Here is a 115,343-nt window from a genome sequence, read left to right as displayed (position 1 = left end):
AGTGGCAATTTCATTGTTGGCAGCGCGCAGCGTCACGGTGCCAACGGCCACCGCCTGATCGGGAAGCACGATCAAATAGAGGGTGAACTGAGTAGGACCGCACGGCGACTTGACGGTAGACGCCATAGTCCACGCTTTGATGAAGCCGGCGTCAAAGCATATATTCAAGAGATTCAGGCGCGCAGCGAGGTGCGCGGACCGCGCTGCGTATTGCTCCATCTCAATTGCGCTGAGTTTCAGTAAGACCATGTTTAGCGGTGTAAGTGTTGCGCGTAAGTTAGATGGCAAGTTGTCTTTTCGGGGTGAATATTACGTAAAGCACTTCATTCCAGTGAATTACAGAAGTTAGTTCTACACTGATCAACATCGAGCCCTCTCGAATAACCACCGCGATTGATAAATCAGCGTACACTTAAAGTTTGACTCCTTAACTCTGCATAATGGTGAGTTGAGCCAGTCGCCTGTAAGGGCTGATTGAATAAAATTCCGAACACTACGTTAATATAACAATTGGTACACGTCAGGAATTGTAGCCACCGTCGAACAAAACGTTAAGGTCTTACGCTTAAATAAACGATGACAAACCCTACTGACCAACGCGATCAATTAAATACGACGACTAACATTGTCGTACCCGTAATTGAAGAGCGTCTTACTATTGATAAAGTGGAAACGGTAACGGGCCAGGTAAACGTGTCCGTCAGTCCTTCAACCACACTTCATTCAGAAGCCGTTGAGTTATCAAGTACAACGTACCGCCAAGAAACACACCCCGTTGATCGATTGGTTGACGAACGGCCCGAAATACGGTACGAAGGTAACATTACTATTATTCCGGTTATTCAGGAAGAAGTAATTATGGTAAAACGTTTGCGCCTCGTGGAAGAGATTTACCTTATTAAGGAAACATCCACTGAGAACGTCACCAAGGAGATTGAACTCCGCAAAGACGTGGTTACCATCAATCGTGACAAACCAACTAACACAAACAAAAATATTTGATTTATGTAGCCGACAGCTATTGCTTTCGTACTACTTATTTAACCCTTTTTATTTAACCAACCCACATAGATTATGACACAGACAGTAATAGGTGTATTTGACACCAACGCCCAAGCCACCTCAGCCAAAGAAGCACTAATGACCGCCGGTATTACCGCCGGAGACATTGACTTCTCTACTTACGGAGAGAAAGGTTACGCTAACAAAGACTACTCCAACCACGAGTCTGGTGTAAGTGGTTTTTTCGCAGACCTTTTCGGTACCGACGACAAGACCGCACACCAATACGCAGACGTCGCTAGCCGTGGTACCGTAGTTACGGTACATACGAAAACGATGGAGCACGCCAAGAAGGCAGCCGCTATTCTTGATCAGCACGGAGCCATCGATTTTGACGGCCGCGCCACTGCTTACAAAGCAACCGCAGGTAAGGCGAAGTTGAACGATGAGACCATTAAGGTTATCGAAGAGAACATCGCAGTCGGTAAGCGTGAAGTAACTACGGGTGGTGTAACCGTCCGTAGCCGCATCGTAGAAAAGCCCGTCCACGAGACATTACGTCTCCGCCAGGAGGAAGTATACGTGAAGCGCACGCCGGTCGATCGCGAAGCAACCGCCGCCGACCTTAAGGCAACCACGGGGAACATCTCCGTAACGGAAACCGCCGAGCAGGCAGTAGTCGGAAAGAATGCACGCGTCGTTGAGGAGATCGAAGTCGGTAAGAAAGTTAATACTCGTACCGAAGAGATCAACGATACAGTTCGCAAAACGGAGGTAGACATCGACAAAGTTGCTGGTAACGTCGTGAAGAAACACGATGACCTCAACAAGAAGCGGTAAATAACTACCGATAGATAACCGGGAGGATGAATATCAATTATTCATCCTCCTTTTTTTAGACCACCAAACCAAAAACTCAACAAAGAATTATGGCTAACATTAGAATAGAAGAGAAAGAAAGTTCGAGCATTTTACCCTGGATCTTAGGATTATTGTTACTAGCACTCCTCATTTGGGGCGCCCTGGAATTATTTGGCGACGATGACGACATCGACGACGTAGTGACTACCGAGGAAGAGTACGTACCAACCGAAGAAGTAGCCGCCGGAATCGACGATGTCGATTATGCATACCGTAATGCAATCGTTGCCTACATGGACTACACTAACGACATGACGGGAGAAATGGGCCTCGACCACGAATTCAGTCACAACGCATTAACGCTCCTTGCCGACGCTACGGACGCAATTGCCGATGGCCGCAACGTCGACTTGACGGACAATACCGGCCGTGCCCGTGAGCTCGCAAATGAAATCACCAAAGATCCAATGGCTACGAATCATGCCGACATGATCAGAGAAGCCGCGATGAACATCACGGAATCGTTAGGTCGTATCGATACTGATGCTTACGAAGGTGTTGCGGGTGCCGATATCGATATGCTTCGCAATGAAGCGATGGCGATTAACGGAAAGACGCTAACGCTTAACCAGAAAGAAGACGTCCGCACCTTTTTTGGTGCCGCCCGCAATGTGTTGTCTAAACTGAATTAAGAATTGCGGGGATTACACCCCGTCCTTCTTTATTATTCAACCCGATCACAAAAAATAAAATACAATGAGTACAATAGTAACTAACGACACCCCGGATATGAATCCTAAGACCGTAAAGTCAACGGAACCCGTGGTGCAGACACGCAACAAGAACCTCAAATTCGTCGATAACTTGGCGGACTACAAAGTCCACCACGATGACGTCGACATTCGTGAGTTCGACGTCCGCCTCGCCAGTGGCGAGAAGATTGGCGAAGTAGAAGGTCTGTTGGCCGATTTACCCAGCAAACTCGTCCGCTACGCCGAGGTCGAAGTGGAAGAGGACATCATCAACCGCCACACCGCCGGACGGTACACCGAAGATGATAAGCACGTGCTGGTCCCAATCGGTCTCGTTCAAATCAATGACGACAAAACCGTGACGATTCACGGCCTTGGTCTTGACAATATGGTCGACTATCCCCGCTACGAACGTAAGAACGGCTACACGACCAATTACGAGCTCGACACGGCCGAGTACCTTAACGGTTTCCACGAATACCGTGACGATAAGTTTGGTGGTTTCATCAAAGAAGGTCGCACCAAGCAACGTGACACTTTTGACGATACTTTCTATTCTTCCAAGTTCTACACCGGAAAATTCAGCCGGTAATCGACTGACAATAATTATGAAGCCCCACCGACTTACGTTGGTGGGGCTTTTTGTATTCAGTACGGTGATTTATTGTCGATTTACCACTTGCGCTCGGTGTTGAGTGCGGGCCACTGCATATCGAGATTTTTAAGGGCATCAAGAACGACATCCGTCATCAGGTAATCTCGGTACCAGCGGGAATCGACGGGAATGACGTGCCAGGGGATTTCACTGCGGTTGATGACGTCGTTGTACGCCTTTCGGTACGCGTCCCAGTGTTCCCGCTCTTCCCAGTCACCGTCGTTGTGCTTGTAGTGCTTCTCCTGCTCATTGAGCCGCTCCCGCAATTCTTCTTCCTGTTGCTCCTTACTGAGGTGGAGGTAGAATTTTAGTATGAGCGTATTGTTATCGTACGCCAGCAGCTTTTCGAACGCGTTGATTGACTCGATTCTACGGTCAACTCTTTCTTCGCTAACCCAGCCGTGGACGCGCTGGATGAGTACGTCTTCGTAGTGACTTCGATTGAAGATCACCATTTCCCCTTTCGCGGGTGCTTGCTCGTGAATGCGCCAAAGGAAATCATGGTCAAACTCCTGTTCGGTAGGCTTCTTCCAACCGACTGCGCGGAGGCCGAAGGGATTGCAGGCACCAAAGACTTTGCGGAGTGCTCCGTCTTTTCCACTAGCGTCCATGCCCTGGAGAATAATGAGCACACTGTGCTTACCCTCGGCCACTAGCTGTTGGTGAAGATCCGCAATTTGCTCTGCGCGATTAGCACTTTCCTTGCGGGCGGATTTTTTGTCCAGGCCATCAGGTGGGCGAGTAGATATAGTATTTAAGTCGATTTTTGACACAGAGGTTGTTTTTAGTGGGCGCGGTCGCGGGTGCAGCGAGTTAGGACGCAGGAGCAAGGGCAATTTGGCGCCGTGCTAAGCAATTTTGCACTTCCTAGAATGCTTCGCATCCGCCCCGATAGTTACCGGGGCGCATAATTATTACCAGAAATAACCGACCAGGATGAAGGTTATAATTAACAGCATGACGGCTTGGTAGCGGTAATTTTGGTACCACGGTAAGACGCTCAGTTCTTCCGTTTCCTCCGCAATAAGTTTGCTGCTCCAAGTGTAGTTGTCGATCTGCGCTGCGGCGGGTGGGTCGGTAGCTAAACTGACGACCGCGTTGATGATCATGCACAGCACGAAAAGGTAGAAAGTACGGTGCAAAAAGTGCATTTCCTTTAGCCAGGAGTCGCCTTCGCTGTTGATCACGAAAATGAACATAATGGTTAGTGCCGCCCCCACCATCAAACTGACGAAGGCACCGGTGCCGTTGGCTCGCTTCCAGAACAGACCGAGGATGAACGCCGCCGCCACCGGTGGGGCAATGAAACTAAGTACGATTTGCAGGTATTCGAAGAGCGAATCGAATTTCTCGATTTGTGGTGCCCAGAGGCACGCCAATACCACCAACACTAAGGTAGATACCTGGCCCGTACGCACCAGTTGCTTACTGGTGAGGTTGGGATACAGTTTGGCCGCAAAGTCCATCGTAATCAGCGTCGAGGCCGAGTTGAAGGTAGCCGAGACGGAAGACATCATCGCCGCCATCAGCCCCGCCAGCACCAGCCCGAGCACACCCGTGGGCAGCATCTTGAACATCAGCATGGGGTAAGTTGCGTTGGGGCAATCCTTAAGGTTCTCGCAGAGGTCACCGTTGGGAAACTTGTAGCCCATTTCGGAGAAGTTGAACCCATCGGGCAGCAGACTTTGCTGCTGCAAATAAACGATGGCGGCCGTACCGGGAAGCACCATGATGAACAGCACCGGTAGCTTGAGCAAACCAGCAAAGAGCGCACCCCAGCGGCCGTGGTTTATGTCCTTAGCACCGAGCACGCGCTGCACCATAAACTGATTATTGGCCCAGAAATAGAACCCGAGAATCGGCGCACCGAACAGCAAGCCCGTCCAGGGCATGAACCCGTCACCACCGGACCCGAGGAAGAACTCCCGCCAGGTATCGCCCGTTGGGCGCACCAAACTAAGCACTTCATCGGCGGTCGTCGGCTGGTAGATACCGTCGTCGTAGATCCGGTCGGCGAACGGCACGGTACTTAAGTTAGCACCTTCAAGGACGTCAGCGGGGTAAACGCCGTACGTAATCCCGTCGATGGTACGCTGCGGTACCGTGGTCAGGTCATAATCCGCCGGCACGAAGCTTGCCAGCGAGCTTCCCGGCCCTACGAGCACCTCCCGGATATCGTTCGGGTTCGGCAGCGTCCCGTTGGCACCCATTTCGTTGAGGCCCGCGATCATTTCGTCCCAGCCACCGATGCTATCGAAGGTATAGTACGTGATGAAGCAACTACCAATCACCAGCAAAATGGCCTGGATTACCTCCGTCTGGATGACTGAGTTAAGGCCGCCCGGCACGGTGTAGGCCGCCGCCGCAATGGCGAGAATGGCCACGATTGCAAAGGTCGACAGGCTAGGAAACAGCAATTTAAGGATAACCGTACCCACAAAAAGCCCCGCCGCGGTGTCGATCAAAACGTTACCCACTATCGTAATGAAACTAAAATAATACCTGGACCGCACGTCGTAGCGCCGTTCCAGAAACTCCGGCATCGTGTAAACGCGGCTTTTCAGGTAGAACGGCAGAAAAAAGATCGCGAAGAATACGAGCACGACCGAAGCCAGCCACTCGTAATTAAAAACCTGGGTGTTCGTCTTGTAGGCATCCCCGGCAAGTCCGACGAGGGTCGAGCTGGAGATGTTGGCCGCAAACAGCGAAATACCAACGATGGGCCAAGTCATGTTGCGCCCGGCCAAGAAGTATTCTTCCGAAGTCTGCGCTTTGGCGCTGTACAGGCCGTAGCCGATGATGAGAACGGCGTAGACGACCATCACGACGAGGTCAACCGTCGATAGTGCAAATGAATCCATATACTTTTAGCGCTTTATTTTACCAGGGGCCAATTATACAACACATTCTCCTTGGGTAGACTAGTCTCCGCCTTTTTTTGGTCGCGGCCAACCGGCGGGCGACGGGAAATAACTAGCCGGCAAAGTGCGGTCAGCCGCACAATTACCGGGGCGCCTTTGTTGGCGGTTGTAGAAAACTACCCCATCTTTGCCGCCCCGATTACCCGAGGTTAGCTAATTATTCCACTGATCGAAACCCAGGCCTCGGCCCCGACCCTAATTCCCCTAGTTATGATTCAGCTTAATGACGCGGACCTGAACGAAGCCGCGACCGCCATCCGCCGCGGCATGGAGGTTTACGTGCACCGCGAGCACGGCCGTATGCTAATTGCCGACGACCCCGAGCGCAACGTCCGCGCCGACCCGGAAGTCTTCGAAGCCCTGATGCAGGACGTGTCACAAGATCCCGACGCATACGTACACATCGAACGCATGGAGGCCGCCGCGGCCATCGACATCATGCGTCGCTTTACCGACCGCGTCCGTAGCCAGGAGTTGTGGCAAGCACTGACGTACGCCCTGAAACGCCCCCGGCCGTTTACGACCTTCAAGGCCGAACTCACCAAGTTTCCCAAGAATTACGATAAGTGGCGCGCCTTCCGGCAGGTGGAATACAGTAAGTACGTGAATGCGGCACTCACCGCGGAACGGTAATGTCAAAGAAGCCACTCGTACATTTCGTCAAGCACCGAAACATCGACCGGGCCCGCTGGGATGCCACCGTGGCGTCCGACGACGCGCGACTACCCTACGGATTTACCTGGTGGCTCGATGTTGTTACTAACGAGCGGTGGGATGGGTTGGTCCTGGATGACTACCGCGCGGTCATGCCCCTACCCTACACGAGAAAGATCGGTCCGCTATCTCAAGTTAGCAGCCCTGCCTTTACGCAGCAGTGTGGACCGTGGGGTGACTCAACGGATACGGAACTCGCGCTCTTTCTCTCATCTATTCCAAAAACAGCCATTAAGGTTGCTATTCCCTTACGGGAGGCTTCGCGGATAATGGGCCCCGTACCCGGTTTTACGGCGCGGGAGCGGACCAACTTCGTACTGGATATGGCACCGGGCCACGCTTCACTTAGCCGAAAATTCAGTAAATCTTTGCGGCGCAATTTGCGGCGTCACCCGGGTGGGGTCATGGTTCCGGTGACGGTGGAAGAGGTAATTAGCGTGTACGCGGCTTCGGCGGGTGAAAAAGCAGGGCTAAGTAAGAAGCACTACGAAATTATGCGGAATTTAGCCAGGGCATGTAGCGCAAGAGAAATGTCAATCATTACGGGATTCGAGGACGACGACGGCCAATTACTAGCCTGTGGCTTTTTCCCTCATTACCGGGGGCGGTTCATCAACTCTTTCGGTTCTTCGACGGATCTCGGTTACGATCGCGTGGGTATGTCGAGGCTTCTGGACGGACTCATCAAAAACCAGGCTGGCCCCGGCAAATTACTCGATTTTGAAGGGTCCGACCTACCGGGGGTTGCGGAATACTTCAATAGTTTCCGGCCGCGGCGTACAGCTTATCAGCAATTAGTCCGTAGCGCTTGGTAAAGTCTGTTTACCCTCCACGTAGTAAGTCGTTCGCCCCGCCACCTTTACGATCTTGACTTCCCCGCCCGTCACCGGGTCGGGCTGGCCTTCCTTCCGCCAGGTGTGCCAAAACCAGTTCTCCGGGTAGTCGTGGTAGTAAGGCGCGTTTTCCGTAGCGTAGCGCATGACGGCCATGATCTGATCGTAGACCGCCTTTTTTGCGTCGTCACTCATCTCGTTTACCCTTGCCGCCGGGTGAATGTTGCAACGGTAGCAAATCTCGTCGACGTACAAATTTCCGAGGCCCGCCACGACGGACTGGTTGAGCAGGATTCCCTTCAGGGTGGTTTTGCGACCCGCGAGCTTCTCAAAAAAGTAATCTTGCCGCAAATCAAGCGCGTCGGGGCCGAGTTTGACCTCCGCAATGTAAGCATCCCGGTCTTTCAAGTAAAGCACCCGGGCGAACTTACGCGGGTCTTCGAAGCCGAGCACGTTACCGTCCGTAAAGTGAAAAGCGAAGCGCTCAAAGCGTCCCTTATCCTCGGGCTGTTGGTACAGATTCAGGTCGCCGGTCATGCCGAAGTGCAACAGAATGGCCTCCCCGTTATCGAGGTTCGCGAATAGGTATTTCCCCCGGCGGAGGCTATCGATGATGGTGCGGCCGCGGCAGGCGTCGGCGAAAGCCGGGCCCGGCATGTTTCGAATAATTTTATCATCGTGAACCACGAGCTCGGCGATCTTTTGGCCTGTCGCGGCCGCGTCGAAGTATTTCTTGAAATTGTGTACTTCCGGTAATTCGGGCATGCGGGCTGGTTTTAGTGGTTTAGCCCTGCAACGCCGGAAGCTCGATTATGTTAATTAGACTTGCCGTTAACCACCGGACTCGTACTATTCGCCGAGACGGACACATTCAGCTAGGAATTTATGCGCGGTCGCGGGTGCGAGGATCTTTGGTAATGCAGGCTCGATTAGCTTAAGAGCGTTGGATTAGGTGGTACCCGCTGAATTATTTGCAATCAGCACGCAGACAACTGATTGCACGCACAATAATTTCGACGCAGGTACTACGGAAGACCAAGGCCAAGTGCCGCTCACTCCGAGTTTTATTTTGTGCCTCTTGCTTCTTCCGTGTTTCGTGTGATAAAACCCACTCTAAATCCTTCCTGCGGTGCTCAGCGGTTAAGGCGAGTAAGTAGCGCTATTGCTTAGTTAGAGATGGAAGTCAACGCCCGGTCGAAGGGGCGTGTTGTCAAGCTACCGATACTGCACCAAAGCGCTGGTCGTACTTTCGCCAACCAAACAATGCTTACCCCATGTCTACCCCACCCCCCAAGCTAACCAGCACCGGCGAACCCCGCGATCCGTTCGACGGAGACTACATCGGTAATATCTTTGGCTGGAAGGTTTCCCTGATCGGTCTCGGCGTGATTCTCTTTTTCGTCGGCGTGCTCGTCTACCGTACTTACGCGCTCGACGTACCGATCGGCTTCGACGACCCGCTGCAGAGTGAGAGCGAAAAAGCTAAGTTCGCCCCGCCCGGAAAAGCGGACACCCTTACCGTAACCAAGGACTGATGGCCACCCACGAATTTTACAAATACGAGGGTGCCGGCAACGACTTCATCATCATCGACGACCGGGCCAACACCCTCCACGAAGCCTTCGACCAACGGCGAATCGCTCACTTCTGCGACCGTCACTTCGGAATCGGTGGCGACGGGATGATGTTTTTACGGAGCCACCCAGAGTACGATTTCGAAATGATTTATTACAACGCCGACGGCGCGCCCAGTTCCATGTGCGGCAACGGTGGGCGCTGTATCGTGCGCTTTGCCGCGAATTTAGGTATCGAGCGGGAATGTTATAATTTTCTCGCGGTGGACGGCCCCCACCGGGCGAAGTTGCTGAAGAATGGTTGGGTGTCACTGGGTATGACGGACGTGAAGGATTGGTCAATCAACGACGAAGGTGCCTTCGTCATGGATACTGGCTCACCCCACTACGTACAATTCGGCCGCGACCCCGCAACCGTTGATGTCGTGCAACAAGGTCGGGCCATACGTAATTCGCCAGCTTACGCGGTCGAGGGCATCAACGTAAACTTCGTGCTGCGCGAGTCAAATATTCTGCGAATATCCACCTACGAACGGGGCGTCGAGGACGAAACGCTCGCGTGCGGGACGGGCGTCACGGCAGCCGCGATCAGCGCTGCGGAACTCGACGGCGTTGGCCCGGATGAGTCTTTTCGGTACGCGGTCGTTGCGAAAGGTGGCGAGTTGGCGGTGCGTGGAAAGAAAACGGAACGTGGGTACGCCGACTTGTGGCTTGAGGGACCGGCTACCTACGTGTTTAAGGGCGAAATTTAGTCGTCCGCCGGATTCGGTACGTACGTCAGTACCCAGGCGGTGTAGTTAAAAATTAGTTCCCGTCGGAGTACCTCCTCCCAATCAATCCGCCAACCCCGGACCGTGAGTGCCCGGCGGTAGGCGCTGGCGTCGTGCTGCTGGGGATGCAGCGCGTCGCCCGGTAGCGCCTTAAAAATCGGGAGCAACCAGCCGTGGCGATGCACGTCGCTCGTCAGGATCATGCGGGTGCCGGTGGTAGCGTACTCGGTCAACCGATCCAGGGCCGCGTGCCAGTCGGCAACGTGGTTGATCGCATTGAAGCAATAAATTGCCCCAAAGGGCCCACCCGGTACGCAAGCTTCTTCGAGCTTTTGTCGGTGGAAGCGAACGTCGGGGTACGCGCCCCGCGAAAAAATGGCTAGGTGCTTTTCGTAATTGTCGAGCAGGGGGTCGAGCGCGGTGACCCGCTCAGTGTGCCGCACGTAGGTAAAGATGCCCGCCGGGCCGCATCCGGCATCCAGCACGGTTCTATTCGGTACCGTGACCCAATCTAAGTCGTCGAGCACGCGTTCCCAGTAGGTCCGCTTTTCCGCGAGGTAATCGGCGGGGGCTTTTGATTGCAGGTAGCGCCGCCACCATTTTCCCTCCAGGTACTGGGCAACCTTCCAGCGCAGGGCTGCGTACTTCTTCAGGATTTTCATTGGCGGGCGAAGGTAGGGCGGAAATCAAATTCGGGCCTGCGGAAAATTCGCGGGGGAGATTGTCAATCACTTGACCGCCCGGTGGCTACCTTGCCGACTTACTTTTCGGGACGCTACAACCAAATTAACATGAAATTTACCCTCGACCAGCGAGTACGCATGAAACGGACGGAGAACGTCGGGACCGTAACCAGCATCCTGCCGGGCAACATTATCCACGTGAAACTGGACAGTGGGCTCGGTCACATTCCCATCCCGGCCGAAGCCCTGGAGCCGGAAAACATGCCGTCAAACGACGCACCCCTGACGGCAACAGCCACCAGGCCAGCTAAGCCAGCAAGCCCGCCACCGCCGCCGCCAGTAAAAGCCAAAAAATCCAATACCGTCTCGAAAGCTACGCTCCACGAGAACAACGGCGTTCAACTTGCCTTCGACCCCCAACTCAACAACGAAGCGGAGCCCGTTGCTTACGAAGTGTACCTGATCAACAGCACGGACAAAAAGATTATTTACGAAGTAAAGACCATGACCGGAAGCAGCCGGCGCTGGACCAAATCGGGACTCATCGAAGCCAACGGCAAAAAGCGGCTGGAAGCAGTTGAATACCGCTGGCTAAATGAGAAACTAACCGTCGAACTCGACGTCCGGGCCGTACTGACCGGGGGCACGGGCCCGCGGCATTTCCAGAAACTGAGCATCAAACCCAGCCAATTTTTCGGCAAATACGTAGACGTGCCCGAGTTGTTCCGCGAATCACACCTTTATCCGGTGTTCCCGGATGTATCCGCCCGCAACACGGCACCCGCGACCGCGCCCCCGAAAACGCAATCTCTGAAGGCGATGACCCAGGCCGCGATCGCAAAAAAACCCAAGCCGCCCGCCGCCCAGAAGATCGACCGCACGGATATTCAGGAGCAGCTAGACTTTGACGAAGTCCTCGACCTCCACCTGGACAACCTGGTGGACGACCCCACGTCCGTACCCAAACACCAAGTCCTACAACTTCAACTGAAAACGTTCGATGCTTACCTGGAGCGCGCCCTGAAAGTCGGTGTGGACAGCATCATCGTGATTCACGGCGTAGGCAACGGCGTGCTCAAGCGGGCGATCCACAGCCGACTGCACCACACGAAGTTTATCCGTGACTTTAAAAATGAATACCACCACAAATACGGCTTCGGCGCGACGGAGATTATCTTTGACTAAGCAACCGGATGCTCCTTCTTGAATGGAACAGCGTTTTAATTACACTCTTACCGATACCTATATGAAATATTTATCTTTTTGCGTAGCCACGGCCGCGTTGTTATTTACCGGCTGTAACCAAGCCGAAGTCAGCGAGCTCGAGATTAAACTCCAGGGCAGCGAACAGCAACGCGAGATGCTCACCACCCAACTCGAAAGTGTACAACGCACGAACGGCGACCTCCTTGCCCGCATGGAAGACCTTTCCGTGATCAGTAAAGAAGGTGCCACCAGCATCCGGGAAAGCCTGCAAAGCATCAGCGGCCAGACGAGTTACATCACCGAACTGAATCGCTCGATCGCGCGTAAGGACAGCCTTAATATGTCTTTAGTCATGAACCTTAAGCGCTCCCTCGACAACATCAATGACGATGACGTCCAGGTGGAGGTCCGGGGCGGAAAAGTCCACGTTAGCATCAGCGACAACCTGTTGTTTGCCTCGGGCTCGGCGCGGGTAAATTCCGAAGCCACGCGCGTGCTGGAAAAAGTTGGACTGGTCCTTAACGACCACCGCGATCTGGACATCATCGTCGAAGGCCACACGGACAACGTCCCCGTCCGTGCTTCCGGGATTGCCGATAACTGGGACCTCAGCACCCAGCGTGCCACCGCCGTCGTGCGGCAACTCGTCGATCAGTTTCAGGTCGACCCTTCCCGCCTTTCCGCCGCCGGCCGCGCGGAGTTCGAGCCACGCGGCGATAATGCTACCCCCCAGGGGCGGGCCCGTAACCGCCGGACCGAAATCGTGATCACGCCAAACCTCAACGAGTTTTTCGACCTCGCCAAGAAGCAAGGTGTTAATGGATAAGCCACTGTTCATTGGTGCTCAGCCCCTTCAGAAGCCCCCGGATGTCAACATCCGGGGGCTTCTCGGGTTAGCATTGTTAGGTACTATTTCGCGGTGATGATCGCGTAGAGCATGTTAAGAATTTGCCTTCCGGCCTTGTTTTGGCCACTTTTGCGCTGGTTAGTCAGTAGTCTAGGACCCTTTACCCAGACTACTGAAGAGCAAAATCCTCATTCCCCGATAGCTATCGGGGCGGCTAAACTCCGGTTTACCTTCGGTGCTACTTCGTGGTTACTGCCTCACCCACCAAAAAAATGCCTCACCACGCAGTAGCAGCGTAGCTAAAACCGACCAGGAGCCCACCCCGCAGGAGCAGCGTAGCTAAAGTCCCAACATGCTCTTAACTTCAATAAAACAACCTCGGACTTTCACCTTCCCAGCACGTCCCGGTTCGCAGTTTCGCACCATAATGTTTTACGCCACGGCGGGGCGGAGGGCTACTATTATAAGTTCTTAAACACCCACACAAACACACGGTTACCGGCGCTGCCGACGGCGAGATTGCCAGATTGCGCTCACCCAAAACACCATTTTCCGCATGCTCACGCAAACAAGTAATGAAATGAAACTGAAGCGTATTTATATTCAAAATCAGCTTCCGAAAAAATTATCCTTCCTACAAGTCCTCAGCCACAACATCTGGTGGTCGTGGAACGACCACGCTCAGCGGCTCTTTCAGGATATTGACTCAGCGCTATTCGTTAAACTCAACTACAACCCCGTCGCCCTGCTGGAGACCGTCGACCCCGCCCGGTTAGTGGAACTCGAAGGAGACAAGAATTACCTAAAGCGGATCAAGGTCGTTAAGAAAGATTTCGAGACCTACCTGGCCGTCCCCAAGAAAAAAGGACCGAAGCTGGCTTACTTCAGCATGGAGTACGGGCTACACATCAGCCTCAAACTTTACAGCGGAGGCCTTGGCGTACTCGCTGGCGATTACCTCAAGGAAGCATCCGACAGCAACGTCGAGCTGTTTGGTGTCGGTTTGCTGTATCGCTACGGCTACTTCAACCAGGGGCTGAGTATGAACGGCGATCAGATTCACCTGTACCCCGCCCAGAAGTTCACCCAACTGCCCATCGAACCCGTACGCGGTGCCGACGGTAACTGGTTAAAGGTATCCGTACCGATTATGGGCCGCATCGTGCAGGCTAAAATTTGGAAACTGCCCGTCGGTAGAATCAACCTTTACCTTCTCGATACGGACCACGAAGACAACAACCAGGAAGATCGTGCCCTCACGCACATGCTCTACGGTGGGGACAACGAGCACCGCCTCAAGCAGGAAATCCTGCTGGGCATCGGTGGCGTCCGTGCGATTCAGGCTATGGACCTGCAACCGGAAGTTTACCACCTCAACGAAGGCCACGCGGGTTTCCTGAGTTTGGAACGGCTGAAGAATTTCGTGGACGGTGGCCTAACCTTCGGAGAAGCTAAAGAAGCGATCCGTGCCAGCAGTTTATACACCACGCACACACCCGTCCCCGCCGGCCATGACCACTTCCCCGAGTATTTGATGCGTAACTATTTATACAGCTACGCCGATGATTTAGGAATTAGCTGGGAAGCGTTCATCGCCCTGGGCCGTACCAACCCGACGGATTCCAGTGAGGACTTCAACATGTCCAAACTCAGTATTGCACTGAGCCAGCGCGTCAATGGCGTATCGAAACTACACGGTGAGGTAAGCCAGGAGATGTTTACCGAACTCTACCCCGGCTATACCGCCGAGGAAGTTCACATTGGCTACGTCACCAACTCCGTCCACTACCCTACCTGGATCGCCCACGACCTGCACGAGATTTACAGCGAGCAGTTCGGTAAGGACTGGATTGCCGATCAGTCTAACAAGGACATCTGGCGTAAGATCCACAAGGTGGACGACAAAAAGCTCTTCGACGCGCAGCACACGCTCAAGGTGCGCCTGTTGGATTACGTGCGCGAAAAGCTACAGGTGGACATGCAACGTCGGGGAGAAAGCCCGCGGGTTACTTTCGACATCCTGAGCAAAATCGACAATAACGCTTTAGTGTTTGGTTTCGCCCGTCGCTTCGCCACCTACAAGCGCGCTACGCTACTTTTCCAGGATGAAGCCCGCCTGGCGGAACTCGTCAATCGCCACGACCAGCCCGTTATTTTCCTCTTCGCCGGTAAGGCGCACCCGGCCGATCAGGGTGGTCAGGATCTGATCCGCCACATCGTCCACGTGAGTAAGAAGCCCGAATTTGCCGGTAAGGTGATTTTCCTGGAAGACTACAACATGGAGATGGCTAAGCTACTCACCCAGGGCGTCGACGTCTGGCTGAATACCCCGACCCGCCCGCTGGAGGCATCCGGCACGTCCGGTATGAAAGCTGCACTAAACGGTCGGCCGAATTTCTCCGTCCTCGACGGCTGGTGGGCCGAGGGATACCGCCCGGATGCCGGCTGGGCGTTGCCGTTGGAACGCACGTACGAGGACCAGCACTTGCAAAATGAGCTGGATGCGGAGTTGATCTACCACACGCTGGAAGAAGAGATCATCCCAACGTTTTTCAAGCGTGGTGACGACGGAATCAGCAAAGAGTGGATGGGCTACGTGAAGCAGATCATCGCCGAGGTCGCCCCGACTTTCACGATGAAGCGGATGATGGACGATTACTACGAGCGCTTCTACTTCCCGCTCGGTACTAGCGAGCAGGCCACGAGTAAATCCAGTTACGGACCGGCCAAAGAATACGCCGCCTGGAAGGAATCCGTCATCGGTAAGTGGGAAGGAATCGAGGTGAAGGAGAACATCAGTTTCGACACCTTCAACCACGCCCTCCCGGTGGGTGAATCCTTCACGGCCCAAATTACCCTGGGCATGAACGGCTTATCTAAGGACGACGTGACCCTGGAAGCTTGTTTCTACCACCGGATCGACGAGAACAAGGTCGAACTGCACCGCGTCGAGGCGTTCGGTGGGGAATCGAACGACAATGGCGAAGTCACTTATAAGCTCGACGTCGATCCGCATTTGGCCGGCGTTTACGAATATGGCTTCCGTTTGCGGCCGACGCACGAGATGATGCCGCACGCGCAGGATTTGAATTTGGTTTACTGGGTTTGATTCCCGTAGCTAATTTCGCAATACCAATACCAAGACCCGTATGCTTTCGCGTACGGGTCTTTAAGGTTGAGGGCATCCTGCCCGAACGTAACAGCGGCAGCGCTACCGCACGAGCATTCGGGCAGGATGTCCTCAACCTTTATCTTTACCGCCCCAAAGACCCCCTCCCCATGGACACCCCCGCCACCGTACAAATGCTAAACCTAAAACTCCCCACCGACCCCCGCTGGGTCAACCTGGCGGAAATGGACCTAGAAGAAATCCTTACGGACCACGCTTACTGCGAGCAGAAAGCGACAACTAGCTGTATCTCCTTGGTACAGGGCTATTCGGATTATCCCGAGATCGTCGCGCAAGTATCGCCGGTAGTGACGGAAGAATGGGGACATTTCAGAATGGTACTCCGCGAACTCGACCGCAGGGGGCTGAAGCTCGGGCGGCAGCGCAAGGACGAGTACGTCAACGGGTTGATGAAATTCATGAAAAGGAGTGAAGGCCGCGACAAAGCGCTGCTGGAAAAGCTCCTACTCTGCGCGTTGATCGAAGCGCGCAGCTGCGAACGTTTTCGGCTGCTGAGTCTGTACTGCGCTGATGTGGACTTGCGCGAATTCTACCACAAGTTTATGGTCGCCGAGGCTGGCCACTACGTGCTGTTCATTGACCTGGCGCGCAAATTTTTCGACCGCGACCTGGTCGATGCCCGGTGGGCGGAATGGCTTTCCTTCGAAAAAGACATGCTTGCGAACATGGAAGTCCGTGGGGATCGCATGCACTAAACTTTCGGTTACGCATATACAGCCCAAAAAGTAAATTACCGTGTCAACCTTCGCCGCCCGCTTTCGCCAGTACAATGATAAGCACCAGCTGTTCCGGCACTCGGATAGATTGCTGGTCGCCGTCAGCGGGGGCGTCGACAGCGTCGTACTGGCGCACCTGCTTCACGCAGAGGAATACGAGTTTGCCGTGGCCCACGTCAATTATCAGTTGCGGGGGGATGATTCCGCTGGCGACGCACGTTTCGTGGAAAAGATGGCGCGGTCGCTGGATGCCGGGTTTCACGGGATCGCGGTGGACGTTGGCGCTAACCGGAAAAGTGGCGAAAGCACGCAGATGGTCGCACGAAGAATTCGTTACAACTATTTTGATAAATTATTGGATGAGTATAAATACGACGTACTCATCACGGCTCACCACCTCGATGACCAACTGGAAACGATGATGATCAACTTCATCCGCGGTACCGGCCTGCGGGGAGTTGCGGGTATGATGCCAGATCAGCACGGGGTTTGCCGGCCGCTCCTCTCACACGAGCGACGAGAAATTGTGGAGTACGCGCGGGCGAACAGTCTTACGTGGCGAGAAGACAGTTCTAACGCCAGCGATAACTACTTACGTAACCGGGTTCGGCACCAGCTCTCACCCCTCTTGCGGGAATTGGGGCTCACGGCCGGTGCCCTGAGATCGACGAGCGATCATCTACTCACCGCGCGGCAGCTTTACGAAGACCAGCTATCAGCAATCAACCGCACTACCGTTGTGGTGAACAATGGTGGAATCAAGATCGATCTAACTCACCTGCTCAAGGGCAATTACGCCGAAACTTTCCTTTATGAATATTTACGCCCCCGCGACTTTACGGCCGAGCAAGTACGCCAGCTCCTGGCCGGGGCGGAGGGCTCTAGTCTAGAATCGGCAAACCACCGCGCTCGTAAGAAAGGTGGCGTGATTACCGTGATCTCAGTACCGGGGAATACTCCAGTTTTGGAGTCACTTGAAATCACCCGACTCCCGTTTTCCTTCCAAACCAGGCAGGGGCAGTTCACCATCCAACTTACCGAGCGGCCGGCTTCGCTCGTCGCAGAAAATATTCAGTACCTCACCAGTAGAATCTTACCGGACGCAGCGGCCGGTGCTACCCCACCCTCCCTGCACCTGCGGCCGCGCAAAAATGGCGACCGGCTGCAACCACTCGGCATGGGTGGGAAATCTAAGAAAGTACAGGATCTACTGACGGACCTGAAAATACCCAGAGAAGACCGGGAGCAATTATACTTGCTGGTGGATGAAGCGGACATTGTGCTCGCCATCCCGGGTGTAATGATCACGGAACTCGCCAAAGTGACGCCGGATGATCGAACCGTCCTCAAGATCATACTGACGAAGAACGGTCAGGTCTAGTTCGTAAACAGTTGACCACCGTCGTAACGGTTTTGGTTTACTGGCAGGTTTATGAAATCTAGCGTACCCGGCTTGACGGCGATAGAAAATGAATAAGTATTTCGTTGCGGTGCCCAGTTGAACCGCATTTCCCAGCAGTGGAGGTCGCGCACAAAACTTAGGTATGGGTACGTGATGCGCTTATCGGTAAAGCTGTAGCCGATCGACCCGATGTTGATGCTCCAGTTGTTCGTCAGCTGCAGGGCGCCCCGCAATTCAATCGAGTTAGCTACCGTACGGAATTCTTGCCGCCCCCGGTCCGCAGTCGTCGGGTTCTCCGTATCGAATACCCGCTCGAATCGAAAATTATAATTGTGGCGGATGCTGAAGCGCTCGAAAAGGCTGAGGATATCAGTTTCCTCGAAGATCGTATTTTCTTCCTCCCGCCGCTTGCGTCGTTCTTCCGCCAAGTCGGTCACTACTTCTTCTTCCGCACCCTGAAACAACTCCCGAATCTTTGCTACCGTGATGTTAGTAGAAATCGTGGAATTCAGCCGCGTCAGCCCAACAGGAAACCGCCCCTCACTAAAGTTGGTCACGTCGACGCGGCGGAAATTTTTTGACTCGGGATCGTAACGTGTTACGTAAGGGTCAAAAATCGCGTTCACGTTGACCCGGGTAACACCCTTAAAAAACTGGGTGCCGCCGGACACGGTGATCGGGCTCCACTGTAAACTCGTCTTCGTGAAATCGTAGGAGCCCCGCACGCCGATGTTCTGGAACAACTTGACGTTATTCGAGGTGCTGTCCTTCTTGTTCCAGACTTTAGCTTCGAATAGGTTAGCGATTGAGTAACCAAGGCCGAGGCTCTGTTCCTGTCGCGGCGGGGCACCGAAGATCTGGTTGGCGAACGGAGAGAGATAAGCCTCGTCGGATCCATTAAGGGGGTCGATCTCGCTGGTAGGAATGTAGTACGGCACGTCGCTGATGTAGTCCCGCGCATTCTGATAGTTCGGGTTGTAACCGAGGTTAATACTCGGTTTCATGACGTGGCGGAGCCCCTGTAAACCGAATAGGCCCCGTCGCTTGAATTTAACTTTACCAAAAAATTGGGTACTCACCGATACCCCCGCCGAGAAAGTTCTGAAGCTAGCTAGCCCGGGGTTCAGGTCGTTAATGATGGTGCCCAGACTGGTCGTATCGATCGTCAATTCGCCGGTTTCGGGGTCAATTATTTCGTTAGTGACGACCTTATCGTCTAGCCGGTAGTTCCTGGATTTCCCATAGTAAACTTCACTGAAATTGACGTTAGGGCTCAGGTTGAAATACTTCAGCACATTAAAGGAAAGTCCGGATTCTACACTGTGCCGGAAGCCGTACTGTCCGTCGTCGAGCGTTTGGTTGCTAAAAAACGTGGAGTCCGGTGCGGTGAACTCGGTGCGCAGTGCGCTTCGGTAGCGCATGCTCAGTTTCTTGTACCAGGCGGATTGCTTGCCGGGAAGGTCCCGCAGGGGGTAGATCGTTTGGGTCTGGAAAGCCGCGTCGGGGAAGTTGACGGTGATGCTCCGCCGCTGGTTGGACTGGCTGTGGTTGAGGCCCGCCGTCAGGGTTGACTTTAGCTTGGGGAAGGTCTTGGTAATATTCATGCTCGAACGGATCACGTTCTGGCTAGCCACCTCGTAGGAGTTGATGAAGCGCTGATCGACGAGGTTGGTCTGGAAGTTGAGCGAGCCACCGAAGTTGAACGTTGGGTGGGCGCGCTGGTCCTGGCGGTGGCTCCAGGCGATGGAAAAGCCCTTGTCAAAAAGTTCCCGTAATTCCTGGTCCTCCCGGCGCAGACTTTTGAAACTAGCGTTAAAATTTCCACTGTATTTGTAGCGCCGCCGGTAACTCACGCTCGTGTTGACCGTGTAGGTCCCTTTGATGTAGTAGTCCGCCGTCGCCTGCAAATTAACGTGCTCGCCGATGGGGAAGAACCAGCCGATGCCCTGCAGGCCGAAACCCCACTGGGGGCTGTACTGATAGTCGGACGGAAAGAGTAAACCCGTGCTGCGTCCGCTACTAATGGGAAAAAAACCGAAGGGTAGCCACAGCGGTGTCGGCACGCCCATAATCTCCAGGTTACTCGCCCCGAAGATGGCGAGTTTGCCGGGGATGATCTTCGCCCGGTTCGTGTGGATACCGAAGTGAGGGTGCTCGGCGGAGCAGGTAGAAAAGACCGCGCCTTCGGTGTAAATGACGTCGGCGCGCGTCGAGTCGTCGATCTGTACCGCGTCGCTGACGAATTTGGACTTTGCTCCGCGGATGTAAATATCTTCCTGCACGGAAGTCGTGCCGTAAATAATTCCCTTACCACTCTTGAAATTATAACGCATTTCCTTAGCGGTCAGCGTCTGTTCTTCGTCGGTGAATTCGGGGAAGCCGGCGGGTTGGCCGACGCTGTCCGGGAGCGGCTCGGCGAAAACGATGTTGGTGCCGTAGTTGAGCACGATGTGGTTTGCCTTCAGGTTGATCGCTTCGTACTTGACCGTTGCGTCGCCATACAAATGAATTTCTTCGCTGAGGAAGTCGACCATCATACTGTCTTCGGCGGCGTACTCTACGATGGCGGTCAGGCTATCCGGGCTCAAGATGAAATCGCGGGTGGAGCCAGAATAAGCGGGGGGCGGCAGTGAATCTTGCGCGGTCGCGGGTGCCAAGGAATTGGGATAAATAGCCGAGTTATTGGGGATCGTATCCGGGTTATAAACGTCGACCGGGGAAGCCACTTTACTCCGCTCCTCCACCTGACCTTGCACCGGCGTCCGCGCCCCAAATACCACGATTAGCAGTAACGTGGAGTAGACAAATACCCGCCCCGCAAAAATATCGGGTGCGAATGAATATATTTGTCTCACTAAACAACACACGCGGGCCCACCTCCGGCCCGGCATTATTACTGACTTTGATGGGTGATTTACTGGCACTTATAATGTTGATCTGCTCCTTTACGTATTCACCGTTAGTGACGGCGACGAACCCCGCTGCGTCGCCCACCAAAGAGGCCTTTAACACCACCTTAAGGCATACGTGCGGCAAAAGTACGCCGCGCCCCGCTAACGGCGTCCGGACGCTCGTGATCGATGCCGGCCACGGTGGGCGTGACCCCGGCGGACAGGGCCGCAACTGCAACGAGAAGGATATTGCCCTGAACGTAGCCCGCCTTTTGGGTAGTGCCGTGCGGGCCAATTTCCCCAACGTGAGGGTCGTGCTTACGCGGGAGGATGACACGTTCGTGCCACTACTGGCTAGAGCCAAAATTGCCAATGATCTGCAAGCAGATCTATTCATCTCCATTCACGCCAACATCGCCGATAGCCGCGGCGTCAGTGGCACTGAAACGTTCGTGATGGGTAACCACGTCGCCGGCTATAATCTGGAAGTCGCCAAACGGGAGAACGGGGCCATGCGCTTCGAGACCGCCGACGGCTCCCTACCGGATTTCGATCCGCGGAGCGACGCCGGGCACATCCTCCACCGCGCGCAGCAGGGTGCGAATCAGGAGCACAGTATTGCGTTCGCCGGCGCGGTGGAAAATTCTTTTCGCCGTGCCGGGCGACGGAGCCGCGGGGTCAAGCAGGCCGGCTTCATCGTCCTGAAGGCCACCACGATGCCCGCTGTTTTGGTGGAACTGGGCTTTATGTCCAACGGCCCCGAAGAAAACTACCTCACCAGCGGTACCGGGCAACGGGCACTAGCCGGTGCCCTGCTCAACGCATTCACCACTTACCACGCGCAAATGGGTGGTGGCGTAAGGGAACACACTGCGAAGCGAATAATTAATCCGCAAGCTGCACCCGTTACTAACCACCAGTGGAAAGCCGACGGGGTCGATGATAATGTGCTAACGTACGTCGATGCCCCCCAGGCCGATAAAGTGAAGAAAAGAGTAGCCGCCGGTCCGGCTGCGAGTGAACTCACGATTGGTCTGCAGTTAGCGGCTACCACCAAGCCGATCGGCCTCCCGGCGGAGTGGGATAACCTAGCCTACCCGGTTACGGAGCATTTTGACGGAAAAATATACCGCTACCAAATTCGTGGCTTTCGGAATGGCCGGGAGGTACGGGCCCAGGCCACCAAGTGTAAAGCCGGTGGTATTTCCTGCGTGATTGTCGCGTACGACGGGAAGCAGCAACTCTTTGGTCGGGCACTTACCGCCGCACTGAAAGCTAAGTAACCGAATCAACCGCCGAGAATCGTTTTATCGAACGGATTAAGGCCGACGCCCTGGACCTGCGCTTCCGCCTCGATGCGAAACTCCGACGAAGCGTTGCGCGACTGTTTTGCGACCCAGGCTAAGCCTTTAAACAAGAAGTTCTTGTTTCCGAACGCTTCTACGGGAGACGAAACGGTTTCGTAGGCGAGGCTAAAGGCAACGCTAACGGGAACACCTTCCCCGGGCACCATGATGGGCTGGCGTAGAACCACCGAACCGAGCTGGTACTCGTCGACGCGAATATCTTCGTCCCGCCCCCGCGTATACTTCTCGATGATTGTCAGCTTGATGGCACTGACGGACTGTGGGCTCTTGCTGGTCAGGCGTACGGTGCCGGTTACTAAGCCCTGGTCGGCGGAGAATTCCGGGGGGACTTTGAGCTCCAATTTTACGCCTTCGATACCCAACCATTGTTTCATCTTTCCGATCATGCCAGCAAGTTAATACGCCCCGCTAAGTAGCGGGCGTTATAAATCGATAAACGCGACAAAGTAACCGACGGTTGGTTACCTTACCCCAAGGAATTACGTTTTTTGCGTAGTTCCACGCCGCTCTCCCAAAGCTTAGTACCATGCAACTGATTGACAACGAACAGGTCCGTAACCTCGGCAATTTTGAATTACTGGCCCAGCAAGTGGTGGAAGGCTTCATCATCGGCCTGCACAAGAGCCCTTTTCACGGTTTCAGCGTCGAGTTTGCTGAGCACCGGATCTACAACCAGGGGGAGCCGATGAAGAACATCGACTGGAAAGTATTCGCCCGCACGAATAAGATGTACACGAAACGGTACGAGGAAGAGACGAACTTACGCTGCCAAATCGTAATCGATACGAGTTCGTCTATGTACTTTCCGGAGGTTACCCAAACGTCAGACAACCACGTTAACAAGCTTCGTTTCAGTGCGCTAGCCGCGGCGAGTTTGATGAACCTATTAAAGAAGCAGCGCGATGCTTTTGGCCTGAGCCTTTTTGACGAGGCCGTTGGCATCCACACGCGTCCGAAATCCAGTACCACGCACTACCGCCTGCTCCTAACGTACTTACAACAGCTCGTCGAAAACCCCACGCGGAAAGTAAAGACGGCCACGGCGACGGCCCTGCACCAAATTGCCGATAGTATCCACCGCCGGTCCCTGGTCGTCATCTTCAGTGATATGTTTGACGAAACGGAGCGTGAAGAGGATCTCTTTGCCGCGCTACAGCACCTGAAACACGCTAAACACGAAGTTATTCTTTTCCACACGGTGGACAAAGGGAAAGAAATCGACTTTGAGTTCGAGAACCGTCCTTACGAATTTATCGATATGGAGTCGGGCGAGAGCGTGAAATTGCAACCTAACCAGGTCAAAGAATACTACGTGGAGCAGGTGACGGCTTACCAGGAACGGCTGCGGATGAAGTGCTTGCAGTACGGGGTGGATTACGTGGAGGCGGATATTAATGCTGGGTTTCGGACGGTTTTGCAGCAGTATTTGGTTAAACGGAATCGGATGGGGTGATAGGCGGTAGGCTGGTAGGCTGGTAGGCAGTAGGCAGTAGGCTGGTAGGCGGTAGTGTTGCCCGTGGCTGAACAATACCGGTTTGAATCGTTGTAGTGGTATGGAGCACGAATTGACGGATCAGGAGATCGACCGAGTTATCGAGATGGCGTGGGAGGACCGGACGCCTTTCTCGGCGATTGAGTTTCAATTCGGGCTGACGGAGGCGGACGTCATTAGGCTGATGAAGCGGGAGCTTAAGTTAAATAGCTGGAAACGCTGGCGGGCGCGGGTGCAGGGGCGGGCGACTAAGCACCGGTCTCTGCGGCAGACTGGGGTGGAGCGGTTTAAGAGTAAGGCGCAGAAGCAGATTACTTACAATAAGATAAGTAAGAAGAGATATTGAGGTTGAAGTCGGTTCTACCTTTCTGAAGTCACTACTCAGGGTAAGCGGTAGTTTTCCAGGCAGCAGCACGCTGATCTTTTGTATTGGTTGGTGAATGGAGCTAAATACACTGCTTCAATCAAAACTCCTGTGCACCAGCGGCCGCGCCTCCGCGATCTTTAGTGGATTTTGCTTACCCCCAGATCGCGAACACCACGTAAATTCCAAAAAATACAACCCACGTCCCCTGGTAAAATCTGGCGATAGACTTTTGCTCCTTTAAGTTGAGTAGTTGCGTATTGATGGCAAAGCCTACGAGCAGAACCATCAGGCTAATCCCCAGTCCCACCCAACCAATAATTAAAGAATAGATACTGGCGGCGAGTAAAGTGCCCGCGAGTAATATCGCACCAGTTCGGTAAACCCATTCCGGCGAACGCAGCAAGGTCAACGTTTTAATACCAAACGCCTCATCCCCCTCCGTATCCGGCAGATCTTTGAACCAAGCGATGATCACACCGAACACAAATATAATGGCCGTCAGCAGCCAGACCTCGCCCGTTATCGCCGGTAATACCTCCGCGCCGCCACTCAACTCATGAGCAAAGTGGAGGTAAAGCACCAGGTTGATGATCAAACCGCGCACGACTATGATGCAGAAAGCCGCCCAAAAGTGGTAGCGTTTAAGGCGCATCGGTTCGGCGCTGTAGGCCGTTCCCAGGGCGATGCTCGCTAAAACCGTCAGCGGCAGAAATGGACGGTAAACGAAGCAACCTACCACGGCCAGCAAACCACACGCGCCCACGATCAACCGTCCGGTACGGATAGAATAAGCGCCACTCGCCAGCGGTAAATAAGGTTTGTTGATGCGGTCTATCTCAACGTCCGTCAACTGATTAAGGCCGGTGATGTAAACATTTGCGGCAAGGCACACGAAGAGACTGACCGCGAAGACGAACCAGTCGTGCTGGCCCGTGACGCGGCTGGCAATCAGGTACAGCGTCAGTAGCGACAGGGTCGTCCCGATCAGCGTGTGTGCCCGTCCGAAACGAAGGAAAGTGATCATTGCGCTGGCTTTGTGCCGCGGATCATTCCGTACCGAATCGCGCCGGTCCGGAACCCTTCCTTCATGTACTTCATGGCCCAGGCTCCCTTGATGGTGCTTTTCCCGGCCTTGATTAGTCCCGGCCAATTACGGGGGTCCAATCCGCTACTGATAACGGCACCCCAGAAGGGCTCGACTGCTTTTGACCAGTCGTCGGTGGCGACGTTGTTGAAGCCAGCCGCCGTAGCGGCTCCCCCCATGTCCTTAATACTTACCATCGGTGGTAAGTGGTAGAGATCGCAGATGCTTTGCAGCACCTTTTGATCCGCCGTCGAAAGTGCCGGCGGTGTCTCCCGGTGGCACCAGGTGGCCATCAGTAGTTGACCGCCCGGCCGTAGCAATTTATGGAACAAATCCATTAACCCCCGCTTATCCGCCATGTGCTCGGCGGACTCCATGCTCCAGATGATGTCGAACTGCCCCTCCTGGACGGGGTCCAAAGTATAAAGGTCCTGCGCGCGAATTTCCAAGCGCTCGGCCACACCGGCTTCGCGGTTGTACCGCATCCCGTTCTCCGCCTGCACGGGACTTAAGGTTACGCCGAGTCCAGTCGCCTTCGGAAATCGCTTGGCTAGGTAGCGACTACTCCCGCCCACGCCACAGCCCGCATCCAAAAATCTATCTACCGACGCAGGTGCTTGCGCCCACTCCAGCAAAGCTTCGATCATGTCGACCTGGGCCTGTTTGTGCTCGGTCTTCCGCTCTCCGTTCGGGCCGTAGTAGCCGTGGTGCATTTGCTCACCCCAGGTGTTTAGCCAGAGGGGGGTGGAGGCGTCGTAGAAGTCTTTTATTTTTTGGTTGAGGCTCATTGGGTATTGATAGTTTGGTATTTGCAGTGGGTAAATGACCCTCTCCCTCTTATCCCTCCCCAGCGGGGAGGGACGATTCATTGTCGGAGTGGATGATGACTTAAATAGTTAGGACTAGTTGACTGCATTAAGTACTTGGACAGTATTATTTTGACATTTTGACGAGCGAAGCGAGCTGCCTTTGCTCCCCTCTGCCTTCGGAGAGGGGTTGGGGGAGAGGGTTACAGAATGTTCGTTTAATATTGTCCAGATACTTACGAGGTCAATAAAATAATCGATCCTTTTCCACACTACCTCCTACCGAATAAATTTTTTAGGGCAAACGCACTAAAATAATTATTACCCTCAAATAGGTGACAATCACGTAAAACAAACGCAGTGAGTTGCTCAATGCGGTAGCTAAATAAAGAATCAAATGTCAAGCGCACGAAGTACAGCGCAGCAAATCGCCCACCAGAAAACGCAGCTTACACAATTTGGAGCGTTCGCCCTGAATAGCGTTTCTCCCCTCTCCTCTTCTGGAGAGGGGTCGGGGGAGAAGGTTACCGGTTAAAGACCAACAATCTCGAAAACACCTACCGCCGGAACAACCGGTGCAACACCCATGCCCCGGCCGCCACGCCGAGTCCAATCAGAACAACCTTCTGCTCGTCGTTCAACGGTTCCGGCTCGGCGTCGATACCCCGCAACGGTGCGGATACGGAAGCTAGTAATGCCATCGGAATGAAGATGAAGCCGGCCGTAGAACCAAGTAGGACACGACCCGCCAACAACAGATTGCGACCGAGATCAAAACCCTCGGGGTTCGCGTCAACCAAGCTCTGTTCGGGAGCGACCGGGCGGTAGGTCGACGGGGATTTTCCAGCCTTGGGCTTCTGACCGATGATGGCGATGCCGTACCGCTCGTTCTCCTGCCAGTGCGGTGCTACGTAGGTATGCTGGACATTCTCGAAGCCCGCTTCCTCGTAGTAGGCATGGTAATCTTCTTCCGGCGGAAAGAGCATCCACGTATTAGCGGCAAATTTACTGATGGGGTTAACGGGCTCGATGGGGCCGATCAGCAACGCCCAACCGCCGGGCTTGATAACGCGGTAGGATTCGTTGACGCCCAATTGGGGGTCGGGCCAGTACTCGATGGAACCGGCGGAAACGTAGCGGTCGAACGTATCGTCGGCGAAAGGAATGTTTTCCGCATCGCCTTCCCGAAAGGTACATTCGCGTAGCTCCGGCTTGACTTTTGCGTGGCCCATTTGGTGGGGGCTCTGGTCAACGCAGGTAACGTTGCCGGCGGGGACGCGCTGAACGATGCCTTCGGTCGTAAAACCGGTGCCGGAACCCACGTCGATCACCTTTAGATTCTCCCCATCCTCCCAGTGGCCGATGTCGAGTGACTTATCACGCATTCGGGCCGTCCAGAAAAGGGGGTTAACGAGTTTGTCGTAAAAAATGGACAAGTAGCGGTAAAACCAGTAGGCTTCCTGCTTGTGTTGCATCAGGCGCATGGACGATAGAATTTTGGGAGATTGGGGGGTAAAATAGCAAAAGCCCCGAAAGGGTTTCGGAGCTTTTGCCAATTTATCGAGAACTGGTGCGGTAAGCAAGGCTTACGTTACCTCAAAGCTATTCAGGAATCTTGGTCGGGTCGAGCAAGTCGTAGAACTCGTTCAACTTTGGCAGCAAGATAATCCGCGTGCGGCGGTTAGTGGATTTTCCCTCGGCGGTAGCATTGCTAGCGAGGGTGTTGTACTGACCACGACCGGCCGCGATGAGGCGGTTAGGATCGATACCGTAGGTTTCCTGTAGTGCTTTTACGACGGAGGTAGACCGGAGAACGGAAAGGTCCCAGTTGTCCTTAACACAGGCGCTGTTGATGGGGTCGTTGTCGGTGTAGCCTTCTACCATGAGCTCCAGATTCGGACGGCTCTTAGCGATGGTTGCGATCTTCTGCAGTACTTCGCCAGCGCGGTCGGTGATCTGGTAGCTACCGGACTTGTAGAGCATCTTGTCAGACAAGTTGATGTACACGACGGTCTTGTCGACCTTGATGTCGACGTCAGCATCATCGATGCCGTCGCGGAGGACCTGCTTGAGGTTAACGGCCAGTGCTAGGTTGATGGAGTCGGCCTTCGACTTAGCGTTTTGGAGCAGACGGATGTACTTGTCCTTTCCTTCGAGCTGCTTGAGCGTATTGCCAATGTTGTTGTTAGCGCCCTGGCTGAGTACGGTAAGGTCACCGACGGCCTGCACGGATTGGTCGCGCTGCTTCTTCAGATCCTGGATTTGCTCCTCACGGATTTGAACCTGGGTTTGCACGTTATCTACCCGGCCCTGGAGGGAAGCCTCGCGGCGTTCACAGTCGGCTAGGCGCTCGGCGTAGCGGTTGAGCTCCAGGTCGCGTTTGGAAATTTCTTCTTGCTTGGTGTCCAGATCGGTCTGGAGCATGTCGTACTTTTTCTTACTGATACAGGAGGAAAAAGAAAGGACCGTAGCGAGGCCCAGGAGGATTAATTTCTGCATTTGTGTGTTGGTTAAAATGAGTGGTGTGGCTCAATTGCCTGAGCTCACCTGGCATAAACGACGGCCGCGTTGGCATGTTCGGTGTCCGCGGATTTGCTTTGTTAAGGGATGCTTAAAAATTAAGATATGATGGTGGTGCTTTGACGCACGTAAACTCGGCACGCGTAAGCGTTCGTAACCACTCGGCACCCGCGGCCGCGCATACTCATTTTAAACCCCCGTTAACTTATCTTTGCGGTTCTTAAATTCTACACATGGGATGGTTTAAACGCCTTACGAGCGGTATTCAAACGGCGACGCGGAACAAAAAGGACACGCCCCAGGGCTTGTGGTACAAGTGCCCGCGCTGCACGGAGACCTCGACGATGAAGGACGTTCGCGAAAATTTTTCTAAGTGCCCCAGTTGCCAGTACCACGAGCGGATTGGCTCGGAGGAGTACTTCGAAATCATTTTCGACGGTCAGTTCGAAGAATTCATGAAAGACACGGAATCGGTCGACATGCTCGATTTTGCGGACCTCAAGTCTTACAAATCACGACTGGCCGAAGCGAAGGACAAAACGGGGTTGACGGACGCCATCCGGGTCGCCCGGGGTAAAGTCAATCGTCGGCAAATGATTATCGCCTGTATGGATTTTAGTTTCATCGGTGGTTCGATGGGCAGCGTCGTCGGCGACAAGATTGCCTTCGCCATCGACGAAGCCCGCAGGACCCGGACGCCCCTGTTAATTATCTCCAAAACCGGTGGTGCCCGCATGATGGAAGCTGCCTTCAGCCTGATGCAAATGGCCAAAACCAGCGTTAAGCTTAGTCAACTGGCGAAGGATGGCATCCCCTACTTTAGCCTCATGACCGACCCGACCACCGGCGGCGTCACCGCCAGCTACGCAATGCTGGGCGACATAAATTTTGCCGAGCCCGAAGCACTAATTGCTTTTGCCGGCCCCCGGGTCGTGAAGGAGACCATCAAAAAAGAACTCCCGGTCGGTTTTCAAACCTCAGAATTTCTGATGGAACATGGCTTTCTAGATTTTATCGTCGACCGCGCCGATCTTAAAGAGAGACTCAGCGACCTTCTGCACCTTTTCGACGCAACCGGCAAAAATGCCTAGGCACTTACTGGGCATCCTGGTCTGCTTCGCGCTCGCCAACGTAGGTAATTATGCGACTGGGGTTTGGCTCAGTGCTGAGCTCATGGACGCAGACGGTGAATACAAAATTTCCGACGGCTCTACCCTGCTCACCAGCCAGTACCATCAGTTATTCGCCCACGAAGAACCCGCTCACGACGCGGTGCAGCGCCTGTTAAAATTCTACGACTACCTGAGCGAAGGCGGGAAAACGACTTACGTACGCTGGAAAGCGGATCGGACCCAAGCGGACCTTCCGGATAGCTACCTGGCCCTGGCGTTGCGTTCCGCCGAGGCGACGAATTCGGTTCGGTATTTGTCTTTGCTGCTGTTGGCACTCCTGTCGCTGGCGATTTATGGTCGGGCCTTTGCGCCACGTTCTTACCTGACTCCGCTGCTTTGTTTAACGGTTGTGCTGGCGACGGCAAGCCTGTTCGGCGGTCTTCAGGCCACCCTGTTTACGGCCACCGTTGCCGGAGGTTTTATCCTGTATTTCGGCGGATTACGCTTGTTCTTACCCATTTACCTAACGGAATGGTCGCTGATGATCCGACCAGCACTGGTACCCTGCCTTTTCCTGCTGGCGGTAATGGCCTGGCGTGGCCACGAGTTGGTGGATTACTGGTTCTGGACGAGCGGCCCGTTCCGATTGTGCCTATTTTTCGTGATTTTCTTTGCCGGGCATCTTCACCTGAGCGCTGTCGACCGATCGCTGAAGTCCGCTAAAATGGGCCGGACGGAACGGGTGTTTGCCCTGGGTTTTCCAATCGGATTTACCCTTCTTGCTGGCGGACTTTTCCTCGGTTTATACGGCGCGGACGCGGGTGCGGGGTTAGTACAATTGAACCAAGAACTACTCGTTTTCTCCCGGGAAAGCGTAACCGCACTCAACCCCGAAGCTCCCTTTACGTTGTTTTTTGCCGGGGCGATGATTTTAATCCTGAGTGGTGTTGGCTACTACATTCAGCGTATCACCCACTAATCATCAACCACCATGAAAATTTTAATAGCAGGTGTATTCTTATGCCTCGTCACGAGCCAATTAATCGCTCAAAATAACCCACCGAATATGGATTCCGTTTCTTACGCCCTCGGCGTAGTACTCTCCCAAAACCTAAAACAACAAGGCTTCGACAGCATCGACTCCGGCGAATTCGCCAAGGGCTTCGATGAAGGCATCGCCGGCACCAACGCCATCGACCCCAATCAAGCCAACAGCATCATTCAAGACTACATGAAAAACAAGCAAGAAGAAGGCAGCAAAGAACTCCGCAAGGATGGTGAAGATTTTCTCGCCGAAAACGCCAAGCGCTCGGAAGTAAAAGTGACCGACTCAGGCTTGCAGTACGAGATCCTGAAAGAAGGAACCGGCGGCAGCCCCTCCGCCACCGAAACCGTGGAGGTACACTACCACGGCACCCTCATCGACGGTACGGTCTTCGACAGTTCCGTCGAGCGCGGCCAGACGATCGAGTTCCCCCTCAACCGCGTCATTCCGGGATGGACCGAAGGCGTTCAACTGATGAAGGAAGGCGCGAAGTACCGCTTCTTCATTCCTTACGACCTCGCGTACGGGCCCCAGGGTTCCGCACCGAAAATTCCGCCCTACGCGGCGTTGATCTTTGACGTCGAGCTTTTTGACGTCAAGTAAATTGGCCGCTCCCAAGCTTAGGTAAAATTAAAAAGCCCGATTTCCAAGTTACTGGAAATCGGGCTTTTAGTGTGGTCACGTCGGTGGCCGAAGCTATCCAGGCTAAATCGAGGCAACGGGTCCGGCGACGACAACCGTTTCCGCGGGGCCCATGTAGTCGAGGATGACGCCATCCAGGGCACCGGCGAAGTAAGCGAAGGCGAGAAACATGGAAAGCGTGATCAAAGCGGTCAACATGCGCGCATTTCTGCGGTGCCGGCGGTCATTTTTTTCAGTTAAGTAAGTCATTAGTAAAGTTTGATTGTTAAAAAGACGGTATCGAGTGTAGGCGGATTCGGTTGGTCTTAATAATGAGAGAACGGACCAACCGCCGCATTTAATTGTGTAATTCACCCCAAAGTAAGTAAATAAATTATTAATATGCTTAATGAAGAAATGTTTTTAGCTGTGCGTGAAGAAGTTACGCAGGCTAAAGCCATCCTGGTGGCCATCACGAAGCAGCGCCCGATTGCGGATATTCGCCGAATGTATGAGCTCGGCCAGCGGGACTTCGGGGAGAATCGAGTACCCGAACTAATAGAAAAACGGGAAGCTTTGCCAAACGACATTCGCTGGCATTTCGTGGGTCATTTGCAGCGTAACAAAGTCAGTGGCATTACTCCGTTCATTCACCTCATTCACGCCGGGGATTCACCCCGCCTAATCCGGCAAATCAACAAAGATGCGGCCAAAGACGGCCGGATCGTTCCCGTTCTCCTACAGTACCACATCGCCGACGAAGCCAGTAAATACGGGCTCGACCCCGCGCACCCAGCGGCAGTCTTAAGCGAACTTAATTTAAAAGAACTACCGAACGTACTAATTTCCGGAGTAATGGGCATGGCTACTTACACGGACGTCGACGAGCAAATCGCCGGAGAATTTAATGCCCTGCACGAAGCTTTTACCTTTCTTAAGAACAAGCATTTCTCCGAGCAAAAAGACTTCGCTACGCTCAGCATGGGTATGTCGGGAGATTATCCCATCGCCCTCCAACGTGGCAGCACGATGGTGCGCGTTGGTAGTCTGCTTTTCAATTGAGGCATTCGAAATAGCTATTTTGAGCGTACCCCCGTAATACGCCCAAATTCAATAAAGAAATAAAAAGCACCACTTAGGTCGACGGTCTTAATTCTTCCAAAAATCAGTTTGCCCGGGCTATTTGAAATACATTCGCAATGGTCCAGTGCGACCAGGCATTACGCTATTCCGTCAGGCGGCACGCTCACCGGCAACAATTTCCGCACCGGCCTCCAACATTTCGGCCACTGCTTCATCGACGTCCCCCGCCACTAAATCCACCCCACGGCACGCATCTGCGAGGAGGCTTACGTTGAATCCCTCCCCAATTGCATCCAGGACCGTAAATTTTACGCAGTAGTCGGTAGCGACGCCCAGCACGTGGACGGTATCGACGCCGCGCTGCCGCAGCCACTCCGCCAGGCCGGTACTCTTCCGATGCCCATTATCGAAAAAGCCGCTGTAGCTGTCGATTTCGGGATCAGTACCCTTCCGGAAGATTTCGGTGATCAATTCGGTTTCTAAACTCGCGACGAACTCTGCACCCCAGGTGTGCTGCACGCAGTGAATCGGCCAGAGCACCTGCGACAGTCCGTTCAGATCAATCACCTGCCCCGGTCGGCGCCACGGGTGGTTTGCGGCAAAACTACCGTGGGTCGCGGGGTGCCAGTCTTGCGTCGCGACGACCGTTCGGTAGTTTCTGCCGTACGCATTTGCCAGGGGAATAACTCGGTCCGCTTCGACAACCGGCAACATGCCCGTAGGCATAAAGTCAACCTGCAGGTCAACCCAGATCAGCGCAACGTTGTCTGAAAACATAGTTAGCTTATTTTTTAAGCAAAGATACGGTGACTGGGGTGCCGTCACAAAGAGTGCCACCGCATTAACAGGGCAACGCATCAAAATTGATTTGTCAGCAGATTATTTATTTGCTCTTTAAACGAGCGCAGTGAACTGTCATGTGCGGTAGCAAACGGCCGGAGGCAGCAGCGCAGCTAATCGCATATCAAGAATGCAGCTTACGCAGTTTGCTGCGTTTGCCCTAACCGCGTTACCTCTCCCCTATTCTTCCAACAAGGCAATTACTTCCGACCAAACGGCGTCGGCCACTTCGGCTACGGTGCCGGCGGCGTTAACCGGGCGGATGCGTTCCCCCTCCCCGAAGTGCTGAAAAGCGAGGTGAAATCCTTCCCTGACCTGCACCAGCTTTTCCCTGTTCTCGTAGATTTCAGCTTGCTCCCCCCGCCCGCTTATCCGGGCCAAGCTTTCCTCGGGCGTGAGGTCGAGAAATAAAGTCAGGTCGGCCGGCAGCGTGCGTTTGGCCATCATGTTTAGGGAGGCAATCCAGTTGGGGTCGGCCAGCTCTGACTGGTACGCCAAACTAGAAAAGTAATAGCGGCTCGAGATGACGTGGTAGCCCGCCGCCAACTTGGCCAGGATGCCCTCTTCGGGGTGAAACAGGTGTTCCAACCGGTCGGCGGCGTACAGCGCGGCGATGGTTCGGTTGTCGGCGCTAACCTCCCCCCGCATGATGGACCGCAGGAACTTCCCCGTGGGCAGTTCGGTCGGTTCCGCCGTGACGTAGCATGCCTGCCCGAGTCCCTGCAACTGGTCCTTCAGCAAGTCTAATTGCGTTGTTTTTCCGCTACCGTCGAGTCCCTCGACGACGATGAATAAGGGTCTGCTCATGTAAATTATATTTAATCTCGCGGCGCAAATTTCTCCCGCCCGCTCCGGTCCACCACCGTCGAACTAGCCTGCTGGGTACCCTGGAGCACGACGTCCATAATGTTGACGTGGGCGGGCTGGTTGAGCATGAACCGGACGGCTTCGGCCACGTCGCACGAACGAAGTGGCTGGTAACCCTCGTAAATCTGCGCCCGTTCCTCATTACCGTCGAATCTCACGACGGCAAATTCCGTTTCCTCCACGTGTGCCGGGCAAATCTGACCGACCCTGATGCCGTGCTCGACCAAATCCAACCGCATGGCGTAGGTCAGCGCGTCAACGGCGTGCTTGGTGGCGCAGTACACGTTGCCTTTAGGGTACACTTCCTTACCCGCCGTGCTGCAAACGTTGACGATCGTGCCCGTTTTGCGCGCGACCATCAGCGGTGATATTTCTCGCGTCAGCGTCAGTAATCCCTTCAGGTTAACGTCGATCATCTCGTCCCAGTGGTCATAATCACCCCGGTCGATGGGGTCGAATCCTTTCGCTTTCCCGGCGTTGTTGAGGAGGATATCGATCTTTTTCCAGGGGTCCGGGAGATTTGCGATCGCCGACTTGACGGTGGCGCGGTCACGCACGTCCGCGGCGATGGTGAGGCAATCGATACCGAAATTAGCGATGAATTCTTTGCGCAGCGATTGCAGCCGTTCTTCCCTACGCGCCAGCAGTATCATGTCGTAACCATCCGCGGCGAGTGCGTAAGCCGTGGCACGGCCGATGCCGGAAGTGGCGCCGGAGATGAACGCAATTTTGCCTTTCCCCGGCTTTTGCGTAGGTTTTGATGTGTCCAAAGCAGTTTGCGCGGTCGCGGGTGCCGGGTTTTTTGGATTTGAGACGGGTTGATTAGCAGGTTCGGTCGGGCTGACTACGGCGGGATTATTCCTGCTGGCCAACGCAGTCTGTAGCTCTTCGATTCTCGCCTGCATCCGACGTAGCGCCTTCTCTTCGCGGGCGGAAGTATCCGCTTTGGCCTGCATAATTTGCGCGAAGGCGGCCTTGTTGGTATCCGTAGCGTAGGCTGGCTCCAGGTGGATCGCAGTGCGGTAAAAATTACGGGCGGCGGCAAGTTTTCCTTTTCCGTGGGTGAGGACGGCGAGGGCGTAATACGCCGCCGCGTGGTCCGGGCTGACGTCGACCGCCCGTTTGAGCCACTTGATGGCTTTCTTGTCGCGGCCGAGGTGCTTGTGTAGCAGCATTGCGTACCGGTAGCGAGCATCCCCGTTGGCCGGCTCATCCCGCGAGGCCCGGCGGAGGTAAGTCAGTGCTTCGCCCGCGCGGGCCGGAAAGCGTTCGCTGATGAGCGTCCCTAGTCGGTAATTTAAATCCGGGTAGAGCGGATCGACTTCGCTGAGTTGTATCCAGTCGAGGTTAGCACCGTCGTAATCTCCCGCGAGAACGGATAACTCTCCGCTCAGGAAGAGGGCCGCGGCGTGATCGTGAAATTCGTCGAGCAGCTTATGGATTTCCAGCAGCGCGACTTCCGGCACTTCGGTGTCTAAGGCGAGCATGAGGGCGTAATTGTACGCCAGGTCCGGGTGGTCGGGCAAAGCTTCTTTTCCCCCGGCCAGTAGCTCCAGCCCGGTTTCCGCCGCGCCCTCGTCGTAGAGCGACCAGGCGCGGGTGATCCACGCCGCAGCTTCCGCATCCGCGTCGACTACTTCGGTATCTAATTTATCCTGTACGGTGGATTGATTAGCTTTTGTTGGGGGCGCTAGCTCAGTTTCGTCCCAACTTTCGGTTTCTCTGACCAGGTCGTCGATCAACTCCAGCCGGGTGGTATTTTGCTCTTCTTCCCGGTCCTCAATGGGGCCTGTTTCTCTAAACAACTCTGCACCTGCGGCCGCGCCCGTCTTTTCCAAACCACTTTGCGAACCGATCAGGCCCACACCAGGAATGTTTGCCAGCAACGCGTTTCGTCCCTCACCAAAATCACGGTGAACGTCGGGGGCGGCGAGTACCCCGAAAAGCACTGCGTAATCGTTCCGTTCCAGTGCCGCTAAGTCGGTGCGGGGGATCGCCGCAAGCCGGGGCAAAACGGCGGCAATCTGTTCCCGCACGTCCCCCACCCGGTCGATGTACCTACGGAATGCGTCGTTTTGTTCTACGTTAACGTTCTCCGTCAGTTCCAGTAACGATTGATGTTTAGTGTTCCAGTAGGTGATGAATTTATCCTGACTGGCTAGGTCCGTCAGGTCGACGCCAACACTGATGATTTCTTCCCGGGTTTCGTCGTAGCGCTGGGTCTCGACGTACACGAAGAGCACATTTTGGCGGCCCAGCAGCGCCGTACCCACCCGGAACAAACAGTTCTCATCCTGCAAAAAATGCTCGCTAACCAGCACGACCAGGGTTCCGTCGTACTCACCTAAGGTACTGGCAAGCGTCGACTGACCGGTCCCGGCCTCGACGCCGTAAAAATCTACGTTGACGTGGCTAGCAATATCTTCGGCTATTTGTTGGGCAACCGGTTGGTCATCGAAGGCGTAGGCAAGGGCAATTGAGCGCATGACGTAAGGTAAAAAGGTTAGCTGTAATATGGCGTGACGGCGAAGTGCGAACTAGAACGGCAGGTGGTCGACGTCCACATTTCCTCCCGTCAGAATGATACCGACGTTAAGCCCGGCGAAAAGTTCAGGATAGCGCAACACGGCCGCGAAGGGTACCGCGCAGCTCGGCTCGATGATGATTTTCATGCGTTCCCACACGTGGCGCATCGCGGCGATGATTTCTTCCTCCGACACCACCAGGATCTTGGGTACGTACCGGTGAATTACCGAGAATGTTTTGTCACCCAGGTTAGTCCGTAGGCCGTCGGCGACCGTGCGGTTATCCACGTTTTCCTCGATGCGGCCACTCACGAGCGACCGTGCCGCGTCGTCCACGTTACGCGGCTCCGCACCCCACACCGTTGCCTCCATGCTAAAATACCTCGCGGCCAGCGCCGATCCGGCCAGCAAGCCACCGCCCCCAACCGGGGTAAGGATCAGGTTGAGGACCCGTTTGGTGTCGTTGATGAGCTCCAGCGCCGCGGTAGCCTGACCGGCCACCACGCCCCAGTCGTTGAACGGGTGGATGAAGGCCGCGCCGGTCTTCACGACGATCTTGTCGAGGGCCGCCTGCCGCTCCGCTGGCGTATTGTTGCAGAACGAAACCGTAGCACCGTAGTCCTGGACCGCCGCAATTTTGACTTTTGGCGCGTCGTGGGGCATCACGATGTAGGCCGGAACGCCCAATTTTTGTGCCGTCCGCGCCACCGCCTGGGCGTGGTTGCCTGAGCTGTGGGTAGCCAGGCCATTACTTCGTTCCTCCGCCGAAAAGCGCAGCGCCGCCGAGGCGGCTCCGCGCATTTTGAAGGCGCCGATTTTCTGAAAATTCTCGCATTTAAAGAATAATTGGCACCCGGCTAACTCGTCCAGCCCGGTACACGTCAGCACCGGCGTGCGGTGGATGAACGGCTGAATGGCTTCGTGCGTCAGCAAAAGGTCGGCCTGGTTGGGGGCTTGCAGCAAAGGGCTCAGTTCGGTCATGCGACAAAGCTAAGAAATCATCGTAATTCCGGTCTACTGAACCCACGCATACCGGTCATTACGAATATTTTCTGAGGCCAGCCCTACGTGCCCCGTTGGCTACCCGAAACCGCCGTGATATACGTGCTAACAATCTCCCATCACGACAACCGCCCCGAACGTCACGCGTGGACATTCGGGGCGGCCGACGGGGGTTGACGTGGCGGCTACCGAAGCTTGACCAACTGGCCGTTAACCTCCTCGAGGATAAAGGCACCGTCGTAACCCATGGAGCGGGCACTCGCCTTGATGCGCTGCGCGTCAGCAACGGAAGTGATGCCGCCAACCATGAAGAGGGTCAGGTTGCCCCGCATCTTCGTTTCTACGCTACCCAGGCTGGCAGCTTTTGCGCGATTGAAGTTTTGGGGTTGACCGAATGCACCCAACTGGACCTTATACCGACCACTGGTCGAAGATTGAGTTGTGGAAGCGTTAGTCGCCGGGGGTGCGTAGTCAGGCCCGGTCGAGCCCGACGTAGCGGCGCCGGAATCACTGACGACAAACGCACCAGTGTAACCCGCATTGAGGGCATTTTTGGCCGCCGATTCAGCTTCGGCACGCGTGCCGAAGACACCCAGGCGCACCTTGTAGGCGGAACCGGTATTGACTTCGTACACCCGACCAAAATTATTGAGATTTCCGTAGCGACTTAGGTCAGGCCGGGCGCGTACGCTGGCTACTTGGACGCTATAACCCGACGTGGTGTTTGCCGGAGTAGCTTCACCCGCATTCGTTGGTGTGGTCGTGGTCGTTGGCACCGTAGTGGTTGGCTGGCTAACCGTGGCGGTTACGGACTGGCCGGGTAACAGCGTTACGGTACCGAGCAGGTTACGGTCGCTACCGTCCCGATTGATGATGGGGAAACCGACGCTGGTGAAACCGTCCGCGCTAATTTGCAAGTCGTAAGTCGTGCTCGGTTCCAGCGCGAGAATGTAGGCTCCGTCAACGTTGGTGTAGACGTTGGCCGACGCGCCCGAATTACGCTGGGTCAGTTTGATGTTGGCCATGGGGATCGGGTAACCCGATTGCGCGTTCACAACCATGCCGCGGTAAGTGCCCGGAGGCGTTGGTCCGCCTGGGACGGGCGTATCGGTATCGGGGCCGGAAAAGCCGCCAGTGATTATCTCCGAATCAGTGGGCTCGAGCGCAATACGTACTTCATTGTCCGTTCCGACCTGCATGTTCTTGATCGGCAAACGAACGGGCGTGTACCCTTGCTTACTGATGACAACCTCACAATCCAGACCGTCGATTCCTTCGAACACGTACTTTCCGTTCTCATCCGTCGCGTACACTTGTCCGCCGCAGGCGGTAAAGTCGATGGCTACGTTCGCTAGGTAGCTACCGTCCCGCGATGACTGCACGAGCAGGCGTTTGCTGTCTGACTTGCGGGCGATGCGGTAAACATCCTCCATACCACTCCCACCGATGCGGTTAGACGTTACGTAACCGGTTGCGCTGACGGGGTCGTAGACGAAACCGAGATCGTCCCGGTCCGAGTTAATCCCGGCCCCCATGTGAAAGAGCGCGGTGGGGCGACCCGCGGAGACTTCCGCGCGAAATACGTCGTAAGTACCCAGGCCGTGGTGCCAGTTAGACGAGAAGAATAGTGAGGCACCATCGAAAGACGGGGTTATTTCGTGGCCACTCGTATTGACGACGGTGCCGAGGTTTTCCGGCACGGACTCCCAGCTTTCTCCCTGGCGGCGCACGCGGTAAATATCGTAACCCCCGTACCCCTGGGGGCGGTCGGAAGAGAAGTAGATGCTGTTACCGTCGGCGCCAAAAGATCCGAAGCCACTGCTAAAGTCGGTGCCGTTGAAGGGCAAAGGTCGTGCGTTGCTCCATCCACCCTGGTCGTTTACGTCGGCGATCATGAGGGTCATATTGATCCCGGCTTCGGGAATCATCCGGGTGCCGGCGATGAAATTATTGCGGGTAAAGACTACCTCACGGCCGTCGGGGGTATAACTCACCGGGCCGATGTTGCCGCTGGGGTCGTTGTATCCGGTAACGAGCGCGAACGCCCGGGTCAAAGCGCCGTCGGGGCCGATGGAGGCTACGTACGGGGAGTTCTTTGCGCGGCCGTCGAAGGCCGTTCCGGCCGGGGTCCGGGCGGAATTGAAGACCAACTGCTGGGGGGAAGGCATGGTAGCACCAAAATCGCTCGTCGGCGAATTAACGGCTACGGACTGGTTGGTAAAGCCAGCGTCTACCCCCGACTGCGCTTTGGCAAAATCACAACTCTGGGCGTAGTGATTACCGACCACTACGTCGTAATCACGTGCGTAGAGTAAATACCACTGCTTTGCTTCGTCGTAGCGGGAGAGCGCCTTCAGCACGTGGGCGTGTTCGAGGACGGTGTTGGCTTCCACTTTCTTGTCGCGGACGGCTTGTTGGTAATAATCGTGGGCCGTTTGCATTTGGTTGAGCATCCGGTAGGAGTCGGCGATGCGGCTGAGGGACTCTAAGTCACTCGGTCGCCGTGCCAGTGCCTTTTTGTAGTTCTCGATGGCGAGATTAAAGGCCTTTAGTTCGTATTCCTTACTAGCGGTGTTTCGTTCCCGGCGGAATTGGGCGGCCAGTGGCAGTGAAGTGGCGATCAAGCACAGAAAAAATAGTGTGGATAGAATATGCTTCATAGTGTGGTTGTGTGAGTTGTTACTGGCGCACGTAGCGGGAATGGACGGAAGGTCGTGCGCTTGGGGGTAACGTGCAATTTTAAAGGTATGTTGGGTTTGCGGTAGTAAGCCAAGGGGGTCGTCAGGGCGGTAGACGTTCAACCAATAAACTGCCTGGCCGCCGCCCGGTCCGGTCGCGAAATTAACCCTCCGGGATATTTTCGCCCACCGCAATAATTGCAATCGCGCGTGCCGCCGCGCTACTACTGGCGGTTGGTTACAAATCTACGATGGTAACCCCATCCCCACCCGCTTCTTTCGGTGGGTGGCTGACGCTAAATTTATGGTTGTACTCGGCTAGCTTCTGGCGGACCGCGCGGCGGAGGGTTCCAGTGCCTTTACCGTGCACGATGCGCAGTTGGTCGGCGTCGGCCATGAGCGCGTTATCGACGAAGGCTTCGGTGGTCGCCAGTACTTCCTCGAAGCGCATCCCGCGCACGTCGAGCTTATTGGAAAAAGTCGTGGCGGCACTCAGATTGCTGGTGACGCTCTTTTCGCGGCGCACGGTAAGTTGATCGCGGGCGGGCTCGAGATCACGGACCTTCACTTGCAGGCGTAGACCACCCACGATGACGGTAGCGGACTTGCGGTCGAGCCGCTCGACCTGCCCCGTCGCGCCGCCCGTTCTCAGGCGTACGTAATCTCCTTCCTTAATCGGTTCTTCTGGCTTCAGCGATGGGGCGTAGTATATTTCTTCCCGTAGGTCGGTTACCTGCTTGCCGACCACCTCCCGTTTCTCGCGTAGCTGCTTAGCCTTGATCTTCGCCTCTTCGATCTTTTTGTCCTCTCGCAGTTCCCGGATCAGGTTCTCCATCTCCTTGTTGTACTTGGCCGTTTCGGCCAGCGCCTGCTCCTTTGCTTCGAGCTTTAGTCGCTTACGCCGGACTTCCATGTTGCGGTGGAGCTCTTCGTACGTACGCGTCAGGGCATCGAGGGTCTTCTGCTTTTGCCCCAAATCGGCGATCAGTTCTTCGGATTCAGCTTTCTCCTTCTGGAGGTCCACCAAAAGCTGATCGACGGCCCGGTCATTTTTACCGGCACGCTTGCGTGCGTAGTCGAGGACGCGCTTGGGCAGTCCGGATTTGTGCGCAATCTCGAACGCATAACTGGAACCGGGGCGACCGATCTTGAGCTCGTACGTTGGGTCCAGCGACTCGGTGTCGAAGTGCATACCGCCGTTCAGGATTCCTTTCGTCTTGTAGGAATATATTTTCAGGTTCGAATAGTGAGTAGTGATGAGGCCGAATACTTTGCGGTAATTCAGACCATCTAGTACCCCTTCGGCGATGGCCCCACCGGAAGTTGGGTCGGTACCCGAGCCGAATTCATCGATTAGCACCAGAGATGAGTCGTCCGCGGCGGCCAGGAATTCCTTAGCGTTCTTCAGTCTCGACGAGTAAGTAGACAAATCATCCTCGATACTCTGCTGGTCGCCAATGTCGGCAAATATTTTTTTGAAGATACCCATCTCCGATTCCGCGTCTACCGGCACAAGCATGCCGCACTGCATCATCAACTGGATCAACCCCACGGCTTTCATCGTAATCGACTTACCACCGGCGTTCGGTCCGGAAAGCATCAGGATTCTGCTATTGCCGGACAGGCGCAAACTAAAGGGCACCGTCTTTTTTCCGTACTGGCGATTCTTTAAATATAATGTGGGGTGGCGCCCTTCCTGAATACCAATTTTCGGTTTGGGGTCGACCTTGGGCCGCTCCGCCTTCAACTCCTTAGCCAACTTAGCCTTAGCCTGCACTACGTCTAAGTAAGCAATCAGGTCCTGGTACGTCTGGATGTTGTCGACGAACGGTCGCAGGGTAGCGGAGAGATCCCGCAGGATGCGGTTGATCTCCCGCTTTTCCTCCTGTTGAAAGTCGAAGATGTCATTATTGATCCCGATAACTTCGTTCGGCTCGATGTAAGCGGTTTTTCCCGTGGCCGATTCATCGTGGATGATGCCCCGAATTTTCCGCTTATTCTCCGACGGGACGGTCAGCACCCGGCGGCCGTTTCGCATACTTTCTACGGTATCGGACAGGTAACCGGCGCGCTTATATTTCTCGATGACCTGCCGGAAAGTCTTCTCTACCTCCCGCTGCTTACTACCGATCAGGCGGCGAATCCGCGACAGCTCTTCCGAAGCATCCGAGCGAATCTTCCCGTCCGCATCGATCACCCGCTCAATGGCGGCGGACAGCTCGTGCTGGTAGTCGACCTCCCGGAGAATGGCGTACAGCGTCGGGTGCGTCTGCCGTTGACTACTGCTCTCGAAATACTTAAATATCCCTTTCGCTTGCAACAGCAACACGTTGAGTTTTGCTAGCCCGGACTCGCTGAGTACGTACCCCTCCACGCGGAGCATCTTCATCTCCTCTTCCACGTCGTCGTAGGCGCCGATGGAAAACATGTTCCGATCGTCACTCCCCCGGCGGAACTCAGCTACTTCGTCCAGCCAGCGACTGACCTCGCGGAACTTCGTACTCGGCTCGAGGTTGCGCACGATTGCGCGACCAATTTCGCCGTTACAGTTTGCTTCTACCAGTTCGAGGATCTTGTCGAATTCGAGTTTCTCGTAGGTGTCGCGCGGCAGTAATATCATGCTCCAGTTGGTGATTCGGTAGTTGCTTGCCGACGGACGGCAGCCGCCGGCAGTAAGAGAATACTAACCCGGCGACGAGCCGTTTAGTTCCTCGTGAATGGGACGTTCGCCGTCCCGAAAGCGCTTATGCCGTGGTCAGCAATTCAGGCCACGTAAATCCGACCAATTGATCATTCGGAGGCAGTGAACCGGCTTCCATGGCCTCGCCGATGATGGCCAGGTCGGCATCGCGCTTGACCCCGAGTACCGCCAGCAGTTCACCACCGTTCAAATAGTACGCCAGAAACGGTCCCTCGCCGGGCGTGCCGTCAAAGATAATCTCGTCAAACTTTTCCGCGTGCCCTACATACCGGAAATTCGTGCCCTGCTGGTTACTCCAAAAGAAAGGTAAAGCAGTGTACGGCTCGGCGTGCCCGGCCATGTTTCTGCCCGCTACCCTACCCTGCTGGGCGGCCACCTTCCAGTGCTCGATGCGGACGGCCCCGTTGCGGCCGGGGTACTGAGCGATGTCGCCAGCGACCCACGCGCCGCCGGTGTTGGCGGCCAGGTGATTGTCTACGGAGATGCCCCCGTCGTCGTTCGACGCCAGACCTTCGAGGTAGCTGGTTGCCGGAATTACGCCGATGCCCACCACCACGATGTCCGTCTTGATGCGTTTACCGTTATCCAAGATGACGGCGTTCACGCTCCCCTTGCCCTGGAGCTCGGTTGCTTTGGTGCCCAACTCAAAGGTTACGCCCTTCTCTTCGTGGAGTGCCTGTACGTACTTGCCGACCTGCTCGCCAAATACTTTTTCGAACAACACTTCTTCGGGGCTAATGACGGTGATTTTACCGCCCTTCTTACCGAGGCTCATCGCGGTTTCCAGCCCGATGAACGAGCCACCGATGACGACCACGCGGGTACCCTTTTTGACCTGCTCACGGATTCGGCGTCCATCCCGCGCATCGCGAATGGTGTAGGTATTGCCAAGCTTTGCGCCGGGGATATCGAGCTTGCGGGGTTTGGCGCCGGTGGCCAGTAATACTTTGTCGTAGCTAATGGTCCGGTCAGCAATTTTGATCGTTTTGTCGTGCACGTTAACCGTTTCCGCCGTTGTTTTTTCCAGGAGCGTCACGCCGTGCTTTTCGTAAAAAGCTTCTCCGTGCAGGGGTAAGTCGGGGACGTTGGCGTCGCCACTCAGCAGTGCCTTGCTCACTTTCGTGCGGTCGTAGGGCGGCAAGTCTTCGCTGGTGATCATCACGATGCTACCCTCCCGGTCGTGCTCGCGGATTCCGTAGACGGCGTTGGCCGCGGCAATGCCACCCCCGACGATGGCGTAGGTGAAGTGCTCGGTCGTTTTTTCGGCGGGCGCGGTCGCGGTCGCGGGCTGGCCACTACCTAGTCCCGTACTTTGTCGGGATGCCGTGTCTAGGGAAGGAGCGGGGTTTGGTTGGTCGGCTACGAAAATGTCTCCGTCCCGGACTTCTACTTTAAACGTTGCGATGCCGTCGAGACCGGGTGCTTCTAGCTGAGCCCCGGTGCGAACGTCGAAACAGGCGTGGTGGAACGGGCAACGCAGGCGGTGCTCGCACAGTGCGGCGTTTTCCAGCGGCAGGGCGTAGTGAGAGCACTTGGATTCTACGGCGTACACCTCGCCGCCGACGTTGGTCAGGAGCACTTTGAATTCTCCGTGGTCGAGTTGGTGGGTGTGGCCCGTAGGCAGGTTGCTGAGTTGGAATACTTGAGTCATGGGGAAGGTGGGTAGCTGAATGGTAGAGGAAGAGGCGACACGCTGGCTGCGCACGGCCCGTTACGTTAATACATTTTGTTAGGATTGGTTCGGCCCGGCTACAAAACCAGCCCCGGAAGATCAGACCACCGAGATCAGGTCCGCACCTTCCCTTACCATCTCACCAAAAGCCTCGAGCACGTGACCGTGAGATTTGCACAAGGCCTTGAAGTCGTCCACGTGATCCGGCGCAACCGCGCACAAAAGCCCGCCACTGGTCTGGGGGTCGGCGAGCAGGTACCGCTCGCGGTCGTTGCTGGCCGCGACGCCGTGGCCGTAGCTCGCTAGATTACGCTTCGTCCCACCGGGGACGCAGCCTGCGTCCAGATAGTGATCGAGGATGGCGGCGTCGATCAGCGGCACGTCCCGCATCCGGATAACCGCCCGGGTGTTACTGGCCTTACACATCTCGGTGAGGTGGCCGAGGAGGCCGAAGCCAGTCACGTCCGTCATGGCGTGGACGTAGTCGACCGGACCAATGTGCTGCCCGACCACGTTAAGCTGCGTCATCTGCTCGACGGCCAGGTGAGCGTGCTCGGGTTTAAGCTTCTTTTGCTTTTGCGCGGTGCTCAGAATACCGACGCCCAGTGGCTTGGTCAAAAATAACTGGTCGCTGACGTGCGCGCCACCGTTTTTCTTTAAGAATTTAGTTTGTACCCGCCCGGTTACCGCCAGCCCGAAGATCGGTTCCGGACTGTCGATGCTGTGGCCACCGGCCAGCGGAATGCCCGCCGCTTCGCAAGCCTGCCGCCCGCCTTCGACGACCCGGCCGGCCACTTCGGGCGACAATTCGTTGATCGGCCACCCCAGGATCGCGATGGCCATCATTGGCGTGCCGCCCATGGCGTAGACGTCGCTGATGGCGTTGGTGGCGGCAATTTTGCCGAACGTGAGCGGATCATCGACGATGGGCATGAAAAAGTCGGTGGTGGAAATGATGGCCGTCCCGTCGCCGAGGTCGAACACGGCGGCGTCGTCGCGCTGTACGTTACCGACGAGGAGGTCCGGACACGCCGGTCCTGCTGCAGTCTGGGCGAGGATCCGGTCGAGCACGGCGGGGGCAATTTTACAGCCGCAGCCGGCGCCGTGGGAGTATTCGGTTAGTTTGATCGACATGGTTGGGCTTGGCTTTTCTGGTTTGGGGCAAGTTATGTATCAGAGCGACAAGTGGCCCACGTAAAGGTTGAGGGCATCCTGCCCGAACCCTCGTGCGGAAGCATTGTCGCCATTACTTTCGGACAGTATGCCCTCAACCTTTAGTTTTGCGCGGACCCGATAAAGTCACGTAGGTAAAATCTTTGCGCCTTTGCCCCATAACCTTGCACCCGCGACCGCGCCCAAGTACATTTGCGTCCGATGCAGAAAATAGTGGTTGTTGGTAACGGTAATTTGGCGTGGCACCTCGTCCCGGCGCTCAAACGTCTGAAGCACGAAGTGGTCGTCGTGAGCCGGCACCCCGACCCGGAATTCGAGTGGCCGGTGGAGCTGGAACGCTACGAATACCTGACCCAGTTACGGCCGACGCTGGTCCTGCTGGCCGTCCCCGACGGTGAAATACCGGCGGTCTCCAACCTGCTCACCACACTGCTACCGTTAACTACGCCAGTCGTCCACCTGAGTGGCGCAACGGGCATGAAAAAGATCGACGCCCAGTTTACGAACCGGGGTGTGATGTGGCCCATCCGGAGCATGCTGAAGGGTCAGCGCCCCACCACCTGGCGCGACATGCCAATCGCCTACCAGGGCTCGAACCCGGAGACGCTGGCTTTAGTCCAGAGCGTAGTCGAAGACTTAAGCTGGACCACCTACCCGCTTAACAGTCAGCAACGTGGCCAACTTCACTTAGCGGCGGTATTCAGCAATAACTTTGTGACCTGGCTGTACCAGATCAGCTACGAGCTGTGCGCCGAAAAGGGCATTCCATTTAGTACCTTGTTACCAATCATCCGCAACACGGCGAACCGACAGAAAGGGGACGAACCCCGCCTTTTTCAAACGGGCGCGGCGGCCCGCAAGGATAAAGTAACCATGGAAAAGCACCTCAAGCTGCTCAACGGCCACCCGGAATTTGCGCGGCTCTACCGCTTACTGAGTCACTTGATTCAGGAAGGGCTTGCGAATTGACTCATTCCGTACTCGTCCGCTCGCATGAAATTCTTATTCCTAACCTTGCTCACCTTACCGCTCCACCTCTTCTCGCAGTCCGAGATTTGGCACGGGGTGGACTTTGAGCACGAAGTCACGGAAAACTGGGGGTACGACCTCGCCGCGGAATACCGACGCAACGCCAACCAGGCCGCGGAAGGCACTTATTACCTGATGGTAGGCGGGAATTACCAGGTGTGGGAAGCCATCGACGTAACCGTGGCCGGCCGCTACGAGATCGAGCGGGGCGGCGGGCAGGAATTTAGGTTGTTTACCGACCTCAACTACGCGCGCGACCTTCCCGGGCCATTCAAATTCTCCACCCGAACGCGCTTTCAAAAAGATTTTCCCATCGGGGCGGACGGTAGTGGCCAGCAAGTCGCGGTACGGCAACGGTTGGGGTTGTCGGCTAACCTCACTGAATCCTTCAAGGTGGTGGTGGACTACGAGAGCCGTTACCGCTTCGACCGCCGCAACGAGTGGAGCCGCAATCGGTACACGGCCGGGCTCGACTGGGCCGTGACCGCTCAGTTCGCCCTGCAAGCTTTTTTCCGGATCGACAGCGACATCAACGAGGGGCCCCGCAAGGAGACGTACACATATGGTCTCTACGCTGACTTCGTACTGCCCGACGGTCGCTTACGGAAGTGGAAATACCGGCGCCCGTTCGGTCGGCGACTGCGGTGGTAGTAACGGTAGCTGGAATACTGGACCGGGCCCGGACCCAGGGCGACAAAATCTTTGCCATCTTTGCGCCCCATCATTTTTGATGGAATCAACGTGACTAATGGACTGGATTTTGACATTTACCGGCTTCCTCCTGATTGGAAGCGTACTCTTCGATTTTCTGTTCACCACGCTGTCTGGTAACGGAGCCGCAAGCATATCCACCAACGTCAATGCGTGGATAGCTAATTTGTACCAGCCCCGCAGCGATAATGGTCGGCGCTGGATCGGCGCCATCCAATTGATCTCGACCCTGCTGGCCTGGATTATTTTGTTCTTCATCGGCGGATTGCTGCTCTTTTCCGGTTTTGATGAAATGGTGATTAACTCCACCACGAAGGAAGCCGCTAACTTTCCCGAGCGAATCTACTTTACCGGTTACGTGCTATCCACGCTGGGCACGGGTGACTACGTGCCGGGCGATAACTTTAGTCGCTACTGCACCATCACGTACGCGATCCTTGGTTTTTTTGTCCTCACGACCGCCATTACCTACATCATCAACGTGATGGGCGCGGCCAACAACAAGAAGAACCTGGCCGCCTTTATCTCCAGCATGGGTAACACGCCGCTGGAGCTCTACGACTATTTTACGACCACCCCCGACGCCAAGCTATTCACCGACCGCGTCGACAACATCGTGACGCTAATCAACACCCATTCGAGTTACCACATCTGCTACCCCATCGTTCACTACTTCCTTTCCGACAAGGAAGCTTTTTCCGCGGCGGCTCAGTTAGCCTCTTTTCACGAAGCCACGGCAGCGATGCGCATCACTTACCGGGATAATGAGGAAGTCACGGCGCACCTGGAGCGTATCGATCGTGTCCGCGGGCGGTTCCTGGAAATAGCCCGGATGTCGGAACAACAACTGACCGGCAATGAAGACTTACTGAGGTTGCGGCACAAGTGGACGTCACGGGTTCCCGAAATGGCGGGATTTGCCAACGCAATTGACGAAAACGAGAAACGCCTCGGTGCTTTGCTACAACAGTCGGGGCGAACGTGGCGAGAAGTCTACGAAGGAATTGACTGAGTTAGTTTAATACTCGAGCCTGGTAATCAATGGTGTACCGGTTAAATCGCGAGCGTCAGCGTCAAATCACTTTGCGAAAATCTTAACGACCGCCGCACAACGCTCTGGCGAGCAGCGCCGTTGCTAACGCTGGAACAACCTTCGCAACTATGATACTACGTAACTTACTCTTTATCGCCCTGGCTATCTTTTTCGTGACCCCGGCGCAGGCGCAATTCGGTAAAACGCTGGACCGCCTCAAATCGCAGGCAAATGAAGTACTTGGTGGCGATGGGCCGCTTTCGGAAGACAAAATCGGTGAGGGCCTGAAGGAAGCGCTGAACCAGGGCGTCGACAAGGCCGTCACCAAACTATCGAGCGAGAATGGGTATTACGCCAGCCCGTACAAAATCCTACTACCGGAAGAAGCGGAGTCGATCATTAGCAAAGTAAGCGCGCTACCGGGATTCGGCAACGTGCAGCAGGACCTGACCGAGCGCCTCAACAAAGCCGCCGAGTTGGCCGCCAAAAAGGCCGCGCCGATCTTTGTCGACGCCATCGAGGGGCTTACGATAAAGGATGCCATGAATTTGCTCATGGGCGAGCAAGATGCGGCCACCCGCTACCTGGAGGGCAACACGACGAAATCGCTGGTAACGGCCTTCCAACCGGTTATCAAAAACTCGCTCGACGAAGTAAACGCCACTGATTTATGGCGGACGGTCGTGACGGCTTACAATAAAATCCCGTTCGTAAAAAAAACGAACCCGGAGTTAGACGTTTACGTCACCGGTCGCGCCCTGGAAGGAATGTTTGGCCTGATCGAAGTAAAGGAAACGGAGTTGCGCCAGAGCCCCGCTTTGCGGAATACCGAACTGTTGCGGCAAGTCTTCGCGCGGCAGGATAAATAGCGCGCGCCCGCAGATGTTACCCGAATGTGAGTGGGCGGTACAGACTTAATTTACAGTTAACATTGAGCCGCGGTTTGGTTTGGACCTTCGTGCCAGAATTGCACCCGCCGGGTGTGGTATCTTTGAGGTCTAATCAACTAACCAAACCATTTCTCACATGAGGATATTTACTTCATTTTTTGGCACGCTGCTGCTGGTGCTGGCTATGTCCGTTGCCGCCACCGCACAGGGAGTCACCACGGCTTCCATTTTTGGGAAGATCACCGACAACGACTCCGGTGAGCCGTTAATCGGAGCCACCGTTCAGGCGGTGCACACGCCCTCCGGTTCCACTTACGGTAACGTCACGGATCTCGACGGCTTTTTCCGGATTCCGGGGATGCGGGTTGGTGGTCCTTATACGTTGACCGCTACTTACGTAGGCTACGAGCCAATAATCCGAGAAAACGTCTCCCTGCAACTGGGTCAGGCATTCTCGTTTAGCCCCAAGATGGGTTCCGGCGCGGTGGAATTGACCGGCGTCGAAGTAATTGCTAACCGCTCGGATATTTTCAACGGTAGCCGTACGGGGCAGGAAACAACCATCAGTGAGGAAGTGATTAACTCGCTCCCCACCGTCAGCCGTGGTATTGCGGATTTCGTCCGTTTGAATCCACTCGCCCGCATCGAGGGTGACAACGGAGCCATTCAGATTGCCGGACAGAACAACCGCTTTAACTCCATCTACATTGACGGTGCCGTGAACAACGACGCCTTTGGTCTTTCTGGCTCCGGCACGAACGGTGGCCAGACCGGTGTTTCCCCCATCTCCATCGATGCCGTTGAGCAGTTCGTGGTGGCGACTACGCCCTTCGACATTCGCCAGAGTGGATTCGCCGGTGGTGCCATCAGTGCGGTAACGCGCTCCGGTACGAATGATTTGGAAGGCTCTGCTTACTACTTCTTCCGCAACGACGGTCTGACGCGCGATAACGGTTTTGAAACGGAAGACGGCAACTTCACCTATCCTTCGATCAGTGACTTCAGCGCCAAAACTTACGGTGCCCGCCTCGGAGGCGCGTTGGTTAAAAACAAAGTATTCTTCTTCGTCAACGCTGAAATTCAGCGCGACGAGACGCCCAACGTTTTTGACTTCGACAACTACCAGGGTGATTCCGATGCCGCTGCCATCACGCAGCTTTCCGACTTCGTGCGCGACGAGTACGGTTACGATGTGGGTACCTTCGACAATAATACGTCGTCACTCAACAGTACCAAGCTCATCGGTAAGCTCGACTTTAACATCAGCCCGATCCACAAACTATCCGTCCGCCACTCCTACGTGGAGGCCGAAAATATTGGTGCCCGAAATTCAGGCACCCGTGATATTGGATTCTTTAACGGTTCGCAGTCCTTTGTCTCCAAGACGAACAGCTCCGCCGTAGAACTCAACAGCCTCTTCGGCGACATGGCGAACAACCTGACCATCGGCGGTACCTTCGTACGGGATGATCGCGATCCGCTCGGTGCCCCTTTCCCCGTCGTCAATATTCGCGACGGCGGAAACGGTGACATCCAGTTCGGTAGCGAACCCTTCAGTACCGCAAACTCACTAAGTCAGGACATCGTAACGATCCGTAACGACCTCTCCATCTACAAAGGGCGTCACAGCATCACGGTTGGTGTAAATGCTGAATTTTTCAGGGCGGATAACCTCTTCATTCGTCAGAATTACGGTGATTACGACTTTAACGGTAACGACAGCATTACCGGCCTCCAGCAGTTCTACCAAGGTTTACCCGCCAGCCGCTTCGAGCGCAGTTTCAGCCAGGTAGACAACGTCATTGGCGACGAGAGCGCGGCGGAGTCTACCATTAGCCAGAGCCTAATCGGCTTCTACGTCCAGGACGAATACACCGTCAACGAGCGCCTACGGGTAACCGGTGGTCTCCGGGTCGACGTCCCCATCTGGTCGGCTGACCTGCCACTGAATGCTGACTTCAACGATAATGTTATTCCCCAACTAACGGAAGTTGGCTATGATTTAGAAGGTGCGAAGACGGGCCAGTTCATCAACACGCAACTCGCGTTCAGCCCCCGGATTTCCTTCAACTACGACGTTTTGGGAGATCAAACGCTGCAAGCGCGCGGTGGTATCGGCATCTTCACCAGTCGCATCCCGTTGGTGTGGCCCGGCGGTTCGTTCAATAATTACGGTTTCAACATTAGTAGCCGCCGCATTGAGGACGATGAGTCCGACGCCGTTGTCTTTAACCCCGACCCGAATACGCAAGTCCCAGGAGAAGTCAACGTGGACAACCCCGTTCCCGGAGGACAAATTGATTTGTTCGCCGAGGACTTCAAGCTTCCCCAAACGACAATGTTCAACTTGGCCGTGGATTATAAACTACCCTTCGGCCTCATCGCTACGGTTGAAGGCCTGTACACGAAGTTCAACAACTACGTACGCTACCAGCGCCTTGATTTGAACCCAGCTGCGCAGCGTCGTCTAACCGGTACGCCGGACAATCGCGTGTACTACGTGAATATTGACAACGATGACAACCCCGAAACGGATGAAATCCAGTTCCTGGATACTGACTACGACGGCGGTATTTACCTCGGCACGAATACTGATAAGGGTTACAGCTACAACGGCTCCGTAGTGCTGCAAAGGCCATACTACAAAGGTCTCGTAGCGTCCCTGGGTTACTCCTACGGTGCTTCCTTCTCTTTATTTGACGGAACTTCCAGCCAGAACAGTTCGCAGTGGCGGGGACTTTACGATACCGAAGGTCGGAACAACGACGGTCCCGTACAGCGTTCGACTTTCTCCCCCGGTGGCCGCGTGTTTGGTAACGTGGCGTACACCTTCGAAGGTGAGAAGAGCAGTCAAACTTTCTCCGTCTTCATGAACGGTCAGAATGGTGGGTACTATACTTACGTCGTGGGGGCACAGAATCGCGATTTTGTGGATGACGGTGGATTTAACTTCAATGAAGTCGCCTACATCCCGGCTACTTCAACTGACGTGAGATTGGTAGCTAATGACGATGGTATTTCCGCCGCCGACCAGTACGCTGCACTCGATGCATTCATCGATAATGATAATTACCTGAGCGACAATCGTGGTGGCTACGCGGAGCGGAACTCCAGCGCGCTCCCCTTCAAGACCATCTTTGACGCGCGTTTTCTCCAGTCCTTCAAAGTTCAGTCGGGCAGCAAGTCAAACGTGATTCAGTTGTCCATTGACGTGTTCAACTTGAACAACCTGTTGAACAAAGAATGGGGCCGCCAGTACCGCCGTGGATTTGGTAGCTACACCCTGCTGAACCTCGACGACATCAGCGATGAAGGCGTACCTACTTACACCGTTAACAGTGAAATCTTAGACGGAATAGATTCGGACGAGCTCTTCGAAGATAGCCTGGATGATACCGGACTGCGCAGCAGCCGCTGGACCATGCAGCTGGGTGTCCGTTACATCTTCAAGTAACTTTTGCGGATCTCTTAATTACGAACACCCCCGTCGGCGCAGGCCGGCGGGGGTGTTTTGTGTAGTTAATACGGTAGGCGCGGTCGCGGGTGCCGGGCAAAGAACCGTAGGAGCAAAGTTTGATGAAATATTGTACTCATTACCGTTGCTTATTTCCCGACAAACGCTGCACCCGCGACCGCGCAAAAAACTTAGCCAGCCCGCGTACGCCCCGCAGCATGACCTTGTACTAATCAGTCCGGTGACCGCTGGTCGTTTTCAACCCGACGATTCGGCCAGTTACTCGACCCGATCGCAAGTCGAGAAGCGAAAGTGCATACGATCGTACACGGCCCGCTGTGATGCCTGCCCCGCTTACACCCGGCGAAATACCACTGAACACCACCAGTGAGGGTGCGGCGGACGAGAATTTGTCCGATGAAGCCATTAAACACCCAATAGGGTGTCACCCGGTCCGGCGGCTTGGACGGGAGTGCTTTCGTGGTTGAATGCCTCCCAGCTGCTGTCGCAGAATATTTAAATTAACGCCCTAGAAGCGGTCCGGCAGGGGACGCGCTTACTATTGTAATGCAACTTCGTTGCGATATTATCGCAGCACTGTTGCATTAACGCCTGAGCGTGCTTACCTTCGCTGGCATTGTTTTCTAAACCCCATAAATCAATTTACATGTTCTTCAGTAGCATGCGTATTCTTGCGCTCCTATTATTACCTCTCTGCCTCAGCCTACCCTCCTGCGCGGACGACGATGACCCCGTAGTACCCAACGAAGAGGAAGTGATTACCGACGTAACCTTCACCCTCGTACCCACGACCGGCACCGGTGAAACGGTTGTTTTTTCTTTCGTGGACCGCGACGGAGACGGCCCGGTACAACCCGACACCAGCCAAACTGGAACCTTACTACCCAGCACCACTTACAACGGGAAGCTGACGTTTACAAACGCCTCGGATACTCTCGACGTGGAGGACGTCACGGCCGAAGTCCGCACCGAAGCGCTCGATCACCAAGTATTTTTCACCCAAACCGCGGGTCTCAACCTAACGGTTACTTATGCGGACGTAGATACCGGCGGCAACCCACTCGGCCTGGAAACAACCGTTACGACCGGCGCGCCCAGCAGCGGCAACTTCACCATCATCCTACGCCACGAGCCCGATAAAAGTGCGGCCGGCGTATCAATCAGTAACCCAACCCCGGCGGGTGGAGAAACGGACGTGGAAGTCACCTTCGCTACCTCCTACTAACCCAGACAAAGTGATGTGAATTTTCCACCACGGAATCGCAGAAACACAGAAAACGTCCCTTAGCTTAGGCTGATACGTTATCAATCTGTACCTTCTGCGGTTGCGTGGCTTTTTATATTTAGTGCAAAGCCAGCCGCGGATTGTTAATTATTAAATAACCACCGTCTTCACGCCAACGTGATTTGTACCGGTGATGGCATCAACAATTTTGCCGTAAACGGCCGGTTCCTGCACAAAATCGGTATCACCTAGGTCAATAATTAGCACCGGCGCGTCCTTTTGCGTACCAAAGTAACTGAGGTAAGCGCGTTCCACCGACGTGAGGTAATCGTCCTGCATATCCCGCTCATAGTCCCGCCCCCGTTTGGCAATGTTAGCCTGTAGCACGGCGACCGGGCGGTGAAGGTAAACGATGAGATCGGGGTGTGGGAAGCCGGCGTCCATCGTCTTGTGGATTCGACTAAATAGGCGGAATTCCTCTTCATCCAGCGTATTGCGGGCGAAGAGGAGTGTTTTTACGAAGATATAATCGGCGACGACCCCGGTGGTGAATAAGTCCGTCAGCGCCAACTCAGCCTGCAACTGTTTGTGCCGCTCGGCCATAAAAAAAAGCTCGACGGGGAAAGCATATCGTTCCGGCTCTTTGTAAAAAGGGGCGAGGAAGGGGTTATCGGCAAAGTCTTCCAGGATGAGCCGCCGGTTGCGCTCTTCCGCCAGACGGGTCGCGAAGGTGGTTTTTCCGGCGCCGATGTTACCTTCGACGGCGATGAAATTGGGTAGTTGCGGTTGGTCCATGGGCTAGTTCCGCAATGATATAAAATATCTGGATGAAAATCAGGCAAATCACCTTCGCGCTCGGCGGTAATGTTGGCGACGTAGCGGCTATGCTCGCGGCGGCGCGGCAACACATCGAACTGGAAATCGGCCCCATCGTTGCCCGGAGTCGTGAGTTGAGAACCGCCGCCTGGGGTGTCGAGCAGCAACCTGATTTTCTCAACCAGGTGATTGTGGTCGACCCGACAGTATTCACGGAGCGCGAGTGGAGCACTTCACCGACCGAAACGCTGCATCACTTACTCGACACGACCCAGGCCATCGAGCGGGGGCTCGGCCGGGAGCGAAAACTCCACTGGGGCCCGCGTACTTGTGACATCGACATCATCTTCGTGGACCGGATCCGCCTGGAAACGGAACGCCTCAGCCTCCCCCACCCCTGGTGGCGCGAGCGGGATTTTGTTGGTGGCTTGCTGGCTGCTGATCTGCCCGGGTTCATGCCTTTCGGCGCCCGCTAGCGCGATATTGGTCCACCCGCCGTAGTTTGTCGGTTCAACCGCACCCCATGGCAGAATCACTCGGCATCCTCACCCTCCTTCCCCCCGTCATCGCCATCATTCTGGCGATCCTGACGCGGCAGGTTTTTATCAGTCTGCTCGTCGGTATTTTTCTGGGCTACGTCATCCTGGCGGGTGGTAATCCCTGGCTGGGTTTTCTGGAGACGATGCAGGGTCTGGTGGACGTATTCGCCGATGCGGGTAACACGCGCACGATCATGTTCTGTGCGCTGGTGGGCGCGTTGATCGTGTTCATGCAGCGGTCGGGCGGGGTGGCCGGGTTCATAGAGTTGGTGGAGCGGCGCTTGCGTAAGTACGAAGCGCAGGAAACGGGCCGGGGCAAGGTGGTGGTGCAGTTACTCGCCTGGCTGACCGGCGCGCTCATCTTCGTCGAATCGAGCATTAGCGTCCTGACGGTTGGTACGCTGTACCGGCCGATCTTCGATAAGCTGGGCTTGAGCCGGGAAAAACTGGCGTACATCGCGGATTCCAGTTCGGCCCCGAGTAGCATCCTGATTCCATTTAACGGCTGGGGCGCGTTCATCATGACTCTGCTCGCCGCGGAGGGGTTCGTTAACCCCTTTGCGACGATGATTCGGGCGTTGGGGTATAACTTTTACGCGCTGTTCGCGCTGGCGACGGTTCCGGTGATAATCCTGCTAAAAAAGGACTTCGGCCCGATGCGCAAGGCGGCCATCCGCGCGGAGAGCGGCCGGGTACTCAGCGAAGGGTCCACGCCGGTCGTCGATACGGAATTAACGGACATTTCGGCGAAGGAGGGCGTTCCGAAGCGGGCGGCCAATATGATCGTCCCCATTCTGATTATGGTCGTCTTCATGCCCTTCATGCTCGCCTACACGGGCTGGGCGGGGGCGCGGGAGGTATTGGGCGCGGACGCGGGTGCCGGGGAGATGGTTTTTCAGGCGATTGGCAGCGGATCGGGTTCTACGGCGGTGCTCGTGGCAGTTTCGTTGAGTATACTAATCAGCATGGCGTACTACAAAGCGCAGGGTATATTCGGGGTTCGAGAGTCCGTTGATTTGGTGTTAAAAGGAATTGCGGGCTTAATCCCGCTGGCGCTCTTGATGTTGCTGGCCTTCGCCATCGGCGCCCTCTGCAAAAAATTGGAAACGGGCATCTACGTGGCCGACGTTGCCAAGGGGTTCGTATCTCCCGGGCTTGTTCCCTTCCTGGTGTTTCTCGTCACCTGCTTCATCGCCTTCAGCACGGGCACGAGCTGGGGTACGTTCGCCATTATGATCCCCATTGCCGTCCCCATGGCGCGCGATCTGGACGCTAACGTGCTGATGGCGATTGCGGCCGTGCTCGGTGGCGGCGTTTTTGGCGACCACTGTTCCCCCATTTCGGACACGACCATTCTTAGTAGCATGGCTTCGGCTACGGACCACGTCGACCACGTTAAAACGCAACTTCCTTATGCGAGCATTGCCGGTGGGCTGGCGGCGGGATTATACTTAGTACTAGGATTACTATAAGAATACTGCTGGTATGCTTTCTCGACTTTTCTCCTAACCACTTCTCCTCGCACCCGCGGCCGCGCCAACCGCCAATAGCAGCATTGAAGCCAAAACATTAAGAAAGCACCCAAATACTACATCGCCAAAACCTCTTCTCTCTTCTTTTCCCTCTTCCCACCTCCTCTGGAAAACCGCGGAGCGATACCGGAAGCACCCCAAAACTAGCGATGCTGCAACCGAAAAGCCGCCCGCAAACCACGCGCCACCACCGGCGATTCCAACTGCCCCGCCGCCCGGTCCCGCGCCGCCTTCTGATTGATCCGACTAGCCACGGGGTAAGCGTAGATTTTATTCGTCAGCTTACTATACTTCTTCCCGAGTGTCTGCAATAAATGCAACTCCTGAATCATCTCCCCCGCCGCGGGAGCCGCCATGCAGCCACCGAGTAATTTGCCACCGCCGAACAATCCCTTTTTGACGTATAAGATGAGGTGGCCGTACTGAAAATCCGCCGCCACCGCCCGGTCATCGTGTTCGAGGGGTTGCTCGATGGTTTCGTAGTTGATTCCTTGCTCGTCCAACTGCTCCTTAGTCAGTCCGAACTGGGCGATTTCCGGATCGGTGAACGTAACCCAGGTAAACTTATTGAGCTTGTGCTTAATGTCGACCGGGCTGAGCAGGTTGATCCACAGATCCGTATTGTGTTTCTCCGCACCGTGGCTGAACATCTCCCGCCCGTAGGCATCGCCGATGGCGAAGATATTTTTGTTGGTCGTACGGTAATAGGCGTCGGCGACGATCTTCCCGTCCTTGACTTCAACCCCAGCGTTTTCCAGGCCGATGCCTTTCGTCCGCACGCTACGGCCGATCGCCACCAGTATGTGACTAAACTCCAACGACTTACCATGCTTGAGTTCCGCCTGCGTGGCGGAGGTAAAACTCGCTACCTCCGTCTCGAACTGAATATCGACCCCGTCGTGGCGTAAGCGCTCCGCCAAAATATTCCCCATAATGTCGGGGTCCTTATCCAAAATCCGCTCGCCCCGCACCAGCAAGGTTACCTGGCTACCCAGCCGCGCGAACGCCTGTGAAAGCTCGCAGCTGATCGGTCCGCCACCGACGATCAGTAACTTTTCCGGTAGCTCCTCCAGCTCCCAGAAAATGGATTCGTTATCCCACTGTTTTACTAGGTCCGCCCCGGGCACGTCTAACTGTCTGGGAACCGAGCCCGTCGCCAGTACGATCTTCCGCGCGGTTAGTTTTCTCCCGTTGACGGTCACTTCGCGGTCCCCCGTCAACTCCGCCGTCCCGACGATGGTGTCCGTCCCGTAATTTTTGGCGAACTGCTCCGGCGTTTCCAGCGCGCGAATAACGTCCTGCTGTTGGTGCACGTACGCCATTACCTTTTTAAAGTCGGCTTTACCGTCCACCCGGAGCCCAAAGTCCGTCGCCGCCTTCGCCCCGGCAAACTGGCTGGCGACGTGCAACAACGCTTTACTCGGTATACATCCGTAGTTCAGGCAGTCACCGCCGAAATTCTTGGCGGATTTGTCAATTAAAGCAGCTTTCAGGCCGATGGTGGAGCCAAAACCGGCCGCGCCGAGGCCAGCCGCGCCGGCGCCGATGACGATGAGATCGTGCGTATATTTCATGTGGGTATATCTTGGTGGGAGAAGTGATATTTGCCTTAAGTTGTTCTCCGGCTAATCCATTATGGCAAGTACTATGCGGATAAGAAAACACAAGTTTTTTTCAACACATAAAGCACAAAAGGGAAAGAAAACACAGAATTTACTTCGCGATCAAGGCAGCTACACCAGCCTTTTGTGCTTCTGTCTTCTTTTGTGCCTTTTGTGATCCATAAACCCGATCCTCCCTACTCACGCTACTAAACCTTCCGCCACAATTAATGAAAGATTAACGGAGATCTTACATCTCAAAACCGCCACACCACCTGCGCGCCAACGTCGGTCCGGCTACTCCCTCCAGTGGCTTCCAGCCCCGTACCCACCTCGCGCCCATCCGTGAAAAAGGTCTGTGCGACACGCGCCTCCAGCGTCAGTTTACGAATGCCTTTGTAGCGCACCAAAAGAAAAGTGCGCGTCCCCCGCCCGTAAAGTGGAATAATGCGTGCATTGTAGAGCAGCCCGTTTTCGTACTGGTAGAAGCGCACGTCGAATCCGTCCGTATCGAACACGGCGAAGCGGCCGGTGATGCTCCACGGGCCGAGGGGCTTGTAGATTAAGTCCTGGAGAATAGTAAAGCCGCGTTGCCGCTCCTCCCGCTCGACGTCCGTAAAACCGAAATCGAAGCGGCTGCGCCACTGGAGTTGTCGACTCAACGTGTAGCCAAAGTGCAGGCGGCCCTGGAAGCGCGTCCTGGGTACGATTGCGTCCAGATTACTGAACTCGACCGGAATACCATTCACGCCCCGGGTTTCGGACCGGACTTCTACGTAACTATCTAACTTTCGCTTCTGGCTGTAGCTAACGCGCAAGCGGTACTCATGCCCCGCGTCCGGACCGTTCACCTGGAAGCTGAAGTACGGAAACCGGAAGATATCGTAGTACGCATTGACCCGCCAGTCTTTTCCCGGACGCACTTCCACGCCGAAATAGAGACCTTCTTCGTTGCGTCCGCCACTCCGCTCCCCGAACGGCCGCGCGTTGAGTGTTTGGTAATCGAAGTCGTAGTTGCGGTAAACGATGCTGAAGTCTGCGTAACGATTGAGCCCGACCATCAGTCCGTGCAGCATGGCCGTGGCACCGTTGTCCGAGCCGGCCACTTCCCCGAACAGCGTAAAGTTCCGGTAGCGGTACCGATAGTCTACACTGGCGTTTTGCAGGTCCGTGCCCCGGAAGTAGAATCGGTTGTACAGCCGTTGCCGCAGTTCCAGCGGGCGGCTCAGGCTTTCGCCCAGGAGGTTGAATCCGAGTGATAATCGCTGGTTGGGAACGTAGCGCAGGCTAGCGCCGTAACTGGTTTGAAACACGGAATTGCGGTCTTCCACCTCGCCGGGGGTGCGGTTCAGGCCGGTTGTGTTGAGCGACGTGACGCCGAGGAAGTCTTGATCGAGCTCCAGCGTGTCCAGCGGAGAAACGAGATTAGCCGTCCGCCCGCGCCGGCTACCGAATACGGTCAGTTCTACTTTGGGGCCAAAGGCTAAAGTGGTGGCTACTCCCCGCAGAAAGTTGAACTCGCTCACGCTCGTGTACGGCCGCAGCGTCTGCCCTCCCCTGGCGACGTTTGTCGTCTGGGCACTCTTGCCAAAACCGAACCCCGTGTAGAGGATGAGCCCCTGCCCGAAACTCACGGTGTAGTCCCCAACGGCGACGGCCTTGACGCGGCGGTTAATGTCTTTAAGGTAGAAGTGCGCGCTGTAGTAGTCGAACCCACGTTTTGCGTTGTTTTCCGAAAAAAATGCTTCACCGGGATCTTTTTCGGCGGTCACGCCGAAGCTCATTTTCGTGCCGTACTTCTGCCGGAAGCGGGTGTAAATTCTGTCTGGGCTACCCAGGTAAAAACTGCGCCCGTCATCCGGACCAAGCTTGTACCCGCGACCGCGCTCCAGTCTTCGCTGCCAGCGCACGTAGAGCTCCCGATCGCCTTCGGCCAGCATTCTTTTCAAAGAAATCTTTGCGTCATCGAGTTCGCCATTCCCCACCCGTACGTAGGGTAAGATGCGGCGGATCGTGGCCAGATCGATACTTGGGATCACCTGCAGTTCGAACTGACTGATGAAACCGCCCATCCGCTCCCGGTAGTCGAGCAGCTGGTTGATCTGGATCGGCGTCAGCAGGAGCATTTCGAGTAACTCGTCGTACGTCGCGCGGTTGAGGTCCAGCGGTCGTTTTACGTAGGCCTGCAGGATGTCAAAGGCGGCGTTGAACTCGAATTCGTCCGTTTCCTCGCCGCCGTTGGTTGCTTCGTCTTCGATCAGTTGTTCCAGTAGATCGGTCGGGTCGTCAACGCTGGAGGAATCTATTTGCGCAAGCAGAGAAGTTGACAAGCAGTAAAGGAGCACGAGTAACGTCGGTAGGCGCATGGCTTAAAGATAAGTTCCATACGTTGTTTGAATCGCCACGTAAATAACCGATAATTTTCGAGCGTGTTGTTTGAGTTGCGCGGTCGCGGGTGCAGGGGAATTTTACGTAGGAAAAGTTTCGCCGTAGGTCCCCCTAAACTTGCAACGCCAGCCGGCCACCGTCTTTTCGCTCCAGGACAGATTCCCCACCCATTAAGAAGGCATCGACCGACCGGGCGCATTCCCGCCCCTCACTGATGGCCCAGACCACCAAGCTCTGGCCCCGGCGCATATCGCCGGCGGCGAAAACTTTGGGGACGCTCGTCTGGTAATTGTGCTCCGGACTTGCCGCCACGTTCCGGCGGCTATCCAGTCCGACGCCCAGTTTGTCCAGTAGACCCTCGTGCTGGGGGTGCATAAAGCCGGCGGCGATGAGCAAGATTTCGCACGGGATTTCCCGCTCCGTATCCGGAATCTTGACGAACTTATTTTTACCCGTCTGGTCCTTTCCCCAGCGAATGTTGACCGTGCGGATGGCCCTGAGTTTCCCCTCTTCGTCACCGAGAAATTCTTCGGTCAGCACGGCAAACTCCCGTTCGCAACCCTCCTCGTGGGAAGTAGAAGTACGCAGGACCATCGGCCAGTTCGGCCAGTTGTTTACGTCCCGCTCGGTGGGGGGCATGGCCATGATCTCTATTTGGGTGACGGACTTGGCTCCGTGGCGATTACTCGTTCCGACGCAGTCCGCTCCAGTGTCACCGCCGCCGATAACGACTACGTTTCTACCCTTCGCGTGAATTTCGGCCAGTCCGGTCAGGTCGTCGCCCGCTACGCGCTTATTGTTTTGTTCCAGGAACTCCATCGCAAAATGAACGCCCTGAAATTGCCGACCCAGAGCCGGAATATCGCGCGGGACGGTCGATCCACCGGCCAGGACGATGGCGTCCGTGTCCCGCATGAGTTGCTTCACGTCGACGTTACCCCCGACGTCAGCGTTCACTGTAAAAGTGATGCCCTCCGCGGCCATTAGCTCGATGCGGCGGTCGATTACCTCCTTTTCCAGCTTGAAATCGGGAATGCCGTACCGCAGTAGCCCGCCGATGCGGCTGTTGCGTTCGTACACCGTAACGCTGTGGCCGGCTTTGTTGAGCTGCGCGGCGGCGGCCAGCCCCGCCGGACCGGAGCCCACGACGGCCACCTTTTTACCCGTGCGGGACGTCGGCGGCGCGGGCCGGGCGTACCCGCGTTTAAAGGCTTCTTCGATGATGCTTTTCTCGATGTGCTCGATGGCGACGGGTGGCTGGTTGATGCCCAGGACGCAAGCCGTCTCACAGGGAGCGGGGCAGATTCGCCCCGTGAATTCTGGGAAATTATTCGTCTCACTCAATATCTCATAAGCCAGTAGCCAGTCTTCATCGTAAACGGCATCGTTGAACTCGGGGATGATGTTACCCAGCGGGCAGCCGTTGTGGCAGAAGGGCACCCCGCAATCCATACAGCGGCTCGCCTGGGAGATCGTTTTCTCCTCCGCCATCGGTTCGTACAACTCCTTCCAGTCGAGTTTACGCTCACTGATGGGTCGCTTGCCGGGAAGTTCCCGGGTGGTACGCAAAAATCCGCTGTGCTTAGGCATGGTTAGTTGTTTTATGTCCTGAATCTCAGGTGAGGTTTCCCACTCGCTACGCTGGCGTATTCACCAGGTCACGTGATGAATACCGACTGGTAGCTTGGATTAAATTAGGCCGGAATGGCAATCTGAATGTCGGGCTGCATTTCTTTCTCGGCGAGTACGCGCTTATAATCGCGCGGCATAACTTTGACGAAATTACCCAGTTCAAGCTCCCAATTTTTGAGCATATCCACCGCGGTTTTGGAGCTCGTGTACGCCCGGTGGTTTTCTACCATTTGCTTCAGTAGTTGCCGATCGAAGTCATTTAGTAATTCGATGTCCGCCATGTCGTCGTTCATCTTCGTCGCAAAGTCTTTTTTCGCGTCGTAGACGTACGCCATTCCTCCCGACATTCCAGCACCGAAGTTCTTGCCCGACGCCCCCAGGACGACGACTACCCCCCCGGTCATGTATTCACATCCGTGATCGCCAACGCCCTCGACGACCGCTTTAACGCCGGAGTTCCGGACGGCAAAGCGCTCGCCGGCCTGGCCTTTGATGTAGGCTTCCCCGGAAGTCGCGCCGTAGAAGGCAACGTTGCCGATAATGATGTTTTCGTGCGGGTCGAATCTGGAAGTCCGGTCCGGGACGACGATCAAACGGGCGCCACTCAGGCCCTTACCGAAGTAGTCATTCGACTCCCCCTCCAGCAAAAATTCGATTCCTTTCGCACCGAAGCCACCGAACGTCTGACCCGCCGACCCGCGAAAGTGATACTTGATCGTACCGTCGGGCAGGCCTTCGCCGTGAAACCGCCGGCTGATTTCGTTGGATAGCATCGTCCCGACCGCCCGGTCCGTGTTGATGATGGCGAACTCCCCCGTGACGGGCTCGATTTCTTCCAGGGCGGGTTTCGCCAGCGCGATCAGTTGCCGATCGAGAACGTTGCCGAGCCCGTGGTCCTGATCGATTTTGTGGTACACACCGACCGTTTCGTCCGCAATCTCTTTGTACAGGATCGGGCTCAGATCGAGGGCGCGGTATTTCCAGTGGTCCGCCTCGCTGTTTACTTTGAGGTGCTCGACTTTGCCGACCATCTCCGTAATCGTTCGGTAACCCAACTCCGCCATGATGCTACGCATGTCCTCGGCCAGGAAGCGGAAGAAGTTGATGACGTGGTCGGGGTCTCCCGTGAAGCGCTTGCGTAGTTCCGGGTTCTGGGTGGCAATGCCGACGGGGCAAGTATTCACGTGACACTTGCGCATCATGATGCAGCCTTCGACAACGAGGGCCGCGGTGGCAACTCCGTATTCCTCCGCACCAAGTAGCGTCGCGATGACCAGGTCACGGCCGGTGCGAATCTGGCCATCCGTTTGCAGGACGACCCGGTCGCGTAACTTATTCCGTACCAGGGTCTGGTGAGTTTCGGCGAGGCCGAGTTCCCAGGGAAGCCCGGCGTGGCGGATGGAACTCAGGGGGGATGCCCCCGTTCCGCCGTCGTGGCCGGCGATCAGGATGGCGTCGGCCTTGGCCTTCGCCACGCCCGAAGCAATGATTCCCACACCTGCTTTGGAGACCAGCTTGACGTTAATCCGCGCGCGCCGGTTAGCGTTTTTTAGATCGAAGATTAGCTGCGATAGATCCTCGATGGAATAGATATCGTGGTGGGGCGGCGGCGAGATCAAATCAACCCCGGGCGTAGAGTTACGCACGCGACCGATCCAGTCGTCGACTTTGTGGCCGGGCAACTGTCCGCCCTCGCCGGGCTTCGCACCCTGCGCCATCTTAATCTGAATCTCATCGGCGTTGGTGAGGTAGTAACTCGTCACGCCGAACCGCCCTGACGCCACCTGCTTGATGGCCGAGCGCATGTTGCGCCCCTTCTCGTCGACTTGGTACCGAATGCTATCCTCTCCCCCTTCGCCGGAGTTTGATTTGGCGCCGATGCGGTTCATGGCAATGGCAAGCGTTGTGTGTGCCTCCCAGCTAATCGACCCGAACGACATGGCCCCGGTAGCGAAACGACGCATGATGTCCTCCGCCGGTTCTACCTCCTCGATGGGGATCGGGTTTCCCTTCCGGAAGGCCAGCAAACCCCGTAGGGTCAGGGCTTTCTGCGTTTGGTCGTTAATCGTGTCTTTGTACTTTTCGTAGGCTTCCGGATCGTTCTTGCGTGCGGCGATCTGGAGGTAGTGGATGCTTTTGGGGTTGAAAGTATGGGCTTCGCCGCGGCGTTTCCACTGGTACACGCCACCGACTTCGAGCTTAGGGTTTGCGACGGGCTTGTCGGGGTAGGCAAGCCGGTGACGCACCAGCACTTCCAGTGCCAACCCATCGTAGCCGACACCCTCGATACGGCTGATGGAACCACGGAAGCATTCGTTGACCACTTTGTGATTTAAGCCGACAATCTCGAAAATCTGTGCGCCCTGGTAAGATTGCAGCGTGGAGATACCAATCTTCGACATGATCTTCAAAATTCCCTTGCCGACGGCTTTGCGGTAAATTTTCAGCACTTCTTTTCGTTCCATTTCCTCCTCGTCGAATACGCCGGTGCTGTGCAGGTCGGAAAGGGCCGCGTAGGTGAGGTAGGGGTTGATGGCACTCGCACCGTAGCCAATCAACGTGGCGAAGTGGTGCGTTTCCCTGACGTCGCCCGCCTCGACGACGATGCTTGTTTTCGCCCGCAGACCGAGCTCCACCAGGTGGTGGTGCACCGCCCCGGTAGCCAGCAGGGAGGGCACGGGTGCGTTGGAACTGTTGGCGGCCCGGTCGGAAATGATTAAAATGTTGTAGCCGGAACGGACCATGCTCTCAGCCTGCGCCTTAATGTGTTCGATGGCGGCGTGGAGGCGACCGGCCTGGCCGTCCGTCTTGAACACGATGTCGATGAAACCCGACCGGAAATCCGGATGGTGGAGCTCCTTGAGCGACTTCATCTGGTTGTTGGTCAGCACGGGAGAATCGAGGTGGATGTTTTTCGCGTTCTCCGGAGTTACTTCGGTTATGTTACCCGTATCCCCCAGCATGGCGTAGAGCGACATCACGCTCCGCTCCCGGATGGGGTCGATCGGCGGATTGGTGACTTGCGCGAATAGCTGTTTGAAGTAGTTGGCCACGTGCTGGCTCTGTAGGCTCAGCGCGGCGAGTGGCGTATCTGCCCCCATCGACCCGATGGGGTCTTTCTTGCCCTTGATCATCGGCTCCAACAAAAAGTTGAGGTCTTCCTTGGTGTAGCCGAACAGTTGTAGGCGTTGGAAAAGCGTCTTCTCGTCCATGCTCACGCCAGCGCGGCGGCGGAGGGGTAATTTTTCAATATGGACCCGGTTTTCGTCCAGCCACTCCCGGTAAGGCAGGCGTTTACAAATCGTCGCCTTGAGTTCTTCGTCGCCAATGATGCGGTGCTCCTGAAGGTCAGCCACGAGAATGCGCCCGGGTTGTAGGCGACCTTTCTGAACGACTTTGCTCTGGTCCACCGGCAAGGCACCCGCTTCCGAGGCAACAATCAAGGTGTTGTCTTCCATGAGGCACCAGCGGCTGGGGCGCAAACCGTTGCGGTCGAGCGTCGCACCGACGAGGATGCCGTCGGTGAAACAGATGGAGGCGGGGCCGTCCCAGGGTTCCATCAACCCTTTGGTGTACTCGTAAAACGCGCGCTTGTAGTCCGGCATGAGTTCGTCGTGCTGCCAGGCCTCGGGCACCATCATCATCAGTGCGTGCGGGATGCTGACGCCGTTGAGCGTAAGAAATTCGAGCACGTTGTCGAAGTTGGCCGAATCAGAAAGCCCCGTACCGCAGACGGGGTACACCTTATCGAGTTCATCCGCGGTGAACTTCGACGTCTCCCGAATCAGGCTTTCCTTTGACTTCCACCAGTTCACGTTGCCCTGGATCGTGTTGATTTCCCCGTTGTGGGCAATCATCCGGAAGGGTTGCGCTAGCTTCCATTTCGGAACGGTATTTGTAGAAAAGCGGCTGTGGACCAGGGCGATTGCGGATTTGTAGTCGATGTCCTGCAAATCAGTGTAGTAACCCAGCAGTTGCCAGGTCGTGAGCTGTCCTTTATAGATGATTGTTTTGTAGCTAAAGCTCGCGATGTAAAACTGGTCGCGCGTCTCCGGAAACGTCAAGTGAATCTTGTGGGTCGCAAACTTCCGCAAAATGTAAAGGCGGCGTTCCAGTGCGGCCGGCTCCATTTCCGTACGCGGCTGCACGAATACTTGCTGGAAGCGCGGCTCGACGCTGCGGCTGGTCGGTCCGACTTCTTCGTGGTCGGTCGGCACCTTGCGGTAGTGGATCAGGTCGAAGCCCATCTCATCCGCATAATCCTCGAACAGGAACAGGCAGCGCTCGGCGAGTTGCTTCTCTCGCGGCATGAAAAGCATACCGACGCCGTATTTTCCGCTAGCGGGCAACGTTTTCCCCTTCGACCCTAGCTTTTTAACGAAAAACTCGTGTGGGATTTGCGTGAGGATACCTGCGCCGTCACCGGAGTTCGGTTCACAACCACAGGCGCCGCGGTGCTCCATGGCGACGAGCATGGTGAGCGCGTCACTGACGATCTTGTGCGTTGCCTCACCACTCAGATTGGCGACGAAGCCCGTGCCGCAGGCATCGGATTCGAGGTGGGGCGTGTAGAGACCCTGTGATTTGGGCGTGTTGTCAACGTAGCGCATATAGCAAGTTAGATGCCGCACCCGGCGGGACGCCGGAGGGACATTGTTAAGAACTAATCTTGTGTTGGTCGGATTCGATTAGTCAGCCGGGAGAAGTGGTGTAACTGACTTGCTTTAGGGAACGGTAATATATCAAGGTTGTAACGCTTTTCCCCTGGTTCTGGGTAGGAATTTGTATCTACCGCTGGTACTGTAGATCGAATTTCCTGACACAGTTTGCAATCACCAACTATTTTAGATGGCAATATCTTTATTTTACCACTTTATATTCTTCTTTTCTAATAAAATACAAACTATTTAAAGTCTTGTAATTTGTGTCACAAGAATGCCATTGTTTGCTTCGGAGACGGTCGGTACTGCCCGGAATTTAAATTTTGGTCGGCCAGATTTTAAAAATCCTGTTGTTAAGAAGTGCGCGGTCGCGGGTGCCGAGTTTTTCGGGGAAGAGTGCCGGTTAGATAAGTAGCAACAAAAGAATTACGGCTCCTAGCCCAATGGGTTAGCCAACCCGAAGACGATTTACCGTCATAATTTGAGTTATAACAAACCGTTAACCGGTTAATTCGGTTAGGACGGTACTCAAACACATCACTTTGTATCGCCCATTATCCGTCCTGCTACTTTTACTTCTCGCGACCTGCGTAGTCTCAGCACAGGAAGCGGAGATCGACGGACCTTACATCACCTATACCGGTGGACTGCCAATGGTGCACTGGACCTTCCCGGAAGAGGGCCGCAAAGACGAAGCCCGCTGGGGGGAAGCGCTGCCGACGTTTGCCGGTTTCCACGCCGAAACTTTTGACCCCGATCGGGATTTCGTACGCAAGGAGTGCATCACTTACGACCGGGTCAAGCGCGTAGCTGCCCTGAGTGACATCCACGGCCAGTACCCCGTGGCCCGCAAACTTCTGTTGGCTAACGGAATCATTGATGAAAACGAAAATTGGATTTTTGAGGACGGCCACCTGGTCATCGTTGGTGACGTCTTCGACCGGGGAGATCAGGTGAACGCAATGCTCTGGCTGATCTATCACCTGGAGCAACAGGCTGCGTTGGCCGGTGGCAGGGTACACTTTTTACTCGGCAACCACGAGACAATGGTCATGGAGGGCGACGTGCGCTACGTCAACGAACGTTACCTCAAAACCAGTTCGCTCCTAAAGACAACTTACCAGAATCTGTACGGTCAGGAAACCCACCTAGGTAAATGGCTACGTACACTGCCGCTGTCCGTGAAAGTGAACAACGTCGTGTACGTACACGGTGGCTTCAGTAGTGACGTGGTGAAGAAGGTCGGCGGGCTCAAGGAGATCAACGATACCTACCACGAATATCTAATGAACCATAATCCTAACCTGGCGGCAATGGGTTCTAGTAACCTCGAGCTGCTACACGGGCGCAACGGTCCCCTCTGGTACCGCGGATATTTTCAGGACCGGGATTTTTCCCGCAGGGACATCGACCGGATTCTTCGCAAGCTGGAGGCGGATCACTTGGTAGTCGGCCATACCTCCTTCAGCGCCATTAAAGGATTCTTTGGGAACCGGGTATTTGCCGTGGATTCCAGTATCAAGTTTGGTTCCGTGGGGGAGTTACTGTTAATCGAGGACGGTATATTTCGCCGGGGCACACTTACCGGTGAAGTACTGGACATCGAACTGACAAAGTAGTGCCGGTGGAAAGTCGCGCCTGAGTTCGCTCTTACCGTACTTCTTTGCACCTGCGTCCGCGCCCCTTTACCGTTAATTAGTTTCGTTTCACTGCCTACTACCGTCTTTATTGTACCACTTTGATCTTGTTACGGATCGACGAGTTTATGAGTGGTCTGGCAAAAGCTTACCTTCGCATTTCCCAAAAAACTAGTACCGTTGGCTAACAAATACTTTGATCTCATCGATCAGACGTTCTATTTTCCGCAGAGTGGATTTGACTTGGAAAATGGCTATTTAACTTTCAACAACATTCCGCTCATCTACTTGATCCGGAAGTACGGAACGCCACTGAAGCTTACCTACTTACCGAGTATCGGCCGCAAGATTAAGCAGGCCCGAAACCTGTTTAGCCGCGCGATGCGCTCGCAGGGGTACAGCGGTAAGTATCATTATTGTTACTGTACCAAAAGCTCTCACTTCGCCCACGTTGTTGAAGAAGCTCTGGACCACGGCGTACAGCTCGAAATCAGTTCCGCCTACGACGTAAGCCTCATCCGGCGGCTACACGAACGCGGCAAGATTAAGAAAGACATCATTATCGTCTGCAATGGCTTCAAGCCATATAGCTACTTACGTGGCATTACGGGGCTGATTAACGATGGCTTCACGAACGTGATCCCCGTAGTCGATAACGCGCACGAGCTCGACTACTACGAAAAACACGTGGTGGGCACGGCGAACATCGGTATTCGCGTGGCGACGGAAGAAGAGCCGAACTTCGAATTCTACACCAGCCGGCTCGGCCTGCGGGCGGCGGACGTACTCCCACTTTTCCGGGAGCGTATTAGGGACAACCCAAAATACAAACTCCGGATGCTGCACTTCTTCGTGGATACGGGCATCAAAGACAGCCTTTACTACTGGGGAGAGTTGAAGAAAGCCGTCCGCCTCTACTGCGAACTCAAACAAGAGAGCCCGGCGTTAGATTCACTGAACATTGGTGGTGGCATGCCGATTCGAAACAGCCTCGGTTTTGAGTTTGACTACAAATACATGGTCCGCGAGATCGTTTCCAACGTGCTGGAAGCCTGCGAAGAGATGGAGGTCCCCGAGCCGGACATCTTTACGGAGTTCGGTAAGTACACCGTCGGGGAAAGCGGCGCGACCATTTTCTCGGTGCTGGAGCAGAAGCAGCAGAACGACAGCGAGATGTGGTACATGATCGATAACTCGCTGATGACTACCCTACCGGATGCCTGGGGCATCGGCGAGCGATTTATCCTGTTGCCCGTCAACAAGTGGGACCACGATTACCGCCGGGTAAATATTGGTGGCCTGAGTTGCGACAATTCGGATTATTACAACAGTGAAATTCACGAAAGCCAGGTTTACCTACCGGTCAACAAGCCGGACGATGAGGAAGCATTGTACCTCGGCTTTTTCCACACCGGTGCGTATCAAGATAGCATCAGTGGATTTGGTGGAATCAAACACTGCATGATCCCCAGCCCGCAACACATCGTGATTGACCTGGACGATGCCGGTAACTTGGTGGACCGGGTCTTATATCCGCAGCAGACGGCGGAGAGTATGCTTTCTATTTTGGGTTACTAAGGAATTTATTAGGCTAGTAGGCGGTAGGCGGTAGTTAAGTAGGCGGTAGGAACCTAGTACATTTGGACATTAATTTCAGTGATTATGATTCTTGCCGTTATTCCCGCGCGATACGCTAGTACGCGATTTCCTGGAAAACCACTTGCGGTTTTGGGGGGGCGGACGATGATTAGTCGGGTCTATGAGCAGGTATTGAGTAGTTCACTGGTGGATCAAGTGGTGGTGGCGACGGACGACCAGCGCATCTTCGATCACGTCCAATCTTTTGGTGGGGAGGTGGTGATGACGCGCGACGATCACCCTAGTGGGACGGACCGGGTGGCGGAAGCAGCCGCGCACTACCCTAGTGCGGAGATCGTGATTAACGTACAAGGGGACGAGCCCTTTATTGACCCGAGGCAAATAGATCAACTGATTAAGTGCTTCGAAACACCCAGCGTGGAGATCGCTACCCTCGCTCATCGAATCGAAGAGGAGCGATCGTTGTTGTCACCCAACGTAGTCAAAGTAGTATTTGACAAAGCCGGACGGGCGCTGTACTTCAGCCGCCACGGCATTCCATATTTGCGGGACGTGCCCGTTGGACAGTGGCTACGGGCGCAAAAGCACTATCAACACTTAGGTCTTTACGCTTATCGAGTGAAAGTGTTGGCTCAACTAGCCACCATGGAAAAGACGGACCTTGAAAATGCGGAATCTCTGGAGCAATTGCGGTGGCTGGAGAACGGGTTGAACGTACAGGTTTCGGTGACGGATATGCCCGCATTTGGTATCGATACGCCGGCTGACCTTTTGGCGGCAGAATTGCGATTTAACGAATAAATGGTTTGAGTATTTCTATAATGTTGTAAGTCAGAAATATCCAACACAGACTGTATTTAACAACAAAAGCGGGCGATTTTGACGAAATAAACAGAAAATTTGAAGAAAAATGGTGGAAAGTTTGCGGGGCATGGTGGAATTGTTTTAATTTGCTAGCATAAACAACTGATACCACACATGATTACTAATGATCGCCGGGAGTTGAACGAGCGTTTTAAGAATGTTTTTACGATTCTTGAAGAAAGGGGAAAGATTATCAAGAACGACCGGAACGGTCGTGGACTTGGTGACTTTGCCAAACGTATTCTCAACAACCGCTCCTACGGACACATCGTCCGTGCCTACCTCAATGATGACGACAAGCGTTGCATCAATTACGAACAAGCCCGCCGCGTCTGCAACGAGTACGGCGTAAACCACAGCTACCTCCTCGAGGGTGATGGCAAAGCTTTCGGTCACGAACTGCCTACGCCCGTCGAATTACCCGACTCTGACGTGAGCCTCAACATTCTGTATACGACTACGGAAGCTTTTGCCGGTACGTCCATCGACAGTGACAGTTTCACTAGCGAGCGGAATGACTTCTTCCGTCTACCCGGTATTTCTGGTAGCGGCTACGTTGCTTTCCCAATCTCGGGTAACTCCATGGAACCCGTGATCAACAACGGTGATACCGTTATCTGTAAGCGCGTCGACAGCATCAACCAGATCAAGGACAACCGCATTTATGCCGTTCGGCACAACGGTCGGATTTGGATCAAGTACGTTCACAAGATTTACGACAAGAGTGGTCGCCGGGTAATTCAGCTGAAGTTGATCTCCGCGAATTACCTGGAGTATGATCCCTTCGTGGAAGACGTCGATATGTCGACCGAACTGTTCGAGGTTGTGCGTCGCGTCAGCGAAGTCTGATCTTACACCGGGCCAAGATTACCCCAATACCAAGCAGATACAAGGCATTTCCCGTCGTGAGATGAGTAAATTTTGTGTCCGTAGCAAAAGATTAGTGAGGGTTCGACGCACGGTACGTGCGTTTCACTCAAGCAATAATCCACGGTATGGTCGTTCACTCATTTTTGGGTGATTCTCCTTACCGTTACCAGCTGCTGTTTTTTGTTTTGTCTCCTGGCCTGACCTCTTTGGTTGGCGCCGGGAGTTTGGTTTTAGAACGGGATATAAGCTGTTTTTTATTTGGCTCCGCCGCTTCCGGAGGATGTTGAGGAAGGGAAAGGAGGAGAGGAGAGGAAGGCAGTAAGCATACAGCGGTGAGTGTAGAATACCCGCTTTTAATTCAAAAAATTAAATCTTTAGTTCACATTTATTTGTGAGAGATTAACCCATACCTATGGGGCAGCACTACTTACAATTAACACACTTACGACATAGTTTACTTAGAATCCATCATACGACTCACCATAAGCTTTGCGCTGTAAGCAGCGACAGAAACTAATCCATCATCCACACTATTTTCTGAGGCAAATTTTAATTGCCGTTTGATTCCAGTAATTACTTTGGAATCTTTTTGCGCGATCTGTTTCGCTATATCCGCTATTACGTCCCTAGCTTCATCGACACTAGGAAGAGCTTTAATTACCAAGCCAGCAGATAGCGCCTCCTCGGACTTTAATTTCCGCCCCGTGTAAGATAGTTCGGCAGCTAAACCCGGTGAGATGAGTTTAGGTAGCCGTTGTAACGTACCAATATCCGGCACAATGCCGAAGTCGACTTCTTTTACTACGAAATAGGCATCGTCCGTGCAGTAAATCATATCGCAGGCGGTAGCAATCGCTACTCCCCCACCGATGCATGCGCCCTGGACAACGGCAATGACTGGTTTAGAACAACGCTCGATCGCGGTTATGCAAGATTGGATGTGCTGAATGAATGTTTGCAGATCACCGACAACATTTTGAGAATTCGGATCGATTCTGCTGGCCAGACTGGTAAGTACGCTGAGATCCATTCCCGAGCAAAAATTCTTCCCCGCTCCGGTCAGAACGACAACGCGCACGCTGTCGTCCTGGTCCAGCTTTTCAAATGTGGCCTTCAGTTCGTTCCAAGCCGCTTCGTCTAAGCTATTAGCTACTTCGGGACGGCCAAAGTCGACCGTAGCGATATGATCCTTAATGGTAACATTCATATCCCTAATAATTTATGCGTATACCGCCAAGCGGTCCTTTTGCTCCTGCATGGCGGTGAGCATTCCTTTTTTCAAGGTCGCGATGAGTTCGGCGGCGGGGGGATTGTCGTGGATCGTGGCTACGCCTTGTCCCGCGCTCCAAAGATTTTTCCAAGCTTTAGCTTCGTGCTCGGCACCGAAATCGGCTTTGGCTTTCTGGTCCCACATATCTTTGGTGATGCCAGCGGCTTCGAGACTACCGACCATCCAGTTGGCGGGGATGCCGGATACGGAAGCGGTGTAGATGATTTCCCGCGTACCGGAGTCGATAATCATTTTCTTGTAGCCTTCGTCAGCCATGGCTTCCTGAGTGTTGATGAAACGAGTACCCATGTAGCAAAGATCGGCGCCCATCTGCAGGCAAGCGGCGATGTCGTTGCCCGTGGAGATCGCGCCGCCCAACAGAATAACGCCATCCCACATCTTTCTGATCTCGGTGACGAAGGGCATGGGGTTAAGCGTTCCGGCGTGGCCACCGGCACCGGCGGTTATGAGAATAAGACCGTCACAGCCCGCGTCGATTGCTTTTTGTGCGTGGTAGGTGTTCGTCACGTCGTGGAACACTAAGCCACCGTAGGAATGCACGGCATCGACGACATCCTTAACGGCACCGAGGGAAGTGATCACCAGGGGGACCTGCTGGCGTACGATGACTTCTAAATCCGGCATGACGCGCGGATTAGTTTTGTGAACGATCAGATTCACGCCGTACGGGGGAAGCTTCTTACCGAGACGGGCTTCTTCTTCCGCGAGTGTTTTCTTGATTTCGATCACCCATTCTTCGAACCCTTCGGTCGTCCGGTTATTGAGCGCGGGGAAGGTACCGAGGATGCCATTTTTACAACACTCGATAACGAGTTGTTGGCGGCTGACGATGAACATTGGGGAGGCTACAACCGGAATATCCAGGTTAAGACTGGCTAGGATTTCTTGACGACTTTTCATGCGACCAAGGTAGCGAATTTTCGCCTTTACGCATAGGGTCCGCGCACAATACAACCCACATTAAAGTCAGATTTGCCAGTTGAGGTATTTCGTCGTGAGGTACTCGTCAATGCCGTACTTACCGCCCTCCCGGCCGAAGCCCGATTCTTTGATGCCGCCGAAGGGTGCGACGGGGGTGGATATGGCGCCGGTGTTGATACCCACCATGCCGTATTCCAGTGCTTCGGCAACGCGCCAGATTTGCGCGGCGTCCTTTGCGTAGAAATAAGCGGCCAGGCCAGCAGCGGTATCGTTGGCACGTTGTATCACCTCTTCTTCGCTAGTAAACTTAAAGATAGTCGCCACCGGGCCAAAGATCTCTTCCTGAGCGATGTCCATCGATTCGTCTACCTCAGTTAATATCGTGGGCGGATAGTACCGATCAGTTGAATGGGTTAGCTCGGCTTGGTAAGTCAGTACAGCTCCCTTTCCGATGGCCTGATCGACCAGGCGTTTCACTTTCGCTACGGCTGAGGCATTGATGAGCGGTCCGATGGTGACGCCCTCCCCTGCCCCCGGTCCGGTAATTAATGCTATTACGCGTACGATTAGCTTAGCCAGGAATTCATCGTAAACATTCGTATGTACGTAAATCCGGTTGGCACAAATACAGGTTTGTCCCGCATTGCGGAACTTACTTATCATGGCACCCGCGACCGCGCCCTCAACATCTGCGTCCCCAAACACGATGAAAGGGGCATTTCCACCTAATTCCAACGACATCTTTTTCACCGTACCCGCACACTGCTTCATCAGCAGCTTCCCTACTGCCGTGGACCCAGTGAAACTTAGCTTTTTGACTGTTTTGTGCGTCGTCAGTATCTCTCCTACCTCCTTTGCTTGGTTGGATGGCAATATGTTGAGAACGCCCTCCGGGAAACCCGCCTCGATGGCCAAGGCGCCGAGCGCCAGTGCGCACAGTGGTGTATCCTCCGACGGCTTCACGACGACCGTACAGCCCGCGGCGAGCGCCGGCGCCACCTTGCGGGTAATCATGGCGATGGGGAAATTCCAGGGCGTGATGGCCGCGACCACGCCGATCGGTTCGCGAATTACGATGATTCGCTGCTCTTTATTCGTTGCGGGGATGATGTCGCCGTCGGTGCGGTTGGCTTCCTCGGCGAACCACCGTACGAAGGATGCGCCATAGTCGACCTCACTACGGGACTCCGCCAGGGGCTTGCCTTGTTCGGCAGTCATTAATTGGGCGAGTGCTTCTTTATGCTCAACGATTAATTTATACCAGTTTTGCAATAGATTGGCGCGCTCTCTTGCCGTTTGTAATTTCCATTCTGGCAAGGCACTTGCGGCCGAATCGATGGCCCGTTCTGCTTCCTGGGGACCGCAATCCGCCACTTCAGCGAGCACTTTTCCGCTTGCGGGGTCGGTGACTGCAAATTTCTTACCGGAAGATGCCGGGCACCATTCATTCCCGATTAGAGCCTCGGTGAATACTAAGTTAGGCGGGTTTTTATCGTGTGATCTTGTCATGGTAAGTACTTAAAGCCGCGACAATAATTTGGGCGCGGCCCCGATAGCTATCGGGGTGCAGTAAAATTAAGTAAAGCGCACGGAAATTACCGATTAGCTAGATAACACCCTGATAAAACCACCAACGCAAAAAGCGGTGCCGATCTTCATCGGCACCGCTTTCGTTTTTACGTAGCTAAGGCGTTGATTCCTTAGTTAGTGATCTTGTGACCGCGCTTACGCTCGGCTTCGCGGAGCAAGACCTTACGCAGGCGGATGCTTTCGGGCGTAGCTTCTACGTACTCGTCACCCTGGATGTATTCCAGTGCTTCCTCGAGCGTGAACTTACGGGGTGGCACGAGGCGCGCCTTGTCATCCGCTCCGGAAGAACGCATATTGGTCAGCTTCTTGGTCTTGGTTACGTTAATCACCAGGTCGTTCGCCCGGTTGTTCTCACCGATCACCTGCCCTTCGTAGATCTCCTCACCGGCGTCGACGAAGAAACGACCACGATCCTGCAAGTTGTTGATGGAGAAAGGAATGGCTTTACCGAGTTCCATGGAAATGAGCGAGCCGTTCATACGTCCGGGGATGTCTCCCTTGTGCTCCTGGAATTCCTTGAAACGGTGGGTCATGATCGCCTCACCCTGCGTTGCCGTCAGCATGTTGGACCGAAGACCGATGATACCACGGGAAGGGATTTCAAATTCGAGAATGATCCGCTCCGCTTTCGGCGTCATGCTCAGCATCATGCCTTTGCGCTGCGTGATCATGTTGATGGCCGTTCCGGACATTGCCTCCGGTAGGTCGATCGTCAATTCCTCCACCGGCTCCATCTTCTGACCGTCGATCTCCTTGATGATAACCTGCGGCTGACCGATCTGGAGCTCGTAACCTTCCCGGCGCATCGTTTCGATGAGTACCGAAAGGTGCATAACACCACGACCGAAGACGCGGAATTTATCAGCGCTTTCCGTGTCTTCTACGCGAAGAGCCAAGTTCTTTTCTAGTTCCGCAGTCAGGCGGTCCTTGATGTGGCGGCTCGTTACGAACTTACCTTCCTTACCAAAGAACGGTGAATCGTTGATCGTGAACGTCATCGAAAGCGTCGGCTCGTCGATGGCGATGGTGGGCAGTGCTTCGGGATCCTCGGCGGCTGCGATCGTATCACCGATCTCGAATCCGTCGACACCAAAAATGGCACAGATGTCACCGGGCTGTACTTCGTCCACTTCTACGCGGCCGAAGCCTTCGTAGACGTAGAGGTTACGGGCCTTAGCTTTCGTCTCCACGCCTTCGCGGCTAATCAACGTTAACTGCTGGTTAGCTTTCAGCGTGCCACGGCTCAGACGGCCGATGGCCATTCTACCGATGTACTTGCTGAACTCGATGCTGGTGACGAGTAACTGCGTGTTGCCCTCTTCGATGACCGGTCCGGGGATGTGCTCCAGGATCGCATCCAGAAGGGGAACGATGGAGTCCGTCTCGTTCTTCCAGTCCGTGCTCATCCAGCCGTTCTTGGCAGAACCGTAAATGGTGGGGAAATCAAGCTGCTCTTCCGTAGCGTCCAGCGAAAACATCAGGTCGAAGACCATCTCGTGTACTTCGTCGGGCGTACAGTTAGGCTTATCTACCTTATTGACGACGACGAGTGGGTTCAGGCCGAGTTTCAGGGCCTTGTCCATCACGAAACGTGTCTGGGGCATCGGGCCTTCAAAGGCATCGACGAGCAGTAGGACGCCGTCGGCCATGTTGAGAACGCGCTCGACCTCACCACCGAAGTCGGCGTGACCGGGGGTGTCGATGATGTTGATCTTCGTACCCTTGTAAGTAATGGATACGTTTTTGGCCAAAATGGTAATACCACGTTCCCGCTCCTGGTCATTGCTGTCCATGATGAGTTCACCGGGGCGCTCGTGGTCACCGAAGAGTTGGCCGGCCAGTAGCATTTTATCTACCAGCGTGGTTTTGCCATGGTCGACGTGGGCGATGATGGCGATGTTACGAATATCCATAAACTAGGTTCTGTTGGGGAGGTACGCTAAGCGGGCGCAAAGATAGTTATATTTCACTTGGCGTGACTAGTTATCTTTCTTGCTTAAAACCACTCAAATAATAATGTGCCATCCGCGCGGCTTACGTGACCCTCATCAATGTGAATTGAGCTAACTCGCTACGGCTACCTATGTGCTAAGGTGAAGCAAAGTCGTTTAGCCACAAAAGCACAAAGACGTAAGCTGGTTACATTTTTGTGCTTCCGTGTTTTTATGGCGGACAATCTTACAAAGCAGTCATCAATTCGCGGAAAGGCTTAGCCTACCCGGCGCCGTTCGAGCTCCGTGCGAATTAACTTTAACTCCCTTCCCATTTCTCCGGTGACGGAAGTGTTTTCCTGCGCGCGGCGTACGAGATACGGCAGGACTTCGCTCACTGGTCCGTAGACCATATACTTACTGACGTTGTAGCCACCAGCGGCCAAGTTGAAGGTGAGGTTATCGCTCATGCCGTAAAGCTGGGCAAACTGGGCGTGTGGCGTGTTTGCCGGAAGATTTTTCTGCCGCAACAGTTCGCAAGTGAGCCGTACACTTTCTTCGTTGTGGCTCCCGATGCAAAAGCCAACCGTCTCGACATTATCGATACAGAAGCGGACCGCGTCGTTATAATCACGGTGGGTTGCTTCCAGACTAGGTTGGATTGGCGTTGGGTAGTTTCCATCGGCCGCCCGCGCGTTTTCTTTTACCATGTACGCGCCGCGGACCAGTTTTGCGCCCAATAAATAACCGTATTCGAGCGCCCTTTGGTGGCTGTCTTTGAGGAGTTGGAGTCGATCGTGGCGGTACAGTTGATAGGTGTGAAGGACGATAACCTGTTCCTTGTTGTGACGCTGCATCATCAGGGCGGCTAGCGCGTCGATCGTGTTCTGCAACCAACTTTCCTCGGCGTCGATGTAAACCTGGACGCTATGCTGCGCCGCGAGTTGGCAAATGCCTTCGAGGCGCCCGATGGTGTTTTGTAGTTTGGGGTAGTTGCTCAGATCACCGTCAAGATCGGGGACGCTGGCGTTCAGCTTTTCCAGCATGTGATCATCGGCCAAGCCGGTAATTTTCACCACTGCGGCCACGGCGGCACCGTTTTCGGCACTGAAATGAATGGCTTTCTTCACTTCCTCGGTAAATACATCGAAGTCGGCGGCGGCGTTTTTGGCTTCCGCGCCGTAATCCAAAATCGAGGTAACGCCCCGCTCGTGTAGTCTTTCGATCGTTGGCAAACTATCGTTGAGGCTTACGCCGCCGACGAATTGAGGGAAGACGGTCTTGCGTACCATCCAGGAAGCCCCGGGTAGACCCAACTTAACCGCCGGCAGACCGATGGTCGATAGTAGGTTAGTCAGTTGGGGCTGACCCATCAATTTAAATAGCAGGGCGGTTTGCTTGAGGTTACCGTCCGTAATGTGGCGAAATGTCTGCTCCGAATCGGAAAAGTCTGGCAACTGGCGCCCGTTGAAGTCTCGTACCGCGGCTTCCGCGAGTGGGAAACTCTTTACTGGCCCGGATGCATCTTTCATAGCTTTTTCTTTGGCACCCCACAGGGCGTTGACGAATAATATTCGTCTTCCGTAACAACGATTCCGCGCTTGTGTTGCACGTATTTTTCTTTTTACCCGCTGCACCAAATGCCATCACTGTTATTACAAAGAGGGCGCGGACGCGGGTGCCGGGTCGCGCCGAGACGCAGCCCACGCAAATCTTTATACCGAAGCTGAAAGCGGGCGACCGAACGGCAAAAAAAGTAAGTCCGTCACCCAGAGTCCTCCTGCGTGCCGCGAAGATCGTGGGCGCTCAGTGGAAGCATGGCCCTCCTCCCCTGGCTTGCGCCAAACTGCCGTTAATTTTATTCTTAGTTTTGTCCTCCTCAGTCAATCGTAGACTGGTTTAAACCTCCGGTGACCCTCAGTACTTCTAACTATATGCAACAACGACCCTGGTTCTTTTTACTTTGCCTAGCCATTCTTACGCCCCTGATTTTCGCCTGCGGGGCCAACTCATCTACAACATCCGACGGTGATGACGATACAGCCGGAAAGACGACGACCTTCATCCTCGTACGGCACGCCGAAAAGCAAGGCGGGGACGATCCGGAGCTCACTGAGGCGGGACAAGCCCGCGCGGAAGACTTGGCGCGTGAATTGAAGAATGAAAAGATAGTCGCCGTGTACAGCACGGACACTAAACGGACCCAGGCAACCGCCGCCCCGACCGCCCGCGCTTTTGGCCTGCAAGTACAGTCCTACGACGCCGGCAACCTAAGTGCTTTTGCCGAGACGGTCAAGAAGAAGTATCCGGGCAAGACCGTATTAATCGTTGGTCACAGTAACACGACGCCAACGCTGGCCGATAAACTGGCCGGCGGCGATGAATTCCCGAGAATAAGTGAGGACGATTTCGGCAATATCTACCGAATAAAGATCAACCGCCGGGGCAAAATTCGCACCAACCAAGACCGCTACTGAGCGTGGTCATCTCGACACTCCTGAGCGTCGGCCTTTGCCTGTTGTTTCCCCTGGCCGCACGGGCGGGTGAGCGCGAGGGCAAGTTTCCGAGTTGGCTGAGCGCCATTATTGCTTGCTACTTAGTCGGAATACTGGTCAGCAACGCACACCTCTGGTCCGTCGACAACGAACTACTCGAGAAGGTAGCCGGGGCCAGCATGCTCATCGGGCTGCCATTGTTACTCTTCGCGGTGAGGATCGGAGATAGCCTCCGGTACGCCAGAACGATGCTATTCAGTTTTCTACTCTGTTGTGTGTCGGGCTTGATCTGTACGCTCCTGGTCGGGCTGTACATGACGGACCGCATCGAAGATGCTTGGAAAATTAGCGGCATGCTCGTTGGGCTGTATACCGGAGGCACGCCTAACGTGCAGGCGATTGGCGTCGCGCTGGAGGCACCGGCTAGTTACCTGGTCCTGATCCAGGCGGCGGACGTACTCCTGGGAGGTGCTTATCTGCTGGGGTTAATTACATTTCTCCCGAGCATCTACGCCCGAATTTTTCGAGCGACCCCGGGCGAGGAGGAAGAGGTCGTACAAACCGAGACGATCACGGTCCCGTTACGCCGTCAGGTGCCGCAGTTAATTGCCTCGCTGGTAGTCGTGGCGTTGGCGGTAGGAACGGGTCTGCTTTTTCCGGAATCAGATCACGGCCTCACCATCATTATTTTGACCTTGACCACGCTCTCGCTCATCGTAGCTAGCTTGCCGATCGTTGACCGACTGGGAAATACGTACCCGCTCGGCGAATACTTTATCCTCGTATTTTCCGTAGCGTTGGGCTTGATGGCAGACTTCAGAGACTTAGCCTCCAACGGGATGGATCTACTCTGGTTCTCTTTCCTTGCTCTCTTCGCCACCACTACCCTGCACCTGCTTTTGAGCCGCCTTTTTAATCTGGACCGTGATACGGTCATCCTGAGTTCGGTAGCAGCCTTTTACGGCCCGGTATTTGTCGTGCAAGTCGCCGCATCGTTGAAAAATCAGCGCCTACTGGCCGCCGGCATTGCGGTGTCTCTATTTGGGTTCGGCATCGGTAATTACCTGGGTATCAGCCTGGCTAATTTGGTCGCCTGGTGGAGTCAGTAGCGAGGGTACCTCGCCGCCGTCTAACGGTTTAGTGCTTTTAAAAAGGCTTCGCAGTCGGTAACGATCACGATTATACCTGCTACTGAATAGGTCGGCGTGGGCGTAAAGATCATCGCTCAGCAACAGCGCAACTGGCTTTGTGGCATCGATGTGAGCCAGCACTACCCGCAGCATTGCCAGCAGCGGAATAGCGAGAATGACGCCGGCCAGGCCCCAAAATAACGCACCGAAAATCAAAGACAAAATGGCTGCGAGTGCGTTAATCTTCACGCTGTTGCCAACTACTTTTGGTGTGATGAAGTTCCCTTCAAATGACTGGACGGTCATGTACAAGATGATCACGGCAACGGGTTGCCAAAAGGAATCGAGCGTTGCCACGGCGTAGAGAAAGGGCAACAACCCCCCGATAAAAGTGCCGACGTAGGGAATAATGGCGAGCATGGCACCGAGGAAGCCCCATACGAGGGGAAACCGAACACCGATTACCCACAAACCCAAACTATTGAGGACCCCCAGAATCAACATCACGGTCAGCATGCCGCCCAGGTAATTTTTGGCGACTTCCTGCACTTCCTTGATCGTTGCTTGCCCCTCCTGCTCCTTCGACCCCCGCAACTGGCCAAGGAGAAATTGTCGAAGCGCGGTGCTGTAGAGTAAGAAGAAAAAAGTATAGATGACGATCAGAGAGAAGTTCGTCAACATCGTGCCGGAGGTAGACAAGCCGCTCGTTAGCAAACTAATCGGGGCGGACGTTACCCCCGCAATTTGCTCGTTGAGCAGTGCGAAAGATTCGCGCTCCCGCATGCCAAGAAAGCTGCCAACGTACGCAAACAGGTCAAATGCACTATTCTGAATGTTAGTCACGATTCCGTCGGCTTCGCTGACGACGTCCATTATCTCGATGATAAAGAATGTAAAAATCCCTCCCAGGGTAAGGAAGACCGTGAGCAACGTAAGGATAATCGCTACTACCCTATTCTTGACCCCCGCTTCAAACCAATCACAAATTGGCTTCAGCATGAAGGCGAAAAATATCCCGTAAATAATGGGTATAAAAAAAGATCTGCCGACGTACAGTACGGAGAGTACGATACACAGGCAGATCATGTAGTAAGCCAGCCGCTGAATGCTGAAACTGGCCGTAAGTTTTCTTGGCTTTCCCGCAATCATCGGATTGTAATTTGAAACAAGTCTGCTGGGTTTGCCTGAGTAAAAATCAATCCTCCGGGGAGCCACCGCCTTTGTAGCCCTGCAACACGATAAAACTGACGACCATAACGAAAACAACCGTTTCAAAGAAAACGAACCCGCAATTGATCATCATTCCGGCAAAAGCGTCACCATCCTGCATGAATTGCTCGAAAGAGGTGCCAGTGATGATGTAAACCAGTACGTTAATGGCTACGAGCGTAACGGCCGTGTAAGCCGCCAGGCTCATGAGGTAGGTAATCTCCGCCTTGAATACTTTGTTGTCCGGTAATTTACTCGCGTAATTTCCGGCGGCGTACCACACCACGGGGATAATGATGAGGTGCTTAGCAAACCTCAGGCCCATGGGAATATCGTCGGGGTAGATAAAATTGAGGACAATCAGATAGATTGCCGTCAGTACACCGAGAATGATTCCGTAGGTGCGCGCGTGGGCACCGGTATCGAAATTCGTGTGGTCTTTGAGATCGGGTGGGTTGGTTTGGGCGGTACCGGTAGCCATAAAAGCTTAGTAATTTTGTGAGGGTAAGTTGTATTTCTAACGAAGGTAACGCGCGCGTCGTTGTTCGAGGTCGCGGAGTTTGGCTTCTAGTTGCGCGGCGCGCACGGCCTTTTCCTCCGAGCTTTCGAGCTCGTCGCCTACTTCGTCACGCATTTTCTGAATGCGCTCCTGGTAATCCTCGATCTTGTCTTCGTACTTAGCGATCTTCTTGCGGGCCTTCTGTGCGTCCCTCGAGTCGTCCTGGCTGTCGTCACGCGCGTCTTCCAGATCATCTCGAATGTCCTCCATCTGCTCATCGAAGTAGTTGGTATAAAATTTGGTACGGAATTCAATCATGATGGCTTCCGCAGCTCGGTAGGATTCTGGGTGAGATACCCGGGTTACGACGTCACTTTCCGTGAAGGCGAATGCCATAGCCACATCCGACCGGTTATCCGTCTCGGTGATTTTGCTGTAGAAGTTCACGTTCTTGGCACCGATGATCGGTAGGGATATTTGCTCCGCTAAGAAGGCCATGCTGTTGCGGTCCTTGTCCAGTTTATCGATGTCGATGTCGTAACGATCTTCCCAAAAATCTTCCCAGGCTTCTTCTACCTCGTCGGCGGAAGCATCGATACTCATGCGCAGGGATTGCAAAGAAGTGTCATCGAACGTCACTCTGCCTTCGGAAACTTGGGCGTAGGAAGTGGCGGAAACCAGGAACAGAACTATCGTAAGTAAGCGCATCGCATTAATTTGTTAATCGAACGGCAAAATGCTGGGCGTGTTCGTACCGTCCATCGAAGATAAGGTAGCCGTTAATCAACGAGATAACGAGCCGCCGGGCGAAGTCCAATTGCGGAAGGACGAAGAATCCGACTTTAAGAAGTAGTAGCCAACACCTTACGCTTTTTCTACCTCCGATTCTAGCTTTAGGACCTCATCCCCGTCTTCTTGCTCGATGAGCAGCGCTTTGTTTCCTTCTTCTCCCTTGCGGGTAATTTTGCTTCCCTTGATGGTTCGCGTGACTTCCTCCGACCACGTTTCTTTTACTTTTCCTTCCGCGGTACCGTTACCCCACTTCCAACTGACCTTGCTTCCTGTTCTTATCATGTTGACTCTAATTAAAAAACCCGACAAACAGTTTACCGTAAGGTCTGCTGTTTATCGGGTTAGATTGTTTTCGCTTAGGCGCGACTTGAAGATTCCCTCAGAAATTAGTCGAGGTCACCTTCTGGATCGAAGTAACGCTCCACGTCATTCATGGTCTTGCGTGACTCGTTGCTGAAGTCGCTCCACCCTTTCTTGGCGTCGCCTTTGAAGTCCTTCCAGCCAGCTTCCATGTTGTTGCCAACGCGGTCCATGCGGCTATCGATGTCGTTGCCCCACTGGTCGAGCTCGTTCCACTCTTCCTGCATTTCGGCCTTGGCCTCATCGGAAGCATCTTCCATGTCGGCTTCGATTTCCTCCTGGCGAGTGTTGATCTTCATACGCGTTTCCTTGAATTCGCGCTCCATCTCGTTGCTTTCCTCGCGCATTTCGGCACCGACGTTAGCCATTGCGTTTTCGGTTTCGTTGACCATCTCGTCGGCGTCTCTGTCGGCTTCGGAACCTTCGGCGCAGCTGTAGAAAACGCCCGCGAAAGCGAGAAGGAGAGCCATGGTTATTGTACGTAGTTTCATAATTGATTTTTTTGCTGCCCCGGTACCCGCTGTAGTAATTGCGGTGGGGGATTTGTAAAAAAGGGAATGTTAACGGGTATAAAACCACCTTCCCTAACTAGATGTTCGTTTCCGGTTCTTGGGTGAAGATTTCTTTTCAGTTCTTCCCTACGGGCCGGCCGGCGTCCGCATGGGTGAGCATTTCGTTCAGCTTTTCGCCGCCCTTTATTCCGAAGTCCAGCGTACGGATGGGGAACGGGATCATGATGTCATTGTCGTTGTAGGCGTTAAAGATCGCCATGATCGCATCGCTCTTCGCGCGTAAATAATCAGGTTGCGCGGTTTTGGCCTGGTCCAGCCAAAATCGAACGGAGTAATTGACGGAACTGTCACCGAACTCCGTAAAGAACAACTGCACGTCGCGCTTTTCATCGTACTCAACGTTGTCTTTTATGGCTTTGATGGTCACTTCTTTAACCTTCCCTAAATCGTCTCCGTAGCTAACACCGCACTCCAGGTCGACCCGACGCATTCGGAGACTATTATAGTTCTTGAGTGGGTTTTGCGCGACAATCCTGTTGGGGATCATTACGTCCTGCCCCTGAAGCGTCTGAATGGACGTGTGGCGAAGGTTAATCTCCTTTACGATCCCCATGTAGCCTTCTACTTCGATCAGATCACCGACCTCGAACAGGTGCTTGATGGTTAGCAGAATACCGCTGAAGAAGTTGAGGATTGGATCCTGAAAGGCGAGGGACAGCGCGAGGCCGATCACCCCGGCGGCGCCGACGATTGTGTTCACCACCCCGGTCAGGTTGAGCACCGAGAGGATGAGCATCATGATGATGATCACCAACACGGACGTCAAAATGCTACTGACGAGTAGCTGAATGGTCCGGTCACGGACCAAACGGCGGCTCAGTTTGTCAAAATACTTTTTCAGAAAACTAGCGACTACGTAACCAATAACGGCTACGATCAGGGCCAGAATGATGTTTGGCAAATGATGGAGTACCGCTTCCCACCAGTCTTTCAGTTCCTCCGTAAGGGGGGCAAAATCCAGTTCCAGGCCAAACAATTTGAATAAAAACATGTAGGTAAGTTGAATAAGTTACTTGGCTCTATACAAAAGGCGGGGGGTGGTTGTTCGTACACCAAAACTCGGCGGAATCGTTCCTACGTGCCTGCCGTGTTACCGACCAACTCCTCAGATAAATTCGCTATTTTACGTGGTGGATTTGCAAATTGTCCCGTACAGCCGTAATGCACCGTATGATTATCTTTGCGTTCCGAATTACTTCGGACCACCCAGCTAGCAAGCCTTATGGAATTATTACGTAACAGAGTGGAGCGGTCGGCCTTTGGCATCTTTGCGTGGATGGCGGACCAGATGGGTATCTCGCGTCGTCGGGTGCGGGTCTACTTTATGTATTTATCCTGCCTGTCCATCGGGTCTAATTTGCTCTTCTACTTCTTCGTCGCCTTCTGGCTCAACGTCCGGAACTACATGCGGGAAGGGCGCAGGCTGTTTCTGCGGTAAAGGGTAAGTACGATAGTAACGCTGCCCTTAGTATGGTGGTAGCGCTACGCTTAGTTCTTTGGTGTTTTCTTCAGCCTGGACGTGGCCTCGGTCCTCCAAACGCATTGGAGCGAATTCGGACCATCATTTTGAACCACGGTACCGCTCCGAGCCGTCACCATTACGGTACCGTCAGACGATCTCTACTACTAAACTAACGGACCACCAGACTAACAGACCACCACACCCCCACTCCTCCCCGCAAGAACTATCTTTGCCCGACCCCTAAAGTGAACTGATGGCCAAGAAATTCAACCCCGGTAAGAAACCTTCTAAGTCGACCCTTAATAAAGGCATCGATGCGTTGCTTAAGAACCGGACGCTGGACGAGGCCATGGAAGAGCGACCCCAGGAAACCGTCCGTACCCTGAGCCGTGATTTTTCCTTCCTCCCCCTCACGAAAATTCACGCCAACCCGGACCAGCCCCGCAAGGAGTTCGACGACGAGCCCCTGGCCGAATTGGCCAACTCGATCAAAGTACACGGCATCATTCAGCCCATGACCGTGCGCCACATGGGCGATGGTACGTACCAAATCATCAGTGGTGAAAGGAGGTTTCGCGCGAGCCAACTGGCCGGACTCACGGAGGTGCCCGCTTTCATCCGGACGGCGAACGACCAGACGCTGCTCGAGATGGCGCTCATCGAAAACATCCAGCGCCAGGATTTAAACCCGATGGAAGTCGCCTACTCTTATTACCGGCTGGCCGAAGATTTTAGCCTGACCCAGCAGGAAGTCGCCTTCCGCGTCGGTAAGCAGCGACCGACGGTGACCAACTACCTCGCCGTCCTGAATACGTCGCCCAAAGTGCAGCAGGCCGTCCGGGAGAAGAAAATTTCCATCGGTGCCGCCAAGACCTTTGCCAGCATTAAGGACATTGGTCAGCAAGAGCTTTTCCTCGGTGAAATCCTCAAGAATGCCAACTGGTCGGTACGCAAGATCGAGGAGGAGGCACGCGGCTACAAGAGTAAAAACAAAGTTACCGCAGCCCGCCAACCGGAGAACGAGGACATCACGACCGTGCGGGAGGCGTTTCAGAAATTTTTCGGTACCAAGCAAGTCAAGGTTACGTTAGATAACAAGGCGGATAAGTCCGGTAGCATCAGCCTCAAGTTCGCTAACCGCGAGCAGCTGGAGCAATTCTACAAGGCGGTAGAGTGAGACCACGGTCCGCCCGCCGCGCCGTATCTCCAGCCACCGCTCGCCCCCTCAACCTAACCGTGATGGACTTCTCCCCCGCCACCCCGACCACATTTGCTGTCCGCCACCCGGCCGCCGGTCGGATCAACTGGCCGTTAGCCCTGCCGACCCTGCTCTTACTGATCCTTTCGGCACCCGCGACCGCGCAAAATCCTCCGCGGGATTCTCTACAAATCACCGAACCCGCAAGAATTATCAGGGATACGGTGATGACCCTCGCCTCCGTGCGCAGTGGCCCACGCAACGCGCTGCTGTGGAGCATCATCCCCGGCGGCGGCCAGGCGTACAACAAGAAATTTTGGAAAGTACCGCTCGTTTACGGTGGCTTCCTGGGCATGATCGCTTATGCCGACTTTAGTCAGACGCGTTATGGCCGCCTCGTCACGGCACTGGAGGCACGCTGCTTCGGTGACGGCAATGTGATCGTGATCCCCAACGCCGCGTGCATCCCGCGTGACGATACCTTTACTGGATTTCCCGACCAGGCGCTCATTCAGGAGCGCGATAACCAGGACCGCGCGCGGCAGACTGCTTACATCGGAATCTTCATCGTCTACCTGCTGCAAACCGTCGAGGCGTACACCGACGCGCACCTGCAGGAATTTGACATATCGGACGACCTTTCCGTGCGCCTCGGCCCCGTCGCCCAACCCGAATATGCGCTGGGTTACGGCCTGACCGTGCCGCTCGGGGCTAATCGTTCGCTCGCTCGCCAACGCGCGCGCGTCCGTCAACTCGCCGTGGGTAAGTGACTGGTGATTGCGTAATTTGCGGCATGAAATTAACCGCCAACCGATTATGTCTGCTGCTGCTGCTGCTCGGCCTCTTGAATTACTCCTGCGGGGATAAAACTAATGCGGACGGGGCGGCGGCCTTGCTCGTCTACAACGCTAGCCTCTGGACGGAGCAAGGTTGCGCGGACGCGGGTGCCGGGCCCTGCGGGACGGCCATGCTGGTGGGGCAGGACGGTAACATCATCGCGGTCGGTACCGATACGACCGAGTGGAGCGACCTACTTAGTGCAACAACCCGGAGGGTGGACGCCGGGGGAAACTTCGTCATGCCGGGCTTCATTGAAGGTCACGCCCACTTTTCCGGTCTCGGTTCCTCCTTACGTAACCTAAATTTTCTACGCTCCAAAAACTGGAACGAGATCGTCGCCATGGTTGCCGACCGTGCCGCAGACACCCCGGAGGGCGACTGGATCAGCGGCCGTGGCTGGCACCAGGAAAAGTGGGACCAACCCCACGACCACAGCGTCGGTGGCTACCCCGTGCACGACGAACTCAGTCGCCTGACGAGCACCCACCCCGTCATCCTACGCCACGCCAGCGGTCACGCGTTGTTCGCCAACGAGAAAGCTATGGACCTCGCGGGTGTCAACCGGGAAACGCCCGACCCACCCGGTGGCCGGGTACTACGCGACGCCACGGGTGACCCCACCGGCGTTTTCGAAGAACGGGCGATGGACCTCATCACGGACGCTTACCAAAACTTCGTCCAGACGATGACCCCCGAAAGCCGCAAGTCGGAGTGGCTGGCGGGTATTCGCGCGGCGCAGGCGGAGTGCCTCAAAAACGGGATCACCAGTTTTCAGGACGCCGGCACGAAGTACCAGGAACTGGACTGGTACAAAGAATTGGACGCAGCCGACAGCCTGCAACTCAAGCTCTGGGTTATGCTACGCCACTCTTACGGGCGGATGGCCAACGACATGGAGGGCCTCCCCCACTACGGCGACCGTTTCACCTGCGCGGCCATCAAGACCGAACTCGACGGCGCCCTCGGTAGCTACGGTGCCTGGCTCATCGAACCTTACTTCGACAACCCCGGCTTCTCCGGCCAGAATACGACGCTGGTGGCAACCGTCGATAGCATCGCCGATCTTGCCCTGAAGCACAACATGCAACTCTGCGTCCACGCCATCGGCGACCGCGGCGTCCGGGAGACGCTCGACGTAATCGCAAGCAAGCAACTCGGCAAGGATGCCCGGTGGCGGATCGAGCACAGCCAGCACATCGACCCCGAGGACATTCCCCGCTACGCCGAGCTGAACGTAATCGCCTCGATGCAGGGCATCCACTGCACGTCCGATGCGCTCTTCGCCGAGAACCGGTTGGGCACGGAGCGGGCGCGGACGGGTGCTTACCCCTGGCGGTCGCTACTCGACGCGGGGGCGGTCGTCACCAACGGGACGGACGCCCCGGTCGAAGACGTCGACCCCATCGAAAGTTTTTACGCCAGCGTCACCCGACGGCGCGCGGACGGTAAGGCCACCTTCTTCCCCGAGCAGCGGATGACGCGTGAGGAGGCGTTGCACAGCTACACTGGCGCCGGCGCCTACGCTGCTTTCGAGGAAAACGAAAAGGGCAGACTACTGCCCGGCCTGGCGGCTGATTTCGTCGTGCTTTCCAATGACCTGCGCTCGTGTGCGGACGAGGATATCCTTGCTACCGAGATTTTGGCCACCTACGTAGACGGGGAGTTAGCCTTTGCAAAGGCAGTAATTAAGTAACCCAGTGGCAGGAAGCTAGGGCCGGCGTCGTTCGTAGTGTCCCTGGGGTATATTTATCCGTCGATTATCGTCCGCAAAAGTTCAGGGCGCGGACGCGGGTGCGGAGGAAACTTCGCAGAGAGCGAAGAGGATGGGCGAATTAAAATTTTATGCACAAGTACGATTAAACTGGCAGCGGACAACACGATCGTTCCGAATGCGTAGTATGAATCACTCACCCAGGTGCTCATGGCCAAACCAGTAGCGAATCAACTCACCGGTCGACTCATCGACGTCATTCGGCACCGCCCCAGCAGGTTATTCATCTTGCTGGCTGGCTTCTTCGTGGCTAATGCAATCGTTGCGGAACTCATTGGTGTCAAGATTTTTGCCCTGGAAGATACCCTGGGGCTGAGCCCCTGGGACTTTAATTTGTTTGGGGAATCGGGGGCACTGCAATTCAGCGCTGGTGTGCTACTCTGGCCTTTCGTGTTCGTGATTACGGACTTGCTGAACGAATATTACGGTGAGCGCGGCGTGCGCTTTCTGAGTTACCTGACCGTAGGGTTAATCCTGTACGTATTCGCCATGATTTACGCGGCGATCTCCCTTAACCCGGCGGATTGGTGGGTAAGCCAGTCGGTCGCGAACGGCGTGCCGGACAGTCAGGCTGCTTTCGCGGTCACCTTCGGACAAGGAATGTTCATCATCGTTGGCTCCGTGACGGCCTTTTTACTGGCGCAACTAACGGATGTGTTTATTTTTCAGCGCATCAAGCGCAGGACGGGAGAAAAGTGGCTCTGGCTGCGCGCTACGGGGTCAACACTCGTAAGCCAAGTAGTGGATAGTTTCGTTGTTCTCTACCTAGCTTTTAAGCTTGGTCCGGAGATCGTAGGCGGCCTCATCGAGCCGTGGCCCTGGTCGAGACTTCTTGCCGTGGCGACGGTACAGTACGTTTTTAAATTCGCGATGGCCATCATCATGACGCCAGCGATTTATTTAGCGCACGATTGGATAGACCGGTACCTGGGTCCTGACGTGGCGGCGGACATGAAAGCGACCGCGAGGAGTGCCGAGTAAGTGATCAAGACCCCGTGGAGCAGCGAGCTTCGTTTGATTCCTGCTATTTTGAGTCAGGCAGTACACTGAGCATAGGTTGTGGTTGCCTCACCCTCAAATTTGAGTCACTTGTGTAAGTGCCTAGAAAAAGCTAAGCGTTCATTGAAACGGACACCGAGAATACGTCAGACGTAAATATCTACGATGCACAATAATCCGAAAACCACACTGGCGATGCCGTTGGTGGTAAAGAATGCAAGGTTAATTTTACTCAGGTCCTTCTCCTCAACAATTGTGTGTTGGTAGGCCAGGGCAGCCAAAAAAGTGCCCCCCGCCACGAGGGTCAGCCAACTAGCTTCCGCGTACAGGGTATGCTGGAGGTAAATCGCCGCGACGAGCGTTGACCCGCAGAGTAAGTGCAAAATTCTGCCGAGCGTAAGCGCTCCACGCGTTCCGAGCCGTACCGGAATAGAGTACAACTCCAGGCTGCGGTCGAATTCCTCATCCTGAAGCGCATAAATGATGTCGAAGCCGGACACCCAGAATAACACCATCAGGCCGTACAGGACGGGAAGGACGGCAACGTCCGCCGTCACGGCCATGTAAGCGCCTACGGGAGCGAGCGCCAGACCGAGCCCCAGCACGAAATGGCACAGATAAGTGAATCGCTTGGTGTAGCTGTAGCCGAGAATTATTAGTAATGCCACCGGAGATAACACGAAGCAGAGTGGGTTGAGCAGGTACGCGCAGAATACAAACGCAACGCAATTGACGATGACAAAGAATAGCGCGGACCGGCTGGAAATAACGCCAGCGGGAATCTCGCGTACCGCCGTCCGGGGGTTTTGCCCGTCGATGTCCCGGTCCCGCCAACGGTTGAAGGCCATCGCGGCGGAGCGCGCAAAAACCATGCAGGCGACAACGAGCAGTAGCGTAATCCAGGAAAAGGTGCCCCGGTCCAGCGCCGCCAGGAAGAAACCGAGCAGGGCGAAGGGCAGGGCAAAAATGGTGTGGGAAAACTTTACCAGGGAAAAGAAATCCGTAATCTTGTTAATGGTGGCCATACGCTGCACAGTGAACCAATAGGACGTTTGCGCAAACGAATGGTTGCAACGGAAAAGCGCCCCGCGCGTACGAATACGGGCGGGGCGCTTAGTGAGTAGTGAGCCGGTAGCTTCAGTAGTAATTACTGAGCGGGGGCGTTGGGGTCGGGGTTGACGTTACCGGTCAGGTGCAAAAAGGTCTGGGCCGGGTTCGTGTTGGCGATCACGGTTACCTTCTGGTCGCGGCGGGCGCTCTTGTTCTTGGAATTGAACTGAACGGTGATCTCACCGGAATCACCGGGTGCGATGGGGGCCGTTGGCTTGGAGGGAACGGTACAACCGCACGATCCTTTGGCGTCGGAGATGATCAGCGGCTCCGTACCCGTGTTCGTGAAAGAGAACGTGTGGGTCACGACCTGGCCCTCGGTAACGGTGCCGAAATCGAAGATACCTTCATCCTTGAAGGCAACCGTAGTGATCGGGCCAGTTGGGACGGCTACGTTGTTAACGGCGGCGGCGTTGGTGGCGGGGGCTTGCGTCTGGATGGTCGTCCGGGCGGCGTCGGTCACTTCGTCGTTGCCGGTCTGGCAACTAGAGAAGGAAAAGGCCATGATGGTTGCTGCGAAAAGAGAAAGGCTAGACTTAAACATAATTGAGTTTTTCCGTGGATAAATTGTTTGCGGAGCGAAATAAACAACTCCGTTTACTTCCGACTGCAACGCAAAGATGGAGCCAGCGGTTGGGTGCTTCGTGTAATAGCTGTTCAATTCTTGTTAACGGGATGTCAACAATGGGTGCCCCGTAATCCCGGCCTCCGGATTTGCACTGTACCCCAGACCCCGATAGCTAGCGGGATCGGAGCCGCGCACGCCCGCAATTCTAGCGGCCCCGGCGGCAACTATATCCGCCAGCATACCTTTAGCCTCCAATTAACCCCACACAAATGGCAAACGACTACGACGTAATCATCATCGGCTCCGGCGCGGGCGGTGGCACCATCGCCTATACCCTGGCCGACACCGGCAAAAAAATACTCATCCTCGAGCAGGGCACTTTTCTGCCCAGAGAAAAAAATAATTGGGACCCGCTTTTCATTTTTGGCGAGGATGGCTACAAAGCGGACGTGACGTGGCAAGGGCCCGACGGCGGGCAGGAGATCGTCCGGCCAATGGTCTACCACCGCGTCGGTGGCAACACAAAAATGTACGGCGCCCTCCTCCACCGACAGCGCCCCGAAGACTTTACGGAGCAGCAGCACAAGGGAGGCGTAAGCCCCGCCTGGTGCGTCGGTTACGACGAATTCGAGCCCTACTACCTGATGGCCGAGCACCTGATGAAAATCCACGGTAACCGGGGGGAAGACCCCACGGAAGGTCACGCGAGCGGCCCCTTCCCCTTCAAAGCATTCCCGCACGAAGGCCGCATCGCCGAGGTCGTTGCCGACCTTAAAAAAGTTGGACTGAACCCCCACCACTCCAACCTCGCGCTGAACCGCGACATCGACGAGCCGTGGAAGCGCCCCTGCATCGCCTGCAACACTTGCGATCCCTTCCCCTGCATGCTGCACGCAAAATCGGACGCAGAAACGGCCCTGATCCGCCCCGCGCTCAAGCACGATAACGTCACGCTGTGGACCAACAGCCGCGTTGATCGGCTCATCGAGAAGGACGGTAAGATCAGCCGTATCGAGCTGGAGAAAGATGGACAGAAGCTAGCGTTGAGTGCCGACCTAATCGTCGTCTCCTGCGGTGCGATCAACACCGCGGCGTTGTTGCTGAAATCAAAAGTGGCCAATAGTTCCGATCAGGTGGGTCGCAACTTCACGAAGCACAACCAGAGTGGCATTTCTGCCATCAACCCGGATAAGGTGAACGACGTCGTTTTCCAGAAGACGCTCGGTTGCCACGATTTCTACCACGGCAGCCCCGAGCACGATTACCCACTGGGCACCATCCAGCTAACGGGCAAGGCGCACTGGAAACGAATCATGGGTGACTACGCGCACATCGATGTCACGCGCGAGCAGGCGGAACGGATCCAGAAGCTGGCCGTTGATTTTTGGTTCACGAGTGAGGATTTACCCACGCAGCGGCAGACGGTTCGGTGGACGGATAAGGGCATTCAGTTCAACTACGTACCCAACAACCGGGAAAGCCACTTTGAATTCCTGGACTACTTCCAGGAGAAGTACCTGCGGCAAATTGGCTTCAGCGAATTTTACCGCTCCACGAAGGAACTAGAATTCACCTGGCACCAGGCCGGGACCGCGCAGTTTGGCTTGGACCCCAAGACTTCCGTGCTGGACAAGAACTGTAAAGCCTGGGACCTGGACAACCTCTACGTCGTCGACGCGAGTTTCCAGCCGTCGCAGGGGGCAACCAACCCAACGCTCACCATTGTTGCCAACGCCATCCGCGTGGCGGAGCACCTGCGGCAGGACTGGTTTGGCGAGGGCAAGAAATTGACCACGGCGGATTACCCGCTTTCAGACGGCTACATGGCTGATAACGCCGACGCTAACATCGAGGTGACGAAATACGTGGCGGGTGACGAGGACAGTTGGGGCGCGTAAGCAACGTATCTGCCTTTCCAATCGCTGGTTTTTAAGCGTCGTGAACTTCGGTCATCCAAGTAGTTTAGAAGTTTGTACAGTGCCTAATTTTTTCACCCTGCATCGTCCCATTCGTTAACTAGGGCAGGATCGAATTCAAACCGTACCGGCGGCCTTCCTCAGGGGAGGCCGCTTTTTATGTGCGGCGCCCGCAACGGCTACCCGAACTACTTAGCCACGTTGGGCTTTAGTGAGTGTATCGCACCACTATGAAGTCAAGTTTCTACCGTAAAATCAAAAATTGGGCGCAGGCAGCCGGGAGTAGCGTAGCTTTTCTACCCTTGCCCATGATGCTCGGCGGCTTGCTGCTGGGCGTCGGTTTGTATTATTTCGAGACGCACACATCCACCAGCCAGCAGATCACCGGATATATTCCTTCGGTAGCGTTAGCGAGCCAGGAAACGGCGCGCAACGTGCTCGGGCTCTTCATTGGTGGTTTGATCACGTTGATGGTCTTCACCTTTACCCAGATGATGGGGCTTTTCAACCAGGTTGCGAGCATGTACAGCCCGCGGCTGCTGCCCTACTTTACCGGAGACCGATCTTTACAGTTCACCATGGGCTATTACGTAGGGACGATCATGGTCAGCCTCATTGTTCTGCTGAGCATTCGATCGGACAAGGAGGGTTACGTACCCAATGTTTCCGTGCTTTTTTGCATTCTCCTTGGTATCATTGCCCTGATGATTTTCATCTATTTCGTGACGTCAATCAGCTCCAAGATTCAGTCGGACAATGTCATTGCGACCGTGTACCAAAGGGGTATCAAATGTTTGGAGACTAAGCAAAGTGACGAACAGCTCAAAAAAAGATTTCCCGTGCCCCGCACTGAATCCTGGTACGCCATCACATCCCCAATCGACGGGTATTTAGGTAGCGTCGAGTTGGCCCACCTGTCTGAACTGGCCGCAAAATTTGAAACGAGGTTCTACATCGGTGCCAAAAAAGGGGAATACATCCCCCGGTCATTCCCGATCATCCAGACGGAGCGCAAACTGAGTGAGGCGCAAATTGAGGAGGTGTTGCGCGAGGTCAGCCCCGTACGCAGAAAGTACCAGGATTGGTACAAGCCCCACCTCGACCTACTGATTGAAATTGCGATGAAGGCCATGTCACCGGGCATCAACGACCCAGGAACCGCCGTAACCGCCATCGACCGAATAAATGGCTTACTGACCCACCTGATGTACGTGCCGATGCACAACTTTTGCCGCGAGCGGGAAGGCGGAGAAGTTTGGTTCGCGCGGGATGACTACGACCACGTTCTGCAGGACACTTTCGTGCAGTTGCGTAATTACTCCCGGAAAGACACTACCGTGATCCGGGCACTGTTGAGGATGGCTTATACCCTGTACGCCGCGTCCGGAAAAAGTAAGAACCTAAACAACCTGATTCAAGCCGAAATACGGGCGGTCGTGTCCGACGCGCGGGCAAATATTCACAATGGACGAGATCGCAGCGCAATCGCTACGGAAATTATTTATCAGCGGCGTCAGACCGTACGGTTCATTTACGCTACGGAGTATCTAACGAAGGGAACTCCCGCTAACGAAGGAATACCGCTTTAGTAGGTCGGGCTCCACCCCAAAGCCCTAGACGATAACTTTTCGAGGATTATTTCCCGGGGAGTCTGCTTCTTGCTCCACCAACACGGCACCCGCGACCGCGCCGCCATTTCTGTAAAATCCGTAATATTTTTCTTTATCCAGCGTCATGCCCGGGCCACCGAACATGATGCGCCACCAGGCTTTGGGGTGGCGGTAAGTGTTCATGTCGCGGAACATATCCCAGTGTTCGTGAAAAACTAGCTTTACTGGGTTGTAACTATTCACGGGTGTGAGAATGCCGTAATTTGGAGTCTCCTGCTCGGGGCAAAATGTGCCGAAAATTCGGTCCCAAATTATGAAACTGGAGCCGTAATTCTTATCCAAATATTTCTCTTCCGTAGCGTGGTGAACGCGGTGGTGCGAGGGGGTGACGAAGAAGAATTCCACCGGTGCCCACATCTTATCGATCATCTCCGTGTGGATCCAGAATTGATACAGGACACCAATCTGCATACAGATGAAAAACACGAAGGGGTCGAAACCAAGCAGCGCCGCGGGTATGAAGAAAATCACCTTGATGTGCTGCGTCCAACTAAGCCGGAACGATACGGAAAAATTATACTGCTCGCTACTGTGGTGCGTGACGTGGGTAGCCCACCAAAAACGCTGCTCGTGCGCCACGCGGTGCGCCCAGTAACGGCAGAAATCCACGACGAAGAAACACACGATAAAACTCCACCAAGCCGTGGGCACGTAGAGGGGCGTGAGGTTATAAAAGAATAAAATAACCCCGAAAGTAAGCGCTTTAACCGCCGCCGTAGAAATCAGGTTACCGATGCCGACGCCGGCCGCCGCGAGGCCGTCTTTAACGTCATACTTGTACTTATCCGCAATACCCCGATCGTCCCCCCGGGCAATGGCCTCGGCGAGTTCGTGCTTGTACTCCCGGCGGCGCAGAAACCACTCCATCAGCGTCAAAAAGATCATGACGGGCACGGCGTAGACAATCACGGGCGGGAAGTCCAGGGCCAGAATGTCTTCGTAGGAGTAGTTTGGCTTCATAAAAAACGGTTGTGGTGAGGGTAACTCCCAAAAGTAGATCGGCAAGGTACGAAAAGCGAAAAAATCCGGGCCCTCACTAGGGTCGTTTTGTTCCATAGAGCGACTTACCAGCGGCTTCGTACTTGTCGCCAGCCGTCCAGACGGGCCGCACGTCGCGGTCAGCGATCAGGCGAGCGGACAGGGTAAAGGCCTGACAGTATTTTTTGAGGTAAGCCATGTTGATGGTCTCGGGGTTGTCCTGCACCTGATGGTAGTAGCGCATCATCTCGTCGTTGAATTCCGTGAAGCCGGGGCTGAAACTGAGGGACGGGACCCCCTTTGCGGAGAAACTAACGTTATCCGACCGGTCGTAAAGCCCTTGCTCGGGCGAGGGGTCGCTGATGACCGAAAGGCCGAAGGCGGCACTGCCCTCCGCTACTTGCTCATCGATACCCGTGCGGTTGGCGCCAATCAGCGAAATGGCGGTCGTATCGTTGTAGCCCGCCCCGTCGGTGTTGAAGTTGAATACGGTCTCCTCAAGCGGCACGAGAGGGTTTTCGGCGTAGTGCTTACTACCCAGTAACCCCATCTCCTCACCGGTCACGGCAAGAATAATGATGCTCCGGCGGGGCCGCACCTCACTGAAGGCGCGGGCGGCGGCGAGTAGAGAGATCGTCCCGAAAGCATTATCGCGCGCTCCGTTAAAAATACTATCGACGGGCGTGTACGCTCCCCCACCCTGGGCACCGACGCCGACGTGGTCGAAGTGAGCGGTCATGAGGACGTATTCGGCTTTCAGAGTAGAATCGGTCCCCTGAATGACTCCGCCAACGTTTTGGCTCAGTATTGTCTCGACTTGCATGCCAGTACTGGCGGCGCGGCCCTTGAGTCCCTTCTTTGATTGCTGTACGTCCGGAAGAAAATTTTCTTCGGGTTTGAGGAAGCCGTAAGGAATGGTTGCGGAAGGTAATCCGTCGTCAAGCCCCATCCGCTCCCCACCGAAGTAGCCTTTAAAATTGCTCCAGGGGAAGGGCAGCGTGTACACTTCGTACAGTGCCAACGCACCCACGGCGGCGGCCATTTCCGCTTTCTCTTTTACTCCCCGAAAAACGCCCTGTTGGCTCGCATCGCTGGGAATGCCGGCGCGGACGATGACAATTTTACCCTTTACGTCCAGGTCGGCGTAGTCGTTGTGGTCGGTTTCGGCGTCTACCCAACCGTAATTTGCGAATATGACATTGCCCTCCACCGCTGCGGCGGGACCGCGCATGATGAGGAGATTATCGTCGGTGGTGAAATCGTATTTTCCAACCGTGAGGCTGGCCGACTTTGGTGCGGCCGTTTTGAGCAAGGGCACCTGCTGGAAAAAACTTTCGCCGTTGATCGGTTGGTAACCGTAAGCCCGCAATTGGCTTGCGATGTACTGGGCGGCAATTTCATTACCGACGGAACCGGTGCGGCGGCCGGCCAGGTAGTCCGAAGCGAGCCAGTGCATCTGACCGGCGAAAACGGATTCGCTGAAATTGAATTCCGGAAGGGTTTGCGACGCTGCGGATGTCTGGGCGTTCAGGACTGGCGAAACGAGCCCCAGCAAGAACGCGAGGAGAGTGGTTTTCATCATGGGAGCAAAGATAAGGAGTCCGTGCGGTCAGTTTTGGTGGCGTAACTGCACTTGGTCCGCCACCCTACCGTAACGATTAGGGGCCCCGCCCTATTTTCGCGGGTCCTAAACCGCTCCCCGTCTTGAACACCCCCGAAATTCTTTTCGATTTCTACGAATATCGCCACGGTCTGTATTTGCCGAAAGCTTACGTCGTGGGGCGTAGCCCGGCGGGCCGGTTGGTGCACGTGCACCACGTCGCAAAGGCACACGGACTGGGTCAGTACGCGATTGAGCTAACCGAAGGGCTGGCGCGGGCGCTGCAACTTCTACAGGCGCTCAAACCCGCCGCCATCGCCGAATCCTTTAGAAAAAACAAAAAGACGCCGGTGACGCTCCCCACGCTGCTGTCCAACAAGAACAAGGACCGCGACGAGGTCATTCGCTATGCGCACCACCGCTCGGCGGAGGTGCTGGAGCTCTGTAAAGAATACGGCTGGGCGGTGAGTGTGAACGTTAACGTGCGGGGCGTGCCGGAAGAGTCGGTCGTCAAGTTTTCCGAGCGCGCACCGGTCCCGGAGATAAGTTTTACCCTGCGGGAAGATACTTGCACGTACACACTACGGGTGCTGGACGAGCGGGGCGCCCCTTCCCCCATTCGCCACCACGACTGGCGGGTGATCACCAACCACCCCACCCCGGGTTGGCTTGTTTACGACGGGCAACTCGTGCGGTTCGGCGGGCTGAACGGGAACCACGTCAAACCGTTTTTGACGAAAGATGTGGTTACGATTCCGCGGGCGGAATTCCCGGACTTCTGGCGCGGCTTCGTGACTAAAATTGCCGTTGACCACCCCGTCATCGCCGAGGGATTTGCGTACCGGGAAGTGAGCGCGCCCGACTGTCTACGTCTCTCCGCCCGTCTACATCCCTTCGAGCACCGTTACCTAATATATCCGGAATTCGTTTACGCCGAAAAAGCATTCTCCGTGGGGGAGTCCAAGCAGCGCGACGTCGCTCACAACACCAAGCCACCGTACGCACTCACGCGAATCTTGCGCGATGCTGACGCCGAGCTGCTGCTACTCGATCGATTGCTAGCTTACGGCCTCACGCCAATCGCGGGTACGGCGGCGTACACCGTCTCCGGGAGCGACCGGTTTGCTTCGCTCGAATGGTTACTGGGCGCGAGGGAAGAGTTGGAACTAGCTGATGTTGAAGTCATTGCCCCCAGCGACCACGGCCAGCGGTTCACCGAGGCGGTGGGTAGCATTACGATTGAATTTACCGATTACGGCGACTGGCTCGACCTGAAGGGCACGGTTATCATCGGTGAACACCGGATTCCCTTCGTTAAGTTGGTGCGGTTCTTGCAGCGGGAAGAACGCTGCTTTCCGCTTCCGGATGGCAACCTGTTTCTCATCCCGGCGGAGTGGTTCAGCAAGTACCGACCGAGTTTGCAGTTCGCCAAAATCGAGGGAAAAAAGGTCCGCCTGGCTCGTTCGCAAGCGCCCTTGCTCCTGCCTTTGGGCCTAAAAATTAGCGACGACAGCGTGACGGACCAAGTCGCGGCATTCCGGCCAAGTGAGCAACTAAAGGCAACCCTCCGACCCTACCAACTTACCGGGGTGAAGTGGCTCGTCAAGCACTATTACCAGCAACTCGGGGCCTGCCTGGCCGACGACATGGGCCTGGGTAAAACGTTGCAGACCATTGCGGTGCTGCTGTTCGCAAAGGAGCAATTGGGGGGCGCGGACGTAGATGCCGGGCAAATTGGGGAGCGCAAAGTGAGTGGGCTTCCCCCGCCACAAATGGATCTCTTCGCACCGCCGGCAACCGACGAGGTTTTCCTTCAACCCCTCCGCGCCCTCGTCGTCCTGCCTGCCAGCCTGATTTACAACTGGCACCACGAACTGGAACGCTTCGCACCGGGCCTCACCGTGCTGAACCATACCGGTTCGAAGCGCCAAAAAGACGCCCGCGTCCTCCGCCGGTTCGACGTTATCCTTACGACCTACCAAACCGCCCAGCGCGACAAACACACGCTCAAAGAACTCGAGTTTAGCTACGTCGTCCTGGACGAAAGCCAGCAAATTAAAAATCGCCAGTCAAAGATATTCAAGGCGTTAAACGAGTTGTCGGCCACCCACCGCATTAGCCTCTCCGGCACGCCGATTGAGAATAGTTTGTCGGATCTCTGGTCGCAGATGCAGTTCATTAATCCCGGCCTGCTACGGGGCTACACTTTCTTCAAAAGAGAATTTATCGACCCCATCGAGCAGCGCGATGACGAGCTTAAGAAGGATCAATTACGCCGGTTGGTCTCCCCGCACTTACTCCGCCGGACCAAAGCCGAGGTTGCCCCCGAGCTCCCCGAGCTGGAAATTCAGGTGTACTACTGCGAAATGACCACGGCCCACCGCAAGGCCTACGAACGCGAGCTTTCCGCCGCCCGCAACGCACTGCTCGGTACCGAGAACCCCGACGACGGGGGCTACAAATTAAAAGTGATCCAGACCCTCACCCGGCTACGACAACTAGCGAATCACCCCATCCTGCTGGACGATGATTACGACCAGGACAGTGGTAAGTTCACCGAAGTGCTGGCGCAGTGGGAAACGCTGCGGAGGTCCGGCAACAAGGTGCTGATTTTTTCCAGCATGGTGAAACACCTGGAGCTATTCCGGGAGCGCCTCCGAGAAACCAACGAGCCGTACACCTGGATCAGCGGATCCACCCCGACGGACAAGCGTGCGCGGGAGGTGGAACGCTTTCAGACGGACCCCGCCGTCTCCACTTTCTTCCTGTCCATCAAGGCCGCCGGCACCGGGCTCAACCTCACGGCCGCCGACTATATCTTCATCCTCGACCCCTGGTGGAACCCGAGTACGGAAGACCAGGCCATCGCCCGCGCGCACCGCATCGGGCGGGTTGGGAATGTGTTTGCCCGGAAATTCATTACGAAAGGGACCATCGAAGAAAAAATCAACAAGCTGCAACAGCGAAAGAAACGCTTGGCGGAGGACATCATCGGCACGCGGCGGATGCCGAAATATGAGCGGGGGGAGATTGCTTATTTGTTGGAATAAAGCCAGATTACTTAGCTTCGATACTCACCCGGTTTCCACTTAATACTTGCCTTGGGTACTCAATTTTAGGTAGACCATCTCGGCGTATTTGCGGAGACCGTGAAGGCCTTTTTCTTAAAAACTATCCGCCCAATTAAAATTAGCGGCTACATCTCACCGGTACAATCAAACGGGTGCGACTGGGTTTCGTGCGTACGGACTGAACAGACTGCTAGCCGATAGTTATTTTGCCAGGGCTTTTTACCCGGGTAGCCTTGTTTTAATTGACCACCAACCGTATCAAAACATAGTTTACCGTTACAACACTCAATTAAGTAACAAAAGGTATCTTAGCTCGCATAGAAGCATGACATGACACTGCAAACATAAAATACTGCTAAAATGCTCTGCAAAACGGTAGCGACCATCGGTGGTACACCCCTCGTTCACCGGGGGCTGGAGACCATTCTCCGGCACCATTATAACCACCTTCTCTTCGCGCCCACTTTAGCCAGCCTGCCGGCGGGTACGGTTCCGGACTTAGTCGTTCTGCTCGTGCCGGACCGAACCAGACGCACCGCATCGCTACTGGAGCAGGTCGAACGGGCGGACTGCAAGTCGATCGTCGCAATCGGCCCGTATTTACGCACCTTAGTCATCAGCCGGGCCTTCCGGGCTGGACTCTCCGCGTATGCTTTACGCCAAACTTCTGCGGAACAGCTAAAAAATGCGATCGTCGCGGCGGAATCCGGCGTTCGCTACACCGACCCGGCGCTGGAACGCCAGTGGCTCGACGAGCAAGTGTACGGCCACGCATGCACCCAGCAAAAAACACTGACACGCCGCCAACGGGAAATTCTGCAACTGATCGTCGAAGAACTGACAACCGACGAGATCGCCCAACGCCTTTTCCTTTCCCGCTGCACCATAGAAAGTCACCGCGCTAATTTATTGACCAAGCTGGACGTCAGAAATACCGCTGGCCTGGTACGGGAAGCGATGCGCCTGGACTTGTACAAAAGCCCGGCAAGCCACGGCAACCGGACGTAAGCGGGCCTGAAGTGGTAGAAAACCACCATCCTCGAATCTCCCGGAAAACCACCATGCCCCCGCCGAGCTCGCCCCCGACCTTTACGGCATGCCGCGCGTCCAGGACAGTATTGGGGAGTTAATGGAAGTTATTCGCTTGTCACTGGCGGATGAGCTAAAGGCTTTCGCGACCACATCCGTCGTCGTTGATAATATTGCGATGGCCGGGGCGGGTAGCCTCTCCAATTCCAATGCGGGTGGCGGCATGAAAGACGCCGTGGTCCTCACGCTGATTCGGCTCACCGAAGACGCCAGCCGCCGGAATCAGGAACGATTTCGGCACCTGGCGAACGGTAAATTCACTTACCGCAACCCACCGAAACGGATGGACATGGAGGTACTTATCACCGCCAACTATACCCGGTACGTAGATGCGTTGGATGTGCTCTCCCGCGTAGCGGCCGTCTTCCAGCGCGGCTCGGCGATCACGGAAGATGCGATCGGGTGGCCGGCCGTGGTGGGTGCCGGCGCACTATTCGACGGGCGCCACCTCACGGCCAGTCTCGTTCCGCTCGGCTTCGAACAACTCAATCACGTCTGGGGCATGCTCGGCGGTAAACAACGCCCGGCCCTCCTTTACCGCTTTCAAAGCGCCGACATCGAATACGTACCCGATACGGTGGTCACCGGCCCGGCCATTCTCACGACGGCTACCGACTTAAAACTACGCGACCATGAATAATTATAAGGCGCCCGGCGTCTACGTCGAAGAAGTGCTCAGTTTACCGCCGAGTGTGGCGCCGGTCGCTACGGCCATTCCCATTTTCGTGGGTTACACGGCGAAGCAACCCCCCGGTAATGAACCGACGCAAATCGACGGCTTTCTTGAATTCACCCAAATATTTGGCCTGGGCAAAGACGTGGCGGTTACGGAAATTCACCTGACGGACACACGTCAATTTAGCCGTGCCGTACTCGCTTACACGCACCACCTACAAGCTAGTTTGCGCTTGTTTTATGCAAATGGTGGCGGGCGGTGTTTCGTCAAGAGCTTAGGAGCACCGGCCGCTGATGATGACCTCCAGGGTATTTCGGATGACGACGTCACCACCGCTTTACTCGATGAATTAGCTACTTACGACGCCCCCACCATCGTTGTCTTCCCCGACCACGCGGGCTCCACGGCGTACGACGATATTCTGCAACACTGCGCCGCTACGGGTGACCGCGTAGCTATTCTCGATACCAAGAACGACGATCTTCTGGGCGCGGATCTACGGGACCAGACGGGTACCGATGGCCTCAGTTATGGAGCAGCTTACACACCGTGGCTGCGCGTAGCTCTCCCCAAAAGCCTACGGGCGCATCACTTTGACGGGGCCCAAATTTTTGTGGGCGCGGACGCGGGTGCCGTGGATTTTAGGACGGGCATCGACGACGTTGACGGGTCCCTCGTTGACGCCGCTGTCGACACTGCGGATAGTACCGATCGAACGGAAGCGGAGGCTCAGCTGCGGAACACTTCAGCTATTTACGCTAACGTGTTGAGAGGTTTGGACACCACCCCCGCCGACCTGCCCCCCAGCGGTGCCGTGGCCGGTGTCTATGCATCGGTCGACGCCAGCCGCGGTGTCTGGAAAGCACCGGCTAACGTCAGCCTCAACGGCGTCCTGGCGCCCACTAATCGATTCACCAAGGACGATCTAGCCGGGCTAAATGCCCCGACGGGCGGCAAGGCCATCAACGCGATTCGAACATTCAGCGGCAAAGGAACACTCGTCTTTGGTGCCCGCACGCTGGATGCGAACAATGGCGAATACAAATACATCAGCGTCCGCCGGCTCATGAACATGATCGAAGAGAGTTGCGCCAAAGCCGCCGAACAGTTTGTGTTCGAACCCAACGACGCGAATACCTGGGTACGCGTCCAGGGCATGATCGAGAACTTCCTCGAACTCATCTGGCGGGATGGCGGCCTGCAGGGTGCGACGACGAGGGAAGCATTTCGCGTCCGGATAGGCTTGAACCTTAGTATGTCTACCCAGGACATTAAAGACGGGCTCATGGTTGTCAACGTTTCGGTTGCCCCCGTCCGCCCCGCCGAGTTCATCGTCCTTCGATTCACCCAGCACTTAATTACCGCGTAGTTGACCACCTAAATATCAGCTAAGTCCCCACCCATTTGCTAACCCATTTATGATCAGTTAACCACTTTATGATGCTTTCATCCCTCAAGGTCCCCGGTGTTTACGTCCAGGAGGTCTCCCTCCTCCCACCTTCCGTGGCGGCCGTGGCTACCTCCGTTCCCGCTTTTCTGGGTTATACCGAACGTCAGCCGGAAGGCACGGCGGGCTTTCCGGTTCGTGTTGAAAGTATGCTGGAGTTTACGAGTCTGTTCGGTGGTCCCCCGACCATTCAATTCGATGGGGTTACCCTCAACGCGCGCGGTGAGGTCAGTACTACCGTGGCCTCCCTGCCATACTATTTATACCAGTCCCTCCGGCTGTTCTACGCCAATGGTGGTGGGCGCTGCTACGTAAGTTCCGTGGGGACGTATACCGATGATAATGAATTAGCCGGAGTGGCTTTCCTCCCGACGGACGGCAACGCCATTCACCCCCTGGACGAAATCGGCAAGGTGGACGAAATCACGTTATTGCTTGCGCCGGATGCCGTACGCTTGCCGACGGCCGACCTCCAAAATCTTCACCAAACCCTGCTCACGCAGTGTGGTACGCTGATGGATCGCTTCGCCATCCTCGACGTCAATCAGAACCGGGACGGTAACGATAACCTTAACGGGAAGGTCGATCTGACCACCTTCCGAACGGGTGTCGGTCAGCAGTACCTTTCTTACGGTGCTGCCTACGCACCCATGCTGCGCGTCGTCCCCCCGGGCACCGTGAATTACCTCAGCCACGGTGCACTAAAGATTACCGGCGGCGGCGGGGCAAGCCTGCGGGCGCACGTCAATCAACTCATCATTGATGGTAATGGTCTCGTCGTCAACCCTTACGCCGGGTGGAATCTACTCACTGATGCGCACGAGGCGTACGTATCCGATATGACCGACGACCCGGACATAAAACAGGCGTTGGTTGATAGTTTAACCGCTTTCACCGCCGCCAACGGAATCACCCTACCTACCACGGATGACGGCTCCCCGGCGGCTTCCCTCAAGGTGTATTCCGATGCTATCGCCAGTGACGCAGGACTGGATGCGCTTAACACCGCCCGGGCTGATGTACTGACCCGGTTGCCCGTCTTTGCGGCCTACGAACGGGGACTGCGTGCCGCCCTACCGGCCTACGGCGCGCTGGCCGCCTACCTCGAAGCCCTAGCTTTTGACCTCCCACCTTCTGGTGCCGTGGCCGGCGTCTTTGCCCGGACGGATGCCAACCGTGGGGTTTGGAAGGCGCCCGCTAACGTCAGCATTAACGGTATTGTCGGTGTTTCCGAACGCTATACGAGCTCAGCGCTGGCGGGTATGAATGTCCACCCCGGCACGGGTAAGAGCGTTAACGCCATCCGCGCCTTGACTGGCCACGGCATACTCATCTACGGTGCCCGCACCCTGGCCGGCAACGATGGGGAGTACCGTTATGTATCCGTCCGCCGCCTTCTCAACTTCCTGGAAGAAAGCATTAAAAAGGCTAGCCAGGACTTCATTTTCGAAGCTAATGACGTCAATACCTGGACGCGCATGCGGGGTATGATCGAAAACTTCCTCAACCTTCAGTGGCGAGCCGGTGCCCTGCAGGGTGCTACGCCCGCTGAGGCCTACCGGGTTCGCATCGGGCTGGGTACTACGATGACCGCGGACGACGTCACTAACGGCCGCATGATTGTCTCGATCTCCGTTGCCCCCGTCCGCCCCGCCGAATTCATCGTTCTCCGTTTCATCCAACATCAACTAAAATAATTCACCATGGCAGCTTTACCACTGTTAAAATTTAGCTTCGTCGTCGAATGGGGCGGCCAGCGCATCGGCTTTACCGAGGTAACCGGGTTGGAGGCTACCACCGAGGTCATTGAGTACCGCGAAGGTAGCAGCCCCGTCGCTTCCAAGATCAAGATGCCGGGCCTGGTCAGCTACGGCAACCTCACCCTCAAACGGGGTACGATGGCCGCCGATTCGGACTTCAGCAAATGGTTCTACACCAATCAGTTCAACATCGCGGAGCGTCGTGATCTTACCATCAAACTGCTCGACGAAACCCTTACCCCCGTAATGACTTGGCGGGCCCTCAACTGCTTCGTCATTAAGTACACCCCTTCGGACTTTAAGTCAGACGAAAACAGCATCGCCATCGAAAGCATCGAAGTGGCTACGGAGGGAATCGCACTGCTTGACTAGGGCCGCCGCACGCCCAATTTTTCACCCCTGAGCTTGGCTCGGCATTAAAGGTTCAGTGCCGCGGGTCACGGTTACTACCAAGGCTCGAAATAACAACATCTAACCTCACTATCCATGCACCCCGCCTTCCATTTTCGAGTGAACTTCGGTATCTCCAACGACGCCGCCGACGTGCGCTTCCAGGCTGTTTCCGGCCTGGAAGTAAAGCTAGCTACAGAGGAGGTCAGAGTAGGTGGTGAGAACCGCTTCACCTATACCCTACCCGGCCGCGCGGTGTACACCGACGTAACCCTACGGCGGGCTATGCTGGTGAGCTCGGAGGTGATCGATTGGTGTCGTGAAGCATTTGAGAACTTTCGGATCCGCCCCACTACGGTGACCATATCCCTGCTCGATGCGGGCGGAGGACCGGTACGCGTCTGGACGCTTGCCCGCGCCTACCCCGTAAGCTGGTCGGTAGGAGAACTGGACGCGGAGCAAAATACGCTGACCATCGAACGAATCACGCTCACCTATCAATACTTCACCATCAACTGATCCGACTATGCCCGTAATAATTAGAGAATTGATCCTGACCATTCGGTCGACCGAGGTGCCCGCGGAGCCTCACGTGCGTGAAGGCAGCGCGACGGACGATTGGTTGAGGGAAACTGACGAATCAGACCTACTTCATCGGGCCGTTCGCGAAGCGGTGGAAGAACAATCACGTATCGAGCAACGCAAAAAAGAACGCTAAGCTATGCCCGGAGTACTGGAAAACATGAAAATCCTTGCCTTTACGGATGCGGCCTATACCCGGCCTGCATTAGTGGTGCCCGCCTTCCCAGTTCTCATCAACCCGGAAAGCTTCGTAAGAAAAGTTCATTTACGGTACGACACACGGCGAAGCATCGGGGCTAGTCAGCAGGAGGCAAAGTTCACCAGCCAGGGGCCGGAACTCTTCCAGTGCGATTTACTCTTTGACAGCACGGGAGTGATCGATAATCTACCCCGTAAGACCGTCGACCTGGATACGGAAGCCTTCCGGGCTTTCCTACTCGGCATCGAGATGGAAACCCACGATAAAAAACACTTCCAACTGATCTGGGGGACGATGATCTTTCGCGGTCGCCTCCAAAGTCTGGAGTTTCAGTACAAGCTTTTTAATGCCAACGGCACCTGTATTCGCGCCGTGGCTAAAGTCTCCTTCATCGGTAGCTACGCGAGCCTGCTTCAGTTAGCACTCGATAAACTTTTGAGCCCGGACCTTACTCAGACACACACCGTCATTGAGGGGGATACACTGCCAAATTTATGCGATCGCTTTTACGGCACCCCCGACGCAGTGGTAGAGGTGGCTCGCTTCAATGGGCTGACCGGCTTTCGCAGCCTAGCGGCGGGTAAGGAACTATTTTTTCCACCACTACAAAAAGACCGGACCGCATGAAGCTCCTGAACAACACACTACCGACCGGGAGCGAGGCGACTGCACCCACCTGTACCGTAATTTCCAACGGCAAGGCCTTACCGGCCGAATTCATCCTGTTATCCGCCGTCACGGACCACGCCGTAGACCGCGTCCCCACCGCTACCCTGATCTTCAGCGATGGGTCGGTAGCCGGCCGTTCGTTCGCCACTAGCCAGAGTAGCCAGCTCAAACCGGGTGCGGCCATAAGTGTCAAAATGGGCTACCTCGGCCGAGAAATAGAGCTCTTCTCCGGTGAGCTAACCGCCCAACGCATTAAAGTTAGATCCGGCGGCAGCGAACTATTCATCACCGTTAAGAACCTAGTTTACCGACTGACACTGGAACGTCGGAGTCGTGATTTTATCGGCCTGACCGACACCGAAGCTATCGAGGAGATACTGGCCGACAATGCTATTGGGTATGAACTAAGTGACTTGGCACTGGCGGCGACCCCGGTGGTTGACCTAGTCCAGCATCACTGCACGGACTGGGACTGGATGATCACTCGCGGTCAGGCCGCCGGCTTAGTGACCATCCCGAATAAAGACATCGTGTCCATCCGAGTGCCAGCGCTCGACAAGCCAGTCGTCGACCTGATTTTCGGACAAAACCTCCTCAGTTTCGACGCCGAAACTAACGCACAGAAACACTTCAAGGAGTACACGGCAACGGCATATGACACCACCTCGGGAAAGGCCACTAGCGACACGGAAAGTGCTGATTATGTTTTCGGGGATGAATATTCCGCTCAACAATTAGGGGGTGTCCATGGCCCAGATAATTACCAGCTCCGCCACGGTGGCCCGCTACCGAACGCCGAGCTCACCCGGGCCGTAACCGCCGCTAAGGCGCACAGCGCATTATCCACCGTCCGGGGAGTGGCCGAATTGGTAGGAGCGACCAACATTAACGTGGGTGATACCGTCGAACTGATGGGCCTGGGGAAAGTATTTAATGGTTTGGCTTATGTCTCTGGCGTTCGCCAGGAAATGAGCCCACGGGGGTGGTCGACTTTTTTGCAATTCGGTCTTGAAACTGACCGTTTTGCGGAAGCGCACGCTACCGCCCCGCCGGCCGCCGCCGGGTTGATTCCCGCCGCCGGTGGTCTTCACCTCGGTAAAGTAGTGGCCCTCGCAGGAGACCCCCGGGGTGAGGACCGCATTCGCGTACAATTTCCCGCCATCGACGGCGAGGGTGAGGGGCGCTGGTCCCGGCTCAGCACTCTCAGTGGGGGCGCTGGCTTTGGCACCATCTTCCGGCCGTCCATCGGCCAACAAGTCATCGTCGGTTTTCTCGATGACGACCCGCGCTATCCGGTAGTGCTCGGCAGTTTTCACGGCAGCCTCCAGCCAGCCCACCATCCGGCAACGGATGCCAATCACCTAACGAGCATCCGCACTGAAGCAGGCCACGAAATACTGATCGATGATGAGCAGCATCTACTTCAGATCACCGGACCGAAGGGCGAGCGGATCTCACTGGAAGGAGAACGGGGTGCCATCAACTTACGGGACCGCCACGGCAACGAGATCCGTATGGATGCCAGCGGCATCAAAATCGCCAGCGTCGGCACCCTCACCCTGGAAGCACGCAAAGACGCTACCATTACCGCAAACGGAAATATCGACTTGGCGGCCTCCCTCAAGCTAACGGCTAAAGGAGAGGTTGGCGCCGACTACGGCAGCTCGGGTATTTGCACCGTCAAGGGCGCGCTAATTCAACTCAACTAAACGACCATGCCTCCAGCCGCAAGAATTTCCGACCACCACGTTTGCCCACTGCAGTCACCCACCCCCCACGTGGGCGGGCCCGTTATCGGCCCGGGGGCTCCGACCGTAATCATTAGCGGCCTCCCGGCTGCCGTAGTCGGTGATGCTTGCGCCTGTGCCGGACCGCCGGATACCATCGTATCGGGCAGCGCGACCGTCCTAATCGGCGGCAAACCCGCCGCACGGATGGGCGACTCAACCGCCCACGGCGGAACCATCGTCATTGGCGATTTCACCGTCGTGATTAACTAATTAATTATGGAACACCCTTTCTACGGTACCGGCTGGTCATTCCCCCCCACTTTTTCGCGAGAATTGAGCGGACTCGTTATGGCTAGTGGTCGCACGGACATCGAGCAAAGCCTACGCATTCTGATGGGTACGCTTCCGGGAGAACGCAGCATGCTACCCGCGTACGGGATCGGCGTCGCCGATCTCGTATTCGAAACTATGGACACGACCACTCAGACCGAATTTCTGGACCGGGTGCGCACGGCAATCCTCCGCTTTGAGCCCCGCGTAGAAGTCTTACGGCTCAATCTGGACACGACCGAGCTCGCCTCGGGCCTACTCTCGCTGGAGGTTGATTACCGGCCCCGCTCCACAAACACGCGCTTCAATTTCGTCTATCCTTTCTACCGCAACGAAGGCAGTCAGATCGACCTACCCTAAACACCCATGAGCTCAGCCGACCGCCAGAACACGTTGAATACTACCGCGCCACCCACGGCGGGCAGCTACCAGAGTACCCGCCTACCCGCCGCGCTCGCCGAGGGCTATTTACTGATTGACGACAAGCAACCGAGCGACTGGCTAAAGTACGTTGCCGCCTTTAGCCGCCACCTGCGGTTTTTTGATCTCAACGACACCGAACGCGGCACTTGGCACGAACTTTACCGAAACCAGCCGGCGGTGGCCTTGGCCACGCTAGCCAGCTACGACGTGGAAGCCGCAGCGCGGTCTTTCACCTCATTGCGGGCGCGTACGGAAGCTACTTCGGCTACGTTTGCGGAGCGCCGTGATTTAATGGGGGTGTATTTCTCCCGACTGGATGACGAAGTAAGCCGCCTCGACGAACAGGTGAGCGCTCTTCCTCGTAGCAGCGCACTCCACCGTGTGGCAACGGAGCTGATTCGGCATCACCTCGCCCCGGCCTACGCCCGTTGGCGTAGCTACCACTACACGGCCACTTACCCTGCCATCGCTCTCCGGCTAGTCAAGCGACCCGACGGCGTTACGTCGCAAAGCGAGCTGTTGAGCTATTTCACGGATCGAAAGTTGTCCGCAGCCTGGGGACCGATGTCAGCGCCCGATAAAGATTCCTGGGGCGTGTTCGGCGTAGTCGCCCCCCCCGCTGGGGTGGAGGCTAAGTCTCGGGCCATCGTCCACGGCATCGGCCATGCCTTCGTGCACGGAGTCCCCGGGGCATTCATCCAACATACATTGCACCTGCGCGCTAGCGCCCAAAAGGCTTTTACACAATCACTGAATAAGCAAGCCGACCACGCACCCCACGTAGCGCTCATCTTGGCTTTTTTACGCATACGGGAGACGCAGCGAGACGTATTGAACGGACTTGGCGACCGTCACTTACGGTTCTACTACGAGCGTATTCTTCGGCTGCGGCCCGCCCGCGCGAAGGGACACCGAACTTATGTGACGCATGAATTGCGGCATGGTATGGCGAGTATCGTACTGCCCGCCGGCACGGAGTATGATGGTGGCAAGGCGCCACTAACTGGCCGCCGGCGCAAGTTTTTCAGTGAACGTGAGGCTAGCGTGTCTGCCGCCACTATTTCGGACATTAGAGCACTCTACCGGGGTGACGATCTGCGGGCCGGCCACGTTGCCAACAGTCGCGACGGAGTAGGTAAAGCACTGCCGGAAAACAGCATTAGTTGGTCGCCCTTTGGCCATCTTGAAGAAGGGAAAAGCCGTATGCCAAAAGCCCGGGTGGGCTTTGCGCTGGCTGACAATCAGTTGACCGCCGCCGCCGGCCGCCGGGAGATCACCGTGTCCTTCGGGGGCAACACCGAAGCCATCGAAGGCCAATCCTTTAAATGCAAATTAACTCAGGAGGCAGGTTGGTACGAAACGGTTGTCCGCTGCTCGGGCGGGCGGCTTCGGGTGGTGATCCCCGCCGCGGAAAAGCCCGTAACGCCCTACGTAGAAACCGTACACAAGGAGAACCTTAGTGCTGAATCCCCCTTATTACTTTGCGTATGGGACGACGCCAACGCCGCTCGTCATCACGACTTGGTGAAGAGTGAAGTATTTATTCAATCCGTCAAATGCACGGTAAGTGCACTCGGTGAAGCTGATCTCGTAGGTGGTGGTTTAGTGAAAAGTGGGCAGGCTTTTTATCCCTTCGGCGTTCAGCCAATTAGCGGTGATTCAGTACGCCTCGGGCTCAGAGAAGCAGGACTTAAGGAGGGTAAAGTCACGCTTGACACACTAGCTTCCCCCTTTGCTAATCAGATAAAGGCAACTCCCCAAGTAGGCGCGGTCGAGCTGAAAGCGAAGGATGATTGGCCGCACCGAACTTATCCGAAACGCCTGGCCGAGGCACTAATTACGAACGGTAAAGCACCGGTGGGTGCAAGCCTGGTTACCGTACCCGACCCACCAGTCCCGGCACAAATCAGCTCTTTTTCGCTGAGCTATGCTAGCCCCGCTACCGTCCCGGCAACCGTCCTTCGGCTTACTCCGTTCGGTCACGTACCCCTCCTGGCGGAAGAGCCTATTTTTGAGCCGCTCGTACCCCTGGTCGGTGATACTGACGGCCTTGTTTTGGGCGCTGACGCAGGTGCTATGTTATTAGGAATTGCCAACTGGGAACCGGGCGATCAACTACGTATCCTTTTTGCCACCGAAGAAGGAAGTGCCGATCCGCTGGCGTTGAAACCCAGACAACACGTCCGCTACGCTTTTTTGGATGGTAACGTCTGGCGCCAGTTCCCGAGTGATAAAATCGACGACCGAACCAATCAGCTGTTAACCTCCGGGACGATCCGTTTCGCTCTTCCTTACGATACCGCTACGGGCGGCACGCAACAGGGAGCTAATAAGGCGTGGATCGGTATTTTCGTGCAGACCACTCCCACCGCCGTAGCCCTCTTACGGGGCATTCACCTCCACGCCGTTGAAGTGCGACAGCAGTTGCTGGAGGGACAGTCGATCTCCGAGACCGTCCTCAACGCGGGAACGGTGGTAAAATTAGCGGCGAAAAACCCAAGCGTTGGTAAGATTACTCAGCCATACCCCAGCTTTGGGGCCTCCGGTACTGAAAGCCGCGACGACTACTTCAGCCGCGCCAGTGAACGGATGCGGCACAAGGGACGGGGAATCACCGCCTACGATGTAGAGCGGCTTGTTCTGGCGCACGTTCCCGAAGTAGAGCGAGTAATCTGCCTGCCTCACGTTAAGTCTGACCCCGGAAAAACATACGATGAGCTTGCGGCCGGGCACGTTACCGTCGTCCCTTTGGGCCGGTCCGGTGGTAGCCGCGCGAACGCCCTGCGCCCGTTCGTAAGTTTGGCTACTCGCGGTCGGATCTCTTCACTACTAAAACGGCGCATGAGTTCGCACGCGACCATCCACGTCGTCAATCCCGTCTACGAGGAAGTTAAGGTGAGTGCGCGGTTTACGATTCTCCCCGGAACGGACAGCGTGTGGGCGATTGCCGACTTAAATGAGCGGTTAATAGATTACCTCTCACCCTGGCATAACAGTGGATTAGGCGAGGTAGACTTTACCGCTACCGTCCACCGGGCGGGCGTCATAAATTTTCTGGAGGACGTAATCTACATCGATACCATTGAGCGACTACGACTGGCGCGCGTGCTGGGCGGTAGCAGAAAGGAGGGAGAGACCTTGCGCTCCACCAAACAAACAGCTTTGTTAGTTAGTAGCGCCCGGCACGAACTACTGATCGTTGACCCCCTCGCGGGTGACGGCGACTGTGAGTGTTGTACCGAACCCGGCATTCCCGTAGCCACAACCATCCGACTGGCATGACGATCGACCCCCAGCAAACACGACCGGCAGCGGAAGACTACGCGGCGCTACGGGCGGCAGCCTACGCTGCCGTGGAAGAACTCGGCCACGAGGGCTGGACGGATTACAACGCCCACGATCCGGGCATCACCATTCTGGAAGCACTCGCCTACTCCCTCGCCGAAACGGGCTACCGGGCCGGCTTCGACGTAGCGGACTTACTCACGGCCCCGGACGGAAAACTGCGTAGTGACCAGGGGTTTTACCCCGCCCGCCAGATCCTGACCGCCGCACCGCTTACCGATGCTGATTTCCGACGGCTACTGATTGACGCCGGTGG

The 115,343-nt window shown here is 55.3% G+C and carries 95 protein-coding genes (2 of these 95 only partly in view); 55 read left to right on the top strand and 40 right to left on the bottom strand.

Annotated features, from left to right (window positions below):
* On the bottom strand, positions 1-249 hold the 5' portion of the coding sequence (locus tag GGR27_RS01185) for a GNAT family N-acetyltransferase (RefSeq protein ID WP_168035570.1). The gene continues 231 nt to the left of window position 1, outside the view; 249 of the gene's 480 nt are visible here — the first part of the coding sequence; the start codon lies at positions 247-249; the stop codon falls past the left edge of the window.
* Between the two features lie 327 nt (positions 250-576).
* Between GGR27_RS01185 and GGR27_RS01180 the strand changes: the two genes are divergently transcribed.
* The 4 genes from GGR27_RS01180 (at position 577) to GGR27_RS01165 (ending at position 3,207) form a co-directional block, all read left to right on the top strand.
* Positions 577-1,002, top strand: a complete 426-nt coding sequence (locus GGR27_RS01180) for a YsnF/AvaK domain-containing protein (protein ID WP_168035569.1) — start codon at positions 577-579, stop codon at positions 1,000-1,002.
* Positions 1,003-1,074: 72 nt separating this feature from the next.
* Positions 1,075-1,842 (top strand): YsnF/AvaK domain-containing protein, encoded by a 768-nt coding sequence (locus GGR27_RS01175; protein ID WP_168035568.1) that lies wholly within the window; start codon positions 1,075-1,077, stop codon positions 1,840-1,842.
* An 89-nt stretch (positions 1,843-1,931) separates the two neighbouring features.
* Entirely contained in the window at positions 1,932-2,555 is a 624-nt protein-coding gene (locus tag GGR27_RS01170; RefSeq protein ID WP_168035567.1) for a hypothetical protein, read from the top strand.
* Between the two features lie 64 nt (positions 2,556-2,619).
* Positions 2,620-3,207 (top strand): PRC-barrel domain-containing protein, encoded by a 588-nt coding sequence (locus GGR27_RS01165; RefSeq protein ID WP_168035566.1) that lies wholly within the window; start codon positions 2,620-2,622, stop codon positions 3,205-3,207.
* A gap of 80 nt (positions 3,208-3,287) precedes the next feature.
* Here the strand turns inward: GGR27_RS01165 and GGR27_RS01160 are convergent, their stop codons facing one another.
* Both GGR27_RS01160 and GGR27_RS01155 read right to left on the bottom strand, forming a co-directional pair.
* Positions 3,288-4,043, bottom strand: a complete 756-nt coding sequence (locus GGR27_RS01160) for a PPK2 family polyphosphate kinase (protein WP_168035565.1) — start codon at positions 4,041-4,043, stop codon at positions 3,288-3,290.
* A 141-nt stretch (positions 4,044-4,184) separates the two neighbouring features.
* The gene (locus tag GGR27_RS01155; RefSeq protein WP_168035564.1) at positions 4,185-6,131 is read right to left on the bottom strand and encodes a sodium:solute symporter; all 1,947 of its coding nucleotides are present in this window, start codon (positions 6,129-6,131) and stop codon (positions 4,185-4,187) included.
* A 270-nt stretch (positions 6,132-6,401) separates the two neighbouring features.
* Between GGR27_RS01155 and GGR27_RS01150 the strand changes: the two genes are divergently transcribed.
* The gene (locus GGR27_RS01150) at positions 6,402-6,824 is read left to right on the top strand and encodes a UPF0158 family protein (RefSeq protein WP_168035563.1); all 423 of its coding nucleotides are present in this window, start codon (positions 6,402-6,404) and stop codon (positions 6,822-6,824) included.
* Complete coding sequence (locus tag GGR27_RS01145) at positions 6,824-7,720, top strand: hypothetical protein (protein WP_168035562.1); 897 nt, start codon at positions 6,824-6,826, stop codon at positions 7,718-7,720. The genes GGR27_RS01150 and GGR27_RS01145 overlap by 1 nt, the downstream gene beginning before the upstream one ends.
* Here the strand turns inward: GGR27_RS01145 and GGR27_RS01140 are convergent.
* Complete coding sequence (locus GGR27_RS01140; protein WP_168035561.1) at positions 7,700-8,503, bottom strand: Fpg/Nei family DNA glycosylase; 804 nt, start codon at positions 8,501-8,503, stop codon at positions 7,700-7,702. The two genes, GGR27_RS01145 and GGR27_RS01140, sit on opposite strands and share 21 nt — an antisense overlap.
* A 509-nt stretch (positions 8,504-9,012) precedes the next feature.
* Between GGR27_RS01140 and GGR27_RS01135 the strand changes: the two genes are divergently transcribed.
* Together GGR27_RS01135 and dapF are read left to right on the top strand one after the other, a co-directional pair.
* Positions 9,013-9,273, top strand: coding sequence for a hypothetical protein (locus GGR27_RS01135; RefSeq protein ID WP_168035560.1), 261 nt, complete (start codon positions 9,013-9,015; stop codon positions 9,271-9,273).
* Positions 9,273-10,064, top strand: a complete 792-nt coding sequence (gene dapF, locus GGR27_RS01130) for a diaminopimelate epimerase (protein ID WP_168035559.1) — start codon at positions 9,273-9,275, stop codon at positions 10,062-10,064. The genes GGR27_RS01135 and dapF overlap by 1 nt, the downstream gene beginning before the upstream one ends.
* Here dapF and GGR27_RS01125 read toward each other — a convergent pair.
* Entirely contained in the window at positions 10,061-10,744 is a 684-nt protein-coding gene (locus GGR27_RS01125; protein ID WP_168035558.1) for a class I SAM-dependent methyltransferase, read from the bottom strand. The genes dapF and GGR27_RS01125 overlap by 4 nt on opposite strands.
* 129 nt (positions 10,745-10,873) lie before the next feature.
* On the opposite strand from GGR27_RS01125, the gene GGR27_RS01120 reads away from it, so the two are divergent.
* From GGR27_RS01120 to tilS, 5 genes are all read left to right on the top strand, one after another.
* Complete coding sequence (locus GGR27_RS01120; RefSeq protein ID WP_168035557.1) at positions 10,874-11,950, top strand: DUF2027 domain-containing protein; 1,077 nt, start codon at positions 10,874-10,876, stop codon at positions 11,948-11,950.
* Between the two features lie 61 nt (positions 11,951-12,011).
* On the top strand, positions 12,012-12,797 hold the full coding sequence (locus tag GGR27_RS01115; RefSeq protein WP_168035556.1) for an OmpA/MotB family protein: 786 nt from the start codon (positions 12,012-12,014) through the stop codon (positions 12,795-12,797).
* Between the two features lie 601 nt (positions 12,798-13,398).
* Positions 13,399-15,927 (top strand): alpha-glucan family phosphorylase, encoded by a 2,529-nt coding sequence (gene glgP / locus GGR27_RS01110; protein ID WP_245184355.1) that lies wholly within the window; start codon positions 13,399-13,401, stop codon positions 15,925-15,927.
* 170 nt (positions 15,928-16,097) lie between these two features.
* On the top strand, positions 16,098-16,703 hold the full coding sequence (miaE, locus tag GGR27_RS01105; RefSeq protein ID WP_209037844.1) for a tRNA-(ms[2]io[6]A)-hydroxylase: 606 nt from the start codon (positions 16,098-16,100) through the stop codon (positions 16,701-16,703).
* A 40-nt stretch (positions 16,704-16,743) separates the two neighbouring features.
* Entirely contained in the window at positions 16,744-18,105 is a 1,362-nt protein-coding gene (tilS, locus tag GGR27_RS01100) for a tRNA lysidine(34) synthetase TilS (protein ID WP_168035554.1), read from the top strand.
* Here tilS and GGR27_RS01095 read toward each other — a convergent pair.
* Positions 18,102-20,981, bottom strand: a complete 2,880-nt coding sequence (locus GGR27_RS01095) for a putative LPS assembly protein LptD (RefSeq protein ID WP_168035553.1) — start codon at positions 20,979-20,981, stop codon at positions 18,102-18,104. The two genes, tilS and GGR27_RS01095, sit on opposite strands and share 4 nt — an antisense overlap.
* Between GGR27_RS01095 and GGR27_RS01090 the strand changes: the two genes are divergently transcribed.
* Positions 20,963-22,300 carry an N-acetylmuramoyl-L-alanine amidase family protein gene (locus GGR27_RS01090; protein WP_168035552.1) on the top strand — a complete coding sequence of 446 codons (1,338 nt, stop codon included), beginning with the start codon at positions 20,963-20,965 and terminating at the stop codon, positions 22,298-22,300. The two genes, GGR27_RS01095 and GGR27_RS01090, sit on opposite strands and share 19 nt — an antisense overlap.
* A gap of 5 nt (positions 22,301-22,305) precedes the next feature.
* Here GGR27_RS01090 and GGR27_RS01085 read toward each other — a convergent pair whose 3' ends face one another.
* A complete protein-coding gene (locus tag GGR27_RS01085; RefSeq protein ID WP_245184354.1) occupies positions 22,306-22,770 on the bottom strand; it encodes a DUF4139 domain-containing protein in 465 nt (154 codons plus the stop codon).
* Positions 22,771-22,910: 140 nt separating this feature from the next.
* Between GGR27_RS01085 and GGR27_RS01080 the strand changes: the two genes are divergently transcribed.
* Both GGR27_RS01080 and GGR27_RS01075 read left to right on the top strand, forming a co-directional pair.
* A complete protein-coding gene (locus tag GGR27_RS01080; protein ID WP_168035551.1) occupies positions 22,911-23,837 on the top strand; it encodes a DUF58 domain-containing protein in 927 nt (308 codons plus the stop codon).
* 100 nt (positions 23,838-23,937) lie between these two features.
* Entirely contained in the window at positions 23,938-24,222 is a 285-nt protein-coding gene (locus GGR27_RS01075; protein WP_168035550.1) for a TIGR03643 family protein, read from the top strand.
* 172 nt (positions 24,223-24,394) lie between these two features.
* Here the strand turns inward: GGR27_RS01075 and GGR27_RS01070 are convergent, their stop codons facing one another.
* From GGR27_RS01070 to GGR27_RS01055, 4 genes are all read right to left on the bottom strand, one after another.
* On the bottom strand, positions 24,395-25,267 hold the full coding sequence (locus GGR27_RS01070) for a homogentisate phytyltransferase (RefSeq protein ID WP_168035549.1): 873 nt from the start codon (positions 25,265-25,267) through the stop codon (positions 24,395-24,397).
* A complete protein-coding gene (locus GGR27_RS01065; protein ID WP_168035548.1) occupies positions 25,264-26,115 on the bottom strand; it encodes a methyltransferase domain-containing protein in 852 nt (283 codons plus the stop codon). The genes GGR27_RS01070 and GGR27_RS01065 overlap by 4 nt, the downstream gene beginning before the upstream one ends.
* A 575-nt stretch (positions 26,116-26,690) precedes the next feature.
* Positions 26,691-27,617, bottom strand: coding sequence for a methyltransferase domain-containing protein (locus GGR27_RS01060; protein WP_168035547.1), 927 nt, complete (start codon positions 27,615-27,617; stop codon positions 26,691-26,693).
* A 118-nt stretch (positions 27,618-27,735) separates the two neighbouring features.
* Positions 27,736-28,632 (bottom strand): OmpA/MotB family protein, encoded by an 897-nt coding sequence (locus GGR27_RS01055; protein ID WP_168035546.1) that lies wholly within the window; start codon positions 28,630-28,632, stop codon positions 27,736-27,738.
* Positions 28,633-28,886: 254 nt separating this feature from the next.
* Between GGR27_RS01055 and accD the strand changes: the two genes are divergently transcribed.
* From accD to GGR27_RS01040, 3 genes are read left to right on the top strand one after another with little or no spacing between them, the layout of a single operon-like run.
* Entirely contained in the window at positions 28,887-29,744 is an 858-nt protein-coding gene (gene accD, locus GGR27_RS01050; protein ID WP_168035545.1) for an acetyl-CoA carboxylase, carboxyltransferase subunit beta, read from the top strand.
* The gene (locus tag GGR27_RS01045; RefSeq protein WP_168035544.1) at positions 29,737-30,744 is read left to right on the top strand and encodes a hypothetical protein; all 1,008 of its coding nucleotides are present in this window, start codon (positions 29,737-29,739) and stop codon (positions 30,742-30,744) included. Before accD ends, GGR27_RS01045 begins: the two co-directional genes overlap by 8 nt.
* 12 nt (positions 30,745-30,756) lie before the next feature.
* Complete coding sequence (locus GGR27_RS01040; protein WP_209037843.1) at positions 30,757-31,413, top strand: FKBP-type peptidyl-prolyl cis-trans isomerase; 657 nt, start codon at positions 30,757-30,759, stop codon at positions 31,411-31,413.
* A gap of 102 nt (positions 31,414-31,515) precedes the next feature.
* Here GGR27_RS01040 and GGR27_RS01035 read toward each other — a convergent pair whose 3' ends face one another.
* Entirely contained in the window at positions 31,516-31,701 is a 186-nt protein-coding gene (locus tag GGR27_RS01035) for a hypothetical protein (RefSeq protein WP_168035543.1), read from the bottom strand.
* 132 nt (positions 31,702-31,833) lie between these two features.
* Here GGR27_RS01035 and GGR27_RS01030 point away from each other — a divergent pair, with 132 nt between their 5' ends.
* Positions 31,834-32,493, top strand: a complete 660-nt coding sequence (locus GGR27_RS01030; RefSeq protein ID WP_168035542.1) for a YggS family pyridoxal phosphate-dependent enzyme — start codon at positions 31,834-31,836, stop codon at positions 32,491-32,493.
* 171 nt (positions 32,494-32,664) lie between these two features.
* On the opposite strand, the gene pncA is transcribed toward GGR27_RS01030, so the two are convergent.
* The 8 genes from pncA to selD all read right to left on the bottom strand — a co-directional run bounded on the left by pncA (position 32,665) and on the right by selD (position 45,933).
* On the bottom strand, positions 32,665-33,291 hold the full coding sequence (pncA, locus tag GGR27_RS01025; RefSeq protein WP_168035541.1) for a bifunctional nicotinamidase/pyrazinamidase: 627 nt from the start codon (positions 33,289-33,291) through the stop codon (positions 32,665-32,667).
* 243 nt (positions 33,292-33,534) lie between these two features.
* Positions 33,535-34,161 carry a dTMP kinase gene (tmk, locus tag GGR27_RS01020; RefSeq protein WP_168035540.1) on the bottom strand — a complete coding sequence of 209 codons (627 nt, stop codon included), beginning with the start codon at positions 34,159-34,161 and terminating at the stop codon, positions 33,535-33,537.
* Between the two features lie 11 nt (positions 34,162-34,172).
* Positions 34,173-36,707, bottom strand: coding sequence for an SDR family NAD(P)-dependent oxidoreductase (locus GGR27_RS01015; RefSeq protein ID WP_168035539.1), 2,535 nt, complete (start codon positions 36,705-36,707; stop codon positions 34,173-34,175).
* 51 nt (positions 36,708-36,758) lie between these two features.
* Positions 36,759-37,727, bottom strand: coding sequence for a threonine/serine dehydratase (locus tag GGR27_RS01010; protein WP_168035538.1), 969 nt, complete (start codon positions 37,725-37,727; stop codon positions 36,759-36,761).
* Between the two features lie 206 nt (positions 37,728-37,933).
* Positions 37,934-40,408 (bottom strand): carboxypeptidase regulatory-like domain-containing protein, encoded by a 2,475-nt coding sequence (locus GGR27_RS01005; RefSeq protein WP_168035537.1) that lies wholly within the window; start codon positions 40,406-40,408, stop codon positions 37,934-37,936.
* A 256-nt stretch (positions 40,409-40,664) separates the two neighbouring features.
* Positions 40,665-43,046 carry an endonuclease MutS2 gene (locus GGR27_RS01000; RefSeq protein ID WP_168035536.1) on the bottom strand — a complete coding sequence of 794 codons (2,382 nt, stop codon included), beginning with the start codon at positions 43,044-43,046 and terminating at the stop codon, positions 40,665-40,667.
* Between the two features lie 124 nt (positions 43,047-43,170).
* A complete protein-coding gene (locus GGR27_RS00995; protein ID WP_168035535.1) occupies positions 43,171-44,778 on the bottom strand; it encodes an FAD-dependent oxidoreductase in 1,608 nt (535 codons plus the stop codon).
* Positions 44,779-44,898: 120 nt separating this feature from the next.
* The gene (gene selD, locus GGR27_RS00990) at positions 44,899-45,933 is read right to left on the bottom strand and encodes a selenide, water dikinase SelD (RefSeq protein ID WP_168035534.1); all 1,035 of its coding nucleotides are present in this window, start codon (positions 45,931-45,933) and stop codon (positions 44,899-44,901) included.
* A gap of 240 nt (positions 45,934-46,173) precedes the next feature.
* Here selD and GGR27_RS00985 point away from each other — a divergent pair, with 240 nt between their 5' ends.
* From GGR27_RS00985 to GGR27_RS00960, 6 genes are all read left to right on the top strand, one after another.
* Positions 46,174-46,941, top strand: a complete 768-nt coding sequence (locus GGR27_RS00985; RefSeq protein WP_168035533.1) for a DUF2520 domain-containing protein — start codon at positions 46,174-46,176, stop codon at positions 46,939-46,941.
* Between the two features lie 24 nt (positions 46,942-46,965).
* Entirely contained in the window at positions 46,966-47,652 is a 687-nt protein-coding gene (locus GGR27_RS00980) for a DUF2490 domain-containing protein (protein WP_168035532.1), read from the top strand.
* A 97-nt stretch (positions 47,653-47,749) separates the two neighbouring features.
* Positions 47,750-48,724, top strand: coding sequence for a potassium channel family protein (locus GGR27_RS00975; RefSeq protein ID WP_168035531.1), 975 nt, complete (start codon positions 47,750-47,752; stop codon positions 48,722-48,724).
* A 149-nt stretch (positions 48,725-48,873) separates the two neighbouring features.
* Complete coding sequence (locus tag GGR27_RS00970; protein ID WP_168035530.1) at positions 48,874-49,614, top strand: DUF4197 domain-containing protein; 741 nt, start codon at positions 48,874-48,876, stop codon at positions 49,612-49,614.
* Between the two features lie 157 nt (positions 49,615-49,771).
* On the top strand, positions 49,772-53,089 hold the full coding sequence (locus GGR27_RS00965) for a TonB-dependent receptor (RefSeq protein ID WP_168035529.1): 3,318 nt from the start codon (positions 49,772-49,774) through the stop codon (positions 53,087-53,089).
* A gap of 667 nt (positions 53,090-53,756) precedes the next feature.
* Positions 53,757-54,335, top strand: coding sequence for a type 1 periplasmic binding fold superfamily protein (locus GGR27_RS00960; RefSeq protein ID WP_245184353.1), 579 nt, complete (start codon positions 53,757-53,759; stop codon positions 54,333-54,335).
* 150 nt (positions 54,336-54,485) lie between these two features.
* Here the strand turns inward: GGR27_RS00960 and GGR27_RS00955 are convergent, their stop codons facing one another.
* Positions 54,486-55,130 (bottom strand): deoxynucleoside kinase, encoded by a 645-nt coding sequence (locus GGR27_RS00955; RefSeq protein WP_168035528.1) that lies wholly within the window; start codon positions 55,128-55,130, stop codon positions 54,486-54,488.
* Between the two features lie 32 nt (positions 55,131-55,162).
* Between GGR27_RS00955 and folK the strand changes: the two genes are divergently transcribed.
* The gene (gene folK / locus GGR27_RS00950; protein ID WP_168035527.1) at positions 55,163-55,627 is read left to right on the top strand and encodes a 2-amino-4-hydroxy-6-hydroxymethyldihydropteridine diphosphokinase; all 465 of its coding nucleotides are present in this window, start codon (positions 55,163-55,165) and stop codon (positions 55,625-55,627) included.
* Positions 55,628-55,674: 47 nt separating this feature from the next.
* Positions 55,675-57,162 carry a Na+/H+ antiporter NhaC family protein gene (locus GGR27_RS00945; RefSeq protein WP_168035526.1) on the top strand — a complete coding sequence of 496 codons (1,488 nt, stop codon included), beginning with the start codon at positions 55,675-55,677 and terminating at the stop codon, positions 57,160-57,162.
* A gap of 203 nt (positions 57,163-57,365) precedes the next feature.
* On the opposite strand, the gene GGR27_RS00940 is transcribed toward GGR27_RS00945, so the two are convergent.
* The 4 genes from GGR27_RS00940 to gltB all read right to left on the bottom strand — a co-directional run bounded on the left by GGR27_RS00940 (position 57,366) and on the right by gltB (position 67,453).
* Positions 57,366-58,796 carry a dihydrolipoyl dehydrogenase family protein gene (locus tag GGR27_RS00940; RefSeq protein WP_168035525.1) on the bottom strand — a complete coding sequence of 477 codons (1,431 nt, stop codon included), beginning with the start codon at positions 58,794-58,796 and terminating at the stop codon, positions 57,366-57,368.
* Between the two features lie 284 nt (positions 58,797-59,080).
* Positions 59,081-61,189: a ComEA family DNA-binding protein gene (locus tag GGR27_RS00935; RefSeq protein WP_168035524.1), complete on the bottom strand. Its 2,109-nt coding sequence runs from the start codon at positions 61,187-61,189 to the stop codon at positions 59,081-59,083.
* Between the two features lie 133 nt (positions 61,190-61,322).
* A complete protein-coding gene (locus tag GGR27_RS00930) occupies positions 61,323-62,801 on the bottom strand; it encodes a glutamate synthase subunit beta (RefSeq protein WP_168035523.1) in 1,479 nt (492 codons plus the stop codon).
* A 104-nt stretch (positions 62,802-62,905) separates the two neighbouring features.
* On the bottom strand, positions 62,906-67,453 hold the full coding sequence (gene gltB, locus GGR27_RS00925; protein WP_168035522.1) for a glutamate synthase large subunit: 4,548 nt from the start codon (positions 67,451-67,453) through the stop codon (positions 62,906-62,908).
* Between the two features lie 593 nt (positions 67,454-68,046).
* Here gltB and GGR27_RS00920 point away from each other — a divergent pair.
* The 4 genes from GGR27_RS00920 to GGR27_RS00905 all read left to right on the top strand — a co-directional run bounded on the left by GGR27_RS00920 (position 68,047) and on the right by GGR27_RS00905 (position 72,453).
* Positions 68,047-69,123, top strand: a complete 1,077-nt coding sequence (locus GGR27_RS00920) for a metallophosphoesterase (protein ID WP_168035521.1) — start codon at positions 68,047-68,049, stop codon at positions 69,121-69,123.
* 198 nt (positions 69,124-69,321) lie between these two features.
* On the top strand, positions 69,322-70,719 hold the full coding sequence (locus tag GGR27_RS00915; protein ID WP_168035520.1) for a type III PLP-dependent enzyme domain-containing protein: 1,398 nt from the start codon (positions 69,322-69,324) through the stop codon (positions 70,717-70,719).
* 84 nt (positions 70,720-70,803) lie between these two features.
* Entirely contained in the window at positions 70,804-71,541 is a 738-nt protein-coding gene (gene kdsB / locus GGR27_RS00910) for a 3-deoxy-manno-octulosonate cytidylyltransferase (RefSeq protein ID WP_168035519.1), read from the top strand.
* 177 nt (positions 71,542-71,718) lie between these two features.
* Complete coding sequence (locus tag GGR27_RS00905) at positions 71,719-72,453, top strand: S24 family peptidase (protein ID WP_168035518.1); 735 nt, start codon at positions 71,719-71,721, stop codon at positions 72,451-72,453.
* Positions 72,454-72,928: 475 nt separating this feature from the next.
* Here the strand turns inward: GGR27_RS00905 and GGR27_RS00900 are convergent, their stop codons facing one another.
* The 5 genes from GGR27_RS00900 to GGR27_RS00880 all read right to left on the bottom strand — a co-directional run bounded on the left by GGR27_RS00900 (position 72,929) and on the right by GGR27_RS00880 (position 79,739).
* Entirely contained in the window at positions 72,929-73,681 is a 753-nt protein-coding gene (locus tag GGR27_RS00900; protein ID WP_168035517.1) for an enoyl-CoA hydratase-related protein, read from the bottom strand.
* 12 nt (positions 73,682-73,693) lie between these two features.
* Positions 73,694-74,665 carry an NAD(P)H-dependent flavin oxidoreductase gene (locus tag GGR27_RS00895; protein WP_168035516.1) on the bottom strand — a complete coding sequence of 324 codons (972 nt, stop codon included), beginning with the start codon at positions 74,663-74,665 and terminating at the stop codon, positions 73,694-73,696.
* 66 nt (positions 74,666-74,731) lie between these two features.
* The gene (locus GGR27_RS00890; protein WP_168035515.1) at positions 74,732-76,195 is read right to left on the bottom strand and encodes an NAD-dependent succinate-semialdehyde dehydrogenase; all 1,464 of its coding nucleotides are present in this window, start codon (positions 76,193-76,195) and stop codon (positions 74,732-74,734) included.
* A gap of 191 nt (positions 76,196-76,386) precedes the next feature.
* Positions 76,387-78,189 carry a translational GTPase TypA gene (gene typA / locus GGR27_RS00885; RefSeq protein ID WP_168035514.1) on the bottom strand — a complete coding sequence of 601 codons (1,803 nt, stop codon included), beginning with the start codon at positions 78,187-78,189 and terminating at the stop codon, positions 76,387-76,389.
* Positions 78,190-78,485: 296 nt separating this feature from the next.
* Positions 78,486-79,739, bottom strand: a complete 1,254-nt coding sequence (locus GGR27_RS00880; RefSeq protein WP_245184352.1) for a proline dehydrogenase family protein — start codon at positions 79,737-79,739, stop codon at positions 78,486-78,488.
* A 402-nt stretch (positions 79,740-80,141) separates the two neighbouring features.
* Between GGR27_RS00880 and GGR27_RS00875 the strand changes: the two genes are divergently transcribed.
* On the top strand, positions 80,142-80,684 hold the full coding sequence (locus GGR27_RS00875) for a SixA phosphatase family protein (protein WP_168035513.1): 543 nt from the start codon (positions 80,142-80,144) through the stop codon (positions 80,682-80,684).
* A gap of 2 nt (positions 80,685-80,686) precedes the next feature.
* The gene (locus tag GGR27_RS00870) at positions 80,687-81,811 is read left to right on the top strand and encodes a DUF819 family protein (RefSeq protein WP_168035512.1); all 1,125 of its coding nucleotides are present in this window, start codon (positions 80,687-80,689) and stop codon (positions 81,809-81,811) included.
* On the opposite strand, the gene GGR27_RS00865 is transcribed toward GGR27_RS00870, so the two are convergent.
* The 6 genes from GGR27_RS00865 to GGR27_RS00840 all read right to left on the bottom strand — a co-directional run bounded on the left by GGR27_RS00865 (position 81,740) and on the right by GGR27_RS00840 (position 86,255).
* Complete coding sequence (locus GGR27_RS00865) at positions 81,740-82,981, bottom strand: AI-2E family transporter (protein WP_168035511.1); 1,242 nt, start codon at positions 82,979-82,981, stop codon at positions 81,740-81,742. The two genes, GGR27_RS00870 and GGR27_RS00865, sit on opposite strands and share 72 nt — an antisense overlap.
* Positions 82,982-83,027: 46 nt before the next feature.
* Entirely contained in the window at positions 83,028-83,522 is a 495-nt protein-coding gene (locus tag GGR27_RS00860) for a hypothetical protein (protein ID WP_168035510.1), read from the bottom strand.
* A 36-nt stretch (positions 83,523-83,558) separates the two neighbouring features.
* Positions 83,559-84,248, bottom strand: coding sequence for a hypothetical protein (locus GGR27_RS00855; protein ID WP_168035509.1), 690 nt, complete (start codon positions 84,246-84,248; stop codon positions 83,559-83,561).
* A gap of 156 nt (positions 84,249-84,404) precedes the next feature.
* Positions 84,405-84,614 carry a hypervirulence associated TUDOR domain-containing protein gene (locus tag GGR27_RS00850; protein ID WP_168035508.1) on the bottom strand — a complete coding sequence of 70 codons (210 nt, stop codon included), beginning with the start codon at positions 84,612-84,614 and terminating at the stop codon, positions 84,405-84,407.
* Positions 84,615-84,718: 104 nt separating this feature from the next.
* Positions 84,719-85,162 (bottom strand): hypothetical protein, encoded by a 444-nt coding sequence (locus tag GGR27_RS00845; protein WP_168035507.1) that lies wholly within the window; start codon positions 85,160-85,162, stop codon positions 84,719-84,721.
* A gap of 157 nt (positions 85,163-85,319) precedes the next feature.
* Positions 85,320-86,255 carry a mechanosensitive ion channel family protein gene (locus GGR27_RS00840; RefSeq protein WP_168035506.1) on the bottom strand — a complete coding sequence of 312 codons (936 nt, stop codon included), beginning with the start codon at positions 86,253-86,255 and terminating at the stop codon, positions 85,320-85,322.
* Positions 86,256-86,486: 231 nt separating this feature from the next.
* On the opposite strand from GGR27_RS00840, the gene GGR27_RS00835 reads away from it, so the two are divergent.
* The 5 genes from GGR27_RS00835 (at position 86,487) to GGR27_RS00815 (ending at position 91,516) form a co-directional block, all read left to right on the top strand.
* Positions 86,487-86,702, top strand: coding sequence for a PspC family transcriptional regulator (locus GGR27_RS00835; protein ID WP_168035505.1), 216 nt, complete (start codon positions 86,487-86,489; stop codon positions 86,700-86,702).
* 277 nt (positions 86,703-86,979) lie between these two features.
* A complete protein-coding gene (locus GGR27_RS00830; protein WP_168035504.1) occupies positions 86,980-87,903 on the top strand; it encodes a ParB/RepB/Spo0J family partition protein in 924 nt (307 codons plus the stop codon).
* Between the two features lie 62 nt (positions 87,904-87,965).
* A complete protein-coding gene (locus GGR27_RS00825; protein WP_168035503.1) occupies positions 87,966-88,694 on the top strand; it encodes a DUF5683 domain-containing protein in 729 nt (242 codons plus the stop codon).
* Between the two features lie 23 nt (positions 88,695-88,717).
* Positions 88,718-90,457, top strand: a complete 1,740-nt coding sequence (locus GGR27_RS00820; RefSeq protein ID WP_168035502.1) for an amidohydrolase — start codon at positions 88,718-88,720, stop codon at positions 90,455-90,457.
* 228 nt (positions 90,458-90,685) lie between these two features.
* A complete protein-coding gene (locus tag GGR27_RS00815; RefSeq protein WP_168035501.1) occupies positions 90,686-91,516 on the top strand; it encodes a queuosine precursor transporter in 831 nt (276 codons plus the stop codon).
* Positions 91,517-91,680: 164 nt separating this feature from the next.
* Here the strand turns inward: GGR27_RS00815 and GGR27_RS00810 are convergent, their stop codons facing one another.
* Both GGR27_RS00810 and GGR27_RS00805 read right to left on the bottom strand, forming a co-directional pair.
* Positions 91,681-92,559, bottom strand: a complete 879-nt coding sequence (locus GGR27_RS00810; RefSeq protein WP_168035500.1) for a UbiA-like polyprenyltransferase — start codon at positions 92,557-92,559, stop codon at positions 91,681-91,683.
* Between the two features lie 122 nt (positions 92,560-92,681).
* A complete protein-coding gene (locus tag GGR27_RS00805) occupies positions 92,682-93,188 on the bottom strand; it encodes a DUF1573 domain-containing protein (protein WP_168035499.1) in 507 nt (168 codons plus the stop codon).
* A gap of 293 nt (positions 93,189-93,481) precedes the next feature.
* Here GGR27_RS00805 and GGR27_RS00800 point away from each other — a divergent pair, with 293 nt between their 5' ends.
* Both GGR27_RS00800 and GGR27_RS00795 read left to right on the top strand, forming a co-directional pair.
* Positions 93,482-95,110 carry a GMC oxidoreductase gene (locus GGR27_RS00800; protein WP_168035498.1) on the top strand — a complete coding sequence of 543 codons (1,629 nt, stop codon included), beginning with the start codon at positions 93,482-93,484 and terminating at the stop codon, positions 95,108-95,110.
* A 248-nt stretch (positions 95,111-95,358) separates the two neighbouring features.
* Positions 95,359-96,717, top strand: a complete 1,359-nt coding sequence (locus GGR27_RS00795) for a DUF2254 domain-containing protein (RefSeq protein ID WP_168035497.1) — start codon at positions 95,359-95,361, stop codon at positions 96,715-96,717.
* A 24-nt stretch (positions 96,718-96,741) separates the two neighbouring features.
* On the opposite strand, the gene GGR27_RS00790 is transcribed toward GGR27_RS00795, so the two are convergent.
* Together GGR27_RS00790 and GGR27_RS00785 are read right to left on the bottom strand one after the other, a co-directional pair.
* Positions 96,742-97,758, bottom strand: coding sequence for a sterol desaturase family protein (locus tag GGR27_RS00790; protein WP_168035496.1), 1,017 nt, complete (start codon positions 97,756-97,758; stop codon positions 96,742-96,744).
* A 76-nt stretch (positions 97,759-97,834) separates the two neighbouring features.
* Positions 97,835-99,358: a M28 family peptidase gene (locus GGR27_RS00785; RefSeq protein WP_168035495.1), complete on the bottom strand. Its 1,524-nt coding sequence runs from the start codon at positions 99,356-99,358 to the stop codon at positions 97,835-97,837.
* 122 nt (positions 99,359-99,480) lie between these two features.
* On the opposite strand from GGR27_RS00785, the gene GGR27_RS00780 reads away from it, so the two are divergent.
* From GGR27_RS00780 to GGR27_RS00715, 14 genes are all read left to right on the top strand, one after another.
* The gene (locus GGR27_RS00780) at positions 99,481-102,426 is read left to right on the top strand and encodes a DEAD/DEAH box helicase (protein ID WP_168035494.1); all 2,946 of its coding nucleotides are present in this window, start codon (positions 99,481-99,483) and stop codon (positions 102,424-102,426) included.
* Positions 102,427-102,807: 381 nt separating this feature from the next.
* On the top strand, positions 102,808-103,455 hold the full coding sequence (locus GGR27_RS00775) for a LuxR C-terminal-related transcriptional regulator (protein WP_168035493.1): 648 nt from the start codon (positions 102,808-102,810) through the stop codon (positions 103,453-103,455).
* A gap of 88 nt (positions 103,456-103,543) precedes the next feature.
* Complete coding sequence (locus GGR27_RS00770; protein ID WP_168035492.1) at positions 103,544-104,176, top strand: DUF4255 domain-containing protein; 633 nt, start codon at positions 103,544-103,546, stop codon at positions 104,174-104,176.
* Positions 104,169-105,581: a phage tail sheath family protein gene (locus GGR27_RS00765; RefSeq protein ID WP_168035491.1), complete on the top strand. Its 1,413-nt coding sequence runs from the start codon at positions 104,169-104,171 to the stop codon at positions 105,579-105,581. Before GGR27_RS00770 ends, GGR27_RS00765 begins: the two co-directional genes overlap by 8 nt.
* Positions 105,582-105,649: 68 nt before the next feature.
* Positions 105,650-107,356: a phage tail sheath family protein gene (locus GGR27_RS00760; RefSeq protein WP_168035490.1), complete on the top strand. Its 1,707-nt coding sequence runs from the start codon at positions 105,650-105,652 to the stop codon at positions 107,354-107,356.
* 6 nt (positions 107,357-107,362) lie between these two features.
* Positions 107,363-107,791, top strand: coding sequence for a phage tail protein (locus GGR27_RS00755; protein ID WP_168035489.1), 429 nt, complete (start codon positions 107,363-107,365; stop codon positions 107,789-107,791).
* A gap of 114 nt (positions 107,792-107,905) precedes the next feature.
* Positions 107,906-108,328, top strand: coding sequence for a phage tail protein (locus GGR27_RS00750; protein ID WP_168035488.1), 423 nt, complete (start codon positions 107,906-107,908; stop codon positions 108,326-108,328).
* Between the two features lie 7 nt (positions 108,329-108,335).
* Positions 108,336-108,527, top strand: coding sequence for a hypothetical protein (locus GGR27_RS00745; RefSeq protein WP_168035487.1), 192 nt, complete (start codon positions 108,336-108,338; stop codon positions 108,525-108,527).
* A gap of 3 nt (positions 108,528-108,530) precedes the next feature.
* Positions 108,531-109,217, top strand: coding sequence for a CIS tube protein (locus tag GGR27_RS00740; RefSeq protein ID WP_168035486.1), 687 nt, complete (start codon positions 108,531-108,533; stop codon positions 109,215-109,217).
* Positions 109,214-110,968, top strand: coding sequence for a phage baseplate assembly protein V (locus GGR27_RS00735; RefSeq protein ID WP_168035485.1), 1,755 nt, complete (start codon positions 109,214-109,216; stop codon positions 110,966-110,968). Before GGR27_RS00740 ends, GGR27_RS00735 begins: the two co-directional genes overlap by 4 nt.
* Before the next feature lie 6 nt (positions 110,969-110,974).
* On the top strand, positions 110,975-111,259 hold the full coding sequence (locus GGR27_RS00730) for a PAAR domain-containing protein (protein ID WP_168035484.1): 285 nt from the start codon (positions 110,975-110,977) through the stop codon (positions 111,257-111,259).
* Positions 111,260-111,265: 6 nt separating this feature from the next.
* A complete protein-coding gene (locus GGR27_RS00725; protein WP_168035483.1) occupies positions 111,266-111,679 on the top strand; it encodes a GPW/gp25 family protein in 414 nt (137 codons plus the stop codon).
* Between the two features lie 6 nt (positions 111,680-111,685).
* Positions 111,686-115,024 (top strand): baseplate J/gp47 family protein, encoded by a 3,339-nt coding sequence (locus GGR27_RS00720; RefSeq protein WP_168035482.1) that lies wholly within the window; start codon positions 111,686-111,688, stop codon positions 115,022-115,024.
* Positions 115,021-115,343, top strand: partial view of a hypothetical protein gene (locus GGR27_RS00715; protein ID WP_168035481.1) — the 5' portion only. The gene runs 2,617 nt beyond the window's last position; only the first 323 of its 2,940 coding nucleotides appear in the window; the start codon lies at positions 115,021-115,023; its stop codon lies beyond the right edge, outside the window. The genes GGR27_RS00720 and GGR27_RS00715 overlap by 4 nt, the downstream gene beginning before the upstream one ends.

This window comes from Neolewinella antarctica (assembly GCF_011927835.1).
In the GTDB taxonomy this organism is placed as follows: Bacteria; Bacteroidota; Bacteroidia; order Chitinophagales; family Saprospiraceae; genus Neolewinella; species Neolewinella antarctica.
The sequence above is the reverse complement of the archived record's forward strand: the minus strand, read 5'-3'. Positions and strand labels throughout refer to the sequence as shown.

Bases quoted from the DNA above. Each gene is read 5' to 3' on its own strand.
- GGR27_RS01180 (WP_168035569.1), top strand. From the start codon at position 577: ATGACAAACCCTACTGACCAACGCGATCAATTAAATACGACGACTAAC.
- GGR27_RS01175 (WP_168035568.1), top strand. From the start codon at position 1,075: ATGACACAGACAGTAATAGGTGTATTTGACACCAACGCCCAAGCCACC.
- GGR27_RS01170 (WP_168035567.1), top strand. From the start codon at position 1,932: ATGGCTAACATTAGAATAGAAGAGAAAGAAAGTTCGAGCATTTTACCC.
- GGR27_RS01165 (WP_168035566.1), top strand. From the start codon at position 2,620: ATGAGTACAATAGTAACTAACGACACCCCGGATATGAATCCTAAGACC.
- GGR27_RS01155 (WP_168035564.1), bottom strand. From the start codon at position 6,131: ATGGATTCATTTGCACTATCGACGGTTGACCTCGTCGTGATGGTCGTC.
- GGR27_RS01150 (WP_168035563.1), top strand. From the start codon at position 6,402: ATGATTCAGCTTAATGACGCGGACCTGAACGAAGCCGCGACCGCCATC.
- GGR27_RS01145 (WP_168035562.1), top strand. From the start codon at position 6,824: ATGTCAAAGAAGCCACTCGTACATTTCGTCAAGCACCGAAACATCGAC.
- GGR27_RS01140 (WP_168035561.1), bottom strand. From the start codon at position 8,503: ATGCCCGAATTACCGGAAGTACACAATTTCAAGAAATACTTCGACGCG.
- GGR27_RS01135 (WP_168035560.1), top strand. From the start codon at position 9,013: ATGTCTACCCCACCCCCCAAGCTAACCAGCACCGGCGAACCCCGCGAT.
- dapF (WP_168035559.1), top strand. From the start codon at position 9,273: ATGGCCACCCACGAATTTTACAAATACGAGGGTGCCGGCAACGACTTC.
- GGR27_RS01125 (WP_168035558.1), bottom strand. From the start codon at position 10,744: ATGAAAATCCTGAAGAAGTACGCAGCCCTGCGCTGGAAGGTTGCCCAG.
- GGR27_RS01120 (WP_168035557.1), top strand. From the start codon at position 10,874: ATGAAATTTACCCTCGACCAGCGAGTACGCATGAAACGGACGGAGAAC.
- GGR27_RS01115 (WP_168035556.1), top strand. From the start codon at position 12,012: ATGAAATATTTATCTTTTTGCGTAGCCACGGCCGCGTTGTTATTTACC.
- glgP (WP_245184355.1), top strand. From the start codon at position 13,399: ATGAAACTGAAGCGTATTTATATTCAAAATCAGCTTCCGAAAAAATTA.
- miaE (WP_209037844.1), top strand. From the start codon at position 16,098: ATGGACACCCCCGCCACCGTACAAATGCTAAACCTAAAACTCCCCACC.
- GGR27_RS01090 (WP_168035552.1), top strand. From the start codon at position 20,963: ATGAATATATTTGTCTCACTAAACAACACACGCGGGCCCACCTCCGGC.
- GGR27_RS01085 (WP_245184354.1), bottom strand. From the start codon at position 22,770: ATGATCGGAAAGATGAAACAATGGTTGGGTATCGAAGGCGTAAAATTG.
- GGR27_RS01080 (WP_168035551.1), top strand. From the start codon at position 22,911: ATGCAACTGATTGACAACGAACAGGTCCGTAACCTCGGCAATTTTGAA.
- GGR27_RS01075 (WP_168035550.1), top strand. From the start codon at position 23,938: ATGGAGCACGAATTGACGGATCAGGAGATCGACCGAGTTATCGAGATG.
- GGR27_RS01070 (WP_168035549.1), bottom strand. From the start codon at position 25,267: ATGATCACTTTCCTTCGTTTCGGACGGGCACACACGCTGATCGGGACG.
- GGR27_RS01065 (WP_168035548.1), bottom strand. From the start codon at position 26,115: ATGAGCCTCAACCAAAAAATAAAAGACTTCTACGACGCCTCCACCCCC.
- GGR27_RS01060 (WP_168035547.1), bottom strand. From the start codon at position 27,617: ATGCGCCTGATGCAACACAAGCAGGAAGCCTACTGGTTTTACCGCTAC.
- GGR27_RS01055 (WP_168035546.1), bottom strand. From the start codon at position 28,632: ATGCAGAAATTAATCCTCCTGGGCCTCGCTACGGTCCTTTCTTTTTCC.
- accD (WP_168035545.1), top strand. From the start codon at position 28,887: ATGGGATGGTTTAAACGCCTTACGAGCGGTATTCAAACGGCGACGCGG.
- GGR27_RS01045 (WP_168035544.1), top strand. From the start codon at position 29,737: ATGCCTAGGCACTTACTGGGCATCCTGGTCTGCTTCGCGCTCGCCAAC.
- GGR27_RS01040 (WP_209037843.1), top strand. From the start codon at position 30,757: ATGAAAATTTTAATAGCAGGTGTATTCTTATGCCTCGTCACGAGCCAA.
- GGR27_RS01035 (WP_168035543.1), bottom strand. From the start codon at position 31,701: ATGACTTACTTAACTGAAAAAAATGACCGCCGGCACCGCAGAAATGCG.
- GGR27_RS01030 (WP_168035542.1), top strand. From the start codon at position 31,834: ATGCTTAATGAAGAAATGTTTTTAGCTGTGCGTGAAGAAGTTACGCAG.
- pncA (WP_168035541.1), bottom strand. From the start codon at position 33,291: ATGTTTTCAGACAACGTTGCGCTGATCTGGGTTGACCTGCAGGTTGAC.
- tmk (WP_168035540.1), bottom strand. From the start codon at position 34,161: ATGAGCAGACCCTTATTCATCGTCGTCGAGGGACTCGACGGTAGCGGA.
- GGR27_RS01015 (WP_168035539.1), bottom strand. From the start codon at position 36,707: ATGCGCTCAATTGCCCTTGCCTACGCCTTCGATGACCAACCGGTTGCC.
- GGR27_RS01010 (WP_168035538.1), bottom strand. From the start codon at position 37,727: ATGACCGAACTGAGCCCTTTGCTGCAAGCCCCCAACCAGGCCGACCTT.
- GGR27_RS01005 (WP_168035537.1), bottom strand. From the start codon at position 40,408: ATGAAGCATATTCTATCCACACTATTTTTTCTGTGCTTGATCGCCACT.
- GGR27_RS01000 (WP_168035536.1), bottom strand. From the start codon at position 43,046: ATGATATTACTGCCGCGCGACACCTACGAGAAACTCGAATTCGACAAG.
- GGR27_RS00995 (WP_168035535.1), bottom strand. From the start codon at position 44,778: ATGACTCAAGTATTCCAACTCAGCAACCTGCCTACGGGCCACACCCAC.
- selD (WP_168035534.1), bottom strand. From the start codon at position 45,933: ATGTCGATCAAACTAACCGAATACTCCCACGGCGCCGGCTGCGGCTGT.
- GGR27_RS00985 (WP_168035533.1), top strand. From the start codon at position 46,174: ATGCAGAAAATAGTGGTTGTTGGTAACGGTAATTTGGCGTGGCACCTC.
- GGR27_RS00980 (WP_168035532.1), top strand. From the start codon at position 46,966: ATGAAATTCTTATTCCTAACCTTGCTCACCTTACCGCTCCACCTCTTC.
- GGR27_RS00975 (WP_168035531.1), top strand. From the start codon at position 47,750: ATGGACTGGATTTTGACATTTACCGGCTTCCTCCTGATTGGAAGCGTA.
- GGR27_RS00970 (WP_168035530.1), top strand. From the start codon at position 48,874: ATGATACTACGTAACTTACTCTTTATCGCCCTGGCTATCTTTTTCGTG.
- GGR27_RS00965 (WP_168035529.1), top strand. From the start codon at position 49,772: ATGAGGATATTTACTTCATTTTTTGGCACGCTGCTGCTGGTGCTGGCT.
- GGR27_RS00960 (WP_245184353.1), top strand. From the start codon at position 53,757: ATGTTCTTCAGTAGCATGCGTATTCTTGCGCTCCTATTATTACCTCTC.
- GGR27_RS00955 (WP_168035528.1), bottom strand. From the start codon at position 55,130: ATGGACCAACCGCAACTACCCAATTTCATCGCCGTCGAAGGTAACATC.
- folK (WP_168035527.1), top strand. From the start codon at position 55,163: ATGAAAATCAGGCAAATCACCTTCGCGCTCGGCGGTAATGTTGGCGAC.
- GGR27_RS00945 (WP_168035526.1), top strand. From the start codon at position 55,675: ATGGCAGAATCACTCGGCATCCTCACCCTCCTTCCCCCCGTCATCGCC.
- GGR27_RS00940 (WP_168035525.1), bottom strand. From the start codon at position 58,796: ATGAAATATACGCACGATCTCATCGTCATCGGCGCCGGCGCGGCTGGC.
- GGR27_RS00935 (WP_168035524.1), bottom strand. From the start codon at position 61,189: ATGCGCCTACCGACGTTACTCGTGCTCCTTTACTGCTTGTCAACTTCT.
- GGR27_RS00930 (WP_168035523.1), bottom strand. From the start codon at position 62,801: ATGCCTAAGCACAGCGGATTTTTGCGTACCACCCGGGAACTTCCCGGC.
- gltB (WP_168035522.1), bottom strand. From the start codon at position 67,453: ATGCGCTACGTTGACAACACGCCCAAATCACAGGGTCTCTACACGCCC.
- kdsB (WP_168035519.1), top strand. From the start codon at position 70,804: ATGATTCTTGCCGTTATTCCCGCGCGATACGCTAGTACGCGATTTCCT.
- GGR27_RS00905 (WP_168035518.1), top strand. From the start codon at position 71,719: ATGATTACTAATGATCGCCGGGAGTTGAACGAGCGTTTTAAGAATGTT.
- GGR27_RS00900 (WP_168035517.1), bottom strand. From the start codon at position 73,681: ATGAATGTTACCATTAAGGATCATATCGCTACGGTCGACTTTGGCCGT.
- GGR27_RS00895 (WP_168035516.1), bottom strand. From the start codon at position 74,665: ATGAAAAGTCGTCAAGAAATCCTAGCCAGTCTTAACCTGGATATTCCG.
- GGR27_RS00890 (WP_168035515.1), bottom strand. From the start codon at position 76,195: ATGACAAGATCACACGATAAAAACCCGCCTAACTTAGTATTCACCGAG.
- typA (WP_168035514.1), bottom strand. From the start codon at position 78,189: ATGGATATTCGTAACATCGCCATCATCGCCCACGTCGACCATGGCAAA.
- GGR27_RS00880 (WP_245184352.1), bottom strand. From the start codon at position 79,739: ATGAAAGATGCATCCGGGCCAGTAAAGAGTTTCCCACTCGCGGAAGCC.
- GGR27_RS00875 (WP_168035513.1), top strand. From the start codon at position 80,142: ATGCAACAACGACCCTGGTTCTTTTTACTTTGCCTAGCCATTCTTACG.
- GGR27_RS00865 (WP_168035511.1), bottom strand. From the start codon at position 82,981: ATGATTGCGGGAAAGCCAAGAAAACTTACGGCCAGTTTCAGCATTCAG.
- GGR27_RS00860 (WP_168035510.1), bottom strand. From the start codon at position 83,522: ATGGCTACCGGTACCGCCCAAACCAACCCACCCGATCTCAAAGACCAC.
- GGR27_RS00855 (WP_168035509.1), bottom strand. From the start codon at position 84,248: ATGCGCTTACTTACGATAGTTCTGTTCCTGGTTTCCGCCACTTCCTAC.
- GGR27_RS00850 (WP_168035508.1), bottom strand. From the start codon at position 84,614: ATGATAAGAACAGGAAGCAAGGTCAGTTGGAAGTGGGGTAACGGTACC.
- GGR27_RS00845 (WP_168035507.1), bottom strand. From the start codon at position 85,162: ATGGCTCTCCTTCTCGCTTTCGCGGGCGTTTTCTACAGCTGCGCCGAA.
- GGR27_RS00840 (WP_168035506.1), bottom strand. From the start codon at position 86,255: ATGTTTTTATTCAAATTGTTTGGCCTGGAACTGGATTTTGCCCCCCTT.
- GGR27_RS00835 (WP_168035505.1), top strand. From the start codon at position 86,487: ATGGAATTATTACGTAACAGAGTGGAGCGGTCGGCCTTTGGCATCTTT.
- GGR27_RS00830 (WP_168035504.1), top strand. From the start codon at position 86,980: ATGGCCAAGAAATTCAACCCCGGTAAGAAACCTTCTAAGTCGACCCTT.
- GGR27_RS00825 (WP_168035503.1), top strand. From the start codon at position 87,966: ATGGACTTCTCCCCCGCCACCCCGACCACATTTGCTGTCCGCCACCCG.
- GGR27_RS00820 (WP_168035502.1), top strand. From the start codon at position 88,718: ATGAAATTAACCGCCAACCGATTATGTCTGCTGCTGCTGCTGCTCGGC.
- GGR27_RS00815 (WP_168035501.1), top strand. From the start codon at position 90,686: ATGGCCAAACCAGTAGCGAATCAACTCACCGGTCGACTCATCGACGTC.
- GGR27_RS00810 (WP_168035500.1), bottom strand. From the start codon at position 92,559: ATGGCCACCATTAACAAGATTACGGATTTCTTTTCCCTGGTAAAGTTT.
- GGR27_RS00805 (WP_168035499.1), bottom strand. From the start codon at position 93,188: ATGTTTAAGTCTAGCCTTTCTCTTTTCGCAGCAACCATCATGGCCTTT.
- GGR27_RS00800 (WP_168035498.1), top strand. From the start codon at position 93,482: ATGGCAAACGACTACGACGTAATCATCATCGGCTCCGGCGCGGGCGGT.
- GGR27_RS00795 (WP_168035497.1), top strand. From the start codon at position 95,359: ATGAAGTCAAGTTTCTACCGTAAAATCAAAAATTGGGCGCAGGCAGCC.
- GGR27_RS00790 (WP_168035496.1), bottom strand. From the start codon at position 97,758: ATGAAGCCAAACTACTCCTACGAAGACATTCTGGCCCTGGACTTCCCG.
- GGR27_RS00785 (WP_168035495.1), bottom strand. From the start codon at position 99,358: ATGATGAAAACCACTCTCCTCGCGTTCTTGCTGGGGCTCGTTTCGCCA.
- GGR27_RS00775 (WP_168035493.1), top strand. From the start codon at position 102,808: ATGCTCTGCAAAACGGTAGCGACCATCGGTGGTACACCCCTCGTTCAC.
- GGR27_RS00770 (WP_168035492.1), top strand. From the start codon at position 103,544: ATGCCGCGCGTCCAGGACAGTATTGGGGAGTTAATGGAAGTTATTCGC.
- GGR27_RS00765 (WP_168035491.1), top strand. From the start codon at position 104,169: ATGAATAATTATAAGGCGCCCGGCGTCTACGTCGAAGAAGTGCTCAGT.
- GGR27_RS00760 (WP_168035490.1), top strand. From the start codon at position 105,650: ATGATGCTTTCATCCCTCAAGGTCCCCGGTGTTTACGTCCAGGAGGTC.
- GGR27_RS00755 (WP_168035489.1), top strand. From the start codon at position 107,363: ATGGCAGCTTTACCACTGTTAAAATTTAGCTTCGTCGTCGAATGGGGC.
- GGR27_RS00750 (WP_168035488.1), top strand. From the start codon at position 107,906: ATGCACCCCGCCTTCCATTTTCGAGTGAACTTCGGTATCTCCAACGAC.
- GGR27_RS00745 (WP_168035487.1), top strand. From the start codon at position 108,336: ATGCCCGTAATAATTAGAGAATTGATCCTGACCATTCGGTCGACCGAG.
- GGR27_RS00740 (WP_168035486.1), top strand. From the start codon at position 108,531: ATGCCCGGAGTACTGGAAAACATGAAAATCCTTGCCTTTACGGATGCG.
- GGR27_RS00735 (WP_168035485.1), top strand. From the start codon at position 109,214: ATGAAGCTCCTGAACAACACACTACCGACCGGGAGCGAGGCGACTGCA.
- GGR27_RS00730 (WP_168035484.1), top strand. From the start codon at position 110,975: ATGCCTCCAGCCGCAAGAATTTCCGACCACCACGTTTGCCCACTGCAG.
- GGR27_RS00725 (WP_168035483.1), top strand. From the start codon at position 111,266: ATGGAACACCCTTTCTACGGTACCGGCTGGTCATTCCCCCCCACTTTT.
- GGR27_RS00720 (WP_168035482.1), top strand. From the start codon at position 111,686: ATGAGCTCAGCCGACCGCCAGAACACGTTGAATACTACCGCGCCACCC.